The sequence below is a fragment of the Desulfovibrio cuneatus DSM 11391 genome (assembly GCF_000430005.1).
GTDB classification, from domain to species: domain Bacteria; phylum Desulfobacterota; class Desulfovibrionia; order Desulfovibrionales; family Desulfovibrionaceae; genus Frigididesulfovibrio; species Frigididesulfovibrio cuneatus.
Map to the genome: position 1 here is coordinate 1 of NZ_AUCY01000012.1, position 115,343 is coordinate 115,343.

79 protein-coding genes and 4 tRNA genes (1 of these 83 running past the window's edge) are annotated in these 115,343 nt (G+C 53.8%); 34 read left to right on the forward strand and 49 right to left on the reverse strand.

Features of this window, described 5'->3' with window-relative positions; translation table 11 throughout:
• Positions 1-374, forward strand: a 374-nt coding sequence (locus G497_RS16295; RefSeq protein ID WP_034636253.1) for a hypothetical protein, incomplete at its 5' end; no start/stop codon positions are given.
• Positions 375-818: 444 nt separating this feature from the next.
• On the opposite strand, the gene hydA is transcribed toward G497_RS16295, so the two are convergent.
• The 16 genes from hydA to hmcA all read right to left on the reverse strand — a co-directional run bounded on the left by hydA (position 819) and on the right by hmcA (position 22,160).
• Positions 819-2,198: a dihydropyrimidinase gene (gene hydA, locus G497_RS0102220; protein WP_027186924.1), complete on the reverse strand. Its 1,380-nt coding sequence runs from the start codon at positions 2,196-2,198 to the stop codon at positions 819-821.
• On the reverse strand, positions 2,199-4,763 hold the full coding sequence (xdh, locus tag G497_RS0102225; RefSeq protein ID WP_027186925.1) for a selenium-dependent xanthine dehydrogenase: 2,565 nt from the start codon (positions 4,761-4,763) through the stop codon (positions 2,199-2,201).
• 705 nt (positions 4,764-5,468) lie between these two features.
• Positions 5,469-6,554 carry a 4Fe-4S binding protein gene (locus tag G497_RS0102240; RefSeq protein ID WP_027186926.1) on the reverse strand — a complete coding sequence of 362 codons (1,086 nt, stop codon included), beginning with the start codon at positions 6,552-6,554 and terminating at the stop codon, positions 5,469-5,471.
• A gap of 95 nt (positions 6,555-6,649) precedes the next feature.
• The gene (locus G497_RS0102245) at positions 6,650-7,996 is read right to left on the reverse strand and encodes a uracil-xanthine permease family protein (RefSeq protein WP_027186927.1); all 1,347 of its coding nucleotides are present in this window, start codon (positions 7,994-7,996) and stop codon (positions 6,650-6,652) included.
• A gap of 32 nt (positions 7,997-8,028) precedes the next feature.
• Complete coding sequence (gene ssnA / locus G497_RS0102250) at positions 8,029-9,354, reverse strand: putative aminohydrolase SsnA (RefSeq protein WP_027186928.1); 1,326 nt, start codon at positions 9,352-9,354, stop codon at positions 8,029-8,031.
• A gap of 348 nt (positions 9,355-9,702) precedes the next feature.
• Positions 9,703-10,083: a RidA family protein gene (locus tag G497_RS0102255; protein WP_027186929.1), complete on the reverse strand. Its 381-nt coding sequence runs from the start codon at positions 10,081-10,083 to the stop codon at positions 9,703-9,705.
• A gap of 395 nt (positions 10,084-10,478) precedes the next feature.
• Positions 10,479-11,120 carry a nucleotidyltransferase family protein gene (locus tag G497_RS0102260; RefSeq protein ID WP_169726956.1) on the reverse strand — a complete coding sequence of 214 codons (642 nt, stop codon included), beginning with the start codon at positions 11,118-11,120 and terminating at the stop codon, positions 10,479-10,481.
• Complete coding sequence (gene yqeC / locus G497_RS0102265; RefSeq protein WP_027186931.1) at positions 11,102-12,043, reverse strand: selenium cofactor biosynthesis protein YqeC; 942 nt, start codon at positions 12,041-12,043, stop codon at positions 11,102-11,104. Before yqeC ends, G497_RS0102260 begins: the two co-directional genes overlap by 19 nt.
• An 81-nt stretch (positions 12,044-12,124) precedes the next feature.
• Positions 12,125-13,363, reverse strand: coding sequence for a peptidase T (gene pepT / locus G497_RS0102270; protein WP_027186932.1), 1,239 nt, complete (start codon positions 13,361-13,363; stop codon positions 12,125-12,127).
• A 269-nt stretch (positions 13,364-13,632) separates the two neighbouring features.
• On the reverse strand, positions 13,633-15,153 hold the full coding sequence (locus G497_RS0102275) for an AbgT family transporter (protein ID WP_211228731.1): 1,521 nt from the start codon (positions 15,151-15,153) through the stop codon (positions 13,633-13,635).
• 361 nt (positions 15,154-15,514) lie between these two features.
• Entirely contained in the window at positions 15,515-16,912 is a 1,398-nt protein-coding gene (gene hmcF, locus G497_RS0102280) for a sulfate respiration complex iron-sulfur protein HmcF (RefSeq protein WP_027186934.1), read from the reverse strand.
• Between the two features lie 254 nt (positions 16,913-17,166).
• Entirely contained in the window at positions 17,167-17,847 is a 681-nt protein-coding gene (gene hmcE / locus G497_RS0102285; RefSeq protein WP_027186935.1) for a sulfate respiration complex protein HmcE, read from the reverse strand.
• A gap of 121 nt (positions 17,848-17,968) precedes the next feature.
• Positions 17,969-18,112 (reverse strand): sulfate respiration complex protein HmcD, encoded by a 144-nt coding sequence (hmcD, locus tag G497_RS20300; RefSeq protein ID WP_169726957.1) that lies wholly within the window; start codon positions 18,110-18,112, stop codon positions 17,969-17,971.
• A gap of 15 nt (positions 18,113-18,127) precedes the next feature.
• Positions 18,128-19,300: a sulfate respiration complex protein HmcC gene (gene hmcC, locus G497_RS0102295; RefSeq protein WP_027186936.1), complete on the reverse strand. Its 1,173-nt coding sequence runs from the start codon at positions 19,298-19,300 to the stop codon at positions 18,128-18,130.
• Complete coding sequence (gene hmcB, locus G497_RS0102300) at positions 19,300-20,430, reverse strand: sulfate respiration complex iron-sulfur protein HmcB (protein ID WP_027186937.1); 1,131 nt, start codon at positions 20,428-20,430, stop codon at positions 19,300-19,302. Before hmcB ends, hmcC begins: the two co-directional genes overlap by 1 nt.
• Before the next feature lie 14 nt (positions 20,431-20,444).
• A complete protein-coding gene (gene hmcA, locus G497_RS0102305) occupies positions 20,445-22,160 on the reverse strand; it encodes a sulfate respiration complex hexadecaheme cytochrome HmcA (RefSeq protein ID WP_027186938.1) in 1,716 nt (571 codons plus the stop codon).
• A gap of 568 nt (positions 22,161-22,728) precedes the next feature.
• On the opposite strand from hmcA, the gene G497_RS0102310 reads away from it, so the two are divergent.
• From G497_RS0102310 to G497_RS20030, 5 genes are all read left to right on the forward strand, one after another.
• A tRNA-Val gene (locus tag G497_RS0102310) sits at positions 22,729-22,804 on the forward strand.
• Positions 22,805-22,821: 17 nt separating this feature from the next.
• Positions 22,822-22,898: transfer RNA gene (locus G497_RS0102315), tRNA-Asp, on the forward strand.
• Positions 22,899-22,948: 50 nt separating this feature from the next.
• Positions 22,949-23,025: transfer RNA gene (locus tag G497_RS0102320), tRNA-Asp, on the forward strand.
• 233 nt (positions 23,026-23,258) lie between these two features.
• Positions 23,259-23,334: transfer RNA gene (locus G497_RS0102325), tRNA-Ala, on the forward strand.
• Positions 23,335-24,100: 766 nt separating this feature from the next.
• Positions 24,101-36,970 carry an autotransporter-associated beta strand repeat-containing protein gene (locus tag G497_RS20030; RefSeq protein ID WP_156907891.1) on the forward strand — a complete coding sequence of 4,290 codons (12,870 nt, stop codon included), beginning with the start codon at positions 24,101-24,103 and terminating at the stop codon, positions 36,968-36,970.
• Positions 36,971-37,294: 324 nt separating this feature from the next.
• On the opposite strand, the gene G497_RS16300 is transcribed toward G497_RS20030, so the two are convergent.
• Positions 37,295-37,912: an NUDIX hydrolase gene (locus G497_RS16300; protein ID WP_034636257.1), complete on the reverse strand. Its 618-nt coding sequence runs from the start codon at positions 37,910-37,912 to the stop codon at positions 37,295-37,297.
• Positions 37,913-38,147: 235 nt separating this feature from the next.
• On the opposite strand from G497_RS16300, the gene G497_RS0102360 reads away from it, so the two are divergent.
• From G497_RS0102360 to secG, 3 genes are all read left to right on the forward strand, one after another.
• The gene (locus G497_RS0102360; RefSeq protein WP_051257747.1) at positions 38,148-38,681 is read left to right on the forward strand and encodes a GNAT family N-acetyltransferase; all 534 of its coding nucleotides are present in this window, start codon (positions 38,148-38,150) and stop codon (positions 38,679-38,681) included.
• Positions 38,682-38,753: 72 nt separating this feature from the next.
• Positions 38,754-39,503, forward strand: a complete 750-nt coding sequence (tpiA, locus tag G497_RS0102365) for a triose-phosphate isomerase (protein WP_027186943.1) — start codon at positions 38,754-38,756, stop codon at positions 39,501-39,503.
• Positions 39,504-39,697: 194 nt separating this feature from the next.
• The gene (gene secG / locus G497_RS0102370; RefSeq protein WP_027186944.1) at positions 39,698-40,057 is read left to right on the forward strand and encodes a preprotein translocase subunit SecG; all 360 of its coding nucleotides are present in this window, start codon (positions 39,698-39,700) and stop codon (positions 40,055-40,057) included.
• Between the two features lie 244 nt (positions 40,058-40,301).
• Here the strand turns inward: secG and G497_RS0102375 are convergent, their stop codons facing one another.
• Together G497_RS0102375 and proB are read right to left on the reverse strand one after the other, a co-directional pair.
• Entirely contained in the window at positions 40,302-41,558 is a 1,257-nt protein-coding gene (locus G497_RS0102375; protein ID WP_211228732.1) for a glutamate-5-semialdehyde dehydrogenase, read from the reverse strand.
• Positions 41,559-41,575: 17 nt separating this feature from the next.
• Positions 41,576-42,715, reverse strand: a complete 1,140-nt coding sequence (gene proB / locus G497_RS0102380) for a glutamate 5-kinase (protein ID WP_034636259.1) — start codon at positions 42,713-42,715, stop codon at positions 41,576-41,578.
• Positions 42,716-43,728: 1,013 nt separating this feature from the next.
• On the opposite strand from proB, the gene G497_RS0102390 reads away from it, so the two are divergent.
• The gene (locus G497_RS0102390; RefSeq protein ID WP_027186947.1) at positions 43,729-44,679 is read left to right on the forward strand and encodes a chemotaxis protein; all 951 of its coding nucleotides are present in this window, start codon (positions 43,729-43,731) and stop codon (positions 44,677-44,679) included.
• Between the two features lie 80 nt (positions 44,680-44,759).
• A complete protein-coding gene (locus G497_RS0102395; protein ID WP_027186948.1) occupies positions 44,760-46,787 on the forward strand; it encodes a methyl-accepting chemotaxis protein in 2,028 nt (675 codons plus the stop codon).
• An 88-nt stretch (positions 46,788-46,875) separates the two neighbouring features.
• Here G497_RS0102395 and G497_RS16305 read toward each other — a convergent pair whose 3' ends face one another.
• Both G497_RS16305 and pgl read right to left on the reverse strand, forming a co-directional pair.
• On the reverse strand, positions 46,876-49,230 hold the full coding sequence (locus tag G497_RS16305) for a Tex family protein (protein WP_084515922.1): 2,355 nt from the start codon (positions 49,228-49,230) through the stop codon (positions 46,876-46,878).
• 114 nt (positions 49,231-49,344) lie between these two features.
• Complete coding sequence (pgl, locus tag G497_RS0102405; RefSeq protein WP_027186949.1) at positions 49,345-50,076, reverse strand: 6-phosphogluconolactonase; 732 nt, start codon at positions 50,074-50,076, stop codon at positions 49,345-49,347.
• Positions 50,077-50,515: 439 nt separating this feature from the next.
• Here pgl and G497_RS16310 point away from each other — a divergent pair, with 439 nt between their 5' ends.
• From G497_RS16310 to argC, 5 genes are all read left to right on the forward strand, one after another.
• Positions 50,516-50,965 carry a hypothetical protein gene (locus tag G497_RS16310; RefSeq protein WP_034636261.1) on the forward strand — a complete coding sequence of 150 codons (450 nt, stop codon included), beginning with the start codon at positions 50,516-50,518 and terminating at the stop codon, positions 50,963-50,965.
• A 267-nt stretch (positions 50,966-51,232) separates the two neighbouring features.
• Entirely contained in the window at positions 51,233-51,469 is a 237-nt protein-coding gene (locus G497_RS0102415; RefSeq protein WP_027186950.1) for a YMGG-like glycine zipper-containing protein, read from the forward strand.
• 283 nt (positions 51,470-51,752) lie between these two features.
• Positions 51,753-52,919 (forward strand): pyridoxal-phosphate-dependent aminotransferase family protein, encoded by a 1,167-nt coding sequence (locus G497_RS0102420; RefSeq protein WP_027186951.1) that lies wholly within the window; start codon positions 51,753-51,755, stop codon positions 52,917-52,919.
• Positions 52,920-53,001: 82 nt separating this feature from the next.
• On the forward strand, positions 53,002-53,262 hold the full coding sequence (locus G497_RS0102425) for a DUF1844 domain-containing protein (RefSeq protein WP_027186952.1): 261 nt from the start codon (positions 53,002-53,004) through the stop codon (positions 53,260-53,262).
• A 275-nt stretch (positions 53,263-53,537) separates the two neighbouring features.
• On the forward strand, positions 53,538-54,602 hold the full coding sequence (gene argC, locus G497_RS0102430) for an N-acetyl-gamma-glutamyl-phosphate reductase (protein ID WP_027186953.1): 1,065 nt from the start codon (positions 53,538-53,540) through the stop codon (positions 54,600-54,602).
• 133 nt (positions 54,603-54,735) lie between these two features.
• Here the strand turns inward: argC and G497_RS0102435 are convergent, their stop codons facing one another.
• From G497_RS0102435 to G497_RS0102455, 5 genes are all read right to left on the reverse strand, one after another.
• Positions 54,736-55,863, reverse strand: coding sequence for a hypothetical protein (locus G497_RS0102435; protein ID WP_027186954.1), 1,128 nt, complete (start codon positions 55,861-55,863; stop codon positions 54,736-54,738).
• Positions 55,863-56,783, reverse strand: a complete 921-nt coding sequence (locus tag G497_RS0102440) for a transglutaminase-like cysteine peptidase (RefSeq protein ID WP_027186955.1) — start codon at positions 56,781-56,783, stop codon at positions 55,863-55,865. The genes G497_RS0102435 and G497_RS0102440 overlap by 1 nt, the downstream gene beginning before the upstream one ends.
• A gap of 561 nt (positions 56,784-57,344) precedes the next feature.
• Entirely contained in the window at positions 57,345-58,151 is an 807-nt protein-coding gene (locus G497_RS0102445; protein ID WP_034636263.1) for an inositol monophosphatase family protein, read from the reverse strand.
• A 36-nt stretch (positions 58,152-58,187) separates the two neighbouring features.
• Complete coding sequence (locus tag G497_RS0102450; RefSeq protein ID WP_027186957.1) at positions 58,188-59,210, reverse strand: rod shape-determining protein; 1,023 nt, start codon at positions 59,208-59,210, stop codon at positions 58,188-58,190.
• 141 nt (positions 59,211-59,351) lie between these two features.
• Complete coding sequence (locus G497_RS0102455) at positions 59,352-60,374, reverse strand: GAF domain-containing protein (RefSeq protein ID WP_169726958.1); 1,023 nt, start codon at positions 60,372-60,374, stop codon at positions 59,352-59,354.
• 178 nt (positions 60,375-60,552) lie between these two features.
• On the opposite strand from G497_RS0102455, the gene G497_RS0102460 reads away from it, so the two are divergent.
• Both G497_RS0102460 and G497_RS0102470 read left to right on the forward strand, forming a co-directional pair.
• Positions 60,553-61,455, forward strand: coding sequence for a prephenate dehydrogenase (locus G497_RS0102460; protein WP_051257749.1), 903 nt, complete (start codon positions 60,553-60,555; stop codon positions 61,453-61,455).
• A gap of 456 nt (positions 61,456-61,911) precedes the next feature.
• On the forward strand, positions 61,912-62,514 hold the full coding sequence (locus G497_RS0102470) for a hypothetical protein (RefSeq protein WP_027186961.1): 603 nt from the start codon (positions 61,912-61,914) through the stop codon (positions 62,512-62,514).
• A 161-nt stretch (positions 62,515-62,675) separates the two neighbouring features.
• Here G497_RS0102470 and G497_RS0102475 read toward each other — a convergent pair whose 3' ends face one another.
• The 5 genes from G497_RS0102475 to G497_RS0102505 form a co-directional block, all read right to left on the reverse strand.
• Positions 62,676-64,676: a tripartite tricarboxylate transporter permease gene (locus G497_RS0102475; RefSeq protein WP_027186962.1), complete on the reverse strand. Its 2,001-nt coding sequence runs from the start codon at positions 64,674-64,676 to the stop codon at positions 62,676-62,678.
• 339 nt (positions 64,677-65,015) lie between these two features.
• On the reverse strand, positions 65,016-65,978 hold the full coding sequence (locus G497_RS0102480; RefSeq protein WP_027186963.1) for a tripartite tricarboxylate transporter substrate binding protein: 963 nt from the start codon (positions 65,976-65,978) through the stop codon (positions 65,016-65,018).
• Positions 65,979-67,101: 1,123 nt separating this feature from the next.
• On the reverse strand, positions 67,102-69,396 hold the full coding sequence (locus G497_RS20305) for a flagellar hook-basal body complex protein (RefSeq protein ID WP_051257750.1): 2,295 nt from the start codon (positions 69,394-69,396) through the stop codon (positions 67,102-67,104).
• A gap of 375 nt (positions 69,397-69,771) precedes the next feature.
• The gene (locus tag G497_RS16325; RefSeq protein ID WP_051257751.1) at positions 69,772-70,800 is read right to left on the reverse strand and encodes a FlgD immunoglobulin-like domain containing protein; all 1,029 of its coding nucleotides are present in this window, start codon (positions 70,798-70,800) and stop codon (positions 69,772-69,774) included.
• Positions 70,801-70,956: 156 nt separating this feature from the next.
• Positions 70,957-72,585, reverse strand: a complete 1,629-nt coding sequence (locus tag G497_RS0102505) for a flagellar hook-length control protein FliK (RefSeq protein WP_027186966.1) — start codon at positions 72,583-72,585, stop codon at positions 70,957-70,959.
• Between the two features lie 278 nt (positions 72,586-72,863).
• On the opposite strand from G497_RS0102505, the gene G497_RS0102515 reads away from it, so the two are divergent.
• Positions 72,864-74,633 (forward strand): calcium-binding protein, encoded by a 1,770-nt coding sequence (locus G497_RS0102515; protein ID WP_027186968.1) that lies wholly within the window; start codon positions 72,864-72,866, stop codon positions 74,631-74,633.
• Between the two features lie 21 nt (positions 74,634-74,654).
• Here the strand turns inward: G497_RS0102515 and G497_RS0102520 are convergent, their stop codons facing one another.
• Entirely contained in the window at positions 74,655-74,861 is a 207-nt protein-coding gene (locus G497_RS0102520) for a hypothetical protein (RefSeq protein ID WP_156907893.1), read from the reverse strand.
• 66 nt (positions 74,862-74,927) lie between these two features.
• Between G497_RS0102520 and G497_RS18830 the strand changes: the two genes are divergently transcribed.
• The 5 genes from G497_RS18830 to G497_RS16340 all read left to right on the forward strand — a co-directional run bounded on the left by G497_RS18830 (position 74,928) and on the right by G497_RS16340 (position 81,802).
• A complete protein-coding gene (locus G497_RS18830; protein WP_051257752.1) occupies positions 74,928-75,773 on the forward strand; it encodes an esterase/lipase family protein in 846 nt (281 codons plus the stop codon).
• Positions 75,770-76,285 carry a PilZ domain-containing protein gene (locus G497_RS0102530; RefSeq protein ID WP_027186970.1) on the forward strand — a complete coding sequence of 172 codons (516 nt, stop codon included), beginning with the start codon at positions 75,770-75,772 and terminating at the stop codon, positions 76,283-76,285. Before G497_RS18830 ends, G497_RS0102530 begins: the two co-directional genes overlap by 4 nt.
• Positions 76,286-76,660: 375 nt before the next feature.
• The gene (locus G497_RS0102535; protein WP_027186971.1) at positions 76,661-78,109 is read left to right on the forward strand and encodes a carbon starvation CstA family protein; all 1,449 of its coding nucleotides are present in this window, start codon (positions 76,661-76,663) and stop codon (positions 78,107-78,109) included.
• Positions 78,110-78,768: 659 nt separating this feature from the next.
• Positions 78,769-80,787: an HD domain-containing phosphohydrolase gene (locus G497_RS18835; RefSeq protein ID WP_027186972.1), complete on the forward strand. Its 2,019-nt coding sequence runs from the start codon at positions 78,769-78,771 to the stop codon at positions 80,785-80,787.
• 274 nt (positions 80,788-81,061) lie between these two features.
• Positions 81,062-81,802: a sulfite exporter TauE/SafE family protein gene (locus tag G497_RS16340; protein ID WP_051257753.1), complete on the forward strand. Its 741-nt coding sequence runs from the start codon at positions 81,062-81,064 to the stop codon at positions 81,800-81,802.
• A 72-nt stretch (positions 81,803-81,874) separates the two neighbouring features.
• Here G497_RS16340 and G497_RS0102555 read toward each other — a convergent pair whose 3' ends face one another.
• On the reverse strand, positions 81,875-83,746 hold the full coding sequence (locus G497_RS0102555) for a glycosyltransferase family protein (protein ID WP_027186973.1): 1,872 nt from the start codon (positions 83,744-83,746) through the stop codon (positions 81,875-81,877).
• A gap of 204 nt (positions 83,747-83,950) precedes the next feature.
• On the opposite strand from G497_RS0102555, the gene G497_RS0102560 reads away from it, so the two are divergent.
• Entirely contained in the window at positions 83,951-84,160 is a 210-nt protein-coding gene (locus G497_RS0102560; protein ID WP_500683357.1) for a DUF8462 domain-containing protein, read from the forward strand.
• Between the two features lie 21 nt (positions 84,161-84,181).
• Here G497_RS0102560 and G497_RS0102565 read toward each other — a convergent pair whose 3' ends face one another.
• Positions 84,182-84,457 carry a hypothetical protein gene (locus tag G497_RS0102565; protein WP_027186975.1) on the reverse strand — a complete coding sequence of 92 codons (276 nt, stop codon included), beginning with the start codon at positions 84,455-84,457 and terminating at the stop codon, positions 84,182-84,184.
• Between G497_RS0102565 and G497_RS0102570 the strand changes: the two genes are divergently transcribed.
• The gene (locus G497_RS0102570) at positions 84,456-86,285 is read left to right on the forward strand and encodes an SLC13 family permease (protein WP_027186976.1); all 1,830 of its coding nucleotides are present in this window, start codon (positions 84,456-84,458) and stop codon (positions 86,283-86,285) included. The two genes, G497_RS0102565 and G497_RS0102570, sit on opposite strands and share 2 nt — an antisense overlap.
• An 86-nt stretch (positions 86,286-86,371) precedes the next feature.
• Here G497_RS0102570 and G497_RS0102575 read toward each other — a convergent pair whose 3' ends face one another.
• The 3 genes from G497_RS0102575 to G497_RS0102585 form a co-directional block, all read right to left on the reverse strand.
• Positions 86,372-87,538 (reverse strand): glutathionylspermidine synthase family protein, encoded by a 1,167-nt coding sequence (locus tag G497_RS0102575; protein ID WP_027186977.1) that lies wholly within the window; start codon positions 87,536-87,538, stop codon positions 86,372-86,374.
• Positions 87,535-88,269 (reverse strand): DUF1190 domain-containing protein, encoded by a 735-nt coding sequence (locus tag G497_RS18840; protein ID WP_027186978.1) that lies wholly within the window; start codon positions 88,267-88,269, stop codon positions 87,535-87,537. Before G497_RS18840 ends, G497_RS0102575 begins: the two co-directional genes overlap by 4 nt.
• A gap of 325 nt (positions 88,270-88,594) precedes the next feature.
• Positions 88,595-90,379, reverse strand: a complete 1,785-nt coding sequence (locus G497_RS0102585) for a sigma-54 interaction domain-containing protein (RefSeq protein ID WP_034636269.1) — start codon at positions 90,377-90,379, stop codon at positions 88,595-88,597.
• A 285-nt stretch (positions 90,380-90,664) separates the two neighbouring features.
• Between G497_RS0102585 and dpaL the strand changes: the two genes are divergently transcribed.
• The 4 genes from dpaL (at position 90,665) to G497_RS0102605 (ending at position 96,251) form a co-directional block, all read left to right on the forward strand.
• Positions 90,665-91,879 (forward strand): diaminopropionate ammonia-lyase, encoded by a 1,215-nt coding sequence (gene dpaL, locus G497_RS0102590; protein ID WP_211228733.1) that lies wholly within the window; start codon positions 90,665-90,667, stop codon positions 91,877-91,879.
• Between the two features lie 137 nt (positions 91,880-92,016).
• Entirely contained in the window at positions 92,017-93,198 is a 1,182-nt protein-coding gene (locus G497_RS0102595; RefSeq protein WP_027186981.1) for a YgeY family selenium metabolism-linked hydrolase, read from the forward strand.
• Between the two features lie 15 nt (positions 93,199-93,213).
• A complete protein-coding gene (locus G497_RS0102600; protein ID WP_027186982.1) occupies positions 93,214-94,659 on the forward strand; it encodes a sodium:solute symporter family protein in 1,446 nt (481 codons plus the stop codon).
• A gap of 5 nt (positions 94,660-94,664) precedes the next feature.
• Positions 94,665-96,251, forward strand: a complete 1,587-nt coding sequence (locus G497_RS0102605; RefSeq protein ID WP_027186983.1) for an N-acyl-D-amino-acid deacylase family protein — start codon at positions 94,665-94,667, stop codon at positions 96,249-96,251.
• Between the two features lie 851 nt (positions 96,252-97,102).
• On the opposite strand, the gene G497_RS0102620 is transcribed toward G497_RS0102605, so the two are convergent.
• From G497_RS0102620 to leuB, 3 genes are all read right to left on the reverse strand, one after another.
• The gene (locus G497_RS0102620) at positions 97,103-98,953 is read right to left on the reverse strand and encodes a hypothetical protein (RefSeq protein WP_027186985.1); all 1,851 of its coding nucleotides are present in this window, start codon (positions 98,951-98,953) and stop codon (positions 97,103-97,105) included.
• 146 nt (positions 98,954-99,099) lie between these two features.
• On the reverse strand, positions 99,100-99,393 hold the full coding sequence (locus G497_RS0102625; RefSeq protein ID WP_027186986.1) for a CopG family ribbon-helix-helix protein: 294 nt from the start codon (positions 99,391-99,393) through the stop codon (positions 99,100-99,102).
• 258 nt (positions 99,394-99,651) lie between these two features.
• On the reverse strand, positions 99,652-100,743 hold the full coding sequence (gene leuB, locus G497_RS0102630; protein WP_027186987.1) for a 3-isopropylmalate dehydrogenase: 1,092 nt from the start codon (positions 100,741-100,743) through the stop codon (positions 99,652-99,654).
• A gap of 611 nt (positions 100,744-101,354) precedes the next feature.
• On the opposite strand from leuB, the gene G497_RS0102640 reads away from it, so the two are divergent.
• Positions 101,355-102,002 (forward strand): hypothetical protein, encoded by a 648-nt coding sequence (locus tag G497_RS0102640; protein WP_027186989.1) that lies wholly within the window; start codon positions 101,355-101,357, stop codon positions 102,000-102,002.
• Complete coding sequence (locus G497_RS18845; protein ID WP_051257754.1) at positions 101,999-102,472, forward strand: type II toxin-antitoxin system YhaV family toxin; 474 nt, start codon at positions 101,999-102,001, stop codon at positions 102,470-102,472. The genes G497_RS0102640 and G497_RS18845 overlap by 4 nt, the downstream gene beginning before the upstream one ends.
• A gap of 189 nt (positions 102,473-102,661) precedes the next feature.
• On the opposite strand, the gene G497_RS0102650 is transcribed toward G497_RS18845, so the two are convergent.
• From G497_RS0102650 to G497_RS16355, 7 genes are all read right to left on the reverse strand, one after another.
• The gene (locus tag G497_RS0102650) at positions 102,662-103,159 is read right to left on the reverse strand and encodes a 3-isopropylmalate dehydratase small subunit (protein ID WP_027186990.1); all 498 of its coding nucleotides are present in this window, start codon (positions 103,157-103,159) and stop codon (positions 102,662-102,664) included.
• Positions 103,160-103,363: 204 nt separating this feature from the next.
• Positions 103,364-104,635 carry a 3-isopropylmalate dehydratase large subunit gene (gene leuC / locus G497_RS0102655; RefSeq protein WP_027186991.1) on the reverse strand — a complete coding sequence of 424 codons (1,272 nt, stop codon included), beginning with the start codon at positions 104,633-104,635 and terminating at the stop codon, positions 103,364-103,366.
• A 14-nt stretch (positions 104,636-104,649) separates the two neighbouring features.
• On the reverse strand, positions 104,650-106,170 hold the full coding sequence (locus G497_RS0102660; protein ID WP_027186992.1) for a 2-isopropylmalate synthase: 1,521 nt from the start codon (positions 106,168-106,170) through the stop codon (positions 104,650-104,652).
• A 431-nt stretch (positions 106,171-106,601) separates the two neighbouring features.
• Positions 106,602-106,739, reverse strand: coding sequence for a hypothetical protein (locus tag G497_RS20035; RefSeq protein WP_156907894.1), 138 nt, complete (start codon positions 106,737-106,739; stop codon positions 106,602-106,604).
• A gap of 137 nt (positions 106,740-106,876) precedes the next feature.
• On the reverse strand, positions 106,877-107,938 hold the full coding sequence (locus G497_RS0102670; RefSeq protein WP_027186993.1) for a tripartite tricarboxylate transporter substrate-binding protein: 1,062 nt from the start codon (positions 107,936-107,938) through the stop codon (positions 106,877-106,879).
• A 62-nt stretch (positions 107,939-108,000) separates the two neighbouring features.
• Positions 108,001-108,774: a hypothetical protein gene (locus G497_RS0102675; RefSeq protein ID WP_027186994.1), complete on the reverse strand. Its 774-nt coding sequence runs from the start codon at positions 108,772-108,774 to the stop codon at positions 108,001-108,003.
• Complete coding sequence (locus G497_RS16355) at positions 108,771-109,769, reverse strand: bifunctional riboflavin kinase/FAD synthetase (RefSeq protein WP_051257755.1); 999 nt, start codon at positions 109,767-109,769, stop codon at positions 108,771-108,773. Before G497_RS16355 ends, G497_RS0102675 begins: the two co-directional genes overlap by 4 nt.
• 882 nt (positions 109,770-110,651) lie before the next feature.
• Here G497_RS16355 and G497_RS18850 point away from each other — a divergent pair.
• Both G497_RS18850 and G497_RS18855 read left to right on the forward strand, forming a co-directional pair.
• Positions 110,652-111,383: a GGDEF domain-containing protein gene (locus G497_RS18850; protein ID WP_169726959.1), complete on the forward strand. Its 732-nt coding sequence runs from the start codon at positions 110,652-110,654 to the stop codon at positions 111,381-111,383.
• A gap of 220 nt (positions 111,384-111,603) precedes the next feature.
• Complete coding sequence (locus tag G497_RS18855; RefSeq protein WP_051257757.1) at positions 111,604-112,326, forward strand: transglutaminase-like cysteine peptidase; 723 nt, start codon at positions 111,604-111,606, stop codon at positions 112,324-112,326.
• A gap of 203 nt (positions 112,327-112,529) precedes the next feature.
• Here G497_RS18855 and pnp read toward each other — a convergent pair whose 3' ends face one another.
• Entirely contained in the window at positions 112,530-114,782 is a 2,253-nt protein-coding gene (pnp, locus tag G497_RS0102700) for a polyribonucleotide nucleotidyltransferase (RefSeq protein ID WP_027186996.1), read from the reverse strand.
• Positions 114,783-115,192: 410 nt separating this feature from the next.
• Positions 115,193-115,343, reverse strand: the 3' portion of a protein-coding gene (gene rpsO / locus G497_RS0102705) for a 30S ribosomal protein S15 (RefSeq protein WP_027186997.1). Its footprint extends 119 nt past the window's final position; the window shows 151 of its 270 coding nt (coding positions 120-270); its start codon lies beyond the right edge, outside the window; its stop codon occupies positions 115,193-115,195.

Consider the following 115,343-nt stretch of genomic DNA (forward strand, 5'->3'; position numbering starts at 1 on the left):
ATAAGATAGTAAGTATGCGATTTTTTGATTCATTTATATATCTGTTCATAACGACAGTTCCTGAAAGGCATATTGCGCAAAGCGCTAGTTTTGCATTTACCCAATTAATGTATGGTCGTTCCATCGCTTTTCTCCTCCCTCTTGGTGTATTTTTTGGGATGTACAGAAGTGGATTTACTATGGGGGTCATTGTCATAATAACAGTATTTATTTATGCATTGGCTCTGCTATTTTACTATAATTCTGTCAAATTTTATGCAGATGTAATGGCATCATGTACTTTGCTTTTGTTGGCGAATAAGGCAGAGATTCAAAAGAATAGCCTACAGCAACAAGAGCCTGCTGGTGGCATCGGCAATACGTATTTTTGTTGAGTTGCAGAAGAATTGGACGTGGAAACCCCGGCCCGTGTCTTTTACAGAACATGGGCCGGGGCGTTTTTCAGGGCAGTATCAGTACGGGGGAACATGCGCAGTTCCCGTTGCTGTTGTCCTGAGGGAGCTTCACAGGGAAGGTAGCGGCTTGCCTGTGCATTCTCATTGTGTGGAGATGTTAGTGTACCAGGTTTTAAAAAGCGAAGCCCCTGCGAGTGGCGGGACGCGGCTTTGCGCGTTCACGGCGCGAGCAAGGGGGCTGTGCTTGGGCGGGGCGTTGGTGAAAAGATAGAATTTTTCGTGCAGGCAAGGCGGCGGCGGATTTTGCAAGGGGCTGACCTCACGGTCTGCCCCGCCGGAAAATTCGCCGCCAACACAGCCTGCGCGAAAAAGGCTAGTTTTACCAACGTGCCACGCCCAAAACAAAACACAAAGTATGTAGCCTTACCCTAACTTCGGCAAACCCCTCTCCAAATACACCCCACGCCCGGCCTTGCCCACGAACGTGCCGTTCTCGGCAATCACTTCCCCGCGCGCCATGGTCAGCACCGGCGCGCCCTGCACTTCCCAGCCTTCATAGGGGGTATAATCCACCCGCTCATGCAGGTGGGCTTTGGTAATGCTGCTGCGCACGGTGGGGTCTATGAGTACAAGGTCAGCATCGGCACCGGGGGCAATATCGCCCTTCTGCGGGGCAATGCCAAACAGCTTGGCAGGCCGAGTGCAGCAGGCCTGCACCACTTGCGGCAGGGTCAGGCGGCCTTTCATGAAGCCTTCCGAGAACATGAGCTGCATGCGCGTTTCCACGCCGGGTGCGCCATTGGGGCACTTGGTAAAGTTGCCAAGGCCTTGCATCTTCTGGGTGGCAAACTGGAAGGGGCAGTGGTCGGTGCCCACGGTTTCCACCTGCCCGCTGGCAAGGCCCTGCCACAGGGCGGCGTTGTCCACAGCGGTGCGCAGGGGGGGGCTCATAATAAATTTCAGGCCTTCGCGCTTGTCTTCATAACTGCTTTCATTAAGCAACAGGTACTGCGGGCATGTTTCGGCAAACACATGCTGTTGCCCGTTGTGGCGGGCTAGCTCAATGGCTTGCAGCCCCAGGCCGGAAGAAAGGTGCACTACATACAGTGGCGCTTCCCCGGCCATTTTTGCCAGCATGAGCATGCGGAATACCGCTTCTGCCTCGCACTGCACGGGCCTGCTTTGGGCATGGTAACGCGGTGCGCTTTTGCCTGCTGCCAGTAATTTTTTGGTAAGGAAGGCAATGGAGGCGTCATTTTCGCAGTGCACGCACACCATAAGCCCCAGCTCTTGCGCTTTTTGCATCACGGCAAGCACGTCAGCATCTGCCAGTTTGTAGCCATACGTCAGGTACAGCTTGTAGCTGGTAATGCCACGCGCTATAAGGCGCTGCATGTCTTCTAGCACAGTGGCATCCACATGCTGAATAACCCCGTGGAAGCCGTAGTCCACCACGCATTGCCGGGCCAGCTCGTGGTACACGTCTACCTGGTGCTCCAGCCCGCAGCCTTTGGGGCCAAAGCCCATGTGGTCAATAATGGTGGTGGTACCGCCGCAGGCTGCGGCAATGCTGCCGGAAAGGAAGTCGTCCGCTGCCCGCGCCGCGCCTGTGTCCAGGTCCAAGTGGGTGTGGGCGTCTACCCCGCCGGGCAGCAGAAATTTGCCTGCTGCGTCAATCACCCGTGCGCCCCCGGCGGCAATGCCAGGGGCCACACGGCTGATTTTGCCATGTTCAATGAGGACATCGCCCTGCACCATCTGGGTGCTGGTGGCAATTTGCGCATTGGTAATGAGCGTTTTCACTTATTTCTTTTTCCGGTAGAAGGTATTTTTCAGGGGGAGCTTGGTGCGGAACACGCCGTCCAGCTTGTAGTAAGCCCCGGCCACGGCAGGCGCAGTGGGAATGGTGGCAAGCTCGCCCACGCCCTTGGCACCGTATGCAAATTCCCCATTGTCCTTGGTTTTTACCAGAACAACGTCAATGGGGGGCACTTCCGTGGCGCGCAGCAGCCCAAGGGTGGCGTATTTTGCCAGGGGGCGGCTGTTTTTCAGCGGGTAGTCTTCTGTCAGGGCATAGCCAAGGCCCATGGCCACGCCGCCTTCCACCTGCCCCTGGGCCGACTTGGGGTTAATCACGCGGCCCACGTCATAGGCGGCCACCACGCGCTCCAACTTGCCTTCTTTATCCAGCAGTACCACCTGGGCGGCATAGCCGTATGCCACGTGGCTTACGGGGTTTGGCTTGTCGCTGCCCATGGGGTCTGTCTGGGTGGTGTATTCGCCGTAAAACTCCTGGCCTTCAAGGTTTGCCAGTGTTTTGCCAGCATCCAGTTCCTTTTTCAGCAACCGGGCAGCACGCAGGGTAGATTCCCCGGTAAGCAACGTTTGGCGGGAAGCGGTGGTGGTGCCGGAGTTGGGGGTGCGCACGGTATCTGGCGCTTCCGCCACCATAAGGGAGGGGGGCAGACCCAGTGTTTCACACACCACCTGGGTGGTAACAGTGGCCATGCCCTGCCCGATGCAGGCGGCGCTGGCCCGAATGTGAATTTTGCCCTGCTCCACAGAAAGAATGCACCGGCTGGTGTCGGGAATGCCCACACCCACGCCGCTGTTTTTGAAGGAGCTGGCAATGCCTGCGTAAGGGGCTTGCTCGTACACGTCTTTTACTGCCAGCAGGCAGTTTTCCAGGGCGGTGCTGCTATCGGCAATTTGGCCGTTGGGCAGCACCTGGCCGGGGCGAATGGCGTTACGGAAGCGGATTTCCCAGGGGGAAATGCCCACCATTTCAGCCAGCAGGTTCAGGTTGCATTCCGTGGCAAAGGCAGACTGGGTAACACCAAACCCGCGGAAGGCCCCGGCAGGGGGGTTGTTGGTGTACACGGCGGTGCCTTCCACTTCCATGTTCTGGTAGTTGTAAGGCCCGGCAGCGTGGGTGCAGGCGCGTTGCAGCACTGGCCCGCCGAGTGAAGCGTAAGCCCCGGTGTCGGAAATGAGGGTGGCCTTCATGCCTACCAGCATACCGTTTGCGTCGCAGGCGGTGGTGAATTCCATTTCCATGGCGTGGCGCTTTGGGTGTACCATAATGCTTTCCTGGCGGGAAAGCTTTACCTTAACAGGCTGTTGCAGCAGCCATGCGGCAAGGGCTGCGTGGTGCTGCACGCTCATGTCTTCCTTGCCGCCAAAGCCGCCGCCTACCAGCATGGAAGTCACGTGTACTTTTTCGGCTGCAATGCCCAGCATCAGGGAAACTTCGTGCTGTTCGTCGTAAATGCCCTGGCCGCCTGTGTAAATACGCACGCCGTCTTCCCCTTTGGGCAGGGCAATGGCGCATTCAGGTTCCATGCAGGCGTGTTCGGTAAAGGGCACGCTGTAATGGCGGGTTACCACGTGGGCAGCGCCCGCAATGGCGGCTGCGGCGTCGCCACGCTTCAAGTGTTCATGGCGCAGAATATTGCCTTTGGGGTGAATGCTGGGGGCCCCGGCTGCCATGGCTTCCTGCGGGCTGGTAAGGGGGGTGAGCTCTTCATACTCCACCTGCACCAGCTTTTTGATTTCTTCCAGCGCTTCAGGGGTGTTGGCTACCACCAGGGCAACGGAGTCGCCCACGTAGCGGGTAATGTCGCCCTCGGCAATCATTACGTCCCAGTCTTTTACCAAATGCCCAATCTGCTTGGCACCGGGCACGTCTGCTGCGGTGAACACAGCCACGCATTGCGGGTGGGCTTTGGCCTGGGCGGCGTCAATGCGCAGCACTTTGGCGCGGGGGAACTTGGCGCGCACGGCAGAAGCGTGCAGCAGGCCGGGCAGGGTCATGTCGTCGGCATACTGGCCTGTGCCCAGCACCTTTTCGTAGGCGTCCACGCGGTGGAAATCTTCACCCAGCACGCCTGCAAAGTTGCGGTGGGGCAGGGCGGTGCCTTCACGCAGCATTTGGGCTGCCATAAGCACGGCATCTTCAATTTTCACATAGCCTGTGCAGCGGCAAATGTTGCCGCGCAGGGCTTTCTTCACGTCTTCACGGGTGGGGCTTGGGGTGGTGTTAATAAGGCCCTTGGCGCTAATGACCATGCCGGGAATGCAAAAACCGCATTGCACGGCGCCTGCTTCGGCAAACGCGAAGGAAAATACGTCCTTTTCGCGCAGGGAAAGCCCTTCCACCGTCACCACCTGCTTGCCTGCCAGCTTTTCCAGGGAGGGAATGCAGGCGCGGGTTGCCTTGCCGTCTACCAGCACCATGCAGGTGCCGCATGCGCCCTGGGAACATCCGTCTTTGGCAGAAGTCACGCGCAAATCTTCGCGCAGAAAGGGGAGCAGCTTTTTATTGACCGGGCAGGTTACCTGCTTTCCGTTGACGTGAAGTGTGTACATAGGGGGGCTCCATATAAATTGTACGTGTGATGGCTGTGGTAGAAACGCTGATTTATTCCGTTTGGCGGCGTTACTTCACTTTTTTTGAAACAGTCGAGGACGGAAGAGTTGACTCGGCCCGTCCTGGGCCTCGGCCTTCGGCTCCCGCCCTGCGGGCAGTTCCCAATTCCGCTTTCCTGCAGAATTGTCACTCCTGTTTCCAAAAAAGCTCGTGCCTTGCCAAACGAAATAACTGCGCGTTTCAAAAATGCCATTTAATCAGTGTTTGCTTAGCTGTAATGGCAGTTTTGAAGGTGGCAATGTGATTTGCTTTGCGCTTGCTGCCTTATGCGGCTGGCCACGCATTCTTGCAGCACCGTAAATAGGGCTGAAGATCTGCTTACGGCGCTGCTTGGCGTTACACGCGGGCCCCTTCCGCATTGCGGAGGGGAATTTGGTGTGGTTCCTTTTCTACAGGGGGAAGGGGCACCACGGAAATTTATTTGATGATGCGTGAGGGATTTACCTTTAGCAGTGGCAGGCGCGGTGGAAGTGTTCAGTTTTTGTGTTTGGCAAGGCGCAAGTTTTTTTGCACCATAGGAAACGCGCAGTTTTTGGTTTTGGCAAGGCGCGAGCCTTTTTCCACACGGTGGCTGGACTCTTCGGTCCTGCCCCGCGTGGAAAAAGGTGAAGCAACGCCGCCAAAATCAAAAAATCAGCGTTTCCTTAGTAGGCGATGTGGAGAGCAGCAGGCTTACAACGACTCACGCACAGCCCACACCCAAAGCACTTTTCTTTGTCCACAGTCCATGCTTCGGTAATATCAATGGCTTCATACACACAGCTTACCTTGCACAGGCCACATTTTGTACAGCGTTCCTGGTCGCAGGTAGGCAGTTCCACGTGTTTGCGGGGCTTGCGTTCATGCAGTTTTTTGCGGGTAAGGCCCACAATTTCGCTTACATCTTTGTAACCCTGCTTGTCCAGGAAGTCGGAAAGCTGCTTGGCAATTTTGCCATACACGCCGGGGCCTTTCAGAATAGCCTCGGTGCAGGTTTGCACAGCCGCAGCACCAGCCATAAGCATTTCAGCTGCGTCTTTACCATCAGCCACGCCGCCAACGCCGATTACCGGAATTTTCACAGCGCCGCACACGTCAAAAATGGTGCGAATGGCAATGGGGCGAATGGCGCGGCCTGTAAGCCAGCCGTAACCGCTTTCACTGCCCATAAGGGGGAAGCCAGTTTCAATATCAATGCCCATGCAGGGGCCCACGGAGTTGATCATAACCAGGCCGTCTGCCCCGGCATTTTCGCAAGCTTTGGCAATTTCGGTAATGTCGGTGTGGGGGCTCATTTTCATGAACACAGGTACATCCAGGGCTTTTTTTGCGGCGCGCAGGGCGTCCAGCATGGGTTCCATGCTTGTGCCCACGTAGTGCACAGACATTTCCACGGCGTCGGCAAAGGGCTTTACCATGGGGGCGACTTTTGCAATTTGTTCCGCAGTGTAGCCAAGGCCCACAATAACGGGCAGGCCAAGCTTTTTAATTTCAGGGTATTCATGCTCAACCCAGTGTTCCGGGGTGAGTTCAGACCATAGCTCGGTGTTCAGAAAGCCGCTGTTGGTCAGGGTCATGCAGGGGCGGGGCACGTCGGCTGCTTTGGCAGAAATGGTTTTGGTCACAATGCCGCCAGCGCCGCCTTCGGCTGCCTGCTTGCACAGTTCTGCGTCTTTGGCACCGGGGCCTGCGGCTGTCATGATGGGGTTGGGGAACTCAAGTCCGCAAATGATCGTTTTAAGATTAGCCATGGTGTCTCCTTACTCTGGAAAAGGTTGGAAAAGATTAAAAGCCTGTATTGGCATGAAACAAGCCATGCAGGCGGGTTCACCTGCATGGCTGTGCGTTAATGCGAAATGGCTTTGTCTGTGGGGTTAAAAATAAGGTTTGCCAGCACGGAACACAGGCAAACAGCGGCAATGGGTTCACCAAACATAAAGTGCAGGGCCGCGGGCAACTGGGCGGTTGCTGCGGGCACAGAGCCAAGGCCGTAGCCAAGGCCAAAGGTTATGGCCAGCACTAGGCTGTTGGATTCGGAAAACCCTTCCTTGGAAATCATTTTTACGCCGTTCAGGAAAATCATGGCAAACACGGTAATAACCGCGCCGCCAAGCACGCTGGGGGGAAGGGAAGAAAACACGGTGCCGATTTTAGGGCAGAATGCCACAAAAATCATGACTGCAGCGCCCACAGCAATGCTGAAACGGTTGATAACCTTGGTCATGGAAACAATGCCAGCGTTCTGCCCAAAGGCTGCCATGGGCAGGGCGTTGAACAGTGCGCCCACCTGGGCACCCACGGCGGCGGCAACAATGGTGCCGGAAGTTTCTTGGGGGGTGGTGTCGCGGTTCAGGGTGGCCATGGTAATGCCTGCGGTGTTGCCCATGGTTTCAAGGGCCACAATAATGTACACGGCAGCAAAGCTGACAACGGCTTCCATGTGGAATTCAGGCATAAAGTACAAGGGGCGGGGCAGGTCGAACCAGGGGGCAGCGGCAATGGGGGCAAAGTTCACCTTGCCCATAAGGGCTGCCAGGGCATAACCCACGCCAATGCCAACAAGAATGGCAACGGTTTTCAGCATGCCTTTGGCGAAGCGGTTCAGCACCGTAATTACGCCGAACACGCTAAAGCCCAGCAGCAGGTTTTGCCAGGAGCCAAAGTCCGGCGCGCCAACGCCGCCAGCAAAGTAGTTGGCCCCAATGGAAAGCAGGCTGATGCCAATGGTAACCAGCACGGAGCCAATAACCAGGGGCGGGAAAAAGCGTTTGAGGGGGCCAATGAAGATGCCGAACAGCAGTTCCACAAAGCCGCCCAGCAGGGCTGCCCCCAGCACACCGGGAATGCCATAGGCTGCGCCCACAGTTTTCATGGTGGGCACAAAGGCAAAGGAGGTGCCCATAACCACGGGCAGGCCAGCGCCAATTTGGAATTTGCCAATTTTAATGGGGTACACTTGCAGCATGGTCATAAGGCCAGCCATGAGCATGGCGCACTGGATCATCATAACCCTGTCCTGGTGGCTCAGCCCACCCACAACACCTGCCAGAATAAGAATGGGGGCAAGGTTGCCTGTGAACATGGCGAACACGTGCTGCAACCCAATGGGCAGGGCAACGCGCAGGCTTGGGCGTCCTTCCAACTGGTACAGCATTTGCTGGTCGGTTGGTGGTGTTTCGGAAGATTGTGTCAAAACACGTCTCCTTTATTCTTTGCGTAGCGAGATTATAGTTTAGCCCAGAGGTTTGTTGCCAATTGGCGGCTTTTGGCGCGCATGGCTTTCTCGTCAATGGTCAACAGTTCGCGGTTGCGCATGACCAGCTTGCCGTTGATCATGCTGGTGTGCACCAGGGGGCCATACAGGCCAAAGTGCATGTGGCCTGCAATGTTTTCCGGCATGAGCGGGGTAAGGGGGTCGTAGTCAACTATAATAATGTCTGCGGCAGCGCCGGGGGCCAGTTCCCCAAGGCGGGTGCCGAACATTTCCCCGGCAATGCGCGGGTTGTTCTGGCGCAGGAAGGTGTAGGGTTCACCCCAGGCCACGGAAGGGTCGGCAAGGTGGTGGCGTTGCAGTAAACCTGCTGCCTTGGCAGACTCCAGCACACAGTTTGTGTAGCCGTCTGTGCCAAGACCAAGGCGAATGCCATGGGCATTCAGGGCAAGCAGGGGGCTGCACCCCACGGCGTTGCTCATGTTGGACTGCGGGTTGTGCAGCACGGTGGTGTTTGTGCGGGCAAGGGTTTGCATTTCCGCTTCATTCACATGAATGCAGTGCACAGCCAGGGTTTTGGGGCCAAGAATGCCAAAACGTTCCAGGCGTTCCACCACGCGGGTGCCGTGCTTTTGCAGGCAGTCTTCCACGTCGGCAGCGCCTTCTGCCACGTGCACGTGGAAGCCCGCATCCCCGGCAGCGTCTTTGCTGGCCTTCAGGGTTTCGTCGCACAGGGTGAAGGAAGCATGCAGGCCAAACAGCCCTGCCAGCATGCCTTCCTTGTGGGCCTTGGCGCGTTGCAGGAACTGCTTGTTCTCGGCAATGCTTTCCAGGGCAGCTTCTTTGCCGCAGCGGTCGGAAACTTCAAAACACAGGCAGGCCCGCACGCCCATGGAAAGGGCGGAATCGGCAATGGTATCCAGGCTGCCGGTAATGGCGCCAAAAGAGGCGTGGTGGTCCACAATGGTGGTAACCCCGCACTTAATGGAGTCTGCCATGGTGGTTTCAGCACTCAGGCGCACATCTTCAAGGGTAAGGGCCTTGTCTATTTTCCACCACAGGTTTTCCAAAATTTCATTGAAGTTTTTGGAAACCTTGGGGTCTTTTATCATCATGCCCCGGGCCAGGGCGCTGTAAAAATGGTGGTGGGTGTTTACAAGCCCGGGCATAATAAGCCCGCCCTTGGCGTCTATAAATTCGTGGCCCGGAAATTGTGCCCGCAGGGCTGTGGTTTCACCCACTGCCTGAATAAGGCCGCCGGAAACAGCTACAGCACCGTTTTTGGTAACAGCGTGTTCTGCGGTGTTGGCAAGCAAGGTTCCGTTTCCAATGATAATCATGTTCTTCCCTCCAGCAGTGACGAAAAGCGTGGGTCTGAGTACCCTGTGTGTATAAGACCATTGCAATTGTGCGTTTTGCGTGCTTTTGGGAAAGCCTTCCTTGTGGGAACCGCTCTACGATTATTTTGCAATGGTCTTATGGCAGCCGTTAAAGGCAGAAAGTGCGTCCTGTTGGTATTGTATGAGCAGGGTGGTATTAAGGATGGACGGATTGCGTGGCGTTGGGAATCGCTCAGTTTTGGGTTTGGCAAGGCACGAGCTTTTTTTGAAGCGGGTGCTGGACGCTTTGGTCCTGCCCCGCTTTAAAAAAAGCAAGTAACGTAGCCAAACGTAAAACTGAGTGGTTCCCTAGCGTGCAGCAACCACTTCAATTTCTACCTTAGCACCAAGGGGCAGGGCCTTAACGGCAAAGCAGCTACGGGCAGGGAATGGGGCGCTGAAAAAGCTGGAGTACACTTCGTTCACGGCAGCAAAGTCTGCCATGTCCACCAAGTACACAGTGGTTTTTACCACTTTGTCCAGGCTGGTACCGGCAGCTTCCAAAATGGCCTTTACGTTGGCAAGGGAATTGGTGGCCTGTTCCTTAATGCCTTCTGGCATGGCCTTGGTGGCTGGGTCTATGGGCAACTGGCCGGAGGTGAACACAAGGTCGCTGGTGGCAATGGCCTGGGAATAGGGGCCAATGGCGGCGGGGGCTTTTTCAGTAGCGATTACGGTGCACTTGCTCATTATATGCTCTCTTTTATGGTTATGGTGTGGAACAATATGGGGCAGTAGGGGAGTTTTTAAATCCGCTTGCTCCTAAGTGATACAAGCAAGGATTGTGCCACTCCATATATGCTATGATAGCTCAATAATATTAGTGTATTGTATGAACTTTTCAGCTATGGGGAACGTGTATCAAATTGATAAAATTATCACATTGATACACGGGGGGTGGGGTATTTTATCATTTTGATTTATAAAAAGAGGAGTTATTTTAGGCGGCTATTGTTTCTTGCCCGTTCACTTTTGCGGCTGCGCATTGTCTTTTACTGTAAAGCATGTGGCAATAGCCATGGTGGGGAACCAACATCAAGCCAGCCGCTTTCTATATCATTTTATACAGGTTTAAAAGGATTATTTTACTCTGGATTCTTTGGGCTGCACAGTAACTTGGCGTAGGCTTCCGGGGTGTCGATGTCGTACAGAATACCAGGGTCTGGCACGGGCAGCAGCAGTTTTTCTTGCAGGGTGGCAAGCACACCCCGCGCGCCTGCGTCGCCTGTAATGGCACCCAAGGCAGGGAACAGGCTGCACCCCAGCAGCACGGGGTTGCCCCGTTGCCCCTGGTAGGTGGGCAGCACCGCCTGCACAGGCCTTCTCTGTTGCTGGGCCAGGGAAAAAGCGTCTATAAGGGCGTGCAGGGTGGCGGGTAGCACCAGGGGCATATCTCCCAGCAGCACCAGCACGGCCTGCACACCTTCCCCCTGAGGCAGGCTTTGCACCCAGTGCAGGCCAAGGCCTAAGGAAGTGCTTTGGCCTTGCGCCCAATGGGTATTTTCCAAAAATTGCCAGCCAGCATACCCCTGCACAGCTTCCTGCACGGCCTGGGCGGCATGGCCCACAATGCAGGCTTTGTGGTGTATGGCTGGCAGGGCATCCACTTGTTCCAGCACGTGGGCCAGCAGGGGCTTGCCCTGCCAGGGCAACAATTGCTTGCTGCCCCCCAAGCGTGAACCCTGCCCCGCAGCCAGTACCAGGGCGGCTATTCCGGGTGCACACACAGGCATTCCCCTTGCAATGTGCGGGCAGACCCTGCAAATAGGGTGAGGGCCTGGGTGCCAGAAGCACTGCCTGAAGCATTGCGTGTGGCGGCGGCGGCCTTGCTCACTTCATGGGCAACTTCGTGCGCCAGGGCAAGGGTTGCAGGTGTTTCTGCCCCGTTGAGGAATAACAGAGTTCGCGCTGTGGCTGGGGCGCGGCTGAACAGCCCTTGGGCATGGGTAATTACCTGGGCCACGGCGCGTGGTGTTATAGGGGCACCAAGGGGAAGGCCGCTGCGCTGGGCGAAAATTTCTGGCCGCCACACGGTGTCTTCATGCAGGGGCTGCCCTAGGCCCCACAGGCCCACTACCCCAATAACCACCTGGGTGGCAGCGGGAATAAGGGGTTCCTTAGGGGAATGGGCCTTCACGGGCCGCCCGGCTGAACCGTCTGCTTCTACTAAAAGGATGCTTTCAGTAAAGGCACTTGCCTGCACGGTGGGCCACCATGCGTCCAGCAATTCCGGCGGGTAGCCGATAATTTTTTTGCGGGGGGTGCCATCTGCCAGCATGGCATGGGGGTGGGGGGAGTGCGCGCCTTGCTTGTTTTGGGTTGCTGGCTGTTCTGCATAGGCGCTGCCAATGGTGCACATGCCCGTACCGTGGGGAAAGTGCCGGGCCAGGGGGCCAGCCGTAATGCCCTGTGCGCAGGGCAAGGTAGGCAGCAGACAAAACGGGCATTCCTCCGGCAGGGGTTCCCACAGTTTTGTGGTGGTGGTGCATAGCACGGCACGCTGCACGGCATTGGCTCTGGCAAGGCTGTGCATAAGGGTGGTTTTACCGCCGGAACCGATAATGGCGACCAGGCTGCCATTATGCAGGCCTAAAGCCTGCGTAAAGGCGGGCGGAATATTTGAGGGAGGAGCAGAAAATTGAGTTGGCATGGAGGACATCCATTGACAGGGAAGGCAGACAGAGAAGGGAGCCAAATTAGGGGAGGCAGAAACCTCCCCTAACGGAATAACTCAGCGTTTCTTGGCGTTAAGCTCGCAAATGCGGCGCGTAAGCTCATAAGAACTTACAAAAGAGGGCACCGGCAGAAACTCGAAAGGAGAGTGGAAGTTGTGCGCCCCGGTGAAATAGTTGGGGGTAACAAGACCACGGGCAGAAAGGGCGGAACCGTCTGTGCCGCCGCGCATGGCAATGACGTTGGGGGTAATGCCCAGCTCTTGCATGGCTTCAAAAATAAGGGCAATGGAAGGGTGCCCTTCTTTCCCAACAGCATTGGCAATGTTGCTGTACACGTCGGTCACGGTGCAGGTAACCTTGGCCCGTGGGTGGCGGGCTTGCACCAGCGTGGCTGCCTGCTGGATAAAGGCCTTGCGTTCTTCAAAGCTGGCTTTGTCGAAGTCGCGAATGGCCATTTGCAGCACGGCCTTGTTGGGGTTTGCTACCATATCGGTAAACCAGAAGTAGCCTTCGCGTCCTTCGGTGTGTTCCGGGGTGTCGCGCCTGTCGAAATAGCCCATAAAGTCGTGGGCCACGCGCAGGGGGTTTACCAGTACGTTTTTAGCAGACATGGGGTGGGCGGTAATGCCCGTAATTTCAAGGGTGGCAAACGCTGCGTTGAATGTTTCATACACCACTTCGCCCAGGCCGCATGAATCAATGGTGTAGGCAAACTGCACGGGAAAGCGCTGTAAGTCCAGCTTGTTGGACCCTTTCAGGCCTATTTCTTCATCTGGCACAAAGGCCACATACATGTCACCCATGGGCGGGTTTTCCGCCTTCAAGTTAGCCAGCAGGGTCATAATAACGGTAATGGCGGCTTTGTTGTCTGCCCCAAGCACGCTGGTGCCGTCGCTGAAAATAATGTCCTGCCCCTTGTAAGGAGCACTTTCCGGGTGTTCATCTACCCGGAACCAGATGTCTTGTTCTTTGTTCAGGCACAGGTCTTGCCCGGTAAAGTGCAGCACCTGGGGGTGCACATGGGGGGAAATAGCCACGTCCACCGTGTCCAGGTGGGCCACAAAGCCAATGGCAGGGGCGCTGGCAACAGTGCCGGGCCTGCGGGCGGTGACAATGGCGTGCTCGTCCATGTGCACATCCACAAGGCCAAGGGCTTGCAGTTCCTGCACCAGCAGTTTGCCAAGTTCGCGCTGGCCTTCAGTGCTGGGCACGGCAGGGCTTGCGGCGTCGCTTTGGCTGGTCACCGCAGCATAGCGGAAGAAGTTATCGGTAAGTTGTTTGTCTAGTGTTTTCATAGTATTCTCCTGCATAAGAACCATTGCCAACTGATTTGTTGACTTTTATTGGGGGACGTTGCACAGGGCCTGTGTCCCTGATCCCCCAGCCCCCTGCAAGGGACGTGACGCCCCTTGACCCCCACTATACCCTAAAGCCGACGGCAGTCGCGAGCATAGCGAGCTGTGGAGCGACAAGGCGGGGCGCAGGCGGCTTTGCCGCCGAAGCACCTACCCCGCCTTTAGAGCGTAGAAAGGAGGGGTTTGGGGAGGCAGAGCCTCCCCAAATATTACTGCGGGGTGGGGGGTGCCCAGGTAAAGGAGCTGTCAAACCCAAGGGGAATGTTCAGGCCCCAGAACAGGTACAGGGCTGCGGTAAGCACAATGAGCAGGGCAAAGGTGTAGGGCAGCATCATGGAACTTAAGGTGCCCACCCCTGCCTTGGGGCAGTAGTGCTTGCAGTAGGTAAGAATGAGCGGGTAAAAGGCAAACATGGGGGTACACACGTTTACGGCGGAATCGCTTACCCGGAAGGCGGCCTGGGTCAGCTCCGGGGCAATGCCAACAGCCATGAGCATGGGCACCAGCACCGGGGCGAGAATAGCCCACTTGGAGGTGGCGGAGGTAATGATAAGGTTCAGGAACCCTGTGAGAATGATAACCCCAAGCACGGTAAAGCCGGAAGGCATGGCAAGGGAGCGCAGCAGGTCGGCCCCGGAAAGGGCCAGCAGGGTGCCCAGGTTGGAGTGCCCGAAGGAATACAGGAACTGGGCACCGAAAAAGCTGAACACGATGAAGGACACCAGGGACTGGGTAACCCGCTCCATGGCGGCGGTTACGTCACGTGAGCTGTGGTACTTTCGTACCATAAAGCCATGGATAAGGCCGGGAATGGCAAAAAACAGGAAAATCAGAGGCACAATGGCCTGCATAATGGGGGCTTTGGGGCTGGTCAGGCTGCCATCTGGGGCACGCAGAATGGAATCCACAGGCATGAGCATGGCAAATACCACGGCCATCATGAGCAGAAGGGTGAGCCCTGCAATGCGAAAGGCGCGGTTTTCTTCAGGGGTAATTTGTTGCAGGGCAGCGGCGGCGCTGTCTTTCATGGTGCTATCTACTGGCATGGAACGGCGCAGGCGTGGCTCTACAATGCGCTCAGTAACAAACCACACGGCTGCCACAACACCAATGGTACCAGCAAGGCTAACAAAATAGTTGCACAGCACGCTTACGTTGTAGCTGGGGTCCATAATGCGGGCGGCTTTTTCGGTAAAGCTTTGCATGACCGGGTCAATAATGGAGGGGGTGAAACTGGCGGTAAAGCCCCCGGCCAGGCCGGCAAAGGCGGCGGCAATGCCCGCAAGGGGGTGCCTGCCGGAAGCGTGGAACATGAGCGCTGCCACAGGCATAAGGATAACATAGGCAGAATCGGAAGCCATGTGGCTGATAATGCTTACAATAACTACCACAGGGGTAAGGGCCGATTTGGGCGTTATGGAAAGCAGCTTTTTAATGGCAACCTGCACAAAGCCGCTGGCTTCGGCAATGCCAATGCCCAGGGTGGCCACAATGGTAATGCCAAGGGGCGGGAAGCTGATAAAGTTTTTCACCATAAGGAGAATGAAGTCCACAATCTCCTTGGGCTGAAACATGTTGATAATGCGAATCTTCTCTTTGGTTACCGGGTGAATGTAGTTGAACTCGATGAAGGACAGACCAAAAGAAAGCACCCAGCACACCACCAGGGCATACATAAAGAGCATGGTAATGTCTGGCATGGCGTTGCCTATGCGCTCAATTGTATTCAAAAATCCTTTGGATTGATTGGATGAACCCGTTGCCGACATGCGTAGCCTCCCAAAAAAGGATGATAAGGTGAGATTCTGAGTTTGCAAACACGTGTAGGTTGCACTTGCCTGCCAATAGTTTATTGTAAAATGAAGGAAAAAGTGCCATGCCCTTGCGCGTGAGTCAATGGGTATTCGCAGCCCAGTTCTTTATAACCTTCCCAGGTAAACAACAGTAATTTCCATCAGAGCCGTTTCACTGTGAAATTGCTCTAGGCAATGGGCTTCAATAAAACGCATTGAACAAATATTCTGTATAACGCACAACACCCCCAAAGCCGTTGCTTTGGGGGTGTTGCTATTTTGGGTGGCAGGGCTGGGGTTATTCTTCCCCGTCCTCTTCCTGTGGTTTCAAGTGGTCGGGCACAATGCACATTTTAATGAGCAGGGGCTTTAAGAATGTCCATTTAATGCCAATGTGGTATTCTTCTTCCAGGTCGCGTATGGCGTCCCAGCAGTTGTGGCAGGGGGCCACCACCAGCTTGCAGCCGGTGGCAAGAATCTGGTCGCGTTTGGTAAGCAGGGCCACGTTACGCTGTTTGCGGTACATGCCAATGCCGTTAAAGCCGCCGCCACCGCCGCAGCAATAGTTGTATTCACGGTTGGGGCCCATTTCCCGGAAGTCATCAGCAAGGTAGCTCATAATTTCGCGGGTATATTTGCCAAGGCCGTGGTTACGTACATAGTTGCAGGAGTCTTGCAGGGTCACAGGCTCTTTAATGCGCTTGGCAGGGTCAATTTTCAGTTTGCCAGTGCGCAGGGCTTCTGCCACCCATTCCACGTAGTGAATGTATTCTGCTGGCGGCAGGCCGTCTGGGCGGCCCATCCAGTACGGTCCTTCAATAACTGTGGCCCGGTGGGCGTGGCCGCATTCGGTACCAATAACACGCTTGGGGCGCAGGCGCTCAATGGAATCGTACACCTTTTCCACGTTCATGCGGCAGGCTTCCCAGTCGCCAGCAAACATGGAAAGGGAGGTTTGCTCCCACCCTGTGCTGGGCACTGTCCAGTTTTCCCCGGCCAGGTGGAACAAAATGGCGGCTTCGGCCACGTCTTCCGGGTAGTGCTTGGGTTCGCGGGCGTTCAGTGTGTACATAATGTCCGCGTCTTCCTTGTCTACAGGAATTTCAAGACCGGGCCATTCTTCACCGTTTTCTTCCGCCATCCATTCGCAGGTATCCACCCAGTCTTCCGTGGTTACGTCCATTTGGGCACCGTACACGCGGTGCATGCCTGCCCCAATTTTCAGTTCCCAGGGCACAAAGCCTTGGGAATAAAGCAGGCCGCGCAGGTAGCTGAACATAACGCCCACGTCAATGCCATGGGGGCAGAACTGGCCGCAGCGGTTGCAGCATGTGCAGCGTGACCAGGCATATTCCATGGCCCGGCGCATGAAGGCGTTATCCACATTGCCTTTGCGGCGAATGATTTCACCAAGGGTCGACTGAATTTTAAAGGCAGGCACCTGTTCCGGGTCTGCATTGTTGCAGCGGTAAAGGAAGCAGCTGTCTGCGCACAGGCCGCAGTGGGCGCAAATTTCCAGCCAGGTTTTGGTTCTGGTTTTGCACGTTTTTTCAATGGTAGACCACAACTTGACAGTGTCTACATCCAGCTTGGTCATTTCGTCGTAATATTGCTTGCCCCCTTTGTCCGCAAGAAGGGCTTTAAGCGCTTCTTCGGTACTAATAGGGGTTCTGTTGCACAATTGGCCTTCAGGCATGGTCTGCTCCTTGTTGGGGCGCGCATAGCAACGCCCAAAATCCTTCAGGGTGAGCGCACGGTACAGCGTTGCAGCGGTACCTGGGAATTACATGGCTTTTTGGAAACGCTCAGTTGTTTCGTTTGGCTAGGAATGAGCTTTTTTTGAAGCAGGAGTGGACTCTTCCGTCCTCGACTGTTTCAAAAAAAGTGAAATAACACCGCCAAACGGAATAAATCAGCGTTTCTCTGGCCTTGTTCACATGTTGCCACTGCCTACCAGGGAAAGCAGGGGCCTCTTCTGTGCCCGCCACGCTTGATGCTGTAGTCGGCCCCAAGCTGCCAGCGGGAGGCAAAGTACAACACAATGTGGGAAAGCTTGGTGAAGGGGGCAAGAACCAGCATCAATTCCCCGCTGATAATATGTACCAGCAGCCAGCCATCAGAACCTGCGCTGCTTACCCGTGCAATAAAGCCGCTGACAAAAGGCACTGCCACCAGGGCTATGATGAAATAATCATAAGCCGTAGTAATAATGCGCACTTCCGTAAGGGCAATGCGGCGAAGAATGATGAAGAACAGCCCGATAATGGTTGCCACGGTGAGTACGTCTGTAACACCTTGTGGCAGGGAAGGCAGGCCAAACCCGAAGCGCATCCGCAAAATTTCGTTGTGGGCTGTTAAAAACAGCGGCACAAGCACTGCACCAAGGTGCAGCAGGAAAAAACAGATGGTGAAAAAGGGTTGGGCGCGCCAGCCAAAGGTGCCAAATGGCACCAGCCATTTATAGGCGGAGTACAGGCCGCCGCGCATACCTTCCGACATGTGCGGCTTGTAGGCCACACGGTCCAGGCGCCAGTCTAGCCCCATGAAATACAGCACAAGCCGAACGGCAAGGCCTATAAAGAATACAGCCAGAGAAATGATTAGCCCCGGCCCTGTGAGAAACGACATCAACGATTCCATATGAGTTCTCCTTCTGGCGGTCCGCTGCACAGGCCATGCGCAGTGTTTGTGCGCGTGGCCTGGCGAGCGTTGCATTTACTTTAGGAACGAATATTCCCAAAGCGCCTTTGCCCTAGTACTTCCGAATGGGTTCATCCCTTCCGGTAAGGAAGAGCCAGAAACCGAGAAGGCCAAAAAGCCCAAGGCCCATAAGGACATAGGTGATTGTTTTGGTTGCCAGCATGAAGTCGTGGTAGGAATAAAATACAGTATCCATATTATTCTCCCGGCCCTAATGGGCGTCTTTGTACTCAGGATGCTCGTACATAACGGGCATTTTGGTACAAATGAAGCGGTAGGCGGTAATGATAAGGGTCACAACAAATACGGAAACGCCAATTTCCATCCAGTGGGGGAAGTACCGTTCTGAAGCGTCGAGCTGGTAGTTAAACGCTACCTGGCTCACGTTGAAGCGGTTCAGCACCACACCAAGCACGGTAATAACTGCGGCGATTTTCATGAGGCTTACATTGCGTTCCCGTGCGCCCATGGCATACAGGAAGGCAGGCAGGGCCACAAAGCCAATGGTTTCAACCAGGAACCACAGCCCATACCCGGTGAACAGGTACTTGAAGTTGTTGTCCATGGCCACGCCGTAAAAGCGAATGAACAGGTAGCCCATCATGACAAAGGCAGAAGCCTTGCCAAAGGCAAGCACTACGCCGTCGGCCTGTTTCAGGTGCAACGCATCCATTTTGCCGTGCAGGCCCTTATGGGCCAGTATGCCTTCAAAAATAACCATGCTCATGCCGGCAAACATGCTGGAAATAAAGAAGAAGACCGGAATAAAGCTGGAGTACCACAAGGGGTGCATTTTTGAAGGGGCAATAAGGTACAAGGCCCCCAAAGAAGACTGGTGCATGGTGGAAAGAATAACACCCAGAATGGTCAGAGGAATGGTAAGGGGCAACACAAGGCTGCGCAGCTTTTTAATACCAAGCCATTCCCACACGGCAGGTGAAAATTCAATGGCCAGTACTGTGACGTACAGGAACACGCACAGGCCTACTTCAAACAGGATGGACGTGGTGCCCTGGGAAACAAAAATGGGGTACACAAGGCGCCAGGGCTGGCCCACATCGTAATGCAGGGCGAACACCACAAAAGCGTACCCAAGAAAGGCGCTGGTAATGGCCGGGCGCACAGCGGAACGGAAATGCTTCAGCCCGAACAGGTAGTAAGCAGAGGTGGTGGTGTAGCCACCTGCCGCCAGCACCACGCCGCACAGAAGGTCAAAACTGATCCAGATGCCCCAGGGGTTGTTGTCGTCCAGGGCTGTAACGCTGCCAATGCCTTTGGTAAAGCGCAGCACCGTAATAAACAGCCCCACAAGAAGGATGATGGCTGTAATGACGTTACCGGGGGTGAGCAGTGTGTTTTTTGCACCGTTATCATGCGTGTTCATTAGGCGTCTCCCTCCTTGCCGCTGGCATCTTCAGGGGTACTTTCCCCATCCGGTGCTTGTGGGGGCGCGAACTTGGCCTCAGTTTCCTGAATGGCTTCTTCCCGCGCCTTCTTAACTTCCCGTGCAACGGCGGCGTCTTTGTCTTTTTCCGCCTTGGCAAGGGCTTTTTGCAGCTTGGCTTCCGCTTCTTCACGGGTAGTGGCCACAGCGGTTGTTACAGCTTCTTTTGCTTCTTCCTGGGCCATTTTGGTGCGGCGCTTGTTAATGGCATAGGCCCCGCCAAGCAGCACAGGCCAAATGCCTGCCACCATGGCCACAGCGCCAAGGGCGCCGCTGGTCAGTTCCGGGGCAGACGTTTTGCCAAGCTCGGGCTGTGCCAGTTCCGTGTGCTGTACGGGAGAAAGGTACAGCCAGTTGGTGCCACCCATTTCTGATTCGCCAAACACTTTGGCGTCATACAGTTCCGGGTTTTTCTGAATGCGTTCACGGGCAATGTTGATAAGGTCTGTGCGTTTGCCAAATACCAAGGCTTCCTTGGGGCAGGCTTCCACACAGCCGGGCAACTGCCCTTTGGCAATGCGCGGTGCGCACATGGTGCACTTGTACACCAGGGGGTTCCAGGCGCTGCCGTAGTCGTAGGTGGGTACATAGAAGGGGCAGGCTACCATGCAGTAGCGGCAGCCAACGCACAATTCAGGTTTGTACACCACAGGCCCTTCCGGTGTTTTCACGAATGCTTTTACGAAGCATGCGGAAGCACAGGCAGGTTCCTGGCAGTGGTTGCATTGCAGTTTGCGGTATACGGGGCCTTTTTCCGTTTGGTACCGGTTCACCACGGTGTAGGTGTTGCAGTTTGTCCGGCGCTTTTTGTTCAGCACCTCAAGGTCTGCAAAGTCTGGGCGCTGGGCGCTGGGGTCGTTTTTAAAGGCAGGCAGGTCTTGCCCGTTTACCTTAAAGCACCCTTCTTCGCACTTGCGGCAGCCAATGCAGCGCACAGAATCGTGCAGAACGCCCACAGCTTCCGGGTGACCATTAAAGGATGTAGTTGCCGCAGCATTGGCAGAAGCCGGGCTCAGCGCGGCTCCAAGGCCTGCTGCGCTCATCAGCGTAAGGAACTTTCTTCGTTGCATGGAGAGACTCCTTTCTACTTCACGCGCGGCTTGTGGCAGCCGTTGCAGTCGGTTTCCGCAGGTTTTTGGTTCATGCGGGCATGGCATGTCATACACTGCAAGTGGTACGCGGCTTTTAATGCAGGCACACCGCTGGTGGCTTTTTGTGGGTCAACAGCGTGGCAGGAAACGCAGCGCGGCGGTGTTTTGGAAGCCGGGCTGTTGTGGTGGCAGCTTTGGCACAAGGTGGTGCTTTCCGTGTGGAAGGCGTTAGCCAGCTTGCTTTCACCAGCTTTTGCCGTAAGCGTTTGCACTATTTTACCGTGGGGCAATACGCTGGGCTCAAACTCGTTGCTTAAAATGCCAATGGTCACTGTTTCAGGAATGTCACTTTTGGCAACCATGGTCACTGTGCGGTTGTTGCGGGCTTGAATGGTAGCAGCAGCAAGGCGGCTGCGTTCCTCTTTTTCAAGGGCCGAAAGAGCCGCAGGGGTAGCCTTTTCGCTGGCAACACCCACAGGTGCCGCGTGGCAGGTGCCGCAGGCGTTTTCGTTCATGCGTTTTGGCAAGGATGCGTGGCACCCTGCGCACTGGGGCTGTTCTGTCGCCTGGTTGTGGCAGCCAATGCAGGAACGGGCAGCGGTTTGGCTGTGCATGGTCTTATCAAGGGTGACAAAGCCGCCCTTTGCCGTGCCTTCAAGGGTGTGGCAGGAAGAACAGGCCGCAATTTGCTTGTGGTGGCAGGTGCGGCAGTCGGTGGCGGCTGCTTCATGCAGCTTGTGGTCAAAACTTACCGGCAGCATGCCGCCCTGCTTGTCTTCCTTTTTAGTGGTGGCAGGGAACATAAGCACGGCATCGGGCTGGCCGCGGTCAAGCCGCATGCTGGCAAGTGCCTTTATGTCTGCCTGGGCAGGGGCATAGTGCTGGGTAATTTTTGTGTCGTGGCAGCCAGCACATTCCGCAGGGCCGGAATTGGCAGTGGCATTTTTCGCAGTAACTTGCAGGTGGCAGTTAATGCACATGGCGTGGCTGGCCTGGTTGCTGGGGGTGCGCTTGGCAATGGGGCCAAATGCGTCGGCAGCTTCCGGGTTTTTGGCAAGTTCACGCGCTTTCTGGGCGGGGGTAAGGTGGCAGGTAAGGCAGGCTTCTTCCGTGCCGCGTTTTACCGTAAAGGTTCCTGTAGCAGCATCAAAGCCAGTGTGGTGGCATGTGCCGCAGTTGTCTTTTGCCCCGGCAACCTGCAAGGTTTTTGCCGCAATGTGGCGGTTGTGCAGCATGGCGTCAAAGCGCATGCTTTCCTTGCTGGAAACCAGCCCGGATTCGCCGTTGTGGCAGGAGCGGCAGGAAGCTTCAGTTGGGCCAGTGGGTTTACCCGCGACAGCCAATTCTGTGTGGCAGCCAATACAGCTTGCGTGGAAGGCTTCCTTTTTGGCGCTGGGGGCCAGGTTTTCCGTTTCTTTAAACGAAAAAACAACCTGTTCTTGCCCGTTCACGGTTTTGGTTTGGTGGCAAGCTTGGCAACTCTTGCCATTTTTGGCAAGGGCCTGGGTGTGCTGGTCATGTTTGAATTTGACCAGGGGCATTTCGCGCCCTTTTTCCCCAGAGCCCAACGTGACAAGGTCAACACGCGGGTTGGCCCGTGCCCCTGTTGCCTTTGCTGCGCTTTGCGCGGGTTGCCCAAGGGCAAAAAACGCAATAAGGACAGACGTAAATACGCCCATCCTTCGCAGTAACGACGACTGGTTCTTCATAGTGGCAGTCCTTGTGAAAGATAAAGTGTAACAACCCCTTGCATACACACCTCAAAAGGCCGTCTTTTGGATGTGTCGTTCGGCTTTTCTGCTGGCTGGTGTTGCTGTGGCGGCAACACCAGGTGAAGAACAACCGAAATATATGTGATGCGCCCAGAGCCTTTTGTACTTGAAATAGTCGCTTGGCGGGTGGCAAAGCTCGCTTGCTCTTATTTCATGTGTAACTTGCTCTAGGCGGCCTCATTGGCAGTTGCATCTAAATAATAGCGGGGCAGCCCCCTGGCAGGTGGCTGTGGCACCAAGATGCAGCATAGTGTCACGTGCCCACCCCGTGGATATGGGGTGCTTTTAACCGCCGCAAAAGGCCGTGGCAGGCCTGTGTGGCATTTGGGCTTGTGGCTCAGCCCCCCAAAAGCGGGTGTGCGCCTCTATTTACCAAGTATATAATTTCACATTCGTAGCTTGCTTATTAAGGTAGAGTCAAGAGGAAAAAAAATTAAGTTGCTGGGAAAAAAATGCTAATTTCTTCTTGACTGATTCAGGGAGTTCCATTAAAACTTCATCTCTCGGGCGGTTAGCTCAGTTGGTAGAGCATCGGCCTTACAAGCCGAGGGTCGCAGGTTCGAGCCCTGCACCGCCCACCACACGAGTTGTCGTGTTCGGAGCAGTAGTTAAGACGGTTATAACGCCGGCCTGTCACGCCGGAGGCCGAGGGTTCAAGTCCCTTCTGCTCCGCCATAAATTTCGCATTCCGCATCATGTTTGGTAAAGGGCTATGCCTTTTATCTGGAGCAGTAGTTAAGACGGTTATAACGCCGGCCTGTCACGCCGGAGGCCGAGGGTTCAAGTCCCTTCTGCTCCGCCATCTTCCCCCCCTAGTGGGGCAGCCGGGAACTTCCACGAGGTTCCCGGCTTTTTTTATGTTCTGCATGTCTGCATGAGGACGATACGCAAAAATGCAGACGCTCAGGGATGTCATTTGAATGCCAAATATGAGTGTTGCCAGTATGGAACACCAATACGGCATGGGTATTTTTTTATTTTTCTCAAAAACCCATTGACATTTTCCGCTCCCTAAGGCATTTATTTTTTCCGCGTGGGGTTGTAGCTCAGTTGGGAGAGCGCTTGAATGGCATTCAAGAGGTCGTGGGTTCAATTCCCTCCAGCTCCACCAGAAATTTAAGGGTTCCGTAGTAATACGGAACCCTTTTTTTTGGCGTGTTGCTCATTGTATACTCTATGACCCAAATATGACCCTTGCTTTGGCATGACCATGCGTTATGGTAAATTTCTTGTAGACTTTCTTCAATAACCGGAACCAATGCTGTCCGGCTAAAAAGTCGGACAGCATTGGCGGTGTCACCATTGGGCTTGAAGGTGTCTCCTTCTTTCCCTTGCTCAAACCTGCCGTTACCAATGGAAGTACTGCCAGCAACGCTCGGTCACCCTCAAGGTGTGCCCTTGCAACGGTGGTGTCACGCCGGAGGAGGGGGGCAGGGTATTCCCCGCAACAACCAGGGCGTTGGTATGATGGCCCTTAGTATAGTGAGTGAAGCCATATAAAATATGGGATGCCCTTATAACTAGCTGGCAAGATTGGCATGAAAATAGCATAAAGAGTGTGGAGCGGCAAAAAAGTATAGTGGAAGGCTAAAATTTTGACAATGCTCCTGCTATTATAATAATGCTGTAAGCACGAACTGTGATTCTTCTCTGTTACTTCGTACTCTTATTTATAATACACCCAATAGTTTGTAGTGAATATATTGACTTTGATAATATCAGTCTAGTATATAGGCTGCATATCTTTCCTATTGTTAACCCGTTGAATTATTGACTTGAGAAGTTCGGATGCGGGTAAAGAGAACGGAATGACTCGATAAATAACAAAAAAGAGCCGGGCATTCTTGCCAGGCATAACACCGGGGAGGTGGCTGGCCGTGAACAGTCGCACAATATACGCAAAATCTTCATTGGTGGTGAGCCATTACGGGCAGCAAATGAAAATGTTGTTGCTGAGTGTGATTGCCTTTATTTTTTTAGGGCTGCCGACCTCACTGGCCATAGCGAATGGCGGGCGCGGCGGCGGTGATCTTTCCGGGGCAGGGGGGGCCAGCTCAATTACCGGCAATGGCGGCAACGGGGGAAACTCTATCGGAGCGCGCGGTGGTGGTGGTGGTGGCGCTGGCGTAAGGGGCGGCGACGGCGGCCGATCCTCCTCTGGGAATACTAACCCTGTAGGTGTGGGGGGGCAAACTCCCGGTGCCAATGGTACCAATGGTGGCCATGCCTCGGCTGGTGATGGGGGAGGTCATGGGGGCGGGGGCGGTGCTCATCGTCTGGTGCTGATTATGGACTCTATTCAAACTGCCATACTCAGAGGTGGCAATGGTGGCACAGGCGGCGGTGCCGGCGGTGCCACGGCGGGCTTGGGCGGCGGCGGCGGCGGGGGCGCTGGTGGCTTCGGAGTGGTAGTCAATTCTGCCCTTGGTGGAAACCCATTATCCCTCGCTATTTCGAGCATAGCACAGGTTTTTGGCGGTAACGGCGGTGCTGGTGGGTCACGGGGCAATGGAGTAGCACCCACAGGGGGCGCTGGTAGCGGCGGTTTGGGAGGAGTCGGGATTTTCTTCACTGGTGGTGGCGTACTTGATAACGCGGGTACTGTGCAGGGCGGCACCGGGGGCGCACCGGGCGCAGCGACTTCCCTTGAACGAGGATTGAATGCTGCGGGCGGCGCGGGGGTGGTCGGCTCAAATTTGCAAATCAACAACAGTGGTACCATTCAAGGGGGCAATGCCGGTAGTGGCCTTACAACCCCCACTGCACCAGCCGTTGCTGGCGGTGTTGGTATTTCTGGTCAAAACCTGAATGTTATCAATAGCGGCAGGATTCTTGGCGGCCTTGGGCTTGACGTTGGCGGCATCGGTAGCATCCGTGCCAATGCCATTGAGTTTACTGGTGGCACCAATAGGCTGGAATTGCAGGCAGGCAATACCATTACTGGCAATGTGCTGGCCTTTAGTAGTGCTGATACGCTGCGGCTGGGTGGCGCGGAAGATGCCGGCTTTAATACCGGGCAACTGGGTGCTTTGGGTACTGCACTGCAATTTCAGGGGTTTGGCCATTTTGAAAAGGTGGGCAGCAGTACCTGGACGTTGACAGGCACCCCCACACAATCGACGCCGTGGACGATTTCTGAAGGGACTCTTTCGGTAGCCAGCGGTTCTTCTCTTGGTCACCCAACAGGTGACCCGGTGACCATTCAGACTGGTGGTGCGTTGGCAATCACTTCCCCCACCACACTGTTAAACACCATTGTGCTTGGCATTGGGGGTGGCATTATTGATGTTGCCACGGCCCTGGCAAGCGATGTGCTGGTCATGAATGGTCAGATCAGCGGGACACACCTGACCAAAACTGGCATTGGCACCATGCGGATGAACCAAAACGTCAATATCAGTTTGACAACCGTGGCAGAAGGGCTGCTGGAGTTGGGCAATGGGGGTGCCAGTGGCTGGATAACTGGCAATATGGAAGTTGAAACCCCTGGTATTTTGGCCTTTAGCCGTGCCGATAACGTGACCTTTGGCGGGACAATTTCCGGCGATGGATCGGTTCGGCAAACAGGGAGTGGCATCACAACCCTGACGGGCAATAACAGCTACACCGGCACGACTTCCATTGAAGCAGGTGGGTTACGGGTAGGCAATGGTGGCAACAGCGGTACATTAACCAGCGATGTTTCCCTGGCCAGCGGTACCAGCCTCGGCTTTAACCGTACCGGCCTCTGGAATTTTACTCACAGCATTACAGGTGATGGTGCACTGCTACAAATAGGCAGCGGCACAACAGTACTCAGTGGTAACAATAGCGGTTTTAGCGGAAACACCTCCATTACAGGCGGTAACTTGCGTGTTGATGGCGTGCTGGGTGATGGCAGCAACACGGTTGCGGTAAGCAACGGAGCGGGACTTCAGGGAAGCGGCACGGTAGATGGAAATGTGACCGTGGCCAATGGCGGTATTTTGTCCCCAGGGGCAGGAACGGATGGGGTGGGAGCGCTGCACATTGGAGGCAACCTGTCCTTAAATAATGCTTCCCAGCTCAATTATAACCTGGGGCAGGCCGGGGTAACCGGTGGGTTTTATAACGATATGGTAACCGTGGGCGGCAACCTGGTGCTTGATGGCATCCTGAATGTGGCCACAGTTCCCGGCGGCACCTTCGGCCCTGGTGTGTACCGACTCTTTTCTTATGGCGGCAGCCTTACCAACAATGACCTGGCACTGGGCACTGGCCTCAACAATATAGACCATTCCATTCTTACCCGCGTTGCAGGCGAAGTGGATTTGGTCAATACCACCGGCCTTACCCTTAATTACTGGAACCCGGATCAGGATCTCAATGTCCTCAACGGTGGGAGTGGCGTGTGGCAGGGCGATTCAGGCAACACCAACTGGGCTGATACCAACTTAACGGCTAATGGCCGTTTCACTCCTGGCAGCTTTGCCATTTTTGCTGGTACTGGTGGTACAGTGACTGTGGATAACAGTGCAGGCACGGTGACCAGTGGTGGTATGCAATTTCTTAGCGACGGGTACACAATTGAAGGCGATGACCTCACCCTCGCTGATGGCATGAATGTTATCCGTGTGGGTGATGGCACGGCAGCCAGTGCAAGCAAAACTGCCACCCTCGACAGCGACCTGGTGGGCAACGGGGGCCTGGACAAGGAAGACTTTGGTACCCTGCTCCTCACCGGAGACAATACCTACAGAGGCGGCACCATTATTACCGATGGCGTTCTTCAACTGGGAGATGGGATAAATGCGGGGTCCATCAGTGGTCATGTAACCAACGACGCTACCCTGGCCTTCAATAACCCCAACAGCCTATTCAGCGGCATTATTAGCGGCAGTGGTGATGTGCACCAAATGGGCGGCACCACCATTTTTACCGCCAACAACGCCTACACTGGCGCTACCTCCATTGATAATGGCAGTACCCTGCAACTGGGTGATGGCATCACAGCAGGGGCAATTACGGGGACCAGTGGCATTACCAACAGTGGTACCTTTGCCTTTAACAACCCCGGCATTACCACATTCAACCGTGTAATTAGCGGCAGTGGTGATGTGCGCCAAATGGGCGGCACCACCGTTCTTACTGGCAGCAGCACATACAGTGGTGCCACCACCATTGACAATGGCAGCACCCTGCAATTGGGCAACGGAAACACAGCCGGGGCAATTACCAGCACCAGCGGCATTACCAACAGCGGCACCCTTGCCTTTAACAACCCCGGCACCACCACCTTTGACCGCGTCATTAGCGGGAACGGCAACGTGCACCAAAAGGGCGGCACAACGGTGCTGAGCGGAACCAGCAGCGGCTTTAGCGGCAGCACCTCCATCACGGGCGGTAACTTGCGCGTTGATGGCGTGCTGGGTGATGGCAGCAACACGGTTGCGGTGAGCAACGGAGCGGGCCTTCAGGGCAGCGGCACGGTAGATGGAAATGTAACCGTGGCCGACGGCGGTATTTTGTCCCCAGGGGCAGGAACGGATGGGGTGGGAACGCTGCACATTGGCGGCAACTTGTCCTTAAATAATGGTTCCCAGCTTAATTATAACCTTGGGCAGGCCGGGGTAACCGGTGGTTCCTATAACGATATGGTAACCGTGGGCGGCGACCTGGTGCTTGATGGCACCCTGAATGTGGCCACAGCCCCCGGCGGCACCTTCGGGCCCGGTATATATCGCATCTTTTCTTACGTTGGCTCCCTCATCAACAACGGCCTGGCCCTGGGCACAGGCCTCAATAGCACTGATCACTCCATTCTTACCCGCATTGCAGGAGAAGTGGATCTGGTCAATACCAACGGCCTTACCCTTAACTACTGGAACCCGGATCAGAACCTCGGCACCCTCAATGGTGGGAGTGGGGTGTGGCAGGGCGATTTAGGCAACACCAACTGGACAGATACCAACGCTACGGCTATGGGCCGCTTTACCTCCGGCGGTTTTGCTATTTTTGCCGGCACGGGCGGTACAGTGACTGTGGATAACAGTGCAGGCGCGGTGACCAGTGGCGGCATGCAGTTTATGAGCGATGGCTACAAAATTGAAGGCCAAGATATAACCCTTGCCAGTGGCAAAAACGTTATCCGTGTAGGCGACGGTACAGCAGCCAGTGCTGGCAAAACCGCCACCATTGAAAGCGACCTTGTGGGCACTGGTGGCGTTGACAAAGAAGACGCCGGAACCCTTATTCTTACTGGCACCAATACCTACACAGGCGGCACCAAAATTACCGACGGGGTTCTCCAACTGGGCGACGGGGTAACTGCGGGTTCCATCACCGGCAATGTCACCAACGACGCTACCCTGGCCTTCAATAACCTGAGCAGCCTATTCAGTGGTAGTATCAGCGGGATGGGTGATGTGCATCAAATGGGCGGTACCACCATTTTTACCGCCAGCAACACCTACACTGGCGCTACCACCATTGATAATGGCAGTATCCTGCAACTTGGTGATGGCATCAGCGCAGGGGCAATTACTGGCAGCAGTGGCATTGCCAACAGCGGTACCTTTGCCTTTAACAACCCCGGCACCACCACATTCAACCGTGTCATTAGCGGTAATGGCAATGTGCACCAAATAGGCGGCACAACGGTTCTTACCTCCAACAATACTTACAGCGGTGTTACCAACATCGACAACGGTGGTACCCTGCAATTGGGCGACGGCACCACAGCCGGGGCAATTACCGGTACCAGCGGCATTACCAACAGCGGCACCCTTGCCTTTAACAACCCTGGCACCACCACCTTTGACCGTGTAATTAGCGGCAATGGCGAAGTGCACCAAATGGGCGGCACCACCATTCTTACCGCTACCAACACCTATAGCGGTGCCACCACTATTGATAGCGACAGTACCCTGCAACTGGGTGACGGCACCACAGCCGGAGCAATTACCAACATCAGCGGCATTGACAACAGCGGTACCCTTGCCTTTAACAACCCCGGCACCACTATCTTCGACCGCGTTATTTCTGGCATCGGTGGCGTGCACCAGAAGGGCGGCACTACCGCGCTTACCTCTGACAACACGTATAGCGGCATCACCACCATTGACAACGGGAGCACTCTGCAACTGGGCAATGGCGCGGCGAGTGGCAGCATCAACAGCAGCAGTGGTATCAGCAATGACGGTACCCTGATCTTCAACAACTCCGGCACAACGTCCTTTGATGGCAGTATTAGCGGCAACGGGGATATAGAGCAGCGCATTGGCAACCTTGTCCTTAACGGCAACAGTGCCAACTTCACCGGCAATACCCAGGTGAACGGTGGTATTATGCAGGTGGACGGTACCCTTGGGGGCAGCAGCAGTTCTCTTGCTGTAAACACAGGGGCGACCTTAAGTGGCAGCGGAACCCTTGGTGGCAATGTTACCGTTGGGGCTGGCGGCACCCTTTCCGCTGGTGCGGGAAATGGCATTGATTCCGTAGGGCATCTTTCTGTCAATGGTAACCTTGCACTTGATTCTGCCAGTACGGTTAATTTTGACTTTGGCGAGGCTGGTGCTGTTGGCGGCCAACTGAATGACCTAGTGGATGTGGCAGGCAACCTCACCCTGGCTGGCATCCTGAATGTCAATGTACCCCCTGGCGGCATCTTCGGCCCCGGCCTGTATCGTATTTTCAACTACGGTGGCAGCCTTGTGGACAACGGCCTGCTCATTAGTACAGAGCCAGTACCCGGCGAAACCCACGTGCTTACGGCCATTGACCACGAAGTTGATCTGGTCAATACCGCTGGCCTTGATATGACCTATTGGGATGGCGGTAATACGGCCTTGCATAACAACAGCCGTATCGACGGTGGGAGTGGTACATGGTCTTTGGCGGCGCTCAACCGGGCTTGGACTAGTGAAACTGGCACTGTCAACAGTTCTTACACTAACCCTTCCTTCTCTATTTTTGCGGGAAAGGCCGGAACAGTGACGGTGGATAACAGCGCAGGGCAGGTCAGGTCTGAAGGCATGCAGTTTGCTGTGGATGGCTACCGCATTCAGGGCGATAGCATTGAGCTTGAAGCGGGCAACAATATTGTGCGTGTGGGCGACGGCACTGTTACCAGTAAGGATTACACCGCCACCATTGATGCACCGCTTACAGGCAGCGGCGCAATGGAAAAATACGACGTAGGTACCTTGATACTGACTGGTGCCAACACCTACAGTGGCGGTACCACCATTACGGGCGGTACGCTGCAATTGGGTGATGGCGTAAGTACAGGCTCTATCATTGGCGACGTTACCAACAACGCCATCATGACCTTTTATAATCCTGGCACCACCACCTTTGATGGCACCATTACCGGAACTGGTGCTGTGCGCCAGGAAAGCGGCACAACGGTGTTTACCAAAGACAACACCTACAGCGGCGGTACCTACATTCGGGCAGGCGGTACGCTGCAACTTGGCAACGGCATTGGTGGCGGTGCCAGTGGCTGGTTCACTGGTGATGTACTGAATGAAGGCGGGCTGGTTTTCAACCGTTCCAACAGCGCCAACTATGGTGATGTCATTTCCGGCTCTGGGACCGTAACGCAACAAGGCAGCGGCACCACCACCCTTACCGGGGCCAACACCTATACTGGCGGCACGTTCATTACTGGTGGCACCCTGCAACTGGGTGACGGCATTACAGCAGGTTCTGTTACCGGGAATATTACCAACAATGCCAAGCTGGCCTTTAACAGCCCCGGCACCACCACTGTTGACAACGTCATCAGCGGCAACGGGCAGATTGCCCAGGAAGGTGGCACAACAGTGCTGAGCGGCAACAGCGCCAATTTCAACGGTAACACGCAGGTGAACAATGGTAACCTGCAAGTGGAAGGCACCCTCGGCTCCAGCAGCAGTAGCCTGACAGTGAACGCAGGGGGCACCCTGAGCGGCAGCGGCACCCTTGGCGGCAATGTGAACGTGGGCAGTGGCACCCTTTCCGCCGGGGAGGGGAATGGCGTGGATTCCGTTGGGCACCTGCATGTGGGTGGCAACCTTGCACTGGATTCTGCCAGCACCCTCAACTTTGACTTTGGTCGGGTAGGCGTGGTGGGCGGCGTTGATAACGACCTGGTAAGCGTGGGCGGCAACCTGGTGCTTGACGGCATCCTGAATGCCACTACCGTAAGCGGCGGCACCTTCGGCCCTGGCGTGTACCGCCTGTTCTCTTACGGCGGTAGCCTTACCAACAACGGCCTGGATTTGGGCACAGGTCTTAGCCCCGCTGATCACTCCATTCTTACCCGCATTGCAGGTGAAGTGGATTTGGTGAACACCGCTGGCCTTACCCTGAACTACTGGAACCCGGATGGGAGCACCAGTGCCCTTAATGGTGGCAGTGGCGTGTGGCAAGGCAGCTCAGGCAACACCAACTGGACAGATACCAACCTTACGGCCAACGGCCGTTATACCGACAGCAGTTTTGCCATTTTTGCCGGAACGGGCGGTACCGTCACTGTAGATAACAGCCAAGGCACGGTGACCACTGGCGGCATGCAGTTCCTTACCGACGGGTACAGAATTCAGGGAGAAGATGTAACCCTTGCCAATGGCGACAACGTCATTCGCGTGGGTGACGGCACGGCAGCGCGGGCAGGAACCAAGGCCACCATCGACAGCAATTTGGTGGGCGCAGGGGGCATTGACAAGGAAGACCATGGCACCCTGGTGCTTACCGGAACGAACACCTACACCGGCAGCACCAAAGTGACTGATGGCGTGTTGCAACTGGGCGACGGGACAAATGCAGGCTCCATTGACGATACCAGCGATGTTGCCATTCGCAGCGGCGGTACCCTGGCCTTCAACAACCCCGGCACCACTACCTTTGACCCCAACATTAGCGGCACAGGTGCGCTGCACCAGATGAAAGGCACCACCATTCTTACTGGTGCCAACGCGTTCAACGGTGCCACCACCATTGACGGCGGCAGTACTCTGCAACTTGGCAGCGGTGGTACCAGCGGCTGGATTGCCGGAAGCGTGAGCAACAGCGGCACCCTTACTTTTAACCGCTCTGATGCCAATACGTATGCAAACATCATCAGCGGCACTGGCGGCGTGGTGCAACAAGGTGGCGGCAACACCCTTCTGACCAATGCCAACACCTATGTGGGGAACACCACCGTCAACCAAGGTACCCTCACCCTTTCCGGGGCTGGCAGCATCAACGCTGCAAGTACCGTAAACATTGGTGCAAGTGGCAAATTCAATGTTGAAAATATCACCACCAACAGCGGTAACTACACCTTTGCCAACCTGCTTACGGGCAGCGGCCTGCTTAGCGTGGCACTGAATACGGCAAGCAACACCTTCAACTTTGGGGCCAACACTGGCACCGCCTTTACAGGCACCTTGGCCCTGGGAAGAAGTATTTTCGAACTTGCTGGCGACAACACCAAGGCATTGGGTAACGCTACCCTTGAACTCAACAACGACAACCTGACAACGGTAGGCACTGGCAACCAGGCTATTGGCAACCTGCACCTTAACGGCGGGGCACTCAGCTTTGCCAACCAGCCCACTGGGAAAATTACCACCAACACCCTTACCCTTGATGACGGGCAAATTCGCATCAACCCGGGGAACACAGCGGACACAAGCGGCAACCTCCTGACCCAAGATGAGGGAATGCGCAAGGTGCTGGTTACGGCCAATAGCGTTACTGGCAGCGCCAGCAACCTTGACCTGGCTGACCTTTCCGGCACTGCCCTCAGCAGTTCCGATATGGGAATTGTGCAAAGCGGCCGTACTGTTGCCACAGGCTCTTACGGCTACAACCTTGGCAACAGCGCCACAGAGCTGTTCCTGAACTCAAACTTGTTCCGTATCACCCTGCTTTCCGGTGAAACACTCACCCTTTCCGGTGATGCAGCCGCACCCGCCGGTGCCAACGACATGACGGCCCTTATTACCGGCGCAGGCAACCTTACCATTACTGCAACGGATCGTATTCTCCTCGATAATAGTAATAACAACTATACGGGCAAAACCACTGTTACCAGCGGTACCCTGGCACTTGGCAGCGACCAGGCCCTTGGCAACACCAGCCAGTTGAATATTGCCGCCGGGGCCAGCACTGACCTTGGCGGGCACAGCCAAACCATCAACAGCCTCGCTGGAGCGGGCAATTTGCTCATGGCCAATGGCGCACTCACCGTAACTAACGGCGGCGCATTCTCCGGGGCAATTTCCGGCACTTCCGGCAATTTGCACCTTAACTCCGGCACTCTGATTCTTTCTGGCGACAACACCTATACAGGAAGCACCAACATCGACCTGGCAGCAACGTTGCAAATGGGTGAAGGTGGAGCATCTGGACGTTATGCTGGGGACATCAGCAACCAGGGCAACGTTGTTTTCGATAACACTGGGGCAGACGTAACCTATGCTGGGGTCATTTCCGGCAGCGGCTCGTTGACCCAGCAAGGCGACAACACCTTGACCCTGAGCCAGAGTAATACCTACACCGGCAGCACCGCTGTTGCTTCCGGCACCCTGAAATTAACTGGTGCGGGCAGCATCAGCCCAACCAGCGCAGTTGCTATTGGTGACGGTGCAACCTTCCGTATTGAAAACACCACAGCCAACGGTGGTGATTACCTGTTTGTCAATCCGTTACGCGGTACGGGGACCCTGTCTGTGGACCTCATAAATAGTGCCAACATATTCGACTTTGGCAGTGCCGCCGGAACAGTTTTTGCCGGAACACTTGACCTTGGACGAAGCACGTTTGACCTTTCCGGGCAAAATACCCTTGCCTTGCAAGACGCAACACTGGTGGCCAGCACAGGCAATACCACCACTGTGGGAAATGGAAACCAGGTGCTTTCCGGCTTCAAGTTCAATGGTGGCACCGTGTATTTTGACGCAGACAATCCTCCCTCAGGCACTATTGCCCATACCATCATAGAAACCACAGACCTGCTGGACGTTTCCCAGGACGGTACGGCCCAAGTTGATATCCCAGCGGGCTTCACCACCAACCCACCGGTGGTGGACACCAACTTGTCGCTCCTGGAACAGGATGATGATAATGTCCAACTGAAGCTCATCCAGGCCAATGACCAAGTTATTGGCAGTGCCGGGGCCATTGAACTCATCGACGAGAATGGTGACGAGATTACTAACGAAACCACCCTGGACATTAGCAACACGGTGGGAGGGCCAAACGTTGCCAAAGGGCATTACGACTACCGCCTGACCACCAGCTCCGCCAATGATGGCCTTTACATTAACTACGGGCTTTTGCAACTTGACCTTATAGGCCAAGGAAGCGATGCCACCATCCTTTCACCCCGCGCGGGCGCAACAGCTACTGCGGCAGATTTATCCGCATTGCTCACAGGCAGCGGTGATCTGGCCATCGTCACCCAGCCGGGGGACTATGTGTCGCTCTCCAACTTGAACAACGACTACACAGGCACCACCACGGTACGTAGCGGCAACCTGAAACTGGCCAACGATAATGTACTCGGGAACACCTCAAACCTGACTATCGCCGCAGGTGGCGCCGTTGACATGGATGGGTACACCCAATCTGTTGGCGCCCTGAACACCGTGGCAGGCAGCCAGCTTCTTGTTGACGGCAGCCTCAACATTACCAGCACGCAACGTACACCGGGCGAAACAGCGGGTGGCGGCGTTGACGTGAACTCTTTGTATGGCGCTGGCGAACTGCATATTGACGACAGTAGGGTATATGTAAACAAGACCCAGAGCGGCTTTACTGGCAATGTCATTCTTGATGGTGGTGCCACTTTGTTCCTGAACACCGCCAAAGGCTTTAACGCAGAAAGCCTGCATCTTTCCCACGCGGACGACACCCTGATTTTCGGCGATGAAAGTCACTTCAACGCAGCCTGGACTTCCATTCCACAGGGCGACCATGGTATCTCCCTTAGCGGTATAGGTAACGTTTCTGTGCAAGATAGCTCGGACGTTAATTTTACCGCGGACAACAGCGACTTCTCAGGTCGCTTCCTCATTGGCGACAGCTCTGTGCTGCGTGCCTCCCAGGCCAACAACCTGGGCAGCGCGAGCATTGACAATGCCGGGACTGCCGTTCTTACTGTGAATAATGATTGGGATCTTACCAATGCTATGACGGGCGACGGCACCCTGATTAAAGACGGCAGTGCCACCCTGCGGGCAGACCAATCCCTGGCGGCCTTCAGCGGTACCACCCAGGTTAAGGCGGGTACCCTGGCCTTTGGTGACACGACACCCTCGGTTGGTGGCAACATCGGCGGGAATGTTATTGTAGAGAGTGACGCGGTACTGTTGGGCCATGGCAGCATCGCTGGCGGCCTTAACAACGCAGGTACTGTTCGTCTGAGCGGTGATGGTGGTGCAGTGCTTTCCGTTGCGGGCAACTATATGTCCAATGGTGGCTCGCTGTACCTTAACACTGTGCTTGGCAACAGCCAGTCCCTTACCGACCGCCTTGTGGCAGGTAGCGTAAGCCTTGGCCCTGGTGGCGCCACGAGGTTGTATGTGAACAATGTTGGCGGCCTGGGTGCGAAAACCACAGGTAACGGGATTGAAGTGGTGCATGTTAACGGCGGTGCGGCTGCATCTGCTGCGGGTGCGTTTGTACTGGGTGACCACGTCAAAGCAGGTGCCTACGAATATTCGCTTTACCACAATGGCGTAGGTGGGGCCAATGGGAGCTGGTATCTGCGTTCTGCCAATGACAGCCCGGTTGGCCCGTCCGATCCCTATCGTCCTGAAGTGCCTGCCTATATGGTTTCTTCCGCGTTAGCCAGCAAGTTTGGTCTTGCCATGCTGGGCACCTGGAATGAGCGTTCAGGTTCCTATGCCAGCGCTAATACATCTGGTTCTTCGCAGGCTGAGCATCGCCAGCGGATGTGGGGACGCATGTTTGGCGAAAGTGGTGATGTCGGTTTTGGCGGCTCAGGTGTTGCCAGTCGTGTTAACAACTTTGAAAAGTATGGCCCTTCCTACGATTACGACCTGACCGGTATTCAGGCTGGCGTAGATGTCTATCGTGGTGAACATGCGGATGGGGCAGAGAACATTGCTGGCTTTTATGTAGGCGCTGGCCGTGCTTCTGCAACGGTTGACCGGGTTGGTGGCGGCAAAGCGGGTGATGTGGATATGGACAACTATTCCATTGGCGCGTACTGGACCCATAAGGGTGCGCGTGGGTGGTATGTGGACACGGTTGTCCAGGGAACACGTTATAGCGATATCAACACAAATTCGGTAGATGATCAGTCGCTAACATCCAACGGTTGGGGCTTTATCGGTTCAACTGAAGCTGGTTACCCGATTACGCTTGGGTATAACTGGACACTGACCCCGCAAGCACAACTTATTTACCAGCATGTGGCGCTGGACGATGGGAGCGACCAATACGGTACTGTTGATTATGACGCCACGGATGCCGTTTATGGCCGGGTTGGCGGTAAGTTGAACAAGGATTGGGAAACACAGCAAGGGTACCGCATAAGTACGTTTACCCGGGCTGGTATTTTGCATGACTTTGGCGCAGAAGGGAAAACGACATTCAACACCCTGGATGGGCAAAATCCTGTAACGCTCAAGACTGATTTGGGTGGTACACAAGGCCAGATCGGTTTGGGTATCTCCGGTCAAATCAGCCGCAATGTCAGTTTGTTTGGCGGCACTGATTACAGCTTTGCCGTCGATCAGGGTGATGGATCGTCCCTGGGGGGAAGAGTCGGTGTGAATGTCAGCTGGTAGTGACAGTTGACACTGTACAATGCCCCCGCCAAAGGTTGTAATGCCTTTGGCGGGGGCTTTTTTTCGGCCACATTGCCGTTGCCCGCCATGCTCAATGCGTGGCAAAAACTGGCCCGATAAGTAAAAAGCATATTACGCTTACGCAGCTTTTTCTCAAAACGAGAAGGAGAATCCTTACCCCCCAAAGGCCAACCACAGACTTACGGCACAGCTTGGCGGGGGCACCCCGCTGCCGGAGTGAAGAAACAACGGGGGTTGGGGGGGGCAGCGCCTACCAAAGGAAATACAATCTGTTCAATGGGACAATACTTTCAAATAAAGCTACTATTCTTCTTCTGCCCCTTGCTTGCTGGCACCCAAAAAACCGGGCTGCCCCACGGCCCAGGCCAGTTCCGGTTGCAGCAGTTCTGCGGCATCTGCCACCAGGCCCGTCAATTCATCGGCATCCAGCACGCTGAACACCCCCGGCGCATGAAAAAAGGAAACGTGCAGGTCTGCTGGCATACGTGCCCCATACAGAGTGCGAAAATGCGGTTGTTCCTGCCCTGGCCCCATGCTTGCCACCTGCCGCAGCACCGGGGGCACACAGAACAAAAATTCCGCATACAGCCGCATAGCAGTATCTTCCCGCGCTTCTCCTGCTTCCACAAAACCACTGGGCAACGCCAGCAGGGGCAATTCTCCTGCTCCTGGCCTGCCCCCAGCAAGGATTGGGGCAGGGGCGGTGGAAGGCACAGGTTGGCGGCACACAACAAGTTTTCCTTCCGGGGTAAACAGGGCCACTACTACCTGCCGCCGGGCAAGCCCCTGCCGGGCAGCCTGCACCCCCGGCATGTACAAAAGCGGGGTGTCGCCGCCATCCACCACCATGCATGTGCTGGCAACAGTATGGCGGAGAACAGAAATTTTGGAAGCCGGAAATGATTTTGCTGTTTTTTTCATTGTATCGTACAGAAGGTTAATGCATACTCACGGCGGGCTACGGAAACGCTTGTGCCGTGCCAACCGAAAAACCGAGTGATTCCCCAAAGGCCATTTTAAAGTGCTTCCCTGGCAACAGTTTTTGCCCCTGGAAGCGCCCAGTACACGCAGGCAGCACAGCGTGTAGCAAAACAGGGGCTGCCGTACCGCTTGGGTGCACCGCCCATACTGAAGGATACTGAGCAGAGAACCCGCAATGCATAGCGTGAAACCACAGCTTACCATACACGCCCTTGGCAGGGAAGATGCCCCCGCCCTGGCCCAGCTTGAAGCGGCCTGCTTCAGCACACCCTGGCAGGCAGAGCAGTATGACCAGTTCATTGCCTCGGGCATGGGGCAGGCGCAAGGCCCCGCGCCCTTGGCGCAGGCTTTGGCCTGCTGCCCCAACAAGGCCGCGGCGGGGTTTGTTGCCGGGGCCGTTACTGCCCACCACGAACTGGTGGGGTATATTTCTTTTGTGGCCCAGTTTGCCGCAGGTGAAATTGAAATTTATAATGTGGCTGTAGCCCCGGCCATGCGCCGTGCAGGCACTGCCAGGCAATTGCTCACAGCCATGCTTGAAGCCGCCACAGGAACAGGTATTGCCCAATTTTTCCTGGAAGTGCGGGAACACAACCTGCCCGCCCTGGGCCTGTATTACGGCGCAGGGTTTAGCCTGTGTGGCAGGCGCAAAGCCTATTATGCGGATACGGGCGAAGATGCCCTGCTGCTGAGCCTGGAGAAACGCTGAGCGTTTCCCAAATGCCATGTACCTAGTCCTTGCACTCAATATTTTATTATCATCAACTGATGGAGCCCCCTCATGAAACTGCTCATGGCTGCCAACTGGAAAATGTACAAGAATCAGGAAAGTGCCCGCGCCACCCTGGTGGAGCTGGCAACACGCATTGCCCCATTGCCGCAAGACAGGGAAGTGGCTGTGTTTGCGCCCTTCACCCTGTTGCCTGCCTGTGCCGCTGCCGTGCAGGGTTCCCCCATACGCCTTGGGGGGCAAAACTGCTACCCGGAATCGGAAGGGGCCTTTACCGGGGAAATTTCCCCCGGCATGTTGCAAGACGCAGGCTGCACCCTGGTGCTTACCGGACATTCCGAGCGCCGGGCCATTTTGGGTGAAAGCGACGAATTTGTGGGCCAGAAAACGGCCTTTGCCCTGCAACTGGGGCTTGATGTGGTGCTGTGCATTGGGGAAACCCTTGCCCAGCGTGAAGCAGGAAAACTGGAAGAAGTGCTGGCCCGCCAACTGGCGGCAGGCCTGGCAGACGTGCCCGCTTCAGTGCCACCGCAGCGCATAAGCATAGCCTATGAACCTGTGTGGGCCATTGGCACAGGCAAGGTGGCAGGCCCGGTGGAAATTGTGGCAGCCCACACCGCAGTGCGCCACATGCTGCACAATAATTTTAAAGAAAATGCCAGCCAAGTACGCATAGTATATGGCGGAAGTGTGAAACCGGATAACGCCAAAGAAATTATTGCACTTGACAACGTAAACGGAGTACTGGTAGGTGGAGCTTCTTTACAAGCAGAAAGTTTTAGCCGTATAGCTCTTGCCTAACGCGTCATATCCTTATATACTGCGTTGTTCGTAAGAGAAGGAACACAGGTAAACGCCTGTAAGTGTTGCCCGCGCAACACCACACAAGGCACCACCCGTTCCGCCGCAAAGGTACCTGCCCACGCATTGTGTGCCAATTGCCCCATGGCAACCACCGCCTTTGCACCACCCATTGCCAGCAAGAGGATAGCCCCTTGGAAAAAATGGTTCTGATACTCCACATTGTTATTTGTGTGCTCCTTATTGTCCTTGTACTCTTGCAGTCTGGCAAGGAAGGCATGGGCGTCATTTTTGGTGGGGGCAACACCTCGCTTTTTGGCAGCTCTGGCGCTGGCGGTATTCTGGTAAAGCTTACCACCTTTGCAGCCATTATTTTTCTGGTAACTTCGCTGGGCTATAATATTTTGAGCTCATCCAAGTTCAAACACAGCTCCACCATTCTTGAAATGGTAAAGCAAGACCCCTTCCGTGCTACTCCCCCGGCTGCCCAACCCGCAGCCCCGGCTACCCCTGCCACACCAGCCTCCCCGGCAGGGAATACAACAGCCAACTAGTCTGTTTTCTTGCAACGCAAAAAGCACTGTATGCAACCCATACAGTGCTTTTTGTTTTTTAGGGGCCATTGCACAAGTGAAATTGTTGCACTTCTCTTGGGGAGGCTCTGCCTCCCCAACCCCCTCCGCCAAGGGCATGATGCCCTTGGAACCCGCATCAGCATTTACTTTTCCGCTTTGCGGGAAAGTAAATGCAAATGGGGGGGCAAGGGGCGTCACGTCCCCCAGCCCCCCTCTGTCAACTTTACCGAACGGTATAGTTCCCCTGGGCAATCCACTTATACGTTGTCAGCGCATCCAGCCCAAGCGGCCCACGGCCGTGCAATTTTTGGGTGCTCACCGCCACTTCGGCCCCCAGGCCAAACTGCCCGCCGTCGTTAAAGCGTGTGCTGGCGTTCACAAATACCGCACCGGCATCTGCCCCTTGCACAAACTGGTGGGCCGTTTCCATGCATTCCGTCAGAATGGCCTCGGAATGCCCGTTGCCATAGGCACGAATATGGGTCAGCGCTTCTTCACAGCCAGGCACCACATGTACGTTTACATCAAGGGTAAGCCATTCACTGTGCAGGGCTTCTTCCGTAACAGGAATTGCTGTGCCGGGCGCAAAAAAAGGCATGGCCTGCGCCGTGGCATGAAAACGCACGCCAAGCGCGCCCAGGTATGCCACCATGCGGGGAATAAATTCTTCGGCAATACCCGCATGCACCAGTACCGTTTCCACAGAATTACACACGCTGGGGCGCTGTACTTTAGCATTTTCCAGTACAACAAGACTTTCTGGCTGCTTTGCCGTTGCATCCACAAAAATATGGCACACCCCAATACCCCCAAGAATAACGGGAATAAGAGAGTTCTCCTGACAAAAGCGTTGCAGCCCAGCGCCACCACGGGGAATAACCATATCCACATAGCGGTCAAGGCGCAGCAAGTCACCCACCAAAGTCCTGTCCGGGTCAGTAATGGCCTGCACAGCATCTTCCGGCAGGTTATGGGCTGCCAGCACCCCACGCATCACCGCCACCAAGGCTTCATTGGTGCGCCGCGTTTCCTTGCCGCCACGTAAAATAACGGCGTTTCCCGCTTTCAGGCACAGGGTGGCCACGTCCACAGTGACATTGGGCCGGGCTTCGTAAATTACCGCTACCACCCCAAGGGGTACACGTTTACGCACCATGTTCAGGCCGCGCCCCAGGTCGGCGCCATCCAGCACTCTCCCCACGGGGTCTGGCAGGCTGCATACGACTTCCACATCAGCCGCAATGGCTTGCAGCCGCTGGGGGGAAAGCAGCAGGCGGTCCAGCATGGCGCTGGCCATACCGTTTTCCCTGGCTTCCTGCACATCTTGTTGGTTGGCGGCGCAAATGGGGCCTTCTGCCTGACGCAATGCCTTGGCAATGCTGCGCAGCAAGTCGTTCTTGGCAGCGGTGTCACACACGCCTAAAGCATAGGAGGCGTTTTTGGCCGCTTGCCCCATGGTTAGCAGTCTGTTTGTTTCCATGATGCCCTCTCGTTAACTTATAAATTCTCTGTATCTGCGGCATTGCGGGAACGAATAATACAATCATCCCGGTGAATAGCCACAGGGCCATAATCGTAGCCCAGCACAGCGGCAATACCTTCTGAATGCAGGCCTTTGATGCGCTGCATGTCGTCGCTGTTATAGCAGGCAACGCCGTGGGCAATGTCTGCCCCGTGCGGGGAAAGAATACGCACCACTTCACCCCTGGCGAAAGTGCCGCCCACCCCGGTAATACCTTTGGGCAGTAAGGAACTGCCCCGTTCCAGCAAGGCCTTTGATGCCCCTGCATCAATATGCAGGCTACCAGCAGCAGGCGGGCCGAACAACCACAGCTTGCGCGACTCCAGCGGGTTCTTGCAGGGCAAAAACCGGGTGCCCACACTTTGGCCTGCCAGCACAGCAGGGATAACCTTGGCGTTTGCCCCTGGGGCAATAACCACAGGAATACCCGCCTGTGTGGCAATTTCCGCTGCCTGAATTTTGGTAATCATGCCCCCTGTGCCAAGCCCGGAAACACTCCCCCCGGCAAGGCGGTAAATATCTTCTGTTATGGCAGGCACTTCAGGAATAAGCTGGGCACTCGGGTTATTACGCGGGTCGGCGGTGAACAGCCCTTCCTGGTCGGTAAGCAGCACAAGGGCATCTGCCCCGGCAAGCACCGCTGCCAGGGCGGAAAGGGTGTCGTTGTCGCCCACCCGTATTTCCGAGGTCACCACCGCATCGTTCTCATTAATAACCGGCACAATGCCGTGTTCCAGCAGGGCGCGCAAGGTGTCGCGGGCGTTCAAAAAACGCTCCCTGTCTTCCAGGTCTGCCCGGGTAAGCAGCATTTGCCCCACGTGCAGGCCATAAATACCAAACAAGTTTTCCCACACCCGAATAAGACGGCTTTGCCCCACTGCGGCAAGCAGTTGCTTGCAGGCAACCGTTTGGGGCAGCACAGGGTGGCCCAGGTGTTCGCGCCCGGCTGCAATGGCCCCGGAGGTAACAATAATAATACGGTGCCCCTGCTGGCGGGCAGCGGCACATTGGCGCACAATTTCCATCATATGGGCCTGGTTCAGGCTGCGGGTACCCTGCGTTAGCACGCTGGTGCCCAGCTTCACCACCAGGGTAGAACCACTGTGTGTTGTCATGGCGTTATCCACTCCGTCTATGCAATATTGTCCCACTTTTGTTGGCAAAACTACGCAAAACGTAGTTTTGCAATGGTCTTGATTTTGCTTCACCCTGCGCGAAGAGTTACCCAAGCTTATGCAGGTGTCCCAAAAAAGTAAATACATTGTGTTTGGCAATCACCGCTGCACGTCTTTTCTCAGGGGAACACTTGCCCCCAGCACGTATTTTTTCACACCAGCAGAAAAATAATTGGCACACACTTTTACCATGGCTACCCAACCTTCCCCTTGTGCCAGAATATGCCAGGCACAAATTCATACCATTATCTTGTGTTTTTTCACCAGCGATTAGCTGGTTTTATTGTGGAAGCTCCACAAAATTGCCACTTTTTTCTCTTTCTTTATTGCCTAAAAGTGGCGTATCATTCTATACGTTCTTCACTACCTCCCCCCTCTCTTCCACATGGTATGTCTTTTATGGTGCACCACGTTGATGTTGTACTTTACCCTCTGTTTTGAGAACACAGTAGGTATCAATACTGTCCAGCTATCTTTTTGTTCTCTGCCAAGCATTACCTTAAAAGAGAGGACAACAAGAGGTGATTATAAAGGCAAACGACACGCTACGCGGGCAATTTTGTAAGCAAAATAGCCCCAATGCTCTCCGGATTTGTAGCCGGAGGCATTGAGCAGGTGTGGCATGAGCACCATGGAACAATTGGGCACGTGTTAGAAGGTGCACCCTGGCTTTTCCCATAATGTTCGCTATTTGACCTAAATGAAAACACAGGGTTGGCCGATACATATGAATGACACAAGATATTACTTTCCGGCTATCTTTTTTGCTCTCTGCCAAGCGTTCCGCAAAAGGTGAGACAATAAGAGGTGACTGCAACCACAAACAACACGCTACACGGGCAATTTTGCAAGCAAAATAGCCCCAATGCTCTCCTGCTTTTTAGCCAGAAAGCATTGGACAAAAGAAACAGCTTTGGCTGACGTCCATAACCATATGGCTAGAGGAAACACCCATGTCGCACAATAATATTCTGCTTGAATCAGGCACCAACGAACTCGAAATTGTTGAGTTTTACATTGATGAACCAGGGTACCGTGGTCATTATGGCGTAAACGTCGCCAAGGTTATTGAAATAATTCGTACCCAGCCCGTTACTTCCATGCCACAAATGCGCCACCCTGCCGTTATGGGGGCATTCCCCCACCGCGACGGCAAGGTTGTTCCCCTGGTGGACCTTGGCAAATATTTGATGAAGGGGGCCATTGACCAAAACAATGCCAAAATTATTGTTACAGAGTTCAACTCCATTGTCACGGCCTTCCTTGTTTCCGGGGTAAACCGTATTCACCGGTTGAACTGGAACGAAGTGGAAGAACCGGGTGGCTTTTTGCAAAATATGAGCGAAAACACGGTAACCGGGGTTATTCGCCTGGAAGGCCGCGTTATTTTTATGGTGGACCTTGAAAATGTGGTGGCCAGCATAGACCCTGCCCTGGCTATTAAACTGGCTGAATTCGCCCCCAAAACGGCGCTTGATTCAGAATACGTCATTTTGCATGCAGACGATTCCGGCAGCATACGTGCCCTGGTAAAGCGTATGCTTGAAAAAAGCGAACGTTTTAAGGTGGTGCAGGCCACCAGCGGGCAAGAAGCCTGGGACATTCTTATGCGCTATAAACAGCGCGTCCTGGATGAAGGCATTGCCCTGCGAGACGTTGTACAAGCCGTGGTGACCGATGTTGAAATGCCTCGCATGGACGGGCTTACCTTGTGCCGCCTCATCAAGGAAGACCCAATTCTGAAAGAATTGCCTGTGGCCCTCTTTTCTTCCCTCATTACGGAAAAGCTGGAGCACAAAGGCCTTTCCGTGGGGGCAGACGCCCAGTTTGCCAAACCGGACCTGCAGGCCCTAAGTACGAAAGTTATTGACCTCATTACCACAAAAGCTGCTGGCCACCATTAACATACTCCCCAGCCAAACAATGGGCACCAATAAGCGCATTCATGTTTGGCCAGGAAAAATATAAATGAGGGGAATTTGAAATGCGCATTAACTTACTCGTAAAAATAGCAGTGGCTCCTGTACTGGGCCTGATTATATTAGCAGCAAGCATTGCCTTTGGTGTGTACTATTACGTTGGTGCCGGGTTTGATGCCCAGGCAGCCCAGGAACTGGCAGGCAACCAGCAGGCAGTTAGCAGCCAACTGGCAGACATGGAAAAACGTGTTCTGCTTGCCGCCCGCCTAGTGGCAGAACGGGGTGCCACTATTACAGCCCTTGAAAGTGGCAATGGGGCTGCGCTTGTGCCTTTTGCCCAAGAATTGGTGGGGCAACGGGGCGTGCACCTGGTAACCATTATTGATGCACAAGGCAACGTGCTGGCCCTTGGGCACACGGCCACCCAAGACAATTCCGTGAAAAATTTGCATGTGGTGCAAGAAGCGCTGCAAGGCAGAACCAGCGTAAGCATGGAACCCGGGGGAACTGTGAAGCTGGCCATGCGCGCTGCCGTTCCCATTCAGCATAATGGCAAACTGCTTGGGGTAGCCATTGCCGGGTACAACCTGGGCGAAAACGACTTTGTGGATGGCATCAAGCAGCGCCTTGGGGCGGAAGCCACTGTATTTGCAGCGAACACCCGCATAGCCACAACCATTATGCAAAATGGCCAACGGGCTGTGGGCACAGCAATGGACAACGCAGCAGTGCTGGACCGTGTGCTGACCCAAAAACAAACGTTTACCGGACGCAACACCATTCTTGGTGCCCCTTACGACACCATATACTGGCCGCTGCTTACCCCCACCGGGGAAGCCGTGGGCATGCTGTTCCTTGGGCAACCACGGGCCGCAATTGAACAAGCCGAACGCTCTGTTGTGGGCTCTGTTCTAGTTATCACCCTTGTTTTCCTTGTGTTGCTCAGCGTGTGTTTTGCCTTTATTGCCAGGTCCATAGTGCAGCCCATTCTGCAATCCACCAATTTTGCCAAGCAGGTTGCCGCAGGTAACCTTGAAGGCAAGCTGCACATTACTTCTGGCGATGAAGTGGCAGAACTGGCAGGAGCACTGAACACCATGGTGGGCGCACTGCGCAACATGATAACCACAGCCCAAACAAAAACAGATGAAGCCGCAAAACAGGCCGAAGCTGCCAGGGTTGCCATGAAAGAAGCAGATGCTGCCCGCCTGGCTGCCGAAAACGCCAAGCGAGAAGGCATGGTGCAGGCCGCCAACCGCATTGAAAGCATTATGGCCGAGGTGAGCGCTGCTTCCCACGACCTTGCCGGGGAAGTGACCCGCTCCAGTAACGGGGCAGAAGCCCAGGCCCACCGCATTATGGAAACAGCTTCAGCCATGGAGCAAATGAACACAACCGTGCTGGAAGTTGCCCGCAACGTTTCCAATGCGGCCCAGGTTGCCGGGCAAGCCAGTGGCCGTGCCCTGGAAGGCCGCGACACCGTAAAGAACATGTCCATTGGCATTAATGGCATGCAGCAAAAGTCGCTTTCCCTCAAAGAAGAAATGAGCAGCCTTGGGCAGCTTGCTGAAAATACCGGGCAAATCTTGAATGTTATTTCGGAAATTGCCGACCAGACAAACCTGTTGGCCTTGAACGCTGCCATTGAAGCGGCCCGTGCCGGGGAAGCCGGACGCGGCTTTGCCGTGGTAGCCGATGAAGTGCGCAAACTGGCGGAAAAAACCATGACCGCCACCAAGGAAGTGGGCGACGCCGTAAACCGCATTCAAGCTGGCACCAAAAGCAATATGCAGCATGTAGACAGCGTGAGCAGTAGCGTGGACCAACTGACAGAACTCGCCCATAGTTCTGATTCTCTGTTGCAGGACATTGCCTCATTGGTGGAAGGCGGAGCCCATGAAATGCGCCAAATAGCCACTGCCGTGGAAGAACAATCTGCCGCAAGCACCCTTATTAACCAGGCCGTGGAAGAAGTTTCCGGCATTTCACGCCAAACCGCCACAGCCATGCAAAGCGCAGCGGAAATAGTGGAAGGCCTTGAAGGCCAAGTGAACGCCTTGCAACGCCTCATTGAAGAGCTGAAACGCGGGTAATCGCACGCCGCACAAGTAAACAAACCAAGGCCCTGCAAAGAATTTCTTTGCAGGGCCTTGGTTTTTATGCAGAATAACGCTGTGCTTCCTACCCGCGCTTCAGGCTGGCAAAGGGGTTGTTAAACCCGCCGCCGCCAGATTGTTCTGGGCGCTGCTGGCTGTTTTTGCGGCTCTCATCCCTGCCCCCCTGCGGGGGGCGGGCATGCCCTTTGCCCTGGTCACCCTTGCGTTGCGGCTGGCCGTGCTGTTCCGGCCTGCGCGGGCGTTCCGGCTGCCGTGCCCTGTCTTGCTGGCCACCAGCTTCCCCGCGGGGGGCAGCGCCTTCGCCCGTGCGCATGGTCAGGGAAATGCGCTTGCGCGGGGCGTCCACTTCCAGCACCGTCACAAACACTTCCTGGCGCACCGCAACCACGGTGTGTGGGTCGCTTACATACTGGTCAGCAAGCTGGCTGATGTGCACAAGGCCGTCCTGGTGCACGCCAATGTCCACAAAGGCCCCAAAATTGGTGACGTTGGTGACAATGCCGGGCAGGCGCATACCCGGTTGCAGGTCTTGCATGGTGGTCACGGCTTCATTAAAGGCAAAGGCGCTGAAGGCCGCACGGGGGTCGCGCCCCGGCTTTTCCAGTTCTTTCAGAATATCGGTAATGGTGGGCAGGCCAAAGCGGTCGTCCACATACTCTTCAGGCCGCAGCTTGCGGCGTGTTTCTTCCTGCTGCACCAAATCGCTAGGGGTGCAACCCAGGTTTTTGGCCATGCGCTGCACCACGGGGTACGATTCCGGGTGCACGGCAGAAGCATCCAGCGGGTTTTCCCCGCCCCGAATGCGCAAAAATCCGGCGGCCTGCTCAAAGGCCTTGGGGCCAAGGCGTGGCACTTTCAGCAAGTCTTTACGCTGGCGGAAAGGGCCATTGGCGTCGCGGTAGGCCACAATGTTGGTGGCAAGGGAAGGCCCAAGGCCGGAAACGTGGGCCAAAAGCAGGGCGCTGGCGGTATTTACATCTACCCCCACAGCGTTCACGCAGCTTTCCACCACATCGGTAAGGCTTTGCTTTAAGGTGGTCTGGTCCACGTCGTGCTGGTACTGCCCCACCCCAATGGCCTTGGGGTCAATTTTCACCAGTTCAGCCAGGGGGTCCATAAGGCGGCGCCCAATGGAAATGGCCCCGCGCACTGTCAAATCAAGGTCAGGGAATTCTTTGCGGGCTGTTTCGGAAGCAGAATACACGCTCGCACCGCTTTCGCTTACCACCACAATGGGAATACTCAGGCCAAGGCCGCGGGCCAATGCCTCCGACTCCCGGCTGGCAGTACCGTTGCCAATGGCAATAGCTTCTGCCCCAAAGCGGCTGGCCAGGGCTTGTAACTTGCTGGTGGCTTCTGCCCGCTGGTTATCGCTCAGTATATACACCACATCATGGTGCAGCAGTTTCCCCTGGGCGTCCAGGCAGGCCACCTTGCAGCCTGTACGGAAACCGGGGTCTAAAGCCAGCACCCGCTTTTGCCCCAGGGGGGAATCCAGCAGCAGGCCGCGCAGGTTGCGGGCAAACACGCCAATGGCCTCTTTTTCCGCCTTTTCCCGCAAGGTATTACGCAGTTCCGTTTCCATGGCAGGGGCCAGCAGGCGCTTGTAGCCGTCTTCCACAGCAGCACGCACTTCCTGCCCTGCCGGGGAACTATTACGGCAAAACTGGCTGCACAGGGCGTTCAGGGCCAATTCTGGCTCTGGCTGCACTTTCAGGGTTAAAAACCCTTCATTTTCACCGCGCAGCATGGCCAGCACCCGGTGCCCGGCAGCCTGGGCCGCAGGTTCTTCCCACTGGAAATAATCGCGGAACTTGGCCCCTTCTTCTTCCTTGGCCTTGGTAACCGTACTGGCAAACAAGGCCTTGCGCAAGAACAGTTCCCGCATGGCAGTGCGGGCTTCGGCATTTTCGTTCACCAGTTCGGCAATAATATCCCGCGCTCCGGCCAGGGCTTCTTCCACACTGGCCACCCCTTTTTCCGCATCCACAAAGGCCTGGGCAGCCTCGGCTGGCTGCATGCCCGCCTGCTGCTCCAGCAAGGCAAGGGCCAGTGGTTCCAGCCCTTTTTCCCGTGCCATCATGGCCCTGGTGCGCCGCTTGGGGCGGTAGGGCAGGTAAATGTCTTCCAGCAGTGCCATGGTACTGGCCCCTTGCACCGCCGCTTCAAGTTCGGCAGAAAGCAGCCCGCGCTCTTCCAGGGAGGCCCGAATGGCTGTTTTGCGTTCTGCCAACTGGCGCAGTTGGGAAAGCCTGTCGCGCACGGCAGTAATGACTACTTCATCGAGGGAGCCGTGGGCTTCCTTGCGGTAGCGGGCAATAAAGGGAATGGTGGCCCCTTCGTCCAGCAGGGCGGCAACTGCGGCGCACTGTTGTGGAGCAATGGCAAGTTCCTGGGCAATGGTAGAAAAATCGTTCATGGGCAAATGGGGGGTGTGTACGGGGGCACGGGTAAAAAGTGGAGGAAACACCATGGCCCAAAGGCACACACAACGCGCCTTTGGGCCACAGCAAAGAAGGCAAAAATAGCCTGCTTACCCCTGGTATGCTGTATTATCAATAATCCAGCAGAGTTTACCGTTGTGCGGGCGTACCATTTGGGCTGGCAGCATGGGGGCAGCCATCAGGTTCAGGGCGGTGGTGAGCACGTGGTTCTTTTCCCTGCCGGAAGCCAGAAAAACGCAGCAGCGGCAGTTGTTCAGCACGGGCAGGGTCATGGTAAGGCGGCTTTTTTTCAGCTTGGGAATATAGGCGTCCATGACAAGGCGTTTTTTTTCTGCCATTGCCGGGTCGCCAGGGTACAAAGAAGCGGTGTGGCCGTCTGAGCCAACGCCAAGAATGACGCAGTCGAACCGGGGCAGTTCACCTTCTTTCAAGGAAAAGTGGTCTTGCAACAGTTTTTCATAATCCAGGGCGGCTTTTTCAGGGTGTTCTTCGCCTTTCATACGGTAAAAACGGGTGGCTTCCACCTTGGAAAGCAGCTCCTGCCGTGCTGCACGGTAATTGCTTTCTTCACTTTCAATGGAAACGCAGCGCTCGTCCACCCAATATACCATGGTATTGGCCCAGTCTATTTTGGTGGCCCAGTCCGGGTGCGATAACAGGCGGAAAAGAGGCAGTGGCGTTTTCCCACCGGAAATGGCCAGGGAGAACACCCCGCGCTCTGCAATGGCGGCTTTGCTTTGTTCCACCATAAGGAGTGCGGCCTGTTCTGCCATTTGTTCTACGTCAGCAGCTACATACAAAGAAAGATGTGTTGTAATCATAACCTGAGCCCGGTTCCTGTATAATTGGGTGAATGGGTGGGGCCTTGCGTCCTTTGGCCATGCCGGGAAAAATGAGAAGGCAATTGCTTCCGGCGTTGTCAACCATGGTGAAAGGTATACCGAAAGAGCCAAAAGGGCAAGGTACACGCATACTTCTTGGTTCTCTTGATACAATGAGTACAGATTGTTTCAACAGACACACCTAAAAAGGCCCGATAACCCGGCACAAAGTATTTGCCCGGCGCGGCGAAATAAAGGAACCGCAGGACAATAGACAATAACACATGGACGAGACACAAGAAAAGGAGTATCCTATTCAAAATATACGCTCTTATATGCGCTTTTGTTTTACCTTCTGCTCTTGTACCCAATTCGCCACACACTACCCAAACGGCATGTACCTGCGCTGGCCGCAGCCATGCCACTACAGGAGGACACCATGAAGAAATCATTATTGGTTTTACTGCCAGCCCTGGCCCTGCTCTGTAGCCCCTTGCCCGCAGCAGGGGCAGCACCCACTGCGGCGGAAACACAAAACAGCGCCGGGGCAACCCCGCAATTGCGGGCAGACCACGCCCCCGTGGTGCAAATGCGCCACTGGCAAGCTTCCACCAAAGAAGAAAAGCAGGCCTTCCTGGCAGGCATGGTGACCATGCTGGAACTGGAAAAAGAATGGCAACGGCGTGATGGCCGCAAGCCCCTGCCTTTTGACAAAAGCCTGAACAGTGCCTGGATGCATGGATTGAACGGGCAAACCCTGGATTCCTTGATTAATGTGCTGGACGCACACGCCAAGGCAAAGCCCCAAGACATGAACAGGCCCGTAGTGGAAGTGCTGTGGTACCTGTATGCCCAGCCTGCAAAAGATGCCGCTAAAAAAGGAAAATAATCCCCTGCTACTTGCGCAACATACAAACGGATACCCCCTGTTGCAGGCAACAAGACCATATTTAAGACTATTGCATAATAGTCTTAAAGCGACTTCCCGCAGGGAAGACGCTCCAAAAAGCACGAGTAAAGGAAATTAATTTTCCTGTAAAATGAGTGTGTTTTGTGACTTAGGCCATATTTCGCTCTGCGCAGGCAGAGGGAAATATGATGGAAAAAGCACGTAAAACGTAGTTTTGCAATGGTCTTTATTGAGAGGAGAAATACCATGAAAGCATTTATTATAAGCTGTTTATTGGCTGGCGGGCTTTGCCTTGGCGCAGCAGGCTGCACAAACATGAATAAAACCCAGCAAGGTGCCTTAAGCGGCGCAGCCATTGGCGCTGGTGCCGGGGCAGGCATTGCCGCCATTTCCGGTGGCAGTGTGGGCACCGGGGCTGCCGTGGGTGGTGCCCTTGGTGGTGTTGCTGGCGGCATTCAGGGCCGCAACCAGTCACGCTGGTAGAACAGAGAGAAATTTTTGGTTTTTCCGTGATTTCTTACCACCTTGTAATGCTCTGGTCACTGCAAAAGCGGTTGCCAGAGCATTACAACCTTAAGACTATGGAAAAAACACGCAAAACATAGTTTTGCAATGGTCTTACATTACACTGCGCTTCCATGCCGGCCGTGCTGCAACCACAGCAGGGCATTTTTTTCACATAAATTTGGGGGCAAAGAGCCTGTGTGGGTTGAAGAAGCGCGTTTCTTTTTGTACTATTGAAAAAAATACGGAAAGGACCACCCACATGCTCAATAAACCGCGTTTGCTCACCCCCGGCCCCACCCCACTGCCTGAACGTGTGCGCCTTGCCATGGCCCACGACATGATTCACCACCGCAAGGCGCAGTTTAAAGCCCTGTTTGGCGAGGTGCAAACAGGCCTGAAAGAACTTTTTGGCACAACTCAAGTGGTACTGCCCATGGCCGCTTCCGGCACCGGGGCCATGGCAGCCGCCGTGACAGGCTTGTTCCAGCCGGGTGAAACTGTACTGGTGGTGGAAGCTGGGCGCTTTGCCGAACGCTGGTCTGAAATTTGCCGTATGCACGGCATTCATGTAGTGGTCATTACTGTTCCCTGGGGCGAAGGGGTTGCCCCGCAAGCTGTGCAAAAAGCACTTGCCGCCCACCCGGAAGCTTCCGGGGTGCTTATGCAGCTTTCAGAAACTTCCACCGGGGTGCAGCACCCGGTAAAAGAAGTGGCCGCCATAACCCGTGAAAGCAAGGCCCTGTTGGTGGTAGACGGCATTTCCGGTGTTTCCATTGCCCCCTGCCCCATGGACGCCTGGGGCATTGACTGCCTGGTTACGGGCTCCCAAAAAGGCCTTATGCTGCCCCCTGGCCTTGCGCTGTTGGCCTTTTCAGGCCGGGCCTGGCAAAAGGCAGAAGGCGTGCCCCCGTGCAATTTCTATTTCAACCTGCTGGCTGAACGTGAAAATTGTTTGAAAAACCAAACAAATTTCACCACCCCGGTAAGTCTTATTGTGGGCCTGCGGGAAAGCCTTGCCATGTTCCGCGAAACAGGGCTTGAAGCTGTGTACCGCAAGCAGTGGGCCCTTACCCGCATGGTACGTGCCAGCGTGAAGGCCATGGGCCTTACCCTGTATGCCCCCACCCATTTTGCCTGGGGCGTTACCAGCATTTTACTGCCGGAAGCCATGAATGCCAGCACCCTTGTGGCCCATGCCACCAGCCAGCATGGTGTTATTTTTGCCGCAGGGCAGGGCCACATGAAAGACCGCATGGTGCGCTTTGGGCACATGGGCTGGGTGGATTATGGCGACATTTTGGCCGGGCTGCATGCCCTGGCTGCCTCCTATGTAGCCCTTGGCGGGTTTATTTCCTGCCGTGACTACCTGGAACAGGGCCTGGTGGCCTACCACACTGCGTTGCAGGAACCCATTACCCTGGTTTAAGCACCGGCTGCCAAATAAGGAAATTCCCATGACAGACCATTCCGAAAATACCACGGAAAACACCAGCGAAGGCCAGGGCAATATGGGGTATTCACCTATTATGCCCATGCCCACGTTCTCCACCTTCATTCTCTCCCTGGCCTCTTCTGCTCTGGTACAACTGGGGGAAGCGCCAGACCCCTCCAGCGGAAAAATGGAAGAAGACATTGCCCTGGCAAAACACACCATTGATATTCTTTCCATGCTCCAGGAAAAAACACAAAGCTGCCTGGATGAAGATGAAAAGCGCCTCATGAACGGCCTTTTGTATGAATTGCGTATGAAGTATGTGGTAAAACGATAGAAACGCTGATTTATTCCGTTTGGCGGCGTTGCTTCACTTTTTTTGAAACGGGGCAGGACCGAAGAGTCCAGCCGCCGTTTCAAAAAAAGCTCGCGCCTTGTCAAACGAAATAACTACGCGTTTTTTAAAGGCTACTTACCAAACGATGTACGAAGGAAACACATTTGCGCTGACCCTCCCACGTGGTGCGAAAGTCAGCAGATATTCTTGCTAGAGTTGCACCAGGCCGTGGAACGGAACGACAGTGCTTTCTCAACAGACATAAAGGAGCTGCCATGAAGGCAGAACAGACAATTCGGGTAGGGCTTGTGGGTGTAACGGGTTACACGGGCATGGAACTGGTGCGCCTGCTGGCAGGGCACCCCCGCATGCAGTTGGTGCAGGTTACTTCCCGTAAAGAAGCAGGCACCCGCCTGGACGAGCATTACCCCTTTACCCAGGGCCTGCCCTGCGGGGAACTGGTTATTTGCGAACCAGACCCAACAGCGCTTGCTGCCGGGTGCGACATTGTGTTCCTTGCCATTCCACATGGTGCTGCCATGAACATGGGGGCAGAACTGGTGAACAAGGGGTGCCGCGTGGTGGACCTTTCAGCAGACTACCGCCTGCGTGACATTCCCACCTATGAAGCATGGTACAAGGTGGAACACACCCAACAGGCCATGCTGGCCGAAGCGGTGTATGGCCTGCCGGAACTGTATGCCGCAGACATTGCCAAAGCACGCTTGGTAGCAAACCCGGGGTGCTACCCCACTGCCTCCATTCTGGGCCTGTACCCTGCCCTTAAAGCAGGGCTTGCACAGCCCGATGATATTGTGATTGATGCAAAATCCGGCACCAGCGGGGCTGGGCGCGGGGCAAGCGTGGGCACCTTGTTTTGTGAAGTTTCCGACACCTTTCGGGCCTACAACCTGGCAGCCCACCGCCACACCCCTGAAATTGAGCAGGAAGTTTCCCTTGTGGCCGGAGTGCCCATTACCCTTTCCTTTAACCCGCACCTGTTACCCGTAAACCGGGGCATTCTTGCCACCATTTACACCCGCTTGGCAAACGACAGCACCACAGTAGAACAGGTACATGCCGCATACAAAGAAGCGTATGCCCCCCACAGTTTTGTGCGGGTTTTGCCCTTGGGTAAACTGCCGGAACTGAAGAACGTGCGCGGCACCATGTTCTGCGACATTGGGCTGGTGGTAGATAAACGTACCAAACGCCTGATTATTGTGAGTGCCATTGATAACCTGTGCCGTGGCGCTTCCGGCCAGGCAGTGGCCTGCGCCAACCTTGTGGCCGGACTGCCCTTGGAAACGGGGCTACGTCTTGCCCCCATGGTCCCCTAAGGAAACGCTGATTTATTCCGTTATTTTTCTAGCTTAGACAGCCTATTTCTCTATAGGAGTTGCAGAAAAACAGGCGCAAGGGAATACTATTCTCTTGCGCCTGTTTCCTTTTTCCCACCCCCAAATAACTACTTTATTTGGTCGGCTCTTGGGGCATGGCAGGCCAGGTGGCAACGGGCATGGCTTGTTCCGGGGGCAACAGGGCTTTGCGTGTAAACCGGGCCACAAAAGGGGCAGGCCAGGGCGCTTCCGGCAGTTGCAGGCTGCCCCCCAGGGCTATATCGCCGTTGGGCAGGGGGGCAAGGCACACCAAAAAGGCCTTGGGCAGGGGGGAAGGCGTGCGGGTTATGCTGCCGTGTGGGGCCTGTATGACATACAAAGAATCCCCAAGGGCAATGGCGGCCTCGGTGTTGCTCAGGCCCACCAAGCGCAAAAAATTTGCGGCATCTGCCTCTGTAGGAATGTCCACATGGCGGGTTACGCCGGAAGGCAAATGCACAAGGCCCACACGCAACTGCTTGTCGCTGGTAAACCCGGCTGTAAGCATGAAATCGCCAAAAAACAGGGTGGGCACAATAACCTGCGGGTAGCGCACTGTGGCAGGAAATTGCGGCACTGGCACTACCTGCTGCAACGTGCCTTCCAGGGAAAAGAGAGCCAGTTCCAGCCCCCTGTGCCTGTGCGCTGCTGCCAGCACAAGCCCATGTTGCCACTGGCCTATGCCAAAGCTGGCCGTGTAGTCTGTGCCAGCAAGGCTGGGCTTGCGCCACAGCACCTGCCCCTGTGCATCAATGGCCCACAGTTCATTGGTGCCATCTGCACGGGTGCCTGCCAGGGCAAAAAAAACCTTGCCTGGGGCAGTGTGCACAAAGGTGCCAGCCGTTTCGGTAAAAGGAGTTGCCACAGTGGCAATGGGTTCATAACTAGTGGAAAAGAGTGAAACACCCGTTTCCTGATTCAAAATAAAGTTGTTGTTGCACAGCAGAATGCTGTTTTCCCCCACCACCACCTGCCGGGCCGGGGCAGTGTTCAGAATCATGCCCGGCACAAGCAAACCCTGGTTGTTCAGGCGGAACAGGGGCCGGCTTTCAAAATTGCCATTAATAATGACCCCTACACTGTGGGGCAAAGGGAACACATGCTGGGTGTAGCCTGTGCGCTGGGCGTCTGCCGGAAGGGTTTGCAACCACAGGGGAGTGGCCCCCCAAGTGGGGGTGTGCAGCAGGCACACCAAAATAAGACTACAGAACAATGCACGCATTATGGCTTCCTTGTGTCTGAAGAGGCAAACAAGCTTACAGATGCAGGCCCTATGGCAAAAATGGGCATATACGTTGTGTTGTAATGCACTGGAGTTTGCCCCAGCACGCGCAGGCTGTCCAGCACATACATAACGTGCTCTTTCGGGTCTTGCACCATTAGCACGGCATGGCCAATAAGCCCTTCCTTGGTAGGGGCGTACACCGCAACTATTTGCATTTGGGCAGCAGGAACGCCCGCTTCCAGAAGCAAACCAAACTTATACATGGCAAAGTCTTCACAGTCGCCCCCCTTGGCCCCCCCGTATTTTGGGTTCAAAAATTCGCTGGGCAACATCCAGTAGTCTTCCTGTTGTGTTGTTCCATTTTCCGTGTGCTTGGGCTCGGCAAAGTACTTGAACTGATTCCCTAAAGTTTCCGTGACCAGCACCTTGTCCAGCAATGAATCTTTTTCCGCAATGCGGCGCAGGGCATACTGGAAGGATGCATCAGTCTCTCTCAAATGGGAAACGTCTTCCGGCACCTGGGCAAGGCGGTCATACCGTTCGCGCAGTTGCAGGGCAGAAGGAAAGGCATCTGCCAGGGCCAAAAGTTGCTCCGGGGTATACTGGTGCTTTTCCTCAACCCCCCAATACCTGTTCAGGGGCATGGGGCTGTTGCTGAGGTCTTGCGTCTTCTCCCGCATCTGTTTCTTGTTTACCGCCTTGCCCGGGGCCTGCTGCGCTGGTGCCACCAGGGCCGGGTAAGCATCCAGGTGCAGGTGTTCACCTTCCATGTACTGCTTTGCACTGGAAGCGTGTTTTGCCACCATGCCTGTAACAGGAAACACACAAGACAGGGCCAACACACACAGTATGCCAAAGACCCAAGCTCCCCAAAGAGCATGGTTGCGGGTAGATGGTGTGGCTGGGGGCCTTGCCATGGGTTCTCCTTATGACACACGAAAAGACAATGCCACAGCAAGCCATGAACCGTGCCTTGCGGATACTCTTTCACATAGTGTAGAATCATTGCAAAAAAAGGAGTCTTGTCATGCTTGATACAATGCATACACATGACAAATAACGAATACCACATCACATTCAATGTTTCAATAAATACAGGTTCTACTATCTAGAGCAATTTCACGTTAAAAATGCTCGGTGGCAGCAACGTGGCCACCTGCGGAGCGTGTCGTTTTATGATATGGAGACCATTGCATAAAGTAAAAATTCTTTCTCAATTTTGGCAAGAATCTTGGACGAAAATGACTGTAAAACCATTGATACCAGTGAAAAATTGTACAGGCATGAATTTTAATGAACGAGATATTACCGGGCATGACGCCCTTGGGGCAACCATTCGTGCTTGCTTTTCGGAACAGTAAACGCAAATGGGGGTACAAGGGGTGTCACGTCCCTTGCAAAGGGCTGGGGGATTGGGGAAACAGCCCTTGTGCAGCGTCCCCCAATGAACGTCACTATAATTCCCTGGCTCATGATCCTTACTTGTTGGTATGCACCAGCAAGGCCTGTATGTTTGTATGCACACCCGGTGCTGCGGCGAGAATCTCCCCATTTTCCAGGCACATGGGGGTGCCATTGCAGGCAGTCACCACGCCGCCTGCTTCTTCCACCAGCAACCAGCCCGCGGCCATGTCCCACGGCTTCAGGCAATGCTCATAAAAGGCATCAAACCTGCCACAGGCCACCCAGGCTAAATCAAGTGCTGCCGCACCGCACCGCCGCACACCCTGTGTGGCGGGTAAAATAGCCTGAAGACGCTGTATAACAAGCGGCAATTCTTCCTGCACAGTGTAAGGAAACCCGGTGGCCACAAGCGATTTATGCACTTCCGAAGCGTTGCTTACCCCAATGGGCACACCGTTGCACCAGGCTCCGCCGCCGCGCACTGCTGTGTAGCATTCTCCCAGCAGGGGCAGGTTTATTACACCAAGCTGCACCTGCCCGTGTGCCCACAGGGCAACGGAAGTAGCCACCAGGGGCAGGCCGTGGGCAAAATTGGTGGTGCCGTCCACTGGGTCAATAACCCAGCAGCAGGCGGGCAGTTCCAGGCTTTGGGCACTTTCTTCCGCCAAAAAGGCAGCTTCCGGCAGGCAAGGGGCCAAGTGGGTGTGCAAAAAAGCTTCCACCGCAAGGTCCGTTTCTGTCACCAGATCTATGCGCCCCTTGTAGCGAATGGTGCGCGGGGCAGCGTTGTGGCGGCGAATGATTTCGCCAGACTGCTGCACAATGGCGGCAACCTGGGCTAACAGGGCAGGGGAGGCAAAGGCAGAAGGAGAGGAGGGCATATGGGTGTTATCTTTATGGAATAAATCAGCGTTTCCCTAATTGATGAAGACGCTGTTGTACAGCTTCAAATCACTCAAGGTGCGGCCTGTGCCGCGCACCACAGTGGTGAGGGGGTCGTCATCCACCAGCACACTAATGCCTGTGCTTTTGTGAATAAGGGTATCAAGGCCTTTAAGCAGCGCCCCGCCGCCCGCCAGGAGCAGGCCGTTTTCCCCCACGTCAGCCGCCAACTCCGGCGGAAGTTTTTCCAGTGTTTTATGGAGGGTAAGCAAAATTGCCCGTACAGGTTCGGTTAAGGCTTCGCGGATATGTCCATCGGTCACCTTAACGGTGCGCGGGGTGCCTGTTACCACGTCTTTGCCTGCCACTTCCACAATAAGCTGTTCTGGCAGCGGGTAGGCAGAACCAACGGCAATTTTTACCCGCTCTGCCATGTTGTCGCCTATGTATAACTGAAGTTCGCTTTGAAAATACCGTTTTACGGCACTATCCATGGCGTCGCCCGCCACACGAAGCGATTCCGCATGGGCCACAGCGGAAAGAGAAATAAGGGCTACCTCGGTGGTGCCCCCGCCAATATCAATAACCAGGTTGCCAAGGGGCTTGTGAATGGGCAGGTTTGCCCCAATGGCGGCAGCCATGGGTTCTTCAATAAGTCGCACCCGGCTTGCCCCGGCAAGCTGGGCGGCTTCAATAACAGCCCGCATTTCCACCTGGGTGATGCCTGTGGGAACGCAAATGACAATGTTTGGCCTGGCCAGGCTGAACCCCATGATAACTTTGCGAATAAAAAAAGAGATGAGTTCTTTGGTGACTTCAAAGTCAGCAATAACACCATCTCGCATGGGGCGCACAGCCCGAATGGTTTTTGGGGTTCTGCCAAGAAATTCCTTGGCTTCACGGCCCACGGCAAGCACTGTTCCCTTTTCTGCATCTAGGGCCACTACAGAAGGTTCGTTCAGAACAACACCTTTTTGCGGTGTGTACAGCAACGTGTTGGCGGTGCCAAGGTCCATGGCCAGATGCGCGCCGAACATTTCTAAGAGTTTCCGGAACATATGGTTCTCAGTTCTGGTAGTTAGTAGGAGTGGGCCAAATTCATTTTGTAGTGAAAATGCGTGGATGTGAAACAGTGTGAGAAAGAGGATATCAGAAAATAACACGATTCACTAGGGCCTAATTCTTGCCGTGCAAGTTTCCTAGCTGTTTGGTTGCTGTGCCTGCCTGTGCAAGCGCTTCAAGTGGTCTTTCACGTACAGGTTTTCAAGGAACAGGGCCAAATGTTCTCCAGCCATGTTCACAAATTCCTTCAGGTGGTCTTCCACCTCCAGGGGGTGTTCATGGGCAAGGCTCAGCACGGCCCGTGTTTTGCGGTGAATAACAAGGGGCAGGGCATAAATGGTTTGAAAGGTGGGCACACCCTCTGTTTTTCCTACCAGCAGGGGGTCTGCCCCCATGTGGGCGGCGCAGTTCACCACCGGGGAAGAATGCCGGAAAACCCACCCCGCAACCCCGGCAGCAATGGGGAAAGAAGCATCGCCCTGGGCCAGCAGGGTAACGTTTTCCCCCTCCACAGAATAGCTTTGCCCTTGCTGGTCCAGGGTAAACAGGGAACAGTAGGAAAAGCCGGAAACAGAGGCCAGCAGGCTTAAGAATGAACGCAAAAAATCGTCCCACCGGGTGTGGTGGTGGCGCAGGGTGTATATCATGCGTAAAGCGGCATAATATTTACGGGCCGAGCGGTATTTTTCCAGTGTGCCATCTTCTGCCTGCATGCGGCTGATGAGGTCGGCAAACAGGTGCAGCATTTTCTGGTCTTTTTCCGAAAAAGAATACTGGCGCTTGCTGTCTACACACAAGGCACCGCCCTCGCCAGGCAAGGGGCAACCCATAAAGGCTTTTATGTGCTGTTCCTCGTTGTCGTTATAATACCCAAGGTGGTTTTGGCGCTGGTCAAAGTTCACCACAAGCAATGGTTCTGCATTCCGCAAGATCCAGCCCACAAGCCCACGCCCCTGGGCCACAAGTGCATCGGTATCTATTTTTTCCCCCAGGCTGAAATGGGCTGCAAGCTGGAAGGCCTGTTGCCCTTTTTCCCCTTCATGGGGGGCGGCAGGCAGGAAAAGACAGGCAGAATATGTGTCTAACACACTGCACAAAATACCAAGAAGGCGTTGATAGCTGCTGCGCTGCATAAAAGTCCTGTGGTTAGGCGAAATCATAAAAATGGAAACTTCCTTATGCATACAGCAGGAAGCCATTGGTTTCAAGTGGTGGCTTGGCCTTGCTGTATTCTGTTGCCATAACATCAAAGAGTGTTGAAGAAATAAAATGATAAAATATTCACGGGGTAATTGACAAAAGATGAAATGACAGGGCATTCTTTACAATGATTGTGTTATGCTAGCTTGGGCATTTGCCTGTTATGCCATTTTTTACCGGGAAAAGACACAAAGAATGAGCCCTTACGCCTGTTTTTCCGTTGTTTCATGTGCAAGGCCTGTGCGTGTATGCATTATTGGGCACCATGGGCGCATGGGCCGCATGTTTACCGCCTTGTGGCAGCAAGCCGGGCATAGTGTGGTGGGTATTGACCGTAATACCGAAAGCACTGAAGACCCCCACATAAACCTGTTGCAGGTGAATATAGATACAGACGCCCTTGCCGCTGCTGTATTGGGGGCAGAGGTGGTTATGCTGTGCGTGCCCACCAATGCCTTGCCAGACGTACTGGCCTTGCTTGTGCCACTTTTGCAGCCCCACCAGGTGCTGGCGGATGTTTGTTCCGTAAAAACACTGCCTTTGGCGGCCATGTGTGCGGCCCATAATGGGCCTGTGGTGGGCACACACCCCTTGTTTGGGCCTGTGGCCACCAAAAAAGATTTGGCGGTGGCTGTTACACCGGGGGAAGGAACCCCTGAAACGGCTGTGGAACTGGTAGAAACGTTGTTCACAGGTATTGGTTGCCGGGTGTTTCGCACCACAGCGGCAGAACACGACAGGGGCGTGGGGTTTGCCCAGGCCCTGAACTTTGCTTCCAACGCCATTTATTTTGCCACCGTGGCAGACCAGTTGCCCGGCATAATGCCGTTTATTACCCCTTCTTTTCGCAGGCGTATTGAAGCGGGCCGCAAGCAAATGACAGAAGATGCCAATATGTTTATTGGGTTTATCAAGGCCAACCCGGAAATGGGGTATGCCCTGGAGGCTATGCGCAACGTGCTGGATGCCGTGGATAATGGAAACCTGGAACCAGTAGTGCGCAGGGCCCAGCACTGGTTTGGCACCAAGGGGGATAGGTAGTGGAGAAAGGGTGCTGGGCCGCAGCTTCTAAGCAGACTAAGTGTATGTTTTTTTTGTAAGTGCGTGCATAAAGTTCCTGCTTCCCCTTGACAGTAACACCTTTTGCTCATATACAATTAGTATAGAAATACAGCCGGAAATAGGGAAAAGTGTTTTTTCCTGTTTTTTGAATATGCAATACATTCAGTTGGTTACAATGTTTTTGTTGCATGGCTGGATACAATATATCCCAATGCATTTGTAGCATATGCAACATAGCTTTTGGGGTATGGTGAATACATGCGGAAACCCAACGTATTAACGCGATTTCACTTTGAAATTGCTCGGCGGGCGCAAGGCGGACACCTGCGAAGCATGTGGTTTTATTTCATGAAAACTGCATGTAACGTGAAATTTTCCAGGTGCGCTTTAGCAATGGGTATAACGCTTCAAAGTTGAACTGTTCTAGTGGATACTATGAAAACACAGATTGAAGAAATAATCCTTTCCAATGCTGCCAGTGCGGAGGCTTCTGAATACGGTGCCGTATTCAGAGCAGGGCAACCTGCGCCCACTGCAAGCCTGGCAGGCAGCATGGCAAGCGTAACGCCCACGGAAGATGTGTTGTATGACCCTTCCGTGGATACGGGTGTTTCCATGCCAGAATTTGTATGGGAGGAGGTGTCTTCTCTTGCTGGTGGTGGGGAAAGCTCGCGGGATATTTTAGGTTGGTCCGGGGAATATGACGATTCTCTGGAAAGTTTGTTGCAGTCCCCCACCTATTTGCTGTTTGAAGACTTACAAGGGCTCCCTTTGGCGGAGGATGACAATGACCCCCCTGCGGCAGTGAGGGTGCTGCCCGCCATGGGCGATGTGCTTGGCGGCCCAGGGGAAGAAGTGCCCCTTATGGCTGTTTCCCCGGCGATGCCTTCTGCTGGGTGCGTGGAAACAGGCCCGGTTATGCTGGAAGAAACCCTTGTGGCCCATGGCTTTCCTGTTATGCTGGAACAGACCTCCCCCAGTTCTGAATCTGCTGAGATGACATTGTTCCAGTTTTACTCTTCCACCACTATGAGTTAGGGAAACGCTGACTTTTTCCGATTGGCTTTGTCGCTACGCTTTTATTATAAAAAAATTTCCTCAAATAACATACGCATGAAGAGCAAACACTCTTCATGCGTATGTTGTTTGAGATAAATAATGCGAATAACGTAGCCAAACGGAAAAAATCAGTACTTCCCTTAAAAGAGAATGCCTTCCGGCGTGGGCACCAACAACAACAAGGTGAATACAATCCACACGGCAAGGCACACCCCTGCCCCCACAGCAACGCCCAGGCCCAGCCGTTTTGCCAGGGTTGTGCTGGGGTCGCCCAGGTAGGTTGCTGCCACGGCCATGAAGGCAAAAGACATGACGAAAAAGCCCACAACATTAATAAGGGCAAGGTATGCACCAGTAAGGGCCAGCAGCCCCAGCACCCTTGGCAGGCTTGTTAGGAATTCCTTGTCTTTGTAAGTAAACCCTTTTTTCCAGGCCAGGGCAAACAGCAGAAGGGCACCCACAGCAAGAAATGCTTGCAGGCCTATGGGAAAAACGCGGCCTGCGCCTTCAAGGTCGTGGTTGGCTGTGTAAAACAGGGCCGCCGTGCCCAAAAAGCACAGCCCGCTGAGCAAATCTGCCTTGCCACTTGTTTGGGGAAGAACTTCCTGTTCTGAAGGCAAGGGGTTGCCTTGTTCATCTGCTTCGCAGACAGTTTTTGCCTTGCGCCGTGCCAGAAATAACGGGGTAACGCAGGAAAGGGCTGTAAGCCCCATAAGAACAATAACCGTTTTACTGCTGAAGAACACCGTGCCAAGGTTTCCCATGGCTCTTGAAAGGTCCATGGATTTGCCCAGGTTTTCTTCAATCATGGGGCCAAGAATAATGCCAAGGGCCAGTGCCCCGGTATCCAGCCCAATGCGCCCGCCAAAAAAGCCTATCAACCCGAAGGCCAGCACCACCCATACATCCAAAAGGCTGTTGCGTATGGCATAAGAACCAATAACAGAAAGCACAACAATGGTAATGGCCACATAGTTCAGCTTTACGTTAAGCAGCCGGGCAATGATTTTAGCCAAAAAATAGCCCACAGGAATAAGGAGCAGGTTCCCCACTACTTGTGAAAGCATGAAGGTGTAGGCAAGGTCTGCTGTTTCTGTGAAAATTTTAAAGCCAGGCTGAATACCTTTGGCCAGCAAGGCTCCCAGAATAATGGCTGCCACTGCGCTCCCCGGAATTCCCAGGGTGAGCATGGGAATAAGCGAACCACCAATAACCGCGTTGTTGGAACTTTCACTGGCAGCTACACCTTCCACCACGCCTGTGCCAAAGCGTTCTGGCTTGGCGTCCCAGCGTTTGGCTTCATTGTAGGCAATGATGGAGGCGATTTCTCCCCCGGCCCCGGGCAGCATGCCTACCACTGTGCCAATGCCGGAAGAAAGCAGCAGCACTCGCTTGCAGTCTGTAAATAGTTTTTTGGCCACAGCGGTGAACACCCCTTTTTGGGGGTTGAAGGCCGCAATGTAGTCGCGCTTGCTGGCCACCAGCACAAGTACCTGGGAAAAGGAGAACAGGCCAATCATGGCGGGAATCACTTCAATGCCCTGCACCAATGGGTAAAACCCAAAGGTGAACCGGGTGGTGCCTTCCAGTGGGTCTATGCCAATGGTGGAAACAAGCAGCCCCAAAGCGCCGGAAAGCAGCCCTTTAAGCATGTTGCCTGTGCTCATCACGGCAATGGTGGAAAGGCCAAAAATACACAGCCAGAAACTTTCCGGCCCTTGAAAATTTAACGCAAACATGGCTAGGGGTCTGGCTGCAAGCAGCAAAAACAAAGCCCCCACCAACCCGCCAAAGGCAGAAGAAAGGAGGGAAGCATACAGGGCGGTGTCTGCCTTGCCTGCCTTGGAAAGGGGCCAACCGTCCCAGGTAGTGGCAACAGAAGAAGGCGTGCCAGGGGTGCAAATAAGGCAGGCTGAATTGGACCCACCGTAAATGGCTCCAATGTAAATGGCCCCAAGCATAATCAGGCCGCTGGTGGCGTTCATGGAAAAGGTCATGGGTACCATAAGGGCAACTCCCATGGTGGCGGTAAGCCCTGGCAGGGCCCCCACAATAATTCCCCCTGCCAGCCCACATAACATCAGGAAAATATTGAGCGGTTCTACCAAGTGCCCCAATGCCGGCAAGAGATTCTCATACATAGGTACTCCAGTTAGTCTGAAAAATTGTGTCCATTACCCAATTGGGGCACATTCCCGCACCACCAAGGTAAAATAATGAATATTTACTGGCTATCTGATGGAAATATACAGGGCGTTTTTTTGGCAGAAAAACGCCCTGTATAGTATGTTGTAACCGTAATACGTCTGTGAGTGTTCCATTCCCTCGGGAAATTTTTGAGAACAATGGAAGCTTGAGAATGCTCAACCGTTCTGAGCGTTTGTTCTGTACGGATTTTTTGCAAAAATCCTTGCCACGAAATAGGCGTAGGCGAGCTTTTCCCGCCGTTAAGCGACTATTTCAAGTGGTACATGCTTTCATTACTTATTTTTCAGTAACCCGGCTTTTTCCAGTGTGGCTTTGGCAATGTCGTTTTGCTGGCGCACATAGGCTTCAAATGCTTCGCCGTCCATATATTCTGCGGGTTGCCCTATGGTTTTCATTTCTTTGAGGTAGTCGGGGTTGTGGGCAATTTCAGAAAAAATGCGGCGTAGCTCTGCCAAGTGTTCCTTGGGAATGCCCCGCGGGGTCACAAACGCCCGGCGAATATCGGAAACAATGTTATAGCCCTCTTCTTTCAGGGTGGGCACATCTGGCAAAAAGTCTGTAAAGCGTTTTTCTGCAGCAATGCCCAGCACGCGCATGTGCTCCAGGCTGCGCATTACGTCGTTGAGGTTACCAAGCATTACATCAATTTCTTTACCCAGCAGGGCTGCATTCTGGTCTGCTGCGCCCTTGTACACAACGTCTGTTATGGGGAAGGGGTACTTGGACTGCATGTCAAGCAGCATCAGGTGGTGGCCGGAAAAACGCCCCACAATGCCCAGCTTGAGCTTGCCGGGGTTTTTTGCGGCATAGTCCATTACTTCTTTGACACTTTTGAAGTGGCTGTCTTTATGCACCACAATGCACTGGGGGTCGTTTACCACCTGGGCAATGTAGTCGAAGGAGTCGATGGAAAATTGGGCATTTTGCCCCAGGGGTTGCAGCACAATGTGGGGCACGTTTACGCCCCCAATGGTGTAGCCGTCGGGCTTGGCCTTGGCAATTTCCCCAAAACCAATGGCACCGCCTGCCCCGGTTTTGTATAGGAATACCCAACTTGGCAGTTTCATTTTGTCCCAATACTGCTGCATAACGCGGGCTTGCACGTCGCTTGAGCCGCCAGCCGTAAAGGCCATGATCATGGTGACGTTTTTTTCGGGAAATTTGGCGGAAGCGATGCCAGCCATAAGGCCAAGGCTGAGGAATACGGTGGCTGCTGCGGTAAATACCTTTCGCATACTGTCTCCTTACACAAGGGGTGATTACACGGCATGGGCTACACAATAACAGGCGTGATTGTGCTTTTTGGTACAAACGCATGCAAGATATGCGCCAAGCTGTACTTGTCTGATATCATATAAAATATTGTGTTGCATAACATACAGAAAATGCCCATATGTAGACATTCTGTCTAGATATGGGCATTTGGAGCGGAGTGTGTTGAGTTTCTAAAACAAAAACCCCTGGCACGGGAGGGATTATCGTGCCAGGGGTGAGGGGGGGGATTTGTTCCGGAAGGCCTGAGGGGGGGGCCTCCGGAAATTCCTGGGAAACGCTCAGTTATTCCGTTTGGCTGCGTTACTTCACTTTTTTTGAAACAGTCGAGGACGGAAGAGTTGACTCGGCCCGTCCTGGGCCTCGGCCTTCGGCTCCCGCCCTGCGGACGGTTTCCAATTCCGCTTTCCTGCGGAATTGTCACTCCTGCTTCAAAAAAAATTCGTGCCTTGCCAAACGAAAAACTGAGCGTTTCCCAAAGGCCATTATAAACGTGTTTCCCTAAGGAAAGAATACTATTGGGCTGTGTAAAATAATCTTGTCACTCTCTTCAAGGCGCATAAAGAATCTGCCATGCCGGACGAATTCTGCATAAGGAGGGGTGTGGAATTGGCTCCCTCCGAGCACAATTCGCCTGTCTTGGCAGAGTATACCGCCCTGAATCATCTGTAATTCCATTCCAACAGCACTTTGCTGCTGTGGACAAGGCAATACCTGCGGGGGGATGACGGCGCAACCTGTGAACATATAATTGCTCTGGTGGTTACCCTGCCACTTCCCTGTGGCTGCCCCTGTGGCTTCCTTGCGGTAGCCGTGGGGGCCGTCTTTCCGTTTGTAGCCGTGGGGGTTGCTTCCCTGCGTACCCCAAGGCCTGCCCGTGCAGGTGGTTGCTGCCAACAGTGTGGCAGCAACAGCCCACATTTTTCCACCAGTAATAAAACTGGTGTAAATATCCCTAGGAAATGCTGAGTTTTTCGTTTGACGAGGCGCGAATCCTTTTGGGAAGCGGGGGCTGGACTTCTTTTGTCCTGCCCCGCTTCAAAAAAGGCGAGCAACGAAGTTCAAACGGAATAACTCAGCTTTTCCTTATCTCTTCATCTGAATCACGGTGTCTAACATGGTATCAACCGTGGTGATGGTCTTGGAGTTTGCCTGGAATCCTTTCTGGGTTGTGATCATGTTCACAAATTCCCTGGAAAGGTCAACGTTGGATTGCTCCAGCGAGTTGGAGTTGGTGGTGCCAAAGGTGCCTGTGTTGGCAGCCCCGGTTATGGGCATGCCAGATTCACGCGTTTCCGTGAACAGGTTGCCGCCTTCCTGGCGCATGTTCTGCTTGCTGTGGAAGTCTGCCAGGGTAATTTGATACAGTTCCAGGGTTACCCCGTTGGAGTAACTGGCGGAAAGTACCCCGTCCTGGTTTACACTCACGTTACGCAGTTCACCAAACGTATACCCATCCTGCGAGGCAAAACGCTCAAAGAAGTTGTTGCCCGTGTTGTTGGTAAAGCTGGTGCTGGCCGGGTTCTGCAACTGGGCGTTTTGGCCCATGCCGGGGTTCAGTGACGTTTGGGTTGCCTGAATGGGGTTCCCGGCGCTGTCCAAAAGGAACTTGGGGTTTACGCCAACTGCCGGAGTTGTTGTTGCCACAGGGGCAGCATAGTTGGGAACTCCCTTAAGGTCGGCAATTTGGGCAGCAGTGAAGTTCTGCGGTGAAGCTTGGTTTGTGAGCGTCCAAGCTGCTGGGTTTGGGTTCCCCCCAGTAGTGATTTCATAAAAATTATTCGGGGCTGCATTATCACGGATGAATATTTGCCCGGTTGAATTGGCAAATACTTCACCTTGAATGTTTGGGGCACCTGGAATGATTTGTTCCCCCAGGGCGCTATATACCCAATCCTGACTATTTGCGAGTAGAGAGTTCAGCCCCGCAGCTTCCCCAGTGCGTACTCCCTGCGAGGTGTTGCGTTGGACAAATATCAGGCCTGCAACGTCTACTTCACCCACAGGTAAGGCTGCTTCTGGTGTCCATGTAATGGCTGGGGGCCCGACAAATGGCTGTGGGGGAAATCCGGTAGGAGGCGTTGCAATGCTCGATTTTTGGAAAAATAGCGGGTTACCTGCGCTGTCTCGCTGCACTTTATAAAAGTCGATGGCATTAGTAGAGTTTACCAGGCTGGACCAAGCACCTATGGTAGGCGGCATGGCAGGGTCCCAGGTAGGGCTGTTGCTGCGCAGGCCCAGGTTCAGTTCAATAATGCGGCCATCAGCCTTTCTGTTCACAGTAGGCGGGTTCACGGTGGTGTCCCACACGTTGCTGCTTTCCGGGCGGCCCGTAAAGTTGGGGTTGAACATGGGGAAGCCGTTAGCGGAAATGGGCGACTGCACCCAGTTGTCCAGGTTGCCCATGTCGTTGTCGCCGGGCACATAGGCGGTTTGGTCGCGCATTTGGCCGGAGCTGTCAAAGGTCAGGGTGCCTGCCATAAGCAGCCCCTTGTACTTGGGGTCAATGGGGGTGGCGGTGTTGTCTGTAAAGTTGCGCTGGTCTTTGGCAGGGTCCATGGTGACAATATATTCCCACACCACCTGGTTGTTGGTCATGTCGTCAATATTAGTTTGGTTGGTCTGGGTAACCCGGTCAAAGTAAATGGTCAGCTTTTGGGCTTGCCCGCTTTCATCAAACACTTCCATGGTGCTGGAAAATGCATAGGAAGCGCTGCCCAGCGGGGTAATGTTGCCCAGGCTGTTGGGGGTGGCATCCCATTTTTTCAGCAGGGAGAAGAACGGGTCGTCCGGGTCGCTGCTTTTGTCGTTGCCCTGGGCAGAATCCAGGTTCAGGGCCAAGGTCATGTTGGTGGTGTGGCGTGGGTCCACGCTGAACTTGTCCAGCTTGATGTCTACAGGGGTGCCTGTGCCGATAATGCGCGAACCCGTGCTGGAAACAGCCCCGGTGGAAGCCAGCAGGGAGCTGGATTCGTTATCTACCTTCCAGCCTTGCAGGGCATAGCCGTGCGGGTCTACCAGGTAGCCTTCTTTGTTAAAGCGGAAGTTCCCGGCGCGGGTGTAGTAGGTGGTGTTGTCGTTAATGGGCTTTACCTGGAAAAAACCGTTACCGCCAATGGCAATGTCTGTGGTGGTGGTGGTGGTTTGGAAGGCGGCCTGGGAAAAGTCTTTCATGACAATGCCAACGCTTGTGCCGCGCCCTACCTGCCCAATGCCGGCAGCGGTGCCTATTTCCTGGTACACGAAATCTTGAAAATCCATGCGTGAACCTTTGAAGCCCACGGTGTTGATGTTGGAAATGTTGTTACCAACCACGTTCATGGCTTCGCCGTGTACGAGCAGACCAGAAACGCTGGTCCACATGCTTGCTGTAAGGCTCATGGTATCCCTCCAAAGAGTATTACAAGGTATTGAAGCTGGCGTGAAAGTACGCCTTTGCGCCAAAGGGCGCGGTTATTTACTGTAAGAATCGGCAGGGGCGTGGCAGGCCTTGTGGGCGTGTGCCTTGCCAAACGAAAAACTGAGCGTTTCAAACTCTGCTTAATGCAGAGCTTCACCAAAATTTTTGCCTTTGTGCTGCCCCGTGTGCCAGGGCAGTGTGCTGCCATTGTAAAGAGGCAGGGCGCAAGGCAAGACCCCGCACATTTTTCCCGGTGCCCTGGTGGGGCTGCCCGGCAATGCGGCATTTTTTTCCGCTTGCCAGCCCGCCATAATGGGGGCTGGCAGCGTATTCTTCAGGGGGTGTAACCCTAAGGCTTATTCAGCCTTGGTTACCTGTGTTTGCATGGTGGCGGCTGAGCCATCTTCCTTAGTGCCGGAAAGCACCACTATGTAGTTGCCGTCTGCCTGGCTCACACCATTGCTGTCTTTGCCGTCCCACGTGTAGGTGAAGTCGCCCTTCACCTTGGCACCAAGGTCTTTGGTGTATACTAGGTTGCCAGCGGTGTAGTCTGCATAGGATTTGTAAACGGCTACGCTTACGTTGGGCAGGCCTTCTTCCAACGTGGCCTTTACCTCTTCTATGGAAGCACCGGACTTTTTCACCACTTCCGTGCCAGTACCGCTGGGCTTTTGCAGCTCTTTTGGGGAGGTTTGGGTGATGAGGTTCACATCGTTAAAGCGCACTGTTCTGCCGTCGTTAAGGAACAGTTCGTGGTTGCCGTCTTTGGAAGAGCGTACCCCAATAACCGTGCCTTCGGATTCCGTTTCAATAAGCACACTGCTACCGTCTGCCCGCTTGCCGGAAAGGACGATGGAGTATGTGCCGTTGGGCGCTTCCACACCAGAGTTGGTTTTGCCGTCCCACACCACTGGCTGGGAGTCGTTGGCGGGCAAAGCGCCTGCCTGTTCGCTGCGGATAAGGGTACCCAGGCTGCCGTCCGGGTTGGTGGCGTACACGTTAATGGTGCAGCTTGCCAGCTTTTCCGGAATTTTAGCGTACAGCGTGGTGCTGTAGCCGTCTCTTTTTGTTACATAATCGCCTTTGGCCACCACGTGGTTGCCAAGCAGGCTGGCTGTGTTGGTAAGCTGCTGCTGGGCCTGGCTTTCAGTGAGTTTTTCAATGCCAGCATTAATGTTTTGCAGTTCTTCCACAGAGGTGAACTGGGCAAGCTGAGCAATGAATTCTTTGTCTTCCGCCGGGTTCATGGGGTCTTGGTGCGTAAGCTGGGCAATAAGCAGCTTTAGGAAGGTGCTTTTGTCCGTTGCAATGCGGTCGTTCCCGCCTGTTGCGGCGTTTACGCCTTTTTCATATTCACCAAGAATGCTATCAGCAGCAGGTGCCATAATAAACTCCTAGAACATTTGAACTTTGAAAAGTTGCATTCATTTTCTGCAGCACACATGGGCAACTTCAAGCAGCCTATGGTGATGTTTGAATAAACGTACCCGCTTCGCGGGTGTCCGCTGTGCGTTCACAAAGCATTTCAAAGTGGAAATGCTCTATGCGACTATGTGCAGCCCTTGTTCCCTGCCAGCAGGGGTGGTGGTTGCAGTACTCGCTTGCACGCTTTCCCCTGCTTCACGGCGAAGCTGGGCAAGGCGGGCAAACCGCTGTTGTTCACGGGCTTCCTGCATGAAGTTATGTTCATGCTGGCCCTGCTGCCATGTGTGGGAGGAAGAATCTTCCCGCACGTTGGTTTGCACATCTATTTCTGCAACTTTGATGCCGTTTTCTTCAAGTTGGGCCTTGAGCTCTGTAATTTGTTCTGTAAGAGCGGCGGCACTCTCTTTATTTTCCGCCTTGAACACAGCTTTCAGTTCCCCTTCCTGCATGCTCAGCACCAGGCTCACTTTGCCAAGGTCACCACTGGAAAGCTGCATGGTCAGTTGCTGGCCCCCGTTCTGGGTGCTTTGCAAAATACCCTGTTCCACCTGGGCAAAAACTTCTTGCTTCAAGTGGGTGGTGGGCATGGGCTGGGCAGGGGTTTTTGCTTCCTGCGCCATGGGGCGGTCAAGCTGCACATCAAATGCGTTGAGCATTTCACGCACGGGGTCTGCTACCGGGGCGGCCTTTGGGGCTTCCTTCTGGGCAGCCTGCTGGACCTGTTCCGCATTGGGAGTAAATTGCTGTTTGCCTTTGGTTGCTTCCTTCTGCCCTTCCTTGCGCAGGTTTTCCTGGTGTTCGTGCAGGTCTTGGGAAACTTCCATATGCTCTTCATGGCTTTTGGCGTCGCTTTGCAAGCCTTCGCCTTCTGCCTGTTCAAACGCGGCGCTGCGCATGCGTAATTCACTGGCAATGTTACGGCTGCCTGCCCGCATGTCTGCGGAAGGGCCACCAAGCTCTTCCAGCTTGGCTGCTTTCAGGGCTTCATCAATGGCTGGGCGCAAAGAGCGCAGCATGGTTTGCTGGGCCAGCTCTTTTTCCCCCAGTTCTTTGTCTACCTGGGCAAGCAGAGTTTTCAGTTCGCCCTTGTTCATGGCGTCTAACTGGTGCTCAATTGTTGCCTTATTAATATTTTCGCGGGCGGCACTACTCACGTCCAGGCTACGCAGCAGGGCAGCAATTTCAGCCGGGTGGACTGAAAGGGTGCTTTCGTCCATGTCTTCAATTTTCTGGGAAATGCGCTTCCAGGCAGCAATGCCTTTGCCTTCTTCCCCCATCTGAATCAGCTCTTGCGATTCGTCGGTGGTAAAGCCAAGTTTTTTCAGCAACTTTTCGCAGTCTGCCCGTTCCAGGTCGTCAAGCCCGGCAGAAGCGCGGGAAGAGCCGGAAAGGGCACCAAAAATACGCCCCACAGTCATGCTTTTGCCTGAATCTATCAGGTCGTCCAGGGTGTTCATGCTGCTTTTGGGGGCATTGCCTTCCTGCAGCAGACCGCGCAAGGCATCGGTTTTGGTGCGCCCAAGCACGGAGCCGGGGGTGTCCAAAGCGGAAAACCCTTTGGGCACGCCAGTATAGTCAGTACGCCCAGGTTCGATGAACGAGCTGTATACATCGGAAAAGGAGGAACCTTCCTTTTTGCGTGCGTCTTCTTCTGCCTTCTTGGCATCTTCTTCTGCTCGTGTGGCAAGTTCTTCCGGGGAATATGTATTGGAGTACAGGGATGTGTCTGTGGGAAAAAATTGCATGATGACTCTCCTTGCAGTTCCTAGTTACAAACTCTGTGCCAAGTGGGCCACAAACAGGTGGTGTTTCATTTTATTCAATAAAAATAAGGAATAAACCGTTTGTCGCCGGGGGCACGTTTTGCCCCATATTGCTGAATAAGCATTTTCTGTGCCAGGTAGAGGGTAAAATCTTTCCTGCTACTATTAAGAATGTACCCGTTGTGCCGATATAGAAAAAGACGTCATCAAAGAACTTGTGTCGGCAATCAATCAGCGTTTCCTTAAATAAGGAGAAGGCCATGTATATTTCAGGAATGATGTCTGCTTCTTTCACGCAAGCTTCCCGGCGGGCCAAAAAGCCCATGCGCATTGGCACGGAGTTAATGCCTCTTACGTCTTCCATGGGGTCAGCCAAAAATGACGCACGTAAGGTGGTTGCTCATGACAAGCTGGACTTAAGCGGCATTGACGCCAAAAGCCTGCAAGCCCTTGCAGCCATGCAGGGGCAAGAGCGCACATTTACTGTGAACAACATGACCATGACCCTGAAGGAAGATTCAGATGGTTCCCGTACCTTGCTGGTGAAGCAAAAGGGGCAGGAAGACCAAACTTTTACCTTCACAGGGGATGCCCGCCTTGTGCAGGGAAAAAATGGCCAGATGGAACTTGTTTCCGGCAAGGAAGCTCTTTCCGGCGGGGTACTGCGGGCACAAAGCGAAGGGGAAGTGTTACTGCGCCAAGACGCAAAAGTGGTGGACACCGGGAAATTTTCTGCTTCCGTGGTGAGCCTTGGCAGCGGCCCTGCCACCTATACCAGCTCCGGCGGAAAAACCGTGTATACCGGGGTGTTCAATGAAAGCACCATTACAGATACCGGGGGCGAAGCCTCATTTTTCGGCTTGTTCAACAAATCCACCGTTAGCGTCACGGGCATGGGCAACTTTGATGGGGCCTTCAAGGACAGTTTTGTGCAGGGGGGCAAGGGGGGCAACACGTTCCATGGCAGCTATGCCTCTTCGGAAGTGCGCGGGGATGCTGGCAAGGATATTTTTTCCGGCAACTTTATCCACCAAAGCAAGCTGTTCGGGATGGATGGCAACGATATATTCAATGGTGTGTTTTCCCACTCCGAACTGGATGCGGGCAAGGGCAACGACTCCATTGGGCGCGAAGGGATGCTGGTATACAATGAAGTAGACAAGCTCTATGACCTTGCTGCCACCATTATGGATTCCACCATTGTAGGCGGCGAAGGGGACGACACCTTAAATGGCGTTATGGCACGCACGCAAAGCGACCTGGGCGAAGGGGACAATACGGCTTTCGGGCTGTATGTAGACTCCACCCTGACCACAGGCGGGGGGAAAGATACGGTAAACGCCCTGTATGGCAAAAACTCAAAATTTGTCACTGGCGACGGGGATGATTCCCTAAGCATAGCCACCGCTGTTGGTACTGAAGTGGATGCGGGCAAGGGCAAAAATTCCGTGCTGTTTGGGGTGCCTGAAGGGGAATTCATGACTATGAATACCAGCACAGGCAGCACTGTGACCATGAATGACCTGCTATTTTCGGGTTCCTTGGTTGGCCCTAAGGCTGATGCCTTTGGCAAGGTGGAGCAGAACCACGTTTCTGCCATGGACCCCAAAGGAGAAACCACGGTTACAGCGTGGGTTGACGGCATTTCGCACCTGCTTACCTCATTTGCCGAGTCTCCTGAAGACGAGGAAACCAAAGCCCAAAAGGAAATGGAAGAGAGTTACGAAAAGCAGGAAACTGAACAGGCAAGCGGTGCCACCAGCAGCCACAACGCGCAAGCAACGGAAGAAGCCCTTCCTGAAATGACAGAGAAAGAAAAGGCTATTGCCGCCAAGGCAGAAGAAGAAGCAGAGTGGATGCGGAGTCATGCTTCAAATTATTATGCCGTACGTTTCGCCCAGCACAACGGGGCCATGCAGGACATTAACGGTGAAAAAGACTATTATAAACCCAAAGAATTTCCCGTTAAAGACGATATTGTTGTGAACAAAAAGCGCAAGGCCTTGCTTGCCTATGGAGTGTGGACATAAGCCCACATGACACCTGTTTGCCTACTGCACAAAATAATAGCTTTCCAGTAAGTACGATTGCCCAATGCGCTCCATGCATTGGTATAGAAAGCGTTTCATGCGTGGGGCGGCCTCGGCATTTTGCACCAGTGCTTCTTGCAGGGTGGTGAACTTGTTGCGCCGCCGGGGCACAATGCAGGGGCCCACTATGCGTGTTTGTAGCGGGCATTTGCGTATAGGGCAAGGCATGAAATTGCCTTTGGTTACGGCTTGGGGTATAGGAGAACTGCATGTATTCTCCATCCTAGGAATCATATGAAGCTCCTCTTTACCTTGCTTGGTGTGGCCCTTGGGCTGTATGCTGTGTTTGCCCTTGGGTCTAACCTGCTTTATTGGCGCTGTGTGCGCCGTTTTCCGTGTGCGGCGTTGCCTGCCCCGGCATTTTCCGGCAGGGCATTTGCCGCCATGCTGTGGCGCACGGTTGTTTCCCAATTGTGGGAAATGTTGTGCGTGCCCAAAAGCATTTACTTGCGCAAGCGTTTTGAGCATGCCACAACACGCCATGCCCCGGTATTGTTGGTGCATGGCATTTATCAGAATCAGGCTTCCTGGTTTGGTATGCAAAAGGCGCTGTATGGTGCGGGTTATGCCTCTACCTGTTATGTGTACCGCAGTTTTTATACTTCCCTCGAAGGATTGGCTGACGGCCTTGAAGAAGCGGTGGACCGGCTGGAACGACGGTTCCCCGGTAAAAAGCCTGTGGTGCTTGGGCACAGCCTGGGGGGACTTATTGTGCGGCTGTGGCTGATGCGCCCTGGCAATGGGCAGCGGCTTGGCGGAGTTATCACGTTTGGCACCCCCCATGAAGGTAGCCAGCTTGCCCACTTTGCCCCTGGCCAGCTTGCTAAAAGCCTGTGCCCTGGCTCCCTCTTTTTGCGCCAACTGGCAGCAGCCCACACGGCCCCTTCTTTCCCAGCCCATGCGTTTTGTTCCCCTACAGATGAATCGGTGCAGCCTGCCGCTTCCCTGTTGCCCCCTGCGGGGTGGCAGCTGCATGGCACAGAGCCGTGCAGCCATTTGGGGCTTCTTTTTAACAACAATGTCATTGCCCGGTGCATTAGCTTGCTGGGCCAAATAGCTGTAAGTGAGAGTCCCATATGAACCGTTCCCCACTCCAAGTTGTTACCTCTGTTAAAACGCTGTTTCGGCTTATGGAAGATTTGTCTGAAGCGTCCCTGTATTCTGCCTCAATAGCAAGCGGGGGCAGTGCTGTGCGTGAAGCGTTTTGTGAAACGGCCCGCCTGCCGGAGGCAGTAACGCGCTTTCTGGTGGAAATGGATAAAAAACTGGATATTCTGGTGGGGCGGTTCCAGCAAGAGTCTCTTTCCACGCACTTTCCTTCCCAGGGGCGCTTTGTGGCCTTAAGTGCCACCGGAGCAACGTTGCAGTGCCGTGAACCCTTGGCCCCCGGCGACTGCCTTGAGCTGATACTTGTGCTGCAAGAGTTTCCCTTTGTTTCGGTGGTGTGCCGGGCCATGGTTGTTTCCTCCCTGGCAGACAGCGTGTATGCCGTGGCCTTTCAAAGTGTGGAAGAAGATGACAAGGAACGGCTTATTCAGTTTATTTTTCAGGAAGAACGCCGCCATATTCGCAGTGCCAAGGTTATGAACTAAAGCATTTCAATTTTGCAATGCTCTGATTTTGGTCTTTGCGGCGTAATGCATTGCCTTGGAACAAAATTATTGTGGACTAACTACTGTAATACATTAAAAAGAATAGCTTTTATTGCGCTTTTATGCTATTTTGCTTTAGTTGCAAAAGAATATATGTTGGTACTGCTACCTGTTGTGGTGGCAGCGGTGCAACTTCGTGTTCCTGGGCAGTTCTGCTCTAGGTTCCCGTGTAGGAAGGATGCCGTGGGAAATGGCCACGCCACCATTCACTTGAAAAGATAACCTGCCTCTGTGCAGCGGTTGAATATATAAGGGAGTCTGCAGTACTATGCAGGCAATGGATGTTATTCACAGTTATTGACCAAGGAGATACATATGAGTGGATCTGTCTTTTTCCTGCTGAGCATTGTGTTGCTTGTGGCAGGGTACTTTGTGTATGGGGCCGTTGTTGAAAAAATTTTTGGCCCGCAGGAACACCGTTCAACCCCAGCTGTACGCCTGGCTGATGGTGTGGATTTTGTGGAAATGCCCACCTGGAAGGTGTACCTTATTCAACTGCTGAACATTGCAGGCCTTGGCCCGGTGTTTGGGCCCATTCTTGGTGCCCTGTATGGCCCGGTGGCCCTGCTTTGGGTTATATTCGGGTGCATTTTTGCAGGGGCCGTACACGACTACTTTTCCGGTATGCTTTCCGTGCGTTCCAATGGTGCTTCTGTGCCAACGCTTGTAACGGAAAACATGGGCAAGTTTGCCGGCCAGTTTATGGTCTATTTTTCCGTACTGGTGCTGCTGCTGGTGGGTGTGGTGTTTGTTACCGGCCCCGCAGGGTTGCTCAGTAAAATGACGGGCATTAACACACTTACGTGGGTTATTATCATTTTTGTCTATTACTTCCTGGCTACCTGCCTGCCCATTGACATGATTATTGGCCGCATTTACCCGGTATTTGCCGCCATTTTGCTGTTTATGGCTGTAGCCCTGCCCATTGCCATGTTCTACCAGGGCTACACCGTGTTGCCCAACCTTGATTTTTCCACCAATACCCACCAAAGCCTGCCTGTGTGGCCCATGGTGTTTATTACCATTGCTTGCGGTGCCATTAGCGGCTTCCACGCCACGCAGTCGCCCATGATGGCACGCTGCCTGCAAAATGAAAAATTGGGGCGTAAGGTTTTTTATGGCGCCATGATTGGTGAAGGCCTTATTGCCCTTGTGTGGGTTACCCTTGGCCTTTCTTTCTATGAATCCGCTGAAGGGCTGCGCAATGCCCTTGGCCCCAAGGGCAACGCCGCCCTGGTGGTTAGCGAAATTTCCAACACACTGCTTGGTACCGGCCTTGGTGGTACCCTGGCTGTGCTGGGTGTTGTTATTCTGCCCATTACCTCGGGCGATACCGCATTCCGTAGTGCCCGCCTGACCATTGCCGACCTGCTGAAAATGCCCCAGCAAAGCATACCCAAGCGGTTGATTATTGCTGTGCCGCTGTTTGTTATTGGGGCAGTCCTTTCGCAAATGGATTTTTCCATTATCTGGCGCTACTTTGGCTGGGCCAACCAGACCCTTGCCATGTTTATGCTGTGGACCGGGGCCATTTGGCTTGCACGCCGCAGCAAGTTCCACTGGATTTGTTCTGTGCCAGCCACCTTCATGACGGCCGTGTGTGTTACCTACCTGTGCTTTGACAAAATTGGGTTTGCACTTTCTTACAACTCGGCCAACATTGCGGGGGTAGTGGTTGCTATTCTTGCCCTGGTGCTGTTCATGGTAAAGGGTACCCAGCCAAACCAGGCCCTGATTGATGAAGACGCCAAGTGGCAAAAATAAGTGGGCATGTGCTGCCGGGTGGGAATGCCCGGCAGCACATACTCTAAAGCATTGTCACTTGAAAGCTCTGGGGTACATGCGTGGGCATGAACCCGTTGCGTAGGCATAAGCGCTATGTAGCCAAAAAACAGTTGGCTGCAAGCCCGTATTTCAGCCCGGTATCTGCTTTGGTAGTGCCGGGTTGCGTTTAAGGAACAGGCCGGGAAATGCATACTTTTTCCGGCCTGTTCTCTCTTTTTTTTCACCCTGCCGGTACAATGCGTGGCACAAGGGAAAACGTTGATTGGATGCGACAAAAGTAACCAAATGTGTATTTTGTGAACAAAAATGCATGGAAATAGTTGCATGGCAGGCGTGGCTGACGTATGTAATACAGACATCAATGCACCTTCCGTTATGCTTAATGGTTTGCATGGCTTTTAGAGATGAGGATTTGAGTTCACGCACCCTCGTGTAACTTGTTTTAGTCCTGCGGGGCAGTTCTTTTCTCTTGTTCATGCAAGCATGTGCCAAATTTGTTTTGGTGGCGTTTACCCAGCGTTTCTGAAAACCTGGACAGCGCGGCCCGCATGGCATAAGCCGGGAGACTTTTACATATAAGTGCCTGCTATAATTCTTGAAAATACGTTTATGGCAAAGGCATTACCTTGGAGTGAACCATGGAAGTAATACTGCGGGGGGTGCGTGGCAGCATAGCCAACCCTTCATCAGAAACATTGTTTTACGGGGGCCACACAACCTGCATAGAAGTGCGAACCAACGAAGGGGCGCTCATTCTTTTTGATGCAGGTACTGGCCTTTTTCAAATGAACAATTATTTGCCTGTTCATAAAGAGTGCCATATCTTTTTTACGCACGCCCATGCCGACCATATTCAGGGGCTATGCTTTTTCAAGCCTATGCATGACCCGGAATGGACAGTGCACTTATATGCCAGCAAAGCAGTGCAGGAAACTCTCCTTGGTTATCTTGCCGGGCAACTGTTTCCTGTGCCTTTCCAGAGCTTCAGGGGCAATATTGTTTGGCATGTTGTTGAAGCCGGAAAAATGGTTCAGGTAACCAGTGTGCATGGTACCCCGCAGCAAGGCGTGCAGGTGGAACCGCTTGCCGCCCACCACCCGGGAGGTGGCTTTGCTTATAAAGTACATGGCGATGAAGGCGTGTTTTTTTACAGCGGAGACCATGAAATTTCCCCAACTCCTGCTGCCCGTGAGTCTGCCCAGGCCCTTTTACGCGGGGTAGACCTTGCCGTGGTGGACGCCATGTTTGGCAAGGAAGATTACCAGCCGGACTGGGGCCATTCCATGTGGGAAGAATGGGTTGCCAGCGCGGAAGTTGCTGGCGTGGGTTGCCTTGTGCTTTCACACCATGAACCCACGCGCAGCGACCGTGTTCTGGATCAGTTGCAGCACAAGTTGCAACGCATGGAAAAGCCCGGCGGGCCCAAGCTGCTGGTTGCTAAAGAAGGGGACCGCTTTTTCCCCCCCCAGGTGCCAACCTTTGTGGCCCAGCCAAGTGACTGGCTTCCCCTGTTTTTAGACAGTCTTTCCCGCTACCGGGAAGAAAGCAGCATTCTTGACCGTATTTTGGCCAAAAGCCGGGAAGTTACCGGGGCAGATGCAGGCACAGTGTTTGTGGCAGAGGGCAATGAACTTGTTTTCGCTTACACCCACAACGACAGCCTGTTTTCAGTAGACACAGCTTACAAGCATGCCTATTCAACCCTGCGCATTCCCCTTTCCATGGAATCTATTGCGGGCTACACCGCCATTACAGGCACGGTGCTGAACCTGCCAGACGTGCGTCAATTGCCAAAAAACGTGCCCTACGCCTTTAACAACACGTTTGATAACAGCACAGGCTACCGCACCCAGTCTGTGTTATGCGTGCCATTTTACCACATGGGCGGGGAAATTGCCGGGGTGTTGCAGCTTATTAACAGTCACGATTCCCACACAGGCAAGGTTTGCCCGTTTTCCCCCGGTTCAGAACAGTATGTGAAGTTGCTTGCCAGGGAAGCCCGCAACATTCTGGAACGCGGTTCGCTGTTGCGTAAGCATATTTACCGCATGCTGCACATGGCCGCTTCCCATGACCCTGCGGAAACAGGGCCCCATGCAGAACGTGTGGGTGCCATTGCGGCAGAGCTTTATCAGGTGTGGGGCAACAGGCAGGGCATAAGCCTTGATAAAATACGCTATGAAAAAAGCTGCATTCGCCTTGCCGCCATGCTGCACGACGTGGGCAAAGTAGGGGTAAGCGACCTTATTCTGAAAAAACCGGCAAGCCTTACAGATGATGAATTTACGGTAATGCGCAGGCACACCACCATGGGGGCTGCCATTTTGTACCCTTCCGGGGAAGACATTGCCGACATGGCCTATGAAATTGCCTTGCACCACCACCAAAAATGGGACGGCACAGGGTATGCGGGGGGAGAAGGCCATGGCAAACTGGTAGGGGAAGCAATTCCTTTGCCAGCCCGCATAACGGCCCTTTCCGATGTGTTTGACGCCCTTGTTTCCCCCAGGTGCTATAAAAAAGCCTGGCCGTTTGATAACGCCATGAACCTTATTCGTGATGAGTCCGGAAAGCACTTTGACCCGGCACTGGTGGATTGCATGGAAGAGGTATATGCGTTGTTGCCTATGATATATACTCGTTTCCCCGACAGCTAAAGGAAACGCTGATTTATTCCGTTTGGCGACGTTACTTCGCCTTTTTTGAAGCAGTCGAGGACGGAAGAGTCCACTCCTGCTTCAAAAAAAGCTCGTGCCTTGCCAAATGAAATAACTACGCGTTTCCCTTGCGCTATGTAGAGATATGAGCGTGAAAGCACAGTCCCTATTTTTCAGTAAGTTGTAGCTTCCCCGTAAAAAATGTTTACGCCTAGCCAAACGAAAAAACTGACCACTTCCCATTTATACCCCCTCAACACAGGTGTGCGCACGTATGGAAACAGATGTTTTGCTTTGGTTTGCCGCAGGGTGGGTATTTGGCGGTTTTGTGAACGGCGTTACCGGGTTTGGGGCAGCCATGGCTGCCATGCCACTGGTTTCACTGGGTATGGGCATGAACATTGCCGTTCCTGCCAATTCACTTATGGTGCTGGTGGTAAGCCTGTACCAGGGCTGGCGCTACCGCCGCAGTGCTGATTGGGGCCGGGTTATGCCTGTGTTGGTAGGGGCTGTTCCCGGTGCTTTGTTGGGGAGTTTTGCCTGGCGTGTGTTGCCTGTACAGTATATGCGCCCTGCCTTGGGCCTTTTCTTAATAGCGTATACGTGTTGGGGGTTTAGCCAAAAGAATGCCCTGGGCACGGTGGTGCGCCGGGGTTGGGGCTATGTGGCAGGTTTTTTTGCCACCACCTTTGGCGCGGCTTTTAGTTTTAATGGCCCCCCATTGGCTATTTACACCTCCCTTTCCGGCTGGGGAAAAGACGCCAGCAGGGCAGGGCTGGGTGTGTTTTCCGCCACCACCAGCCTGATGATGGTGCTTGGCCAGGGGCTTGCGGGCATGCACGGGGTGCATACTTTGCTTGCCATGCTGGTGGGTATTCCCGGTGGCCTTGTGGGGGTGTATGCAGGGGTGCGCGTTTCCCGCAACATGAACAATGCCGTGTACCAACGCCTCTTGTTTTGTTTTATTGGCCTGAGTGGTGCCGTTATTTTTGTGCAGGGCATGCGGGCTTTGTAAGGGGGCTTTTCCGGCAGCATTTCAAATGTAAGGCCATTGCAAAATGAAGTTTTGCAATGGCCTTGCTTTGTATTACTGCCTAGGCCGGAGTGCTTTGCCACCTGTGCCTAGGAGCTGTGCCATAAGCCCGCCTGGGTCGTGCCGTACCAGGGTACGCAGGAAATCATCTTCTTTCCCTACGGCGCGCGCACTTGCCAGTGCTTGTTGTGCCAGGCATATGCCCTGGCCCACAAGGAAAAGTTGCAGGCACGTAACGGACTGCTCCAGCAAGTGCCGCCATGTGGGGTGTAGTGGCGGGATTTGCTGTTCTGCCTGCGCTGCATGTGCTAACTGCCCAGGCTGACTATGCGCTTTATCCAGCAGCAGAATATGGTAGCCAGGGCACATGTTCACAAAGGATGTCAGATGGCGCTGTACCGCAACCGAATGTGGGGCATGTTGGCGGGCCAATAGTAGCCATTCCAGGGCTGTGGTTGCAAGCATGTCCTTTTCAGGCTGAAAGGAAAAGCCTGCATGCGCAAGGTGCCCGTGTGCCCGTAGCAAGGAAGCCAGGTGAATGCACATTTCTTCGCGTTGGGGAGCGCCTGCACCCCGTTTTGCCCCCAGGCACAACTGGTAGCGCGTAATTGCATCCACCTGATTTTCCCGCAGGGCCAGGCACATAGCCACGGAAAGTACTGGTAATGAGCTGCCGGGATGTTGTGGGGCATCTGTTGCCGCATTGCCCCCCCACTGAAGGGAACGCTCCTGGGCTTGTGCGGTTATCATGGCAGCAAGGGCCAATGCCTCTTGGGTGGTGTTGCTTTGCTGCACCTGCTGGTGCTTTGCAGCGGTACCAGGGTGTTCTGCCACAGGGGAACTGCCCTTAGGCGCATCATTGCAAGCTGCCGGGGTATCTTCTGCCAGCAAGCAAATACTCATGGCCATGGCGTTGCCCGCAAGCGTTGCAGCAAGCGGGGAACGTTGCCACACCCCCGCAGCAAGGGCCGCGCCTTGGCGGGCTGTGTCGGTAGCTGGCAGGTTCACCCTGCCGTTACGCACATGCCAGGCAAGGGCAAGCCAGAGAAGCAGTTTGGCTTCTGGCCCGGTGGCCCTGTTTTGGGTAAGCCCTGCACCATACTGCAACAGGGAGTGTGCCCGGTGTGCTGGCAAATGCTCTGCCTGCACCCGCAGCCATGCCTTGTGGCCCATGGCTTCTGCCTGGTTTGGGTGTTGCATGCCCCAGTGAATATGTTCCAGCAGTTCCAAAGCGCTTGTATAGGGCAAATATTCTTTACCGGGGCAAAGCAGGGCGTTTTGGTCTTCCCCCACCTGGGGGCTCAGCACAAGGCATCCTGCTGCGGCTACTTCCAGCAGCCGGAAGTTCACTTCCCCTGCAATGGTCTCATTGGGTACCATGCGGGTGTTGGCATACAGGGCCATCATATCTTGCAGGGTGCCTTCCTGGCTGTGCACAAGGCCACATTGCTGTTGCAGCAATGCTACAAGCCAGGCGCGGGCGGGGCGTTCTTGGGTAAGGCGTGCCCACAGGGCCAGGGGGTTGCGGCGGTTGGCATGGGGTTGCCAGGGCATGGCCTGTGCCGGGGTGGCAAAGCGCAGTATTTTTTGGGGTGCCAGGGGGTGGGGCGCCTTGGCAAACAGGGAAATATGCGGGGTAAGCAGGCCATCAAAGAGCAAGGCATAATACTGTTGCCAGTAATGGTTCAGGTGGGTGTCTATTGCCCAGAACAGGGTGGGGCAGGCAAGGCCTTCCAGTCCTTGGAGCAAGGTGCGCCTACCCAGGTGTTCTACCTGAATGAACAGCTCTGGCTCTACCTTGTTGGCTGCAAGAAATTTGGGCAAATGCAACACACCCCCCGGTGAAGCAAGGGGGGCAACCTTGTGCCCGGCGCTTTGCAGGGCATCCGTGAGGGCTGCTGGTGCATCAAGAAGGCAAATACGCATGAGTGTTCCTGCTATAACTACCAATAATTGCTGTTTATGGCTGTTGTAAGCCTATCGGAATATGGTGGTATTGCAATAGGCGAGGGGTGTGGAATTTTACTCCATATGATTATTGACAATTGTTCCTATAAAACGCATTATTTGAGGGAACATTGTGTGGGGCATACTGGCTGTGGGTTGTTATTTCAGCCCTGTTGTGTTGCCATGCAGCTATTCTCAATTTTATTCCAAGGAGTAATTCATATGAAAGACCAAGTACTTGCCGCCATGGTGAAAGCGGGTAAGCCCGTGCGCCCCGGTGATATTGCCAAAGAACTGGCTGTGGATTCCAAAGACGTGAGCAAAGCCATTGACGCCCTGAAAAAAGAAGGGAAAATCCATTCCCCCAAGCGCTGTTTTTACGCCCCTGTGTAAAGGAGGCAAGCGATTTTCCGCTTAACAGCGGTATGCTTGTGTAATGGTTTGGCTGGTTATTTTGCTCATGGCAGAATAACCAGCCTTTTTGTTGGCGCACATGGCTTTTTCAGGAAACAAAGGAATGGAGAGTGTGTTTCCCTCTTGATGATTCAGGTCATGAGGCGTACTATGGGCGCACGCTTGGGGAAGAGTTGCTTTGCCGTTGCAAAGTTCATGGGTTGCACCGCCGGTTCCCCACCGGGTGCGCCGCAACGTGGCCCAATTTTGTTCTGGGCCAGTAAATGAGTCGTTCATGCTTCAGTGGGATATGCTTATTGCCCTGCTTACCCTGGCAGGAGCCGTAGGGTTATTGGTAAGCAACCGCTTACGCAATGACGTAGTGGCTGTTCTTGTTATTCTTACCCTGATGATTTCCGGCGTGCTGGACACAAGCGAGGCTCTTTCCGGCTTTTCCAGCAGCGCTGTTATTATTATTGCCTGTATGTTTATTGTGGGCAAGGCCATTACCCACACGGGCATTGCCCAGCGCGTGGGTGAAGGCATTATTCGTTACGGCGGCACCAATGAAAAGCGGTTGCTTGCCATGATTATGGGGGCAGCCGCCACTGTGGGGGCCTTTATGAGCTCCACAGCCACCGCCGCTATTTTTACCCCCATTACCCTGAATGTGGCGGAAAAAGCCAACCTGAACCACAAGCGCCTGCTGTTGCCCCTGGCGGCGGCGGCCCTTATTAGTGGTATGATGACTCTGGTGGCCACCACCGCCAACGTTGTTACCAACGGGGCCTTGCGGGAGCAGGGGGTTGAATCGCTTTCGTTTTTCAGCTTTACCCCGTTTGGGGTGGTTACGCTGCTGCTGGCCATTGGCTTTATGGTGCTGTTTGGGCAGAACATGCTGGCCCCCAAGGGCAGCAAGGTGGAACGCAAAAAAGAACCGTGCATAGACGACCTGTTGCAATACCACCAGCTTGATCAGTTTGAATACTTGCTGCGGGTGCCTGCCCATTCCGACCTGGTGGACAGAACCCTGGCCCGTGTACAGTTGAATGCCCGCTACCACATTATTTTGCTGGCCGTACAAAGCGGGGAACACAACAGAAGAGCCCCCATTACCTCGGCCCGGCCAGAGCGGGTGTTTCTTTCCGGTGATTTGCTTATGGTTATTGGCAAGCCGGAAAATGTAATGGCCTTTGCGGAGCGCTTTTCCCTGCACACCGTTTCCGCCAGTGCTGGCTTGCGCCGCTCGTTTTTTCAGGTGGTGGGCATTGCGGAAGTGATGCTGAACCCGGATTCGTCACTTATCGGTAAGTCATTGAAAGAAACCCAGTTCCAAACCTTGTTCCAGAGCATGGTGCTGGGGGTGCGGCGCAAGGGCCAAACCATTACCGAAAACATTACGGACCTGCCCTTGAAGTTTGGCGACGTGCTGCTGGTGTGTGGGGCCTGGAAGAATATTCTGCGCCTGGAACAAAACCGCGACCAGTACCTGCTGCTTACCTTGCCCCAGGACCATAAGGAAGTGGTGCCCTTCCGGCATAAGGAAAAAACGGCACTCATCATTCTTGCCATTATGATAAGCCTGATGGTGTTCAACGTGCTGCCCCCGGTCACCGCCATTCTTACGGGCACAGCGGCCTTGCTGCTTTCGCGCTGCGTGCCCCTGAACTCCATTTATAATGTAGTAGACTGGCAAACCATTGTGATGATTGGCGGCATCTTGCCCCTGGCTGTGGCCTTGCAAAAAACCGGGGTTATTCCCGTGGTAACAACATGGTTTGTTGCTACCTTTGCCACAGTGAACCCGCTGGTGGTGCTCACCTGCCTGTTCCTGTTCACCGTACTCATGGGCAGCTTTATTTCCAACTCCGCTGTGGCGGTACTGCTTGCCCCCATGGCGGTGGATGCCGGCATGAAGCTGGACATTAGCCCCCAGGCCTGCGCCATGGTTGTGGCTATTGCCTGCTCCGCCTCCTTCATTTCTCCCTTCGGCTCCCCTGTGAACATGGTGGTGCGTGAACCCGGCGGCTATGCCGTGAAAGACTACGTGAAGGTGGGGGTGCCCCTGCTGGGGCTTTCCCTGGTGGCAACGCTGTTTTTGTGCTGGTTGATGTATTTGAAGTAGCAAGAGTCTTTGCTGAAACAAAAGGCCTGCCCCAGTATTCCTGGAGCAGGCCTTATTTTTTGCCGAAGGTATGGTCAAAATCTTGTCTAGCCTAGAATAATGTGCGGCACAAAGCGGGAAAGATTGCCTGTAATGGGGGTAGCGTCTTCACGTATGCCAATGCCGCAGGCGGTATTGTTCACCACCCAGCTACCAACAACGGGGCCAAAGCCATCCATGTGCGGGGGCGGGCACAGCAGTTGCCCAATGGCCCCTTCCTTGCCGTAGTCGCCCCCGGTGCGCATGGCTTCTTCATGGTTGCGGTACAGCACAATGTTGGCGCCCTCGCGGGAGAACAGCGGCTTCACGGCATAGTCCGGGTAAGGGGCTTTGGTGCGCTCTGAATGGAACCAGGCAGGCAGCAGGTTGGGGTGGTTGGGGTAGCGTTCCCACAGCAAGGGCAGAATACCCTTGTTGGAGAGCACCATTTTCCAGGCAGGTTCCAGGAACATGGTGTCGCAGGTGAGCAGGTGGGGGGCGTACCCTTCATTCACCATAAATTCCCAGGGGTACAGCTTGAACAGCCAGTGAATGGGCACGTCTTCCGCGTCCACAAAGTTGCCGTTGCCGTCCACGCCAATATCTTCCACAAACACATGCCGGGTGCGAAAGCCCGCCTGTTCGGCACAGTCGCGCACATAGGTGGCGGTGGCCAGGTCTTCTGCCGTGTCTTTTACGCAGGTGGCATGCAACAGCCCTGTGGGGCACAGGGGCAGCATACCTTCAAAGGCCGCAATGAGCGTTTCCTGAATGGAGTTGAACTGGTCGGCGTCGGCTGGCACAATGCCTGTGCGGCGCGCTTCTTCCAGCCATTGCCACTGGAAGTAGGCGGCCTCAAACAGGGCTGTGGGGGTGTCTGCGTTATATTCATAAAGCTTGGCAGGGCCGGTGCCGTCGTAGGCAAAGTCAAAGCGCCCGTAAAGGGTGGGCTCTTTGTTCTGCCAGCTTTCCCGCACCATGGGCTGCACCTTGGGGGGAATGGCCAGCATGTCCATAAGGGCACTGCTTTGCACCACTTCATCTACCAGGGCAAGGCACATGTCTGCCAGTTCCTGGGTGGGGTCTTCCAGGTCGTTTTCTATTTGCTCCAGGGTAAACTGGTAGCAAACCGACTCATCCCAGTACAGTTTGCCGTCCACATGGTGGAAAATGAAGCCGTCGGCCTCTGCCTTGGCTTCCCACCCTTCCCGCGGGGGTATTGTTGTGCGAATCATGAGCCGCTGCTTGTACCGTAGCTGGAGCTGCTGCCAAACCCACTGCGCGAAGAGGTGGTGCCCCGTGCCACAACGGGCTTTGCCGTGCTTTGAAAGCCTTTGCGAATGCCCGTGCCGGGGTTGCCTACGCGGCCTGCGGCGTCTGGCTTTACCACGTCGCCCGTGGCAGTACGAAAGGAGGTGCCGCCAGCAGCAGCGGTGCCACCGGCCTGGGGCTTGTCACGGAACAGGGGCTGGGAGCCCTGGAACATGCCACCACCGCTAAGCATGCGGCCCATCATGAAGCCTGCCATAAGGGGCATCCAGCTGCCTCCGCTTTGGTAGGCACTGTTTTGGGTAAGCTGTTGGGGGGCTGTGCCGTTTTGGCTGGCACCTGCTGGCGCAGTTCCGGCTAGGCCCACTGCTTCTGCCGCATTGTTCACTGTTTGGTCCACGGCTTGTGCCGCGCTGGTTACAGCCTGCCCCAGGGGGTTGTCGCCGCAATTGCCAGCACCAAAGTTTTGTTCACAGTCGGCCAGGCTGGTAAACTTGGGGGTTTGGGCAAGGGCCAGCTTAAATTCTTCTTCGCACTGGGCGTCGGTAAAGGCGCCACTGCGTATGCATTCGCCCACAGTGGAAAATGTGCGAAATTCTTCTTTTTGTTCTGCTTCGGGTTCATTGGAACACCCCAGGCCGCCAAGGGCAAGGGATGTCATGAGTACAAGCGAAAGAGATTTAGGGCATTTTTTCATAGGGTACCTCATTTGGGGAGTATAGCCTGCCTTGCCAGAATGGGCAATGGTGGTGATTGTCTTGTGTCTTTATGTAATTTTTCAAATTTTTCTGTGGCTTGTAGAGCATAGTGCATTTGTTCCAGCTAGAGCAATTTCACTTTGAAATTGCTCGGTGGCCGCAATGCGGATACCTGCGAAGGGGGCTGTGTTCGTATAGTATAACGAGGTGTTATAAGGAACATGCCATGCGCTTTATGGCAAATGGATGCAAATTTTCAAAGGTACACTGCTCTAGAATGGCAAGCTGGATTCGCCCCAGAGAAAACGTTGAAAAGGTGTGCCCTTATTGTTTTGTTTCCATAGCATAGTCTTTCACTTTTCGGTACAGGGTGGCAATGCCAATGCCCAGGGCGTTGGCAGCCTGTTGTTTGCCTTTGGCGCTCATGCCATAGCGCTGCAAGGCTTGAGTAATGGCATTTTTTTCCAGTTCCGCCAGGGGCAGCACCGGGGCAAGTTGGGTGCCAAGGGTCGAGCTGGCCGGGCTGGCAGGGGCCATGGGCGCATGGGGGGCAGCTTCCCGAATTTTGGCAGGCAGCATGCCCACCGTGGCGGAGCCGCCTTCGGGAATGATATTCACCAAATATTCCATGATGTTTTCAAATTCGCGCACGTTGCCGGGCCAGGCATAATAACTTAAAGCGTCCAGCAGCCTGGGGGTGGGGCGAATGAGCTTTTTTGAAAACAGGCGGCAGTATTTTTCCAGAAAAAAACTGGCCAGGGCAGGAATGTCGGCCGTGCGTTCACGCAGGGGTGGAATGCGCAGGGGAATAACGTTGAGGCGGTAATACAGGTCGTCGCGGAACATGCGTTGTTCAATGAGTTTTGGCAAAAAATCGTTGGTGGCGGCAATAATGCGCACGTCTACATCAATGGTGCGGTTGGAACCCAAGCGCGTTATGCGCATGTCTTGCAGTACGCGCAATAGTTTTACTTGCAAATACAAGGGCATGGCGCCAATTTCGTCTAAAAAAAGCACGCCCTTGTGGGCAAATTCAAACTTGCCAATATAGCCGGAAGGGCTGGCCCCGGTAAACGCCCCCCCCACATAACCAAACAGCTCGCTTTCCAGCAATGCGTCGGGAATGGCCCCGCAGTTTATGGGAATGAAGGGTTCGTTGCGTCGGTCGCTGGAAGCATGAATGGCCCGTGCAAACATTTCCTTGCCTGTACCGCTTTCCCCGGTAATGAGCACGGTGGAAGAAGTGTGGGCAATTTGCAGCACTTTCTGCTTGAGTTCCAGCAGTGACTGGCTTTCTCCCACAATGGCCTTCAGGCCGGAACTTTCCGTGCTGTGGGTGAACTGGGAAAGCATTTTTGTATAGTGGGGGAGGGAGTCGAACACAAGCGCCTGGTGGAATGTGGGGTCTTCCGACTGGAGTTCGGAAATTTTTCCCATTAGCAGGGTGGTGTTCCCGCCAACCCGTACTTCATACTCCTCCATGTCGGAAATAATGGAACCCGTGCTGCGCAGGCTAATGCTGTGCAGGTCTGTACTTTCCGTCACTTCCAGTGTTTCGCGGGCCTTGTCATTCAAATAGCTGATGGCACCTTGGGTTGTCAGGGTCATTACCCCGCGGTGGTCAAGGTCGGTTATTTGCAAAAAGGTATCCAGCATGTGCTGGGTCTGTTTGCCTTTTTGGTGTTCTGCCGCCACCATGGTCAGGGTTTGGGCCATTTGCTCTACAAAGTCTTTATACACGTCAAGGTTTGCCACCATGCGCTCGCGTTCTTCTTCCGTAAAGCATATCATGCCAATAATGCCAAGGGGGCGGCCATTATGCACAATGGGGGTGCAAATGGAAAAGGTCTCCCGGCAGTTGGGCAGGTTGGCACATTTGTGGCACAAGGCGTTTTTACGCGGGTTCTTCATAATGAAGGTAACGGAGGCTTGCAACACGTGGCGGTACATTTCCCCGGCATGGCGTATGCTGGCCCCGGTGCCTTCGGCATACATGCCTGTTCCGGCAATGCGGATAAGGTTTGTGTCTGCCACTTCCACGTTAATGCCGGTTACTGTGGCAATAACCCGGCAATAGCGGGCAACATAGGGGGCAATGGATGAGAGCATGGAACGTTCCTTAAGGTACAAAAGAGGTGCTGTGTTGTTACCTGTATCATTATGATAAAAATAAATCAAGAATGATTTCTAAAAGCGTTGGGAGCATAACAATAGAGTGTTTTCATACAGTAAAGTGGTTATGTATCGAATTGATAAATTCTCAAAATGATATTCAAAAAATCATGGGATTTCTGCGTTAATATGCTGATATTATTGTTTATAAGCAATGGCCCAAAAATTGCTACTATGAAGTAAAGTCCACTGGTGGATTTTAAACAGTTTCAGGAGGATACCGTGAACTCAGTTTTGTTGCATATGAATAAAGCGCAAAAGCGCCCAGGCCAAGGTGCCGGGCTTGCAGACTTCAATAAAGAAGAAGCGACCCGTGTACGCAATTTTCATAAAAGCTTCAGCGAATACGCTGTAACGCCTCTTGCCGCCCTGCCACAACTGGCAAAAGACCTTGGCGTAGGCAGTGTGCATGTGAAGGATGAATCCAAGCGCTTTGGCCTGAATGCCTTTAAAGTGCTTGGCGGTTCTTACGCCATTGGTCGCCTGCTGGCTGAACGCCTGGGCCGACCCATTGAAGACCTGGGCCGTGATGAGCTGTGTTCAGACGCCGTGCGCGCCAAGCTTGGCCCCATTACCTTTGCTACCGCAACCGACGGTAACCATGGCCGTGGTGTTGCCTGGACAGCCCAGCAACTGCAACAGCATGCCGCTGTGTACATGCCCAAAGGTTCTGACCCCATCCGCCAGAAGAATATTCTTGCCACTGGTGCAGAATGCACCATTACCGACCTGAACTATGACGACGCCGTGCGCCTTGCCAACAAAAATGCTGATGAACACGGCTGGCTGATGGTGCAAGACACTGCCTGGGAAGGGTATGAAGACATTCCCCGCTGGATTATGCAGGGCTACATGACCCTGACCATTGAAGCGGTTGAGCAACTGAAAGAGCAAGGTATTGACCGCCCCACCCACGTGTTCCTGCAAGCGGGTGTTGGTTCATTTGCTGGCGCTGCCCTTGGGTTTATTGCCTCAGTATTTGGCGACGACCTGCCCATTACCACCATTGTGGAGCCACACCAGGCAAACTGCATTTACAAGTCCATGGTGGCAGGCGACGGTGCCCCGCACAACGTAACGGGCGACCTTTCCACCCTTATGGCAGGCCTTGCCTGCGGCGAACCCAGCACCATTAGCTGGGGCGTGCTGCGCGACTACGCCGCTGCCTCCATTTCCTGCCCAGACTGGATTGCTGCCAACGGTATGCGCATTCTTTCTTCCCCGCTTGGGGGCGACCAGCGCGTTATTTCCGGTGAATCCGGTGCAGTAACCACTGGCCTTCTCGACTACATCATGCGCCGCCCTGAAGCGGCTGACATTCGCAAAGCCCTGAAGCTGGACGCTTCTTCCCGCATACTGCTTGTGAGCACTGAAGGGGACACCTCCCCTGAAACGTTCCGTGAAGTGGTGTGGTACGGCTCCCACGCAGGCAAATAGCAAGAAACGCTCATGCCTTGCCAAACGAAATAACTGCGCGTTTCCCATGTGCCATGTAATCAATGTTTCCATAAATGTATAAGCCGGGTAGTCCGGCCCATAATCAAATGCCTTAATGCAGGTTTTTCGGAGGATTTATGCTTTCCCATGAAGAAAAAATGGAAGTGAACGCCCTGTGCGAACGCATGTTGCAAAGCCCCAGCAACTCTGGCCATGAAGACGGTGTTGTGGCGGTAATGCGCGAGTACATGGAAAAAAACGGGTTCGATGAAATTGTTGTTGATAAATACGGCAGCATTATTGGGTGCATCAAGGGGAACCGCCCTGGCCTGAAAATTCTGTTTGACGGCCACATTGACACCGTACCTGTGCCAAACCCCGATGCCTGGAAGCAGAACCCTTATGGTGGCGAACTGATAAACGGCCGTATTTATGGCCGTGGCGCTTCCGACATGAAAGGCGCTGTGGCTGCCATGTGCGTTGGTGCTGCCAAGTTTGCCCGCGAAACAAAGCGCGACTTTGCTGGCAGCATTTACATTGCTGGCGTTGTGCACGAAGAATGCTTTGAAGGCATTGCCGCCCGCGAAATTAGCGCCCTGGTGCAGCCTGATGTAGTTATTATTGGTGAAGCTTCCGAACTGAACCTGAAAATTGGTCAGCGTGGCCGTGCAGAAGTGGTGGTAGAAACCTTTGGTGTGCCTGCCCACTCTGCCAACCCCCACAAAGGGGTGAACGCCGTGCATGCCATGATGAAGCTGGCTGGCGAAATTAACACCTTTGTACCTGCCCAGCACCCCGTGCTTGGCCCTGGCGTTTCCGTGCTTACCGACATTATTTCCACCCCGTACCCTGGTGCTTCCGTTGTGCCCAGCCACTGCCGCTCAACCTACGACCGCCGCCTGCTGGTAGGTGAAACCCCTGCCACCGTTATTGCGCCGTTCCAGGAAGCTGTTGACAAACTGAGCGCAGCCGACCCCACCTTCAAGGCAAAGGTTTCTTTTGCTAAAGGCCGTGAAAACTGCCACACCGGGAACATTATTGAAGGCGAGCGCTTTTTCCCCGGCTGGCTGTTTGAAGAAACCGAAGATTTTATTCAGCGCCCCCTCAAAGCCCTGCAAGCTGCTGGCTTTCATCCCACCATTACCCACTACTCCTTCTGCACCAACGGCAGCCACTATGCCGGGGAAAAGGGCATTCGCACCTTCGGCTTTGGCCCTTCGGTGGAAACCCTTGCCCACACCATTGATGAGTACATTGAAGAATCCCAACTGCATGGTGCCACCGACGGCTATGCAGTTATTTGTAAGTCCCTTCTCTAAAAGGTAGGATACCTGATGAACTCTACGTTTTACATTGTTATCGCCTACATGGCGACCATGATCGTCATTTCTTTGTACGTATCCTTCAAAAAGGTAAAAAGCTCGGAAGATTACCACCTGGCTGGCCGCTCCCTTGGCCCGCTCATGATGGCAGGCACCCTTGCCGCCGCTGAAATTGGCGGGGGCAGCACCATTGGTGTGGCTTCCAAGGCCTATGGCGAATGGGGCCTTTCCGCTGGCTGGTACGTGGTGTGTGCGGGTATTGGTATCTTCCTGGTATCCTTCATCGCTCCCTTCCTGCGCCGCTCCATGGCTACTACCGTGCCGGAAATTCTGGCCCGCCGCTACGGCACACCTTCCCACATGATCAGCACCTTCCTTTCCCTGTGTACCCTGTTCGTTGCAACAGCTGCCCAGGTGAAGGCCACAAGCTCTATTATTGAAACCATTTCCGGCGGCGACTTTGTGACCGTTACCGTTATGGTGGCTATTGTAGTAACCCTGTATACCATGATGGGCGGCCTTGTTTCCGTGGCCTTTACCGACATTGTGCACATTTGCTTTATTACCGTTGGTATGGCCATTGCCATGCCCATTATTGTACACGGTGCAGGCGGTTGGGAACACGTGGTAAGCCTGGCAGAAGCCAGAAACCCCACCCAGCTTGAACTGACAAAAGTAGGCTGGAAGACCATTGGCGGCCTTATTTTGATGTACTTCATGACCTTCTCCACAGGCCAGGAAGCCGTGCAGCGTTACTTTGCGGCACGCGACATTAAAACTGCTCGCCTGGGTTCCTTCCTGTGTTCCCTGCTTATGGCCCTGTACGGCTTTATTCCAGCCATTATCGGTATTGTGGCCTTTGCCCACTTCCCGGACATCAAGGCTAACCAGGCCATGCCCATGGCTGCCATGAAGTTTGCCCCCATGCTTATTGCCGGGCTTGTTATGGCTTCCGTTGTGGCGGCTACCATGTCTTCCGCTTCTGGTAACCTCATTGCTTCCTGCACACTGTTCACCAAAGACGTGTACCAGAAGTATATTAACCCCAATGCCAGCGACCGCACCATTCTGCTGTTGAGCAAGGCCGTTGTAGGCGTTATGGGTATTGCCAGCCTGTACATTGCGCTGAACCCTGCCATTGGCATTATTGACCTGTTGGTATTCGGCTTTACCATGCGTTCAGCAGGCCCATTCGCTGCCTTCCTGTTTGGCTTCATCTACAAGAACGCCACCAAGAACGGCGGTTTGGCTGCCATCATCTGCGGCTCTGTTGTTGCAGGCATCTGGCAGTACCTGGGTGAGCCTTACGGCCTCATGTCCCTGGTTGTTGGTTCCGCTGCCTCCACCGTGGCCTTCTTCGCCGTTTCCATGATTGAACGCAGCATGGGCGTGCCCGCTGCACCCCCTGCCATTAGCGCTGAAAACGTGGAACAGAACCGCCTTTCTGAACTGAGGTAATAAGTATGAAACGCCTGATTAAAAACGGCGTTCTCATCGACGGATCGGGCACCCCTGGGGTGCCCGGCTCCCTCGCCATTGAGAACGGACGCATTCTTGCCCTGGGCAATATTGACGAATCTGGCTTTGACGATGTGCTGGACGCCAAAGGGTGCGTTATTGCCCCTGGCTTTATTGACACCCACAGCCACTCCGACCTTGAAGTATTCAAAGAACCCCACCTTACCCCCAAGCTTATGCAAGGGGTAACCACCGAAGTGTTGGGCCAGGACGGCATTTCCATTGCCCCCCTGCCGCCCCAATTCATCAGCCCCTGGCGTAAAAACCTGGCCGGGCTGGACGGCGACAAAGACGACTTTGACTGGAACTTCCACACCACGGCAAACTACTTGAAGCTGCTGGAAAAGAACGGTTCCGGCACTAACCTGTGCTACCTTGTGCCCCACGGTAACGTGCGCATGGAAGCCAAGGGCCTGGAAAGTGGCATTGCCACCGCAGCGGAGCTGCAAGGCATGCGCGACGTGTTGCAGCGCGACCTGGACGCTGGTGGCGTTGGCTTTTCCACAGGGCTTATTTACATGCCCTGCGCCTATGCCGACACCAACGAAGTGACCGAACTGTGCAAAGTTTCCGCAAAAAACAACGTGCCCTTTGTTATTCACCAGCGCAGCGAAGCAGACACCATTCTGGATTCCATGCGTGAAGTGATTAACGTGGGCCGCGATTCCGGCGTGTGGGTACACTTCTCCCACTTCAAGCTGTGCGGCAAAAACAACGCCCACCTGTTTGATCAGGTGCTGGGCCTGCTGGATGAAGCAAAGCGCGAAGGTATTCGCGTTTCCTTCGACCAGTACCCCTATGTGGCAGGCAGCACCATGCTGGGCGTTATTCTGCCCCCCTGGGTGCATGATGGCGGCACAGACAAGCTGCTGGAGCGCCTTGCTTCCCCTGAAGCCCGCAAGCGGATGGTGAAAGATATCCACACCGGCATTCAAGGCTGGGATAACTTTGTGGCCTTTGCTGGCCTGGACGGTATTTTTGTCACCTCTGTGAAAACAGATGCCAACAAAGACGCCCTGGGCAAAAGCCTTGTAGAACTGGGTGCCATGCGCGGCAAAGACCCGCTGGATGCCACTTTCGACCTGCTGTACCAGGAATCAAACGCTGTGGGCATGGTAGACTTTTACGGGCTGGAAGAGCACGTGAAAGCCCTTATTGCCCGCCCGGAAATGAACGTGTGCACAGACGGCCTGCTTGGCGGCAAGCCCCACCCCCGCGTGTACGGCGCATTTGCCCGCGTGCTTGGCAAGTATGTGCGTGAGGAAAAAGTTATTCCCCTGCACGAGGCCATTCGCAAAATGACCTCCAAGCCCGCTTCGGTGTTCAGCCTGAAAGACCGCGGCCTGCTTAAGCCCGGCTATGCCGCTGACGTCACGGTGTTCAACCCCGATACCATCATCGACAAAGGCACTTACCAGGACCCACGCCAGTTCCCCGAAGGGATTCTGCACGTGCTGGTGAACGGCGAACCCGCTGTGCGCGACGGCAAGCCGCTTGAGAAGGTGCTCAAAGGGCAGGTATTAAGAAAATAAAAGTGGAGTGGAAGGGGGGAGGACACCCCAAGGGCTTGAAGCCCTTGAGTTTTCCTCCCCCCTGGCCCCCCTCCTTCCTGAACCCCATTTCGCGGCTTGGTCTTTTTGCTTGTACCTTCGTTGGGCTGCAACTGCTTTTTCCGTCATGGACAGAAAAGTCCACTCCTTCAAAGCAGGTTTGCCCGCCTGGGTGCAAGCAAAAACTCCTGCGCCGCGTGCGGCTGGTTCTTTTGACGGCTGCCTACGTTAGGCTTCCAAAAAGCGCCGCATAAGAATTGCATTATTGGTTTCTCCTGCGTTGGCAACGCTGCTGCACCAAGGGCAACAGGGAAAACTCTGTTCCCCTTTGTGTAGCAAACTGCGCACCTTGATATTTCGGGGTGGAGAATGACGCAAAATTTACGGTGGCATTGCCCGGCAATGCCCCTTCCTCCGTAAATGAACGGAGAACAAACTTCCTCCATAGCGGTGCATTGCCTTGGGTGAAGGAAAACTCCCTGCTTTTTATTAGAGCAGGGAATGTATGAAACCACGGTGAGTACTGGCTGTAACGGGTCTTCCGTAACGCCATATGATTCGCACTCCTCCCCGTGGCTGGTTTACATACAGGGCACATGCGTGGCGCGTTAAGGAGTGTTTTCCTTGCTCCCTCGCTTGTGTGCTGGTGGTTCAGGCCTGCTTCGCAGTACATATGCCGATTGTGCTGTCATTGGAGGCAATGTAGACCTGGAACACAATGGCGGGCTCATGCCGCCAAGCCTTTGAAACGGGAAAGTAAACCCCTTGCCCGTACAACACATCGGGGCAAAGCACAGCTTGTGCTTTGCCCCGGTTGGTGGTTTAGGGGGGTATTATTTAACGTAGGCTTGTTCCCTAAATTCTCTTATCTTCATGAGGTTGTTCAGAGGATTTCCATTAAAACTGTTATTCATAATACCTTGCAAAAGGTCAAAATAAACAAGTTCTGCGTTGCTGAAAGGTTTCCAAAGGGGGGGCTGAGCAAGAAACTCTGCATAGTGATCCTTTATATTTAATTTTGCCATCCCGATTTTTCGAGCTAGCAGGTTGAGCGAATTCAGTAGAGTGTACTTACCTACCGGAGTGTGGGATAGGTATTCATCTTTGAGTGCATCTCCAGTAAGGTAGCTATACCACAGACATTTAGAAGTAATTCGGTCTATGCTCTTTCGGCTAAATGACGAGGGAGTCTTAAATATTTGAGGAGCAACTTGATTGCATATGGCAACCGTAGATTCCATTGGGAGTGTGGTAATAAATATACTCAGCGCAGGCATTTTTTCTTCCGTGAATCCTCCATTTGTTCTTAGGGCTTCCTCTAAGAAGAGAAGTGCATCGTCGCGTTCTCCAAGTGTATTGGACAATTCCCCAAGAAGCGTTAAGTGTTCTATCTCTTTGTTTTCTGGTATAATTTTCTCCCGGTAGGCTTTAGCAGCAAATGCACGTGTTGCCCTTATGGATTTCTTAAATGCAATAGATGATAGTAAATATTCTTCGTATTTATGAATTGGTTTCTCATATGCTGCGATAATTTTTTCTACTTCGGGAAAATCTGCAAGATATGTGCTGCAGTATTTAAAGTCCGATGGCAAAATTAAAGCTTGCTCTTCAAGCATTTTTAACGTCTGTATTTGTTCGCTACTCTTCGCTTTGTTATTGATATTGTGTTTTTCGTTAAGAGCCCGAATGTCGTTAATATATTTTTCATCAAGTTGCTTTAGTTTAATACGCTCAGTTAACAGGATATTGTAAAGATTGATCCTTTGTCCGTTTGGCATGATGGGCAAAATGTCAAACCAGTTTTGTTTCTCGTTTGCCGTTATACTTTCAGTTCCATGAATCAATAATACAAGTTCCATAGTTAGATTTTTGAGGAGTTGATTTGGCTGTTGCAGGATAAGTTCATATGGCACTTTATAAACTGTCCCCTCTGTAAATTTTTCCTGTAATTTCTCTTGGATGCATATATTTTGTGTTTCGGTATTTTCTAGTATATCCGTAAAGGTACAGTTGAAAGAAAGTGAGCCAAGTAACGCTTTAAGAGAATTAATATTATTTAATTCTGTCTGTTCCAAGAGATTAAGAGAAGATATTTTTTTCTTAGTATCTGAAGGTGAGTTTTGAATACTTGCGGTTTGCTTTGTATTTGAAGTGGTTTGGTTGTTACTGTGTGGAAACAATATTTTGTCAAATAGAACAATATCTATTAAGCGATCAGTGGCTTTAAGGATATTTTCATTACTAAGAAGTTTTAATGTACTATTCTTACCCTCCATTGATTTTGCTTGTAGGTTACCGCGCAAGGCAAGTGGAACCCATAGGGCTTCGGGCAAGAGGTCCAATGCATCAAGATCATTTGGTAGATGAAGTGATTCAAACTGTTTTTGAGGTAAGTCCTCCCATTTGGTAGGAGAGGGGAGATCTTTACAGTATTTTAGGGACAAATTAGTTGGGTACAGGTTGAATTTAGTAATATCTTCGCATGTAGGAAAGCCCAAGATGTTATAAGCTGTAATTTTTTTTTGAATAGAGTGTCTTGTCCAATAGTCGTGAAATATTCCATACCCTAGTGAAAGAGAGGATACGATGAGCGTTAAAATTGTTAATACCAAGCCAATGTAACTTGCTTTATCCGGCAATGTCCAATTTTGGAATTGATTACGGCTAGGAATGATCTTTCCCATGATTTTCTCCAATACGTATAAGCTAAATTAATGTAAAAAAATGTTGTACTCTATTTTATAGGCTGAAGTTTTTCTGCATGTTCTCTCGATTGATAAATAATGATATATTCAATAATAGATGTCAATGCAAATAAAGGAAATATTAATTAAATTTGGCACTTGGGTGGCTCTACGTCATTCCCTGCTGCCAGTTCTGCTAGCCATGCTTTGGCCTCATGGTTGGTCACGTGCAGCCCTGTGTGCTGGTATTCTTCCCAGGCGGCTATGCCTTCCTGCCGAAAGGCTTCGCGCTTTTCTTCCTGGCTTACGTAATTTTCCAGCGCTTGCAGCATAATGGCATGGGGCGTGCGTTTGCGTGCTTCGGCCAGTTGTTGAATCCGCTCTCGTAATTCACCGGGTATTTTAATGCTTGTGGCTGTTGGGGGTGTTTGTGGTTGCATCGTGTTTTCTCCCATTTGTAGTCAAACTAAATACCTTTTGGTTTTACGTCAAGTAACGCCAACAAGCTTGTTGGCAACAAATCTGTTGTAGCATCTACTTGCATCCTTCTTTTAAACAACAAAAGCCTGCAACTTCCTTGCACAGGAAGCCGCAGGCTTTTCTCATAACTTAATACGGGGTTCAGGAGGGAGGGGGTGTGGGGGAGGGAACATTAAGGGCTTCAATCCCTTGGGGTTCCCTCCCCCATATTTTCTTCCCTATTTCAACAGCGCTTCAACTACCAAATCACCCGCTTTGGTGCAGCCAATAAGGGTGCCGCCGTCTTTCATGATGTCGCCTGTGCGGTAGCCAGCTTTCAGCACGTTGCGCACGGCAGTTTCTACTGCGGTGGCGGCATCGTTCAGGCCAAAGCTCATGCGCAGCATAAGGGCAGCGGAAAGGATGGTGGCCAGGGGGTTGGCTTTGTCTTGCCCGGCAATGTCCGGGGCAGAGCCGTGCACGGGCTCGTACAGGCCAATGCCGCCATCCGCAGCGGTGCCGGAAAGGGAAGCTGAGGGCAGCATGCCCAAAGAGCCAGCCACGGCAGCGGCTTCGTCGGAAAGAATGTCGCCAAAGATGTTGCCGGTGACGATAACGTCGAACTGGGCGGGGTTAAGGATAAGCTGCATGGCGCAGTTATCCACATACATGTGGGAGAGTTCCACTTGGGGGAATTCTTTGTGCACTTCTTCCACAATGCTGCGCCACAGGCGGCCTACCACAAGGACGTTGCATTTATCAACGGAGCACAGGCGCTTGCCGCGGGCCATGGCAGCAGCAAAGCCCACGCGGGCAATGCGGCGTACTTCGTCTTCATAATAAATCATGTTGTTGAAGGCGCAGCGCTTGCCGTCGCGTACTTCTTCGCCTGCGGGCTGACCGAAGTAGACGTCGCCAGTGAGTTCGCGCACAACAAGAATATCAATGCCGTTTTGCACAAGGTCGGGGCGCAGGCAGGAAAGGGAAGCCAGTTCCGGGAACACGGTGGCGGGGCGCAGGTTGGCATACAGGTTCAGCTCTTTGCGAATGCCAAGCAGGCCAGCTTCGGGGCGCTTTGCGTTGGGCAGGTTGTCCCATTTGGGGCCGCCTACGGCACCAAGCAGCACGGCGTCGGCCTTTTTGCAGGCGGCAACGGTGGCTTCTGGCAGGGGGGAACCTGTGGCGTCAATGGCGGCGCCGCCCATGAGGGCTTCTTCAAAGGTAAAGGAAACGCCGAACTTGGTTTCCACGGCGCGCAGAACCTTCAGGGTTTGGGCCACTACTTCTGGGCCAATGCCGTCGCCCGGCAGAACCACGATATGCTTTTTCATGCGAGTCCTCTAGAGTGTGATGGTTGGTGGTGGGGGAGGGTTCGTGCTTCTGCACGGCATGGGGAAAACTGGACTTTTTGACGCTGGCGTCGTTGCGGAGTGTTTTTCCTTCGGGGCAGACCTTGAGGTCAGCCCCCTTGTAAAAACACCCCGCGCCTGGCCAGCGTCAAAAATACCATCATTTCCCCCCTGCCATGCAGAGAGTACCACCCCGCATGGCTGCGCTGTGCTTGCCCTGCGGGTTTCAAGGTGGCTACGCTCAATTCGCACAGAGCGCTGCCGGAACAGTGTGGCAAATGGGTGCCGGAGTCTTTTGTACTAGGCAGCGGCGGCAATGGCAAGCCGTTATGAGCTGGAAGTGGGAAAAATGTGGGGATGGAGGAGTTACTTATGCACAGCATGTGGAATGCCGGGATTTTGAGTACAGGAGGCGTCCTATGGATATGAGATTTCTTGCAGGCCCTAGATGAAGAGAGTTACTGCTTTACAGTAGACCATAAGTTCGTGTAAATTTATTGCACATCAAGTACATCTTGATTTTTCCTTGATTGTGCTTATTCCTGATAAATGCAATCAACTTGATTATTCTTTTGAACCGCTAGGATACGATCATGGCACCTATACCAGCAAGCGCATTGAACCCAGTAATAGATAATCTATGGGAAATTTTTTGCAAAAAGCAAACACTTACTGCTTTTGAGTGCAAGCGGTATGAGCGTGAAGCACAAAAGGCCATTAAGATAGAGCCTGAAATCTCGCATTTTATTCATATTCTACTGGCTGCTATTACAGGTAACTCAATTGAAGCAATACGGTTGATTGAGCAATCTCGTATTATAGGTATGTCTTCAGTTCTGTCTGCGAACATTGTGTCTACATGTGTTTTTTTAGGAAAAATGCGTTTAGCGTACGACATTGCCTGTGAAGCTTTTGAGCGTTTTCCTGACTCTAGGGCTATTTCTGAGTTGGCTGCAGATCTTGCTGAGGCTTTTGATGATTCTGCAATGCTGGAAACTATTTTCGTGCAGTGGAGTATATTATTTCCTGATTCAGTCCATCCTTTGCTCGAGGAGGCTGCGCAGCTCAGGGCAATTGAGAGTTTGCAAGAAGAAATGGAGAAGTATCCTGAAAACTCTGAGGAATACTGCAAGGCTGAAGAACGTTTTCTTGATGCACTTACCCAAGGAATGAGCGTACTTGAGCCTTCATTTGCTACGCAACGAATTGAAGCCTTGTTGCAGGAGCATGACAATATATGATTAAGGCAAGTTGCTTTGATGGGGTGCCACGTTATGCAGAGTGGCATCATCCTTTATTCAACGTTATTTATAGTCGATATGTATTATATGCCCTTCGGATGAAAGAAGAAAATCCCACTGGTTATAAGGAATTACCCAAAGTTCGTTTTTTTGATGGCATACGAAAAGCCATGAACAATGCGTTGGCTGACCCTACCCATAAGAGATACCTTTTGGGTAATACTTTGGGGGAAGCCTATAGACGCTGGCGACGTATTAAGAATGATGGATTGCCTGATAGGTATCGACTCTTTTTTCAATTCTCCACAGAGGAGTTGAAAGTTATTTTTTGTTGGTTAAATGACCAGAGTACTATGCGCAAAAAAGGCAGCAAAACAGATGTATACGTTATCTTTAAGAAATTACTGGAAAATGGAAAAATCCCTTCCCAGTTTAGTGCGTTGCTCAATGATGCAAATCAATGCATGTAATTTTGGCTAGTATAGTTATGTGTAGGCCAACTTTTTGAGAGTAAAACCCAAAAAACGTTTCAGATTTTTTTCTTAACACCCTCCCTTCCCTCAATACGGAGTAAAGGAGGGAGGGGTACGGGGAGGGAACCAACAGGGCTTCAAACCCTGTTGGTTCCCTCCCCGCATATTCTTCCCCTATTATTGCAACTAGGCGTTCAGTTGCTTTTTCACATACTCAGCAAGGCCACCAGCGTTAAGGATGGCTGCCATGGCTTCCGGCAGGGGCGGGAAGGTAATGACCTTGCCGGATGTTTTGTTAGCAATGGTACCTGCTGTCATATCAATTTCCAGCTCGTCGCCGGGCTTGATGTTTTCTACTTCGTCGCCAATTTCCAGGGGAATAAGCCCCATGTTAAAGGCGTTGCGGTAGAAGATGCGGGCATAGCTGTGGGCAATAACCACAGGAATGCCAGCGCCCACAATGGCAACCGGGGCGTGCTCGCGTGAGGAACCGCACCCGAAGTTGCGGCCTGCCACCAAAAAGGTGGCGTTTGGCTTTACTTGCTTGATCCATTCCGGGTCAAGGCCTTCCATGCAGTGGCTGCCAAGTTCCACCGGGTCGGTGGTGACCAGGAAGCGGGCAGGAATGATGGCGTCTGTATCAATATGGTCCCCAACGCAAAGGGTTTTCCCGTTATATTTCATGGTTGCTTGCTCCTTATATAAGACCATTGCAAAACTACGTTTTGCGTGCTTTTTCCATCATGTTTCGCTCTGCTTTCGCAGGTTGAAACATGGCCGAAGTCACAAAAAGTACTCATTTTACAGGGAAAGTAAATTTCCCTTATTCGTACTTTTTGGGGCATCTTCCCTGCGGGAAGTCGCCTAAAGACTATGTTGCAATAGTCTTTATAGGGCGGCAGGGTGGCTAATGGTGCCAGCCACAGCGGTGGCGGCTGCTATTGCCGGGTTAGCCAGGTACACTTCCGCATCCAGGCTGCCCATACGGCCCCTGAAGTTACGGTTGGTGGTGGCAAGGGCGCGTTCGCCCCCGGCAAGAATGCCAAGGTGCCCGCCAAGGCATGGCCCGCAGGAGGCAGGCCCCATAATGCAGCCAGCGTCCAGCATAATTTCCACAAGCCCTTCCTTCAGGGCTTGCTTCCAAATGCGGGGGGTGGCAGGCAGCACAATGCAGCGCACGTTGTTGTTTACCTGGCGGCCCTTGAGCACGGCAGCGGCAACGCGCAAATCTTCAATGCGGCCGTTGGTGCATGAGCCAATAATCACCTGGTTTACGGTAATGCCTTTGACCTGGGAAACGGGCTTGACGTTTTCCGGCAGGTGCGGGCAGGCCACCAGGGGTTCCATGTTGGTCACATCCAGGGTCAGGGTGCGTTCGTAGGTGGCACCGGGGTCGGCTGCCAGGGCCACGTCGCCTTTGCGGCCTGCGGCCTGGGCATAAGCCAGGGTTTTTGCGTCCACAGCGAACAGGCCGGCTTTGCCGCCCGCTTCAATGGCCATGTTGGCAATGGTCAGGCGGCCTTCAACGGAAAGGGCCTCAATGGCTTCGCCGTCAAATTCCAGCGCCTTGTAGCGTGCGCCGTCTACACCAAGCTGCCCAATGGTCCACAGAATAATGTCTTTGCCACCCACGTATTCCGGCAGTTTGCCTGTAACGGTCACGCGAATGGTTTCTGGCACTTTGAACCAGCTTTGGCCAAGGGCCATGCCAGCGGCTACGTCGGTGGAACCCATGCCCGTGGCAAAAGCACCAATGCCGCCGTAAGTGCAGGTGTGGCTGTCTGCCCCAATTACGAGGTCGCCGGGGCCCACAAGGCCCAGTTCCGGCAACAGGGCGTGTTCCACCCCGGCGTTGCCGCCCTCATAATAGTGAACAATGTTCTGTTCTTTGGCAAATTCGCGCACGCCTTTTACCTGTTCGGCGCTGGCAATGTCTTTTTGCGGGGTAAAGTGGTCCATAACCAGGGCAATTTTCGTGTTGTCAAACACTTTTTTGGCACCCATGGTACGGAGCGATTTAATGGAAAGCGGTGCGGTAATATCGTTGGCAAGCACCATGTCTACCCGGCAGTTTACAATGGCCCCTGGTTGCAGGGCTTCATCGGTAACGGGCGTGGTAGTGTGCGCCTTGAGTATTTTTTGAGCAAGGGTCAGCGCCATGAGGTGGCTTCCTCCTAATTTTTTGCCAGGCGGTTCAAGGCGTTAATAAAGGCCTTGGCACTGGCGTTAATTACGTCCGGGTCTGAAGCCCGGCCAATTGCGACACGCCCGTTTTGAGCCAGGCGTACAAATACTTCACCCTGGGCGTCGGAGCCGCCAGAAATGGAGTTGACGGAATATTCTTCAATGGTGGGCTTTGCTTCACACACATGGCAAATGGTTTTGAACACGGCATCCACCGAGCCCACACCAAACCCTGAGTGACGGCATTCCTTGCCATCTTTTTCCATAACCAGCATACAGGTGGGGGGCACGCCAATGTCGCTGCTCAGAATGCTTAAGTGCACAAGGCGGAACTTGTCTGGCACCCGGTGCACTTTTTCCACCACCAAGGCTTCAATATCTTCGTCAAAAATCTGCTTCTTTTTGTCCGCCAGCACTTTAATGGCCAGCATCATCTTGTCAATCTGGGCATCTTCCAACTGATACCCCATGCTGTCAAGCTTTGATTTTAGCGCACTGCGGCCTGAATGCTTGCCAATAACAATGGCGTTGTTGTCTGTCAGGCCAATGGAAGCCGGGGTCATTATTTCATAGGTTTCCGGGTTGCTCAGCACCCCTGCCTGGTGAATGCCTGATTCATGGGCAAAGGCGTTGGCCCCCAGAATGGGCTTGTTGCGGGCATATGTTTGCCCGATAATGCGTGAAAGCAACCGTGCTGTTGGGTAAATGAGCGGTGTTTTAATGTTGGTAGTAAGGCCATAATAGGGCTTGCGCACCGTAAGGGCCATAACCAGCTCTTCCAGCGAGGCATTGCCTGCCCGCTCCCCAATGCCGCCCACGGTTACTTCCGCCTGGCGTGCCCCGGCCTTCAGGGCAGCAAGGCTGCTGGCCACGGCAACGCCAAGGTCGTTGTGGCAGTGCACGCTGAATATAATGTTTTCGCTGCCTTTCACATGTTCTTTTAGGTGGGCAATAAGCTTGCCGTATTCTTCCGGCTGGGCATAGCCCACGGTGTCGGGAATGTTCAGGGTTTTGGCCCCGGCAGCAATGGCTGCCTCGCATGCTTCCACCAGAAAGATTTTGTCGGAACGTGACGCGTCTTCGCAGGAAAATTCTACATCTGCCGTGCAAGAAGCTGCAAAGCGCACGGCCTTTTCAATCATCTTCAATACTTCAGCGGGGCTTTTGCGCAGCTTGTATTCCATGTGCAGGGGGGAAGTGGCCAAAAAGGTATGAATACGCTTGTTTTTGGCAGGTTCAATGGCTTTTGCCGCGGCTTCAATGTCTTGTTCCAGGGCGCGGGCAAGGCTTGTGACCACAATGGAATTGACTTCCTTGGCAATGGTGTTCACCGCTTCAAAGTCGCCTGGGCTGGCAGCGGCAAAGCCTGCTTCCATAACATCAACCCCAAGGCCTTCCAGGGCGTGGGCAAGCAGTATCTTTTCAGAAAGGCTCATGGTGCAGCCGGGTGACTGCTCACCGTCGCGCAGTGTGGTGTCGAATATAATGACACGGTCGGAAGAAGCACTCATCTGGTTCTCCTGGTAGTTCAGGTTCTTGGGCGCATGCCCTGTGCTGTAAACGTATAAAGCCGCTTGCCTAGTTGCTGTGTACGGGCAGAAATGACCACTGGAGGGTATTGGCTAGTTGAAATTGTTGCACTTAATTTGTGGAGGCTCTGCCTCCCCAATCCCCTCCGCCAAGGGCATGATGCCCTTGGATCCCGCATCAGCGTTCACTTTTTCGCTTTGCGAAAAAGTGAACGCAAATGGGGGGGGCAAGGGGAATTATTCCCCTTGCAGGGGGCTGGGGGACAGCGTCCCCCAATAAAAGTCAATAAAATCAAGTAAGAAATGCTCTCCACTAGGGGGGTATGTTCCGGCGAATGCCTTGGAAACAAAAAAACCACCCCTAGGGGTGGCGCATACGACCGGACAGGTGAAAATACAATAAAAAACCTGGCCTATGCGCCGCCCATGGGGCTGCGTAGAATAAGAGCCAGGCATAGAAGGGGAATAGAGGAAGCGCAACGCATGGAACCACAAGCAAATGCTGTGGTAGTGGCGGTGGTGCCGCAATGGAATTGGGCTATGTGCTTCACAAAAGTTCCTTGGTGTATTTTCTGCAAAAAAAGCATAGGCCAGGAAATTACAAAAAGCAAGGGTTGTTGGCTAAAAAATGCTTTGGCCTGTCCTGAGAGAGCAGGAGCGCATGGGTTTTTGTCTGGCAGGAGCGGGTTTATTGTTCCGAGAAGTTGCTGATAAATTCCCGTGCGTCGTTGCTTTGGTCGTCCAGCAGGGCGTCGCGCTGTTCCGGGGTAAGGCGCAAAGGGGCAAAGCCCACCCGGAGCAGAGCATTTTGGAAGGCAGGTTGGCCTAAAATCTCGTTGAGAAAGGTGAGAAGTTCTGTTTGGCGTACATCGGTTGTGTTGGCGTTCACCGCTATGCCAAGGTACACATATTGGGTAACGGGGCAGTCTGCTTCAAGCAGGGTGGGGGTTTCCGGCAACAGCGGCACCCGCTCTTTTGAAGCCACAGCCAACGGGCGCATACCAGGGAGCAGGGCGGGGGCCAGGGCGGGGGCCCACAAGGCCTTGGCTTTGCCTTCCGTCACTGCCTCAAGGGCTTTTTCTGTTGAGGCCAGGGGCATAAAGCCCGTTTGCGCACCAGCTTCACGGTTCAGGTTGGCGTTGGCCATGCGGCTGGCTGTGTCCATGCCCGTTCCGGCAATGAAAAAAGTACCTAGCTGGCTTTGGCGCAGGGTGTCCCACAGGTCGGCAAAGTTTTGGTATGGGGAATTTTCCGGCACCCACAACGCCAGGGGAGCCCCTGCGTAAATAAGCAGCGGGGTTATTTCCATTTCCTGGTACAGGGGCTGCTCGGTAAAGCGGTGCAAGTAAAAATCGGGCAGGCGTATTAAGGCGGCTGTGTAGCCATCGGCATCTTTTTGCAACAGGGTGTTTACCGCCAGCGCGCCGCTGCTTCCTGGGCGGGTGACCACGGCCAGACGTTCTTTATCGTTGCTGGTGGTACCAGCAATGGCCTGGGGAATAAGCCCGGTGTCGTGGGCTTCCAGTTCCCCGGTAAGTACCAGGGTCACGGTACGTTCAGGGAAAAAACCCTGGCTTAGCGGCGGGAGGCGAAACCCCTCTTCGGCAAAGGCATGGCCCTGGAAAAACAGGAAAAACAGGACAAGTACCCACGCAAGGCTGTGGGCAGGTACCCCATGGCGCTGCTGTGGCAGGCATACTGAATGCGAAGCTACACATGTGCTACAGGAAGTGTGCTGAGGATATGCCATGCTTTGCTCCTGCGTGATGCGTTAAGGGCCTAACGCTGCCAAGGGTGGTAAGGGAGTGCGGCTTATAGCCCGGCGCGGGCCGCAGCCGTTTCCAGCATGGGCCGCAGGTTGTGTATGCCGGTAATCCGCCAGGTTTCATTGGTGCGGGTCATGTTCAATTCCAGGGGAAAACGGCCAGCGTCGCCGTCTTCCAGCACGGCGCTTACAAGAGCTGTATCGCCCTTTTCCTGTAACACTTTACCCGGCACAAGGCGTTTTGCTTTGGTGGAAAGCCCGGTGAACAATGCCCCGGCCCCGGCAGTTTTCGTTTTGCCATTGGGTTTGCCTGCAAAGTGCCCGCCGGAAATGCCGGAAGCCACAAAGCTGCGCACTTCCGAGCTGAGCATTTGGGTGAGCATGTTCATTTGGTTTGCATCTTCCACATTCACCCCTGAAAGCATAAGAGCCATCACAGGGGTGGCCCCGCTCAGTTCCCCTTTCTGCATTTTTTCCTGCAAAAAGGTAAGGGCTTCCCTTGCGGTGCCGCGCACAATGCTGTCTGTATCTACCATGCGGGAAAACAGGGTGTAGTCGGACCCTTCAATGCCTTTTTGGGCAAGGCTGACCGCTTCCAGCGGGCTATTTGCCTGGCTGGTTGCTTTGGTAGTTGTTTGGGCGGCCTGGGCCTGCAATGCGCCTGAAATCGCCAGGGCAATGCACAAGGCCAGGGCCAGCAACAGGGCTGCACCCTTTGTTGCCCCAGGCTGCATGGCACGGGGCATAAGGGCAAGTGCTGCTACGTGTGTATGAATGGGTGTGCGTAAACGCGAATATGTGGTGTGCGGCTGGTAGCTCATACATGTTCCTTGGGTTGGCCCGGCAGGCCATTGGGCAGTGTTTTGGTTTCTAAACAACGGCGGGCATCACGCACGTCCTGGTGAATCATGTTTACCAGCTCTTCAATGCCAGAGCAGGTTTTTTGGTCGCGTAAAAAGGCTGCAAAGGCAACTTCCAGGGTTTTGCCATACAGGTCCTGGTCAAAGTCCAGCAGGTGAATTTCTGCCCGAAGGGAGCCATCTTGAAAGGTGGGGTTTGTGCCCACACTGGCAAGTGCCCGGTGCCACGGGCCAGGGGCAGTGCCTGCGGCGGTGCGAATTCTGGTAAACACGGCATACACCCCTTCTGCTGGCAGCAGGGTGTCTTCACGCGGGGCAAGGTTTGCCGTGGGAAACCCCAGTTGGCTTCCCCCCCGGCCCTTGCCATGAATTACTTCCCCCCGAATAAGGTGGGGGTGGCCCAGCAGGGCTTCGGCTATATCCACCCGGCCCAGGCACAAAGCTTCGCGTATGGCGGTGGAGCTGACAATGGTGCCGTTTACCGGCACAGCGGCAATCTGTTCCACCGTAAAGCCATGCTGCTGGCCAAGGCTGGCAAGCACAGCGGCCGTGCCCCGGCGGTTTTTGCCAAAGGCATAGTCATAGCCCACAGCCAAAAAGCGCAGGTGTAACTGGTTTACCAGCACCTGCTGCACAAATTCTTCAGGTGTTTGCTTTGCCAGGGCATGTGTAAAGGGGAGCACAAGAGTAATGTCTACCCCCAGCTCTTCCAGCTTTTGCAGCTTTATGTCCAGGGCCATCAGGGTAGGCGGGGCGTTCTCTTTAAGGAGTACCTGCAAGGGGTGCGGTGTAAAGGTAATGACAATAGCCGGCACCCCCAGGGCGCGGGCCTTTGCCACTGCCGCTGCGATAAGGGCCTGGTGCCCTTTGTGGACACCATCAAAATTGCCAATGGTGGCAGTGCTGCCCCCGGTAACATAGGGGGCGAGTTGGGAAGGGTCGGTATATATTTCCATAAAACACGTGTTTTTTAAGGGTACGCTGGTGCAGCGGTGCTGTAAGCATTGTCACGGGCCTGTTGCCAGGCACTCCCTGTGGTACATGAAAGGAACACACCGGGCAAGTGGAATGGTGGGGAAAGAATAGGGATGTTCGGAAGGGATGACAAGGGGCGGAGTGTGGCGTGCCGCTGCCCCAGCACTAGCAATACCTGCATTGCAGGCATTGTCTTCACTGTTACCATTCTTCTGTGCCTTGGCACCGCCAAAAATACCTGGGCTGACTTGACATGTGGCCGCATAATATTCCTGCCTTTGCAGGGATGGCACGCTGGCGGCAGGAGTGACAACGGTGTTGGTAGGCAGAAGCGATATTCAGAAATGTCGACATATCGCTTTCTATACTCTGGAAGTCTTTGTTGCGTGTAGCGTTGTGTATTGTTACTGGAAAAAGTTTCTGTTGCTGCATAATGTATACAGTTTGTCTATAAACTCCACCCCTTTATGGTGGTTGTTGTTGTGTCGCTTAACCTTTAATTATTTCGAGAAATCTGTTTCTTCTATTCACCGTAAACCCCCTCTAACTGTTCTCTTATGGAAAGATACATGCCGACTGCTTTCAATTCAGGTGGAGAGAAGCTTCATCACAAGGGTATTACTCTGTTGGTGATTTGTTATGTGGTGATGTTTTGTAGTGTGTTTTGGGTTTGGGGGAGGGAAGCTCCGTTTTCGTTTTTACATTTTCATAAAGTGGGCCTGCTTGTGGGGTATGCTGTGTGCATTGCCCTTTTCCTTTTAGTGCGGCCCAGAAATTGCCCGCCGCAATGGCTTGGTCTTGCCGTGGCTTTTTTTGCTGTAGCAGTAACCTTAATAGTGCCCCTGGAAGGTTTTTTTACGTATATGTGGTGGGTAGCACTGCCACCTGTATTTATTATGTGCTCCGGCATTATGTTTGGGGGGGCCTTAAGTGTTGTGTTTTTGCTGGCAGGGGGGTGGCTTTTGTTGGCCGCGGGCGTTGCCTCCGCTAAAGAGCTGCTTCCGCTTGGTACCGTTTATGTAAGCATAACTGCTATTTACCTAGTTATGCAAGAATTCTATGCCCGGCAATGCCACAACTATGCGTGCCTTGCAAAAAGCTTAGAAACAAATGCCCTTACAGATGCTCTGACGGGCCTTGGTAACCGCCGTGATTTTCTTACCTATTTTACTGTTTCAGTCGCAAGGGCCCAGCGCGCAAAGCAACCGTTAAGTATTGCCCTTGTTGATATTGATGATTTCAAAAAAGTGAATGATACCTACGGTCATTTATTGGGCGATGCTGTGCTGTGCCATGTGGCTACCATTCTCGCCCAAACGCTACGGGCTTCAGACAGGGTGTTCCGCTGGGGTGGAGAAGAGTTTGTGGTGCTTATGGCAGACACATGCCCTTTGAATGCCCGGCACGCTGCGGAAAAAGTACGTAAGGCAGTGCAAGAATCCCCGTTTGTTACTGAAGATAAATCTATTATCGTGACTATAAGCATTGGGCTGCACACAAGCAATGTGCAGGTGGGGCTTGAAGCGGTGCTGGAAGAAGCGGACAGGAACTTATACCTGGCAAAGCAGGGGGGCAAGAACCAGGTTGTGATGTGACGCAGCTTTATCCGCTATAAAGTACATGAGCATGCACCTGCTGGAAACCATGCGGGTGGGGTTGCTATAAGAGCAATCATTCCACCTTATTACAAGCAGGCAAAAGAGTATGAACATGGTTATGTGTTGCAACAGTATGCCTACGTCACTTGTTTTATTGCCCAGGCTAGCCGCAGGGGTAACAAATTTGCCAGCACATCCTCCCCGTAGGCGTGTGTTCATGGCATTACCCGGTTACCTTTTGCTACTTGGTTGTTGCTGCATGGTGTGCGCAGGCGCAGCTTTTGCCAGGCCAACGGGTGAAACGCAAGAAGAAGCCCTTGCAGCCAAACAGAAAAATGAAAATTTTGCCATTTCTGGGTATAATTCGTTTAAAATGGCAACAGGCTTGAAAAGTCAAAAACACTTTGTGGCTGCTTTGTTGCAGGAAGTTACAGAGCGGCATGAAGCAGCAGGAGGGATGGAAAAATTCGTTACTGCATTGCCACAGCCGGAAAAAGTACGCTGGCATAATATAGAAAAAAAAACTTCCAGTATGCCTGCTGTAGAGCAACTTATGTCGGTAAACGGTTTTTTTAATGAACGCCCGTGGCGCAGGGATACTGCCACCTATGGCGTGCAGGAATTTTGGGCAACCCCGCAAGAGTTTTATGCCAATGGTGGCGATTGTGAAGACTTCGCCATTGCAAAATACCTTACCTTGCTGTACCTGGGCTGGCCGGAAGAGTCCTTGTGGCTAGTGATTGGCGAAACAACCAACAAAAGTAAAAATGAACTGCATGTTGTTGTTGCGGCACGCCTTGGGGGAAAAGTGATGTACCTTGATAATACGGTACGGCCAGGGGCAATGCTGCTTACGGAAGAAATGCTCTTTCAGCGTTTTGCTCCAATCTGGGCACTTAAAAAGCAGCACCTGCTGGCGTTTTTCAAAGTAAGCGAATAGGCAGCGAGGCTCATTGAAGGCCATACAAACCAACGATGACTTGCGTATCGTATTGAGTGCAAGAAAATACCACCATTCACTATTTTTCAATAGTTCATGGTGGTATTTTTGCAGTGCAAGGGCAACATGCCCTTAAATCCTGAGTGGAGAAAGGAAGGAATTGGGGAGGCTCTGCCTCCCCAAATTACAAACTCTCGTGTCCTCTAGCGGCGCGGGCCACGGGGGGCACCACGGTCACCGCCACGGTCGCCACCGCGGAAGCCGCCACGGTCGCCGCCGCGGTCATTGCGGTCACGCGGGGGGCGAGCAGGGCGGGCTGTTTCTTCCGGGTTCCAGGCAATGCCCTGTTCTTCCTGCAATACAACCTTGCGGGAAGCGCGTACACGGTCGCCGTTCACTTCAATAACTTTCACGGTCATGGTGTCGCCAAGCTTCACAAAGTCTGCCACGTTTTCTACGCGGCTGGTGTCAAGCTGGGAAACGTGCACAAGGGCTTCCAGGTTGGGGGCAAGCTCTACGATGCAGCCAATTTCCAGCACTTTCACTACTTTGCAATTCTCGTAGTTTTTGCCAAGGTCTGCACGCTGGTCAAAAGCAAGCACAGCGGCCTTGGCGCGCTCCAATGCTTCCATGGTGGGGGCAAAAATGGCTACAATGCCAGAATCGTCAATGTCAATGGAAGCGCCAGTGTCTGCGGTAATGGCCTTGATGTTCTTGCCACCGGGGCCAATAATCAGGCGAATGGCGTCTGGGTTCACGTCTACAGAGCAATGCTGCGGGGCATACTTGGAAAGCTCGGGGCGCGGGGCAGCCAGGGCTTTTGCCATTTCACCCAGAATGTGCAGGCGGGCTTCACGGGCCTGGTTCAGCGCTTTGGTCATAATTTCCATGGAAAGGCCGGAAATTTTGATGTCCATTTGCACTGCGGTAAGGCCTTCAGCAGTACCGGCAATTTTAAAGTCCATATCGCCAAGGGCGTCTTCATCACCCAGAATGTCGGTAAGTACAATGTACTCGTCGCCTTCCTTAATAAGGCCCATGGCAATACCCGCTACAGGGGCCTTTACCGGAACCCCGGCATCCATAAGGGAAAGGCAGCCACCGCACACCGCAGCCATGCTGGAAGAACCGTTGGATTCCAGTGTTTCAGAAACCACACGCAAGGTGAAAGGAAAGCTGGTGCCTGCAGGCAGAATGGGGCGCAGGGCTTTTTCTGCCAGGGCACCGTGGCCCACTTCCCGGCGGGAAACACGCACAGGCTTCACTTCGCCCACGCTGAACGGCGCAAAGTTGTAGTGCAGCATGAATTTCTTGGTCACGTCGCCCATAAGGGAGTCCATGCGCTGTTCATCGGTAGAGCTACCAAGGGTGCTTACCACCAAAGACTTGGTTTCCCCACGGGCAAACAGCACGGAACCATGCGCACGGGGCAGAATGCCCGTTTCAATGGTAATGGGGCGCACGGTGGTGGTGTTACGGCCGTCAATACGCAGGCCTTCTTTATGAATGCGGGTACGCACGTAGGCTTTTTCCAGTTCACTCAGCACTTCACCAAAGCCGCCCAAGGCTTCCTGGTCTTCAGCAAAGGGGGAACCTTCAGCCAGCACAGCAGCCAGGGCTTTTTCTTTCACGGCTTTTTTGGCAATTTTACGAGCCATTTTTTCTGGCACTTGCAAGGCGGCTTGCAGGTCGGCCTTCACGGCTTTTTCAACAAAAGCCTTCAGTGCGGAATAGTCTTTGGGGGCTGCCACAGCCTGCTTGGCTTTGCCGCACATGCCAATCAGCTTTTCCTGCACTTCAAGCAGGGGTTGCAGTTCTTTATGGCCCCAGGCAAGGGCTTCTGCCACAACCTGTTCGGGCACAAAAAGGGCTTCGCCTTCCACCATCACCACGGCGTCTTTGGAAGCCGCAATAACGAAGTTTAATTCGGTGCCTTCCATTTCTTTTTTGGTGGGGTTAAGCAGGAACTGCCCGTTTACGCGGGCAATGCGCCCACCAACCACCGGGCCGTTAAAGGGAATGGAAGAAAGGCCAAGGGCAAGGGAAGCGCCCGTTACAGCCAGCACGTCGGAATCGTTTTCCTGGTCGGAAGAAATAACGCTGGCAAGTACCTGCACTTCATCGCGAAAACCCTTGGGGAACATGGGGCGCATGGGGCGGTCGATGAGGCGGCAAACCAGGGTTTCACGCTCGGAAGGGCGGCCAATTTCCCGGCGGAAAAAGCTGCCAGGAATACGCCCGGCAGCGTACATTCTTTCGGAATATTCAACGGTGAGGGGGAAAAAGCCGAGGTCGCGCTCCATGACCTGGGAACAGGCTGTGACCAGCACCACAGTGCCGCCGCACTGGATCCATACGGAACCGTCGGCCTGGTTGGCCATGCGGCCTGTTTCAACAATAATGTCTTTCCCGCCAACTGTTGCGGTAAGACGGGTGCAAGGGAAAATACTCATAATTCGACTCCTTGAAGGGGATTCCGGTTAAAAGAGGCAACACGTAACGGCCAGAGTCATTTTTATGGAAATGCTGGTTTGTTCAGTCGTTCCATAACAATATTTGAAAGCCGCTCTTTGCGTCCTTTACCCGGACCCCCCTTCACTGCGTGCCCAACACTGGGCAGATAGTGGTTTTGCGTAAGATTTGCCAGCAGGCAAAACCTACGCACTGTGCGCTTGGTGCATGCACCGCCGCAACACAGGAAAGCATACTGGGAGCGTTAGTGGCCCTATGCCAGAACAACGCCTGCGCCAGTCAAATCAAAAGGAATATACTCAAAAGCAATTGCAATAGGCCTTGGAAAGTGCGTCTGCACCAGCCTTTGGGCGGGTGTAAAACAAAGGGGGGCCAAAGCCCCCCTTTTCCCTATTTACTTACGCAGGCCGAGCTTTTCAATAATGGCACGGTAGCGCTGCACTTCAGTATTTTGCAGGTACTTCAAAAGGTGACGGCGACGACCAACCAGGGTAAGCAGGCCCTGGCGGGAGTGGAAGTCTTTTTTGTGCACTTTAAAGTGCTCT

Bases quoted from the DNA above. Each gene is read 5' to 3' on its own strand.
- xdh (WP_027186925.1), bottom strand. From the start codon at position 4,763: ATGTACACACTTCACGTCAACGGAAAGCAGGTAACCTGCCCGGTCAAT.
- G497_RS0102240 (WP_027186926.1), bottom strand. From the start codon at position 6,554: ATGGCTAATCTTAAAACGATCATTTGCGGACTTGAGTTCCCCAACCCC.
- ssnA (WP_027186928.1), bottom strand. From the start codon at position 9,354: ATGATTATCATTGGAAACGGAACCTTGCTTGCCAACACCGCAGAACAC.
- G497_RS0102255 (WP_027186929.1), bottom strand. From the start codon at position 10,083: ATGAGCAAGTGCACCGTAATCGCTACTGAAAAAGCCCCCGCCGCCATT.
- yqeC (WP_027186931.1), bottom strand. From the start codon at position 12,043: ATGCCAACTCAATTTTCTGCTCCTCCCTCAAATATTCCGCCCGCCTTT.
- pepT (WP_027186932.1), bottom strand. From the start codon at position 13,363: ATGAAAACACTAGACAAACAACTTACCGATAACTTCTTCCGCTATGCT.
- hmcF (WP_027186934.1), bottom strand. From the start codon at position 16,912: ATGCCTGAAGGCCAATTGTGCAACAGAACCCCTATTAGTACCGAAGAA.
- hmcD (WP_169726957.1), bottom strand. From the start codon at position 18,112: ATGGATACTGTATTTTATTCCTACCACGACTTCATGCTGGCAACCAAA.
- hmcC (WP_027186936.1), bottom strand. From the start codon at position 19,300: ATGAACACGCATGATAACGGTGCAAAAAACACACTGCTCACCCCCGGT.
- hmcB (WP_027186937.1), bottom strand. From the start codon at position 20,430: ATGCAACGAAGAAAGTTCCTTACGCTGATGAGCGCAGCAGGCCTTGGA.
- hmcA (WP_027186938.1), bottom strand. From the start codon at position 22,160: ATGAAGAACCAGTCGTCGTTACTGCGAAGGATGGGCGTATTTACGTCT.
- G497_RS16300 (WP_034636257.1), bottom strand. From the start codon at position 37,912: ATGAAAAAAACAGCAAAATCATTTCCGGCTTCCAAAATTTCTGTTCTC.
- G497_RS0102360 (WP_051257747.1), top strand. From the start codon at position 38,148: ATGCATAGCGTGAAACCACAGCTTACCATACACGCCCTTGGCAGGGAA.
- tpiA (WP_027186943.1), top strand. From the start codon at position 38,754: ATGAAACTGCTCATGGCTGCCAACTGGAAAATGTACAAGAATCAGGAA.
- G497_RS0102375 (WP_211228732.1), bottom strand. From the start codon at position 41,558: ATGGAAACAAACAGACTGCTAACCATGGGGCAAGCGGCCAAAAACGCC.
- proB (WP_034636259.1), bottom strand. From the start codon at position 42,715: ATGACAACACACAGTGGTTCTACCCTGGTGGTGAAGCTGGGCACCAGC.
- G497_RS0102390 (WP_027186947.1), top strand. From the start codon at position 43,729: ATGTCGCACAATAATATTCTGCTTGAATCAGGCACCAACGAACTCGAA.
- G497_RS0102395 (WP_027186948.1), top strand. From the start codon at position 44,760: ATGCGCATTAACTTACTCGTAAAAATAGCAGTGGCTCCTGTACTGGGC.
- G497_RS16305 (WP_084515922.1), bottom strand. From the start codon at position 49,230: ATGAACGATTTTTCTACCATTGCCCAGGAACTTGCCATTGCTCCACAA.
- pgl (WP_027186949.1), bottom strand. From the start codon at position 50,076: ATGATTACAACACATCTTTCTTTGTATGTAGCTGCTGACGTAGAACAA.
- G497_RS16310 (WP_034636261.1), top strand. From the start codon at position 50,516: ATGAAGAAATCATTATTGGTTTTACTGCCAGCCCTGGCCCTGCTCTGT.
- G497_RS0102415 (WP_027186950.1), top strand. From the start codon at position 51,233: ATGAAAGCATTTATTATAAGCTGTTTATTGGCTGGCGGGCTTTGCCTT.
- G497_RS0102420 (WP_027186951.1), top strand. From the start codon at position 51,753: ATGCTCAATAAACCGCGTTTGCTCACCCCCGGCCCCACCCCACTGCCT.
- G497_RS0102425 (WP_027186952.1), top strand. From the start codon at position 53,002: ATGGGGTATTCACCTATTATGCCCATGCCCACGTTCTCCACCTTCATT.
- argC (WP_027186953.1), top strand. From the start codon at position 53,538: ATGAAGGCAGAACAGACAATTCGGGTAGGGCTTGTGGGTGTAACGGGT.
- G497_RS0102435 (WP_027186954.1), bottom strand. From the start codon at position 55,863: ATGCGTGCATTGTTCTGTAGTCTTATTTTGGTGTGCCTGCTGCACACC.
- G497_RS0102440 (WP_027186955.1), bottom strand. From the start codon at position 56,783: ATGGCAAGGCCCCCAGCCACACCATCTACCCGCAACCATGCTCTTTGG.
- G497_RS0102445 (WP_034636263.1), bottom strand. From the start codon at position 58,151: ATGCCCTCCTCTCCTTCTGCCTTTGCCTCCCCTGCCCTGTTAGCCCAG.
- G497_RS0102450 (WP_027186957.1), bottom strand. From the start codon at position 59,210: ATGTTCCGGAAACTCTTAGAAATGTTCGGCGCGCATCTGGCCATGGAC.
- G497_RS0102455 (WP_169726958.1), bottom strand. From the start codon at position 60,374: ATGATTTCGCCTAACCACAGGACTTTTATGCAGCGCAGCAGCTATCAA.
- G497_RS0102460 (WP_051257749.1), top strand. From the start codon at position 60,553: ATGCTAGCTTGGGCATTTGCCTGTTATGCCATTTTTTACCGGGAAAAG.
- G497_RS0102470 (WP_027186961.1), top strand. From the start codon at position 61,912: ATGAAAACACAGATTGAAGAAATAATCCTTTCCAATGCTGCCAGTGCG.
- G497_RS0102475 (WP_027186962.1), bottom strand. From the start codon at position 64,676: ATGTATGAGAATCTCTTGCCGGCATTGGGGCACTTGGTAGAACCGCTC.
- G497_RS0102480 (WP_027186963.1), bottom strand. From the start codon at position 65,978: ATGCGAAAGGTATTTACCGCAGCAGCCACCGTATTCCTCAGCCTTGGC.
- G497_RS20305 (WP_051257750.1), bottom strand. From the start codon at position 69,396: ATGAGCCTTACAGCAAGCATGTGGACCAGCGTTTCTGGTCTGCTCGTA.
- G497_RS16325 (WP_051257751.1), bottom strand. From the start codon at position 70,800: ATGGCACCTGCTGCTGATAGCATTCTTGGTGAATATGAAAAAGGCGTA.
- G497_RS0102505 (WP_027186966.1), bottom strand. From the start codon at position 72,585: ATGCAATTTTTTCCCACAGACACATCCCTGTACTCCAATACATATTCC.
- G497_RS0102515 (WP_027186968.1), top strand. From the start codon at position 72,864: ATGTATATTTCAGGAATGATGTCTGCTTCTTTCACGCAAGCTTCCCGG.
- G497_RS0102520 (WP_156907893.1), bottom strand. From the start codon at position 74,861: ATGCCTTGCCCTATACGCAAATGCCCGCTACAAACACGCATAGTGGGC.
- G497_RS18830 (WP_051257752.1), top strand. From the start codon at position 74,928: ATGAAGCTCCTCTTTACCTTGCTTGGTGTGGCCCTTGGGCTGTATGCT.
- G497_RS0102530 (WP_027186970.1), top strand. From the start codon at position 75,770: ATGAACCGTTCCCCACTCCAAGTTGTTACCTCTGTTAAAACGCTGTTT.
- G497_RS0102535 (WP_027186971.1), top strand. From the start codon at position 76,661: ATGAGTGGATCTGTCTTTTTCCTGCTGAGCATTGTGTTGCTTGTGGCA.
- G497_RS18835 (WP_027186972.1), top strand. From the start codon at position 78,769: ATGGAAGTAATACTGCGGGGGGTGCGTGGCAGCATAGCCAACCCTTCA.
- G497_RS16340 (WP_051257753.1), top strand. From the start codon at position 81,062: ATGGAAACAGATGTTTTGCTTTGGTTTGCCGCAGGGTGGGTATTTGGC.
- G497_RS0102555 (WP_027186973.1), bottom strand. From the start codon at position 83,746: ATGCGTATTTGCCTTCTTGATGCACCAGCAGCCCTCACGGATGCCCTG.
- G497_RS0102560 (WP_500683357.1), top strand. From the start codon at position 83,951: ATGCAGCTATTCTCAATTTTATTCCAAGGAGTAATTCATATGAAAGAC.
- G497_RS0102570 (WP_027186976.1), top strand. From the start codon at position 84,456: ATGCTTCAGTGGGATATGCTTATTGCCCTGCTTACCCTGGCAGGAGCC.
- G497_RS0102565 (WP_027186975.1), bottom strand. From the start codon at position 84,457: ATGAACGACTCATTTACTGGCCCAGAACAAAATTGGGCCACGTTGCGG.
- G497_RS0102575 (WP_027186977.1), bottom strand. From the start codon at position 87,538: ATGATTCGCACAACAATACCCCCGCGGGAAGGGTGGGAAGCCAAGGCA.
- G497_RS18840 (WP_027186978.1), bottom strand. From the start codon at position 88,269: ATGAAAAAATGCCCTAAATCTCTTTCGCTTGTACTCATGACATCCCTT.
- G497_RS0102585 (WP_034636269.1), bottom strand. From the start codon at position 90,379: ATGCTCTCATCCATTGCCCCCTATGTTGCCCGCTATTGCCGGGTTATT.
- G497_RS0102595 (WP_027186981.1), top strand. From the start codon at position 92,017: ATGCTTTCCCATGAAGAAAAAATGGAAGTGAACGCCCTGTGCGAACGC.
- G497_RS0102600 (WP_027186982.1), top strand. From the start codon at position 93,214: ATGAACTCTACGTTTTACATTGTTATCGCCTACATGGCGACCATGATC.
- G497_RS0102605 (WP_027186983.1), top strand. From the start codon at position 94,665: ATGAAACGCCTGATTAAAAACGGCGTTCTCATCGACGGATCGGGCACC.
- G497_RS0102620 (WP_027186985.1), bottom strand. From the start codon at position 98,953: ATGGGAAAGATCATTCCTAGCCGTAATCAATTCCAAAATTGGACATTG.
- G497_RS0102625 (WP_027186986.1), bottom strand. From the start codon at position 99,393: ATGCAACCACAAACACCCCCAACAGCCACAAGCATTAAAATACCCGGT.
- leuB (WP_027186987.1), bottom strand. From the start codon at position 100,743: ATGAAAAAGCATATCGTGGTTCTGCCGGGCGACGGCATTGGCCCAGAA.
- G497_RS0102640 (WP_027186989.1), top strand. From the start codon at position 101,355: ATGGCACCTATACCAGCAAGCGCATTGAACCCAGTAATAGATAATCTA.
- G497_RS18845 (WP_051257754.1), top strand. From the start codon at position 101,999: ATGATTAAGGCAAGTTGCTTTGATGGGGTGCCACGTTATGCAGAGTGG.
- G497_RS0102650 (WP_027186990.1), bottom strand. From the start codon at position 103,159: ATGAAATATAACGGGAAAACCCTTTGCGTTGGGGACCATATTGATACA.
- leuC (WP_027186991.1), bottom strand. From the start codon at position 104,635: ATGGCGCTGACCCTTGCTCAAAAAATACTCAAGGCGCACACTACCACG.
- G497_RS0102660 (WP_027186992.1), bottom strand. From the start codon at position 106,170: ATGAGTGCTTCTTCCGACCGTGTCATTATATTCGACACCACACTGCGC.
- G497_RS0102670 (WP_027186993.1), bottom strand. From the start codon at position 107,938: ATGGCATATCCTCAGCACACTTCCTGTAGCACATGTGTAGCTTCGCAT.
- G497_RS0102675 (WP_027186994.1), bottom strand. From the start codon at position 108,774: ATGAGCTACCAGCCGCACACCACATATTCGCGTTTACGCACACCCATT.
- G497_RS16355 (WP_051257755.1), bottom strand. From the start codon at position 109,769: ATGGAAATATATACCGACCCTTCCCAACTCGCCCCCTATGTTACCGGG.
- G497_RS18850 (WP_169726959.1), top strand. From the start codon at position 110,652: ATGTGGTGGGTAGCACTGCCACCTGTATTTATTATGTGCTCCGGCATT.
- G497_RS18855 (WP_051257757.1), top strand. From the start codon at position 111,604: ATGGCATTACCCGGTTACCTTTTGCTACTTGGTTGTTGCTGCATGGTG.